The 99,565-nt window shown below is 63.5% G+C and carries 95 protein-coding genes and 2 tRNA genes; 46 read left to right on the forward strand and 51 right to left on the reverse strand.

Annotated features, from left to right (window positions below; all coding sequences use genetic code 11):
• The 10 genes from E3U47_RS13310 to E3U47_RS13350 all read left to right on the forward strand — a co-directional run.
• The coding region (locus tag E3U47_RS13310) for a helix-turn-helix domain-containing protein (RefSeq protein ID WP_256660271.1) at positions 1 to 952 on the forward strand (952 nt) is incomplete at its 5' end.
• A 193-nt stretch (positions 953 to 1,145) separates the two neighbouring features.
• Positions 1,146 to 1,634, forward strand: coding sequence for a DUF2589 domain-containing protein (locus tag E3U47_RS13315; protein ID WP_134691900.1), 489 nt, complete (start codon positions 1,146 to 1,148; stop codon positions 1,632 to 1,634).
• A gap of 11 nt (positions 1,635 to 1,645) precedes the next feature.
• The gene (locus E3U47_RS13320) at positions 1,646 to 2,260 is read left to right on the forward strand and encodes a DUF2589 domain-containing protein (protein WP_110698588.1); all 615 of its coding nucleotides are present in this window, start codon (positions 1,646 to 1,648) and stop codon (positions 2,258 to 2,260) included.
• Between the two features lie 86 nt (positions 2,261 to 2,346).
• Complete coding sequence (locus E3U47_RS13325; protein WP_134691901.1) at positions 2,347 to 2,619, forward strand: hypothetical protein; 273 nt, start codon at positions 2,347 to 2,349, stop codon at positions 2,617 to 2,619.
• Positions 2,619 to 2,924: a hypothetical protein gene (locus E3U47_RS13330; RefSeq protein ID WP_134691902.1), complete on the forward strand. Its 306-nt coding sequence runs from the start codon at positions 2,619 to 2,621 to the stop codon at positions 2,922 to 2,924. Before E3U47_RS13325 ends, E3U47_RS13330 begins: the two co-directional genes overlap by 1 nt.
• 43 nt (positions 2,925 to 2,967) lie before the next feature.
• Positions 2,968 to 3,141: a hypothetical protein gene (locus tag E3U47_RS24965; protein WP_167659481.1), complete on the forward strand. Its 174-nt coding sequence runs from the start codon at positions 2,968 to 2,970 to the stop codon at positions 3,139 to 3,141.
• Positions 3,142 to 3,172: 31 nt separating this feature from the next.
• On the forward strand, positions 3,173 to 3,562 hold the full coding sequence (locus tag E3U47_RS13335) for a hypothetical protein (RefSeq protein WP_134691903.1): 390 nt from the start codon (positions 3,173 to 3,175) through the stop codon (positions 3,560 to 3,562).
• Positions 3,563 to 3,653: 91 nt separating this feature from the next.
• Complete coding sequence (locus tag E3U47_RS13340; protein WP_134691904.1) at positions 3,654 to 4,436, forward strand: glycoside hydrolase family 19 protein; 783 nt, start codon at positions 3,654 to 3,656, stop codon at positions 4,434 to 4,436.
• A gap of 77 nt (positions 4,437 to 4,513) precedes the next feature.
• Positions 4,514 to 5,068 (forward strand): EndoU domain-containing protein, encoded by a 555-nt coding sequence (locus E3U47_RS13345; RefSeq protein WP_134691905.1) that lies wholly within the window; start codon positions 4,514 to 4,516, stop codon positions 5,066 to 5,068.
• Positions 5,069 to 5,140: 72 nt separating this feature from the next.
• Positions 5,141 to 5,401: a hypothetical protein gene (locus tag E3U47_RS13350; RefSeq protein ID WP_134691906.1), complete on the forward strand. Its 261-nt coding sequence runs from the start codon at positions 5,141 to 5,143 to the stop codon at positions 5,399 to 5,401.
• A gap of 48 nt (positions 5,402 to 5,449) precedes the next feature.
• On the opposite strand, the gene E3U47_RS13355 is transcribed toward E3U47_RS13350, so the two are convergent.
• From E3U47_RS13355 to proP, 10 genes are all read right to left on the reverse strand, one after another.
• Positions 5,450 to 6,736 (reverse strand): sorbosone dehydrogenase family protein, encoded by a 1,287-nt coding sequence (locus tag E3U47_RS13355; protein ID WP_134691907.1) that lies wholly within the window; start codon positions 6,734 to 6,736, stop codon positions 5,450 to 5,452.
• The gene (locus E3U47_RS13360; protein WP_167659482.1) at positions 6,733 to 7,203 is read right to left on the reverse strand and encodes a DUF2231 domain-containing protein; all 471 of its coding nucleotides are present in this window, start codon (positions 7,201 to 7,203) and stop codon (positions 6,733 to 6,735) included. Before E3U47_RS13360 ends, E3U47_RS13355 begins: the two co-directional genes overlap by 4 nt.
• A 64-nt stretch (positions 7,204 to 7,267) precedes the next feature.
• The gene (locus E3U47_RS13365) at positions 7,268 to 7,573 is read right to left on the reverse strand and encodes an NIPSNAP family protein (protein WP_134691909.1); all 306 of its coding nucleotides are present in this window, start codon (positions 7,571 to 7,573) and stop codon (positions 7,268 to 7,270) included.
• 58 nt (positions 7,574 to 7,631) lie between these two features.
• A complete protein-coding gene (locus E3U47_RS13370; RefSeq protein WP_134691910.1) occupies positions 7,632 to 8,192 on the reverse strand; it encodes a lipocalin family protein in 561 nt (186 codons plus the stop codon).
• 61 nt (positions 8,193 to 8,253) lie between these two features.
• Positions 8,254 to 8,829 carry a hypothetical protein gene (locus tag E3U47_RS13375; RefSeq protein WP_134691911.1) on the reverse strand — a complete coding sequence of 192 codons (576 nt, stop codon included), beginning with the start codon at positions 8,827 to 8,829 and terminating at the stop codon, positions 8,254 to 8,256.
• 105 nt (positions 8,830 to 8,934) lie between these two features.
• Positions 8,935 to 9,951: an XdhC family protein gene (locus E3U47_RS13380; RefSeq protein WP_134691912.1), complete on the reverse strand. Its 1,017-nt coding sequence runs from the start codon at positions 9,949 to 9,951 to the stop codon at positions 8,935 to 8,937.
• Positions 9,952 to 10,033: 82 nt separating this feature from the next.
• Positions 10,034 to 11,368, reverse strand: a complete 1,335-nt coding sequence (locus tag E3U47_RS13385; RefSeq protein WP_134691913.1) for a cytochrome c — start codon at positions 11,366 to 11,368, stop codon at positions 10,034 to 10,036.
• A gap of 17 nt (positions 11,369 to 11,385) precedes the next feature.
• Positions 11,386 to 13,629 carry a molybdopterin cofactor-binding domain-containing protein gene (locus E3U47_RS13390; protein WP_134691914.1) on the reverse strand — a complete coding sequence of 748 codons (2,244 nt, stop codon included), beginning with the start codon at positions 13,627 to 13,629 and terminating at the stop codon, positions 11,386 to 11,388.
• The gene (locus tag E3U47_RS13395) at positions 13,629 to 14,084 is read right to left on the reverse strand and encodes a (2Fe-2S)-binding protein (protein ID WP_134691915.1); all 456 of its coding nucleotides are present in this window, start codon (positions 14,082 to 14,084) and stop codon (positions 13,629 to 13,631) included. Before E3U47_RS13395 ends, E3U47_RS13390 begins: the two co-directional genes overlap by 1 nt.
• Positions 14,085 to 14,234: 150 nt before the next feature.
• A complete protein-coding gene (gene proP / locus E3U47_RS13400) occupies positions 14,235 to 15,737 on the reverse strand; it encodes a glycine betaine/L-proline transporter ProP (protein ID WP_134691916.1) in 1,503 nt (500 codons plus the stop codon).
• Positions 15,738 to 16,197: 460 nt separating this feature from the next.
• On the opposite strand from proP, the gene E3U47_RS13405 reads away from it, so the two are divergent.
• From E3U47_RS13405 to E3U47_RS13420, 4 genes are all read left to right on the forward strand, one after another.
• Positions 16,198 to 17,898: a ShlB/FhaC/HecB family hemolysin secretion/activation protein gene (locus E3U47_RS13405; RefSeq protein ID WP_134691917.1), complete on the forward strand. Its 1,701-nt coding sequence runs from the start codon at positions 16,198 to 16,200 to the stop codon at positions 17,896 to 17,898.
• Between the two features lie 55 nt (positions 17,899 to 17,953).
• Positions 17,954 to 22,141 (forward strand): hemagglutinin repeat-containing protein, encoded by a 4,188-nt coding sequence (locus tag E3U47_RS13410; RefSeq protein ID WP_134691918.1) that lies wholly within the window; start codon positions 17,954 to 17,956, stop codon positions 22,139 to 22,141.
• 230 nt (positions 22,142 to 22,371) lie between these two features.
• Positions 22,372 to 24,915 (forward strand): hypothetical protein, encoded by a 2,544-nt coding sequence (locus tag E3U47_RS13415; RefSeq protein ID WP_134691919.1) that lies wholly within the window; start codon positions 22,372 to 22,374, stop codon positions 24,913 to 24,915.
• An 8-nt stretch (positions 24,916 to 24,923) separates the two neighbouring features.
• Positions 24,924 to 25,967 carry a ComEC/Rec2 family competence protein gene (locus E3U47_RS13420; protein ID WP_134691920.1) on the forward strand — a complete coding sequence of 348 codons (1,044 nt, stop codon included), beginning with the start codon at positions 24,924 to 24,926 and terminating at the stop codon, positions 25,965 to 25,967.
• 6 nt (positions 25,968 to 25,973) lie between these two features.
• Here the strand turns inward: E3U47_RS13420 and glsB are convergent, their stop codons facing one another.
• Entirely contained in the window at positions 25,974 to 26,894 is a 921-nt protein-coding gene (gene glsB / locus E3U47_RS13425) for a glutaminase B (RefSeq protein ID WP_134691921.1), read from the reverse strand.
• A gap of 228 nt (positions 26,895 to 27,122) precedes the next feature.
• Between glsB and E3U47_RS13430 the strand changes: the two genes are divergently transcribed.
• A complete protein-coding gene (locus E3U47_RS13430; RefSeq protein ID WP_134691922.1) occupies positions 27,123 to 28,355 on the forward strand; it encodes a DUF1835 domain-containing protein in 1,233 nt (410 codons plus the stop codon).
• An 84-nt stretch (positions 28,356 to 28,439) separates the two neighbouring features.
• Here the strand turns inward: E3U47_RS13430 and E3U47_RS13435 are convergent, their stop codons facing one another.
• Positions 28,440 to 29,654: a diaminopropionate ammonia-lyase gene (locus tag E3U47_RS13435; RefSeq protein WP_134691923.1), complete on the reverse strand. Its 1,215-nt coding sequence runs from the start codon at positions 29,652 to 29,654 to the stop codon at positions 28,440 to 28,442.
• 45 nt (positions 29,655 to 29,699) lie between these two features.
• Positions 29,700 to 30,935, reverse strand: coding sequence for a Zn-dependent hydrolase (locus tag E3U47_RS13440; RefSeq protein WP_134691924.1), 1,236 nt, complete (start codon positions 30,933 to 30,935; stop codon positions 29,700 to 29,702).
• A 126-nt stretch (positions 30,936 to 31,061) separates the two neighbouring features.
• Between E3U47_RS13440 and E3U47_RS13445 the strand changes: the two genes are divergently transcribed.
• The gene (locus E3U47_RS13445) at positions 31,062 to 31,523 is read left to right on the forward strand and encodes an Lrp/AsnC family transcriptional regulator (RefSeq protein WP_134691925.1); all 462 of its coding nucleotides are present in this window, start codon (positions 31,062 to 31,064) and stop codon (positions 31,521 to 31,523) included.
• 70 nt (positions 31,524 to 31,593) lie between these two features.
• Positions 31,594 to 33,447, forward strand: a complete 1,854-nt coding sequence (locus E3U47_RS13450) for an ABC transporter ATP-binding protein (RefSeq protein WP_134691926.1) — start codon at positions 31,594 to 31,596, stop codon at positions 33,445 to 33,447.
• A gap of 96 nt (positions 33,448 to 33,543) precedes the next feature.
• Here E3U47_RS13450 and E3U47_RS13455 read toward each other — a convergent pair whose 3' ends face one another.
• On the reverse strand, positions 33,544 to 34,467 hold the full coding sequence (locus E3U47_RS13455; RefSeq protein ID WP_134691927.1) for a LysR substrate-binding domain-containing protein: 924 nt from the start codon (positions 34,465 to 34,467) through the stop codon (positions 33,544 to 33,546).
• 122 nt (positions 34,468 to 34,589) lie between these two features.
• On the opposite strand from E3U47_RS13455, the gene E3U47_RS13460 reads away from it, so the two are divergent.
• Entirely contained in the window at positions 34,590 to 35,225 is a 636-nt protein-coding gene (locus E3U47_RS13460; RefSeq protein ID WP_134691928.1) for a glutathione S-transferase family protein, read from the forward strand.
• 19 nt (positions 35,226 to 35,244) lie between these two features.
• Positions 35,245 to 36,270: an LLM class oxidoreductase gene (locus tag E3U47_RS13465; protein WP_134691929.1), complete on the forward strand. Its 1,026-nt coding sequence runs from the start codon at positions 35,245 to 35,247 to the stop codon at positions 36,268 to 36,270.
• A gap of 17 nt (positions 36,271 to 36,287) precedes the next feature.
• On the opposite strand, the gene E3U47_RS13470 is transcribed toward E3U47_RS13465, so the two are convergent.
• The 7 genes from E3U47_RS13470 to E3U47_RS13500 form a co-directional block, all read right to left on the reverse strand.
• Positions 36,288 to 36,560 (reverse strand): lysozyme inhibitor LprI family protein, encoded by a 273-nt coding sequence (locus E3U47_RS13470; RefSeq protein WP_134691930.1) that lies wholly within the window; start codon positions 36,558 to 36,560, stop codon positions 36,288 to 36,290.
• A 159-nt stretch (positions 36,561 to 36,719) separates the two neighbouring features.
• The gene (locus E3U47_RS13475) at positions 36,720 to 37,280 is read right to left on the reverse strand and encodes a nucleotidyltransferase family protein (protein WP_134691931.1); all 561 of its coding nucleotides are present in this window, start codon (positions 37,278 to 37,280) and stop codon (positions 36,720 to 36,722) included.
• A 101-nt stretch (positions 37,281 to 37,381) separates the two neighbouring features.
• Entirely contained in the window at positions 37,382 to 38,455 is a 1,074-nt protein-coding gene (locus tag E3U47_RS13480; RefSeq protein WP_134691932.1) for an FAD-binding oxidoreductase, read from the reverse strand.
• 237 nt (positions 38,456 to 38,692) lie between these two features.
• Complete coding sequence (locus tag E3U47_RS13485; RefSeq protein ID WP_134691933.1) at positions 38,693 to 39,202, reverse strand: flavin reductase family protein; 510 nt, start codon at positions 39,200 to 39,202, stop codon at positions 38,693 to 38,695.
• Positions 39,203 to 39,282: 80 nt separating this feature from the next.
• Positions 39,283 to 40,317 (reverse strand): methionine synthase, encoded by a 1,035-nt coding sequence (locus E3U47_RS13490; protein ID WP_134691934.1) that lies wholly within the window; start codon positions 40,315 to 40,317, stop codon positions 39,283 to 39,285.
• Positions 40,318 to 40,343: 26 nt separating this feature from the next.
• Complete coding sequence (locus tag E3U47_RS13495; protein WP_134691935.1) at positions 40,344 to 41,327, reverse strand: DUF1852 domain-containing protein; 984 nt, start codon at positions 41,325 to 41,327, stop codon at positions 40,344 to 40,346.
• Between the two features lie 301 nt (positions 41,328 to 41,628).
• Positions 41,629 to 42,300: an epoxyqueuosine reductase QueH gene (locus E3U47_RS13500; RefSeq protein WP_134691936.1), complete on the reverse strand. Its 672-nt coding sequence runs from the start codon at positions 42,298 to 42,300 to the stop codon at positions 41,629 to 41,631.
• Positions 42,301 to 42,463: 163 nt separating this feature from the next.
• Here E3U47_RS13500 and E3U47_RS13505 point away from each other — a divergent pair, with 163 nt between their 5' ends.
• Entirely contained in the window at positions 42,464 to 43,393 is a 930-nt protein-coding gene (locus tag E3U47_RS13505; RefSeq protein ID WP_134691937.1) for a LysR family transcriptional regulator, read from the forward strand.
• A gap of 139 nt (positions 43,394 to 43,532) precedes the next feature.
• The gene (locus tag E3U47_RS13510) at positions 43,533 to 44,015 is read left to right on the forward strand and encodes an ATP-binding protein (protein ID WP_134691938.1); all 483 of its coding nucleotides are present in this window, start codon (positions 43,533 to 43,535) and stop codon (positions 44,013 to 44,015) included.
• A 146-nt stretch (positions 44,016 to 44,161) separates the two neighbouring features.
• Here the strand turns inward: E3U47_RS13510 and E3U47_RS13515 are convergent, their stop codons facing one another.
• Positions 44,162 to 44,782 (reverse strand): NUDIX hydrolase, encoded by a 621-nt coding sequence (locus E3U47_RS13515; protein WP_134691939.1) that lies wholly within the window; start codon positions 44,780 to 44,782, stop codon positions 44,162 to 44,164.
• A 745-nt stretch (positions 44,783 to 45,527) separates the two neighbouring features.
• Between E3U47_RS13515 and E3U47_RS13520 the strand changes: the two genes are divergently transcribed.
• From E3U47_RS13520 to pqqA, 3 genes are all read left to right on the forward strand, one after another.
• Positions 45,528 to 46,928: an MATE family efflux transporter gene (locus E3U47_RS13520; RefSeq protein WP_134691940.1), complete on the forward strand. Its 1,401-nt coding sequence runs from the start codon at positions 45,528 to 45,530 to the stop codon at positions 46,926 to 46,928.
• A 623-nt stretch (positions 46,929 to 47,551) separates the two neighbouring features.
• Positions 47,552 to 49,615 (forward strand): PQQ-binding-like beta-propeller repeat protein, encoded by a 2,064-nt coding sequence (locus E3U47_RS13525; protein ID WP_134691941.1) that lies wholly within the window; start codon positions 47,552 to 47,554, stop codon positions 49,613 to 49,615.
• 76 nt (positions 49,616 to 49,691) lie between these two features.
• Positions 49,692 to 49,763: a pyrroloquinoline quinone precursor peptide PqqA gene (gene pqqA / locus E3U47_RS13530; protein ID WP_081941331.1), complete on the forward strand. Its 72-nt coding sequence runs from the start codon at positions 49,692 to 49,694 to the stop codon at positions 49,761 to 49,763.
• A gap of 435 nt (positions 49,764 to 50,198) precedes the next feature.
• On the opposite strand, the gene E3U47_RS13535 is transcribed toward pqqA, so the two are convergent.
• The 6 genes from E3U47_RS13535 to E3U47_RS13560 form a co-directional block, all read right to left on the reverse strand.
• Positions 50,199 to 50,705: a GNAT family N-acetyltransferase gene (locus E3U47_RS13535; protein ID WP_134691942.1), complete on the reverse strand. Its 507-nt coding sequence runs from the start codon at positions 50,703 to 50,705 to the stop codon at positions 50,199 to 50,201.
• Positions 50,706 to 50,845: 140 nt separating this feature from the next.
• Complete coding sequence (locus E3U47_RS13540) at positions 50,846 to 52,021, reverse strand: MerR family transcriptional regulator (protein ID WP_134691943.1); 1,176 nt, start codon at positions 52,019 to 52,021, stop codon at positions 50,846 to 50,848.
• Between the two features lie 132 nt (positions 52,022 to 52,153).
• Positions 52,154 to 53,086: an arginase family protein gene (locus E3U47_RS13545; protein WP_134691944.1), complete on the reverse strand. Its 933-nt coding sequence runs from the start codon at positions 53,084 to 53,086 to the stop codon at positions 52,154 to 52,156.
• A gap of 185 nt (positions 53,087 to 53,271) precedes the next feature.
• Positions 53,272 to 53,814: an AAA family ATPase gene (locus tag E3U47_RS13550; protein ID WP_134691945.1), complete on the reverse strand. Its 543-nt coding sequence runs from the start codon at positions 53,812 to 53,814 to the stop codon at positions 53,272 to 53,274.
• A 95-nt stretch (positions 53,815 to 53,909) separates the two neighbouring features.
• Positions 53,910 to 54,965 (reverse strand): alpha/beta fold hydrolase, encoded by a 1,056-nt coding sequence (locus E3U47_RS13555; protein WP_134691946.1) that lies wholly within the window; start codon positions 54,963 to 54,965, stop codon positions 53,910 to 53,912.
• Between the two features lie 293 nt (positions 54,966 to 55,258).
• Entirely contained in the window at positions 55,259 to 56,350 is a 1,092-nt protein-coding gene (locus E3U47_RS13560; RefSeq protein ID WP_134691947.1) for an endonuclease/exonuclease/phosphatase family protein, read from the reverse strand.
• A 192-nt stretch (positions 56,351 to 56,542) separates the two neighbouring features.
• On the opposite strand from E3U47_RS13560, the gene bla reads away from it, so the two are divergent.
• Complete coding sequence (gene bla / locus E3U47_RS13565; RefSeq protein ID WP_134691948.1) at positions 56,543 to 57,418, forward strand: class A beta-lactamase; 876 nt, start codon at positions 56,543 to 56,545, stop codon at positions 57,416 to 57,418.
• A 60-nt stretch (positions 57,419 to 57,478) separates the two neighbouring features.
• Here the strand turns inward: bla and E3U47_RS13570 are convergent, their stop codons facing one another.
• Entirely contained in the window at positions 57,479 to 57,943 is a 465-nt protein-coding gene (locus E3U47_RS13570) for a DUF1348 family protein (protein WP_134691949.1), read from the reverse strand.
• A 204-nt stretch (positions 57,944 to 58,147) separates the two neighbouring features.
• Here E3U47_RS13570 and E3U47_RS13575 point away from each other — a divergent pair, with 204 nt between their 5' ends.
• Positions 58,148 to 58,339 carry a hypothetical protein gene (locus E3U47_RS13575; RefSeq protein ID WP_134691950.1) on the forward strand — a complete coding sequence of 64 codons (192 nt, stop codon included), beginning with the start codon at positions 58,148 to 58,150 and terminating at the stop codon, positions 58,337 to 58,339.
• Between the two features lies 1 nt (position 58,340).
• Here E3U47_RS13575 and E3U47_RS13580 read toward each other — a convergent pair whose 3' ends face one another.
• From E3U47_RS13580 to nhaR, 3 genes are all read right to left on the reverse strand, one after another.
• Positions 58,341 to 58,988 carry a YceH family protein gene (locus E3U47_RS13580; protein WP_134691951.1) on the reverse strand — a complete coding sequence of 216 codons (648 nt, stop codon included), beginning with the start codon at positions 58,986 to 58,988 and terminating at the stop codon, positions 58,341 to 58,343.
• Positions 58,989 to 59,104: 116 nt separating this feature from the next.
• Positions 59,105 to 60,316: a serine/threonine transporter SstT gene (gene sstT, locus E3U47_RS13585; protein ID WP_134691952.1), complete on the reverse strand. Its 1,212-nt coding sequence runs from the start codon at positions 60,314 to 60,316 to the stop codon at positions 59,105 to 59,107.
• Between the two features lie 72 nt (positions 60,317 to 60,388).
• Complete coding sequence (gene nhaR / locus E3U47_RS13590) at positions 60,389 to 61,282, reverse strand: transcriptional activator NhaR (protein WP_134691953.1); 894 nt, start codon at positions 61,280 to 61,282, stop codon at positions 60,389 to 60,391.
• Positions 61,283 to 61,413: 131 nt separating this feature from the next.
• On the opposite strand from nhaR, the gene E3U47_RS13595 reads away from it, so the two are divergent.
• Positions 61,414 to 61,653 carry a hypothetical protein gene (locus E3U47_RS13595; protein WP_134691954.1) on the forward strand — a complete coding sequence of 80 codons (240 nt, stop codon included), beginning with the start codon at positions 61,414 to 61,416 and terminating at the stop codon, positions 61,651 to 61,653.
• Positions 61,654 to 61,668: 15 nt separating this feature from the next.
• The gene (locus E3U47_RS13600) at positions 61,669 to 62,421 is read left to right on the forward strand and encodes a TerC family protein (RefSeq protein ID WP_134691955.1); all 753 of its coding nucleotides are present in this window, start codon (positions 61,669 to 61,671) and stop codon (positions 62,419 to 62,421) included.
• A gap of 96 nt (positions 62,422 to 62,517) precedes the next feature.
• Here E3U47_RS13600 and E3U47_RS13605 read toward each other — a convergent pair whose 3' ends face one another.
• Positions 62,518 to 62,697 (reverse strand): hypothetical protein, encoded by a 180-nt coding sequence (locus tag E3U47_RS13605; RefSeq protein ID WP_081941225.1) that lies wholly within the window; start codon positions 62,695 to 62,697, stop codon positions 62,518 to 62,520.
• 298 nt (positions 62,698 to 62,995) lie between these two features.
• Here E3U47_RS13605 and E3U47_RS13610 point away from each other — a divergent pair, with 298 nt between their 5' ends.
• Positions 62,996 to 63,739 carry a peptidase C39 family protein gene (locus tag E3U47_RS13610; RefSeq protein WP_134691956.1) on the forward strand — a complete coding sequence of 248 codons (744 nt, stop codon included), beginning with the start codon at positions 62,996 to 62,998 and terminating at the stop codon, positions 63,737 to 63,739.
• Positions 63,740 to 63,818: 79 nt separating this feature from the next.
• On the opposite strand, the gene E3U47_RS13615 is transcribed toward E3U47_RS13610, so the two are convergent.
• The gene (locus E3U47_RS13615; RefSeq protein WP_134691957.1) at positions 63,819 to 65,102 is read right to left on the reverse strand and encodes an FAD-binding oxidoreductase; all 1,284 of its coding nucleotides are present in this window, start codon (positions 65,100 to 65,102) and stop codon (positions 63,819 to 63,821) included.
• A gap of 202 nt (positions 65,103 to 65,304) precedes the next feature.
• Here E3U47_RS13615 and E3U47_RS13620 point away from each other — a divergent pair.
• Positions 65,305 to 65,381 (forward strand) — tRNA-Val (locus E3U47_RS13620).
• A 121-nt stretch (positions 65,382 to 65,502) separates the two neighbouring features.
• On the opposite strand, the gene E3U47_RS24970 is transcribed toward E3U47_RS13620, so the two are convergent.
• Positions 65,503 to 65,667, reverse strand: a complete 165-nt coding sequence (locus E3U47_RS24970) for a hypothetical protein (RefSeq protein WP_167659483.1) — start codon at positions 65,665 to 65,667, stop codon at positions 65,503 to 65,505.
• Positions 65,668 to 65,843: 176 nt separating this feature from the next.
• Positions 65,844 to 66,371, reverse strand: coding sequence for a hypothetical protein (locus E3U47_RS13625; protein ID WP_134691958.1), 528 nt, complete (start codon positions 66,369 to 66,371; stop codon positions 65,844 to 65,846).
• Between the two features lie 627 nt (positions 66,372 to 66,998).
• Between E3U47_RS13625 and E3U47_RS13630 the strand changes: the two genes are divergently transcribed.
• Positions 66,999 to 67,075, forward strand: a tRNA-Val gene (locus E3U47_RS13630).
• A gap of 93 nt (positions 67,076 to 67,168) precedes the next feature.
• Here E3U47_RS13630 and E3U47_RS13635 read toward each other — a convergent pair.
• From E3U47_RS13635 to dkgB, 3 genes are all read right to left on the reverse strand, one after another.
• Positions 67,169 to 67,681: an HIT family protein gene (locus E3U47_RS13635; protein ID WP_134691959.1), complete on the reverse strand. Its 513-nt coding sequence runs from the start codon at positions 67,679 to 67,681 to the stop codon at positions 67,169 to 67,171.
• Positions 67,682 to 67,803: 122 nt separating this feature from the next.
• The gene (locus E3U47_RS13640) at positions 67,804 to 68,979 is read right to left on the reverse strand and encodes an MFS transporter (protein ID WP_134691960.1); all 1,176 of its coding nucleotides are present in this window, start codon (positions 68,977 to 68,979) and stop codon (positions 67,804 to 67,806) included.
• A gap of 99 nt (positions 68,980 to 69,078) precedes the next feature.
• Positions 69,079 to 69,882, reverse strand: coding sequence for a 2,5-didehydrogluconate reductase DkgB (gene dkgB / locus E3U47_RS13645; protein WP_134691961.1), 804 nt, complete (start codon positions 69,880 to 69,882; stop codon positions 69,079 to 69,081).
• A gap of 277 nt (positions 69,883 to 70,159) precedes the next feature.
• Between dkgB and E3U47_RS13650 the strand changes: the two genes are divergently transcribed.
• The gene (locus E3U47_RS13650) at positions 70,160 to 71,020 is read left to right on the forward strand and encodes a GyrI-like domain-containing protein (RefSeq protein WP_256660273.1); all 861 of its coding nucleotides are present in this window, start codon (positions 70,160 to 70,162) and stop codon (positions 71,018 to 71,020) included.
• A 199-nt stretch (positions 71,021 to 71,219) separates the two neighbouring features.
• Here the strand turns inward: E3U47_RS13650 and E3U47_RS13655 are convergent, their stop codons facing one another.
• Both E3U47_RS13655 and E3U47_RS13660 read right to left on the reverse strand, forming a co-directional pair.
• Positions 71,220 to 71,714: a DUF934 domain-containing protein gene (locus E3U47_RS13655; RefSeq protein ID WP_023629994.1), complete on the reverse strand. Its 495-nt coding sequence runs from the start codon at positions 71,712 to 71,714 to the stop codon at positions 71,220 to 71,222.
• Complete coding sequence (locus tag E3U47_RS13660; protein ID WP_134691963.1) at positions 71,698 to 73,350, reverse strand: nitrite/sulfite reductase; 1,653 nt, start codon at positions 73,348 to 73,350, stop codon at positions 71,698 to 71,700. Before E3U47_RS13660 ends, E3U47_RS13655 begins: the two co-directional genes overlap by 17 nt.
• Positions 73,351 to 73,565: 215 nt before the next feature.
• On the opposite strand from E3U47_RS13660, the gene E3U47_RS13665 reads away from it, so the two are divergent.
• Positions 73,566 to 74,642 (forward strand): ABC transporter substrate-binding protein, encoded by a 1,077-nt coding sequence (locus E3U47_RS13665; protein WP_134691964.1) that lies wholly within the window; start codon positions 73,566 to 73,568, stop codon positions 74,640 to 74,642.
• 396 nt (positions 74,643 to 75,038) lie between these two features.
• Here the strand turns inward: E3U47_RS13665 and E3U47_RS13670 are convergent, their stop codons facing one another.
• Together E3U47_RS13670 and metH are read right to left on the reverse strand one after the other, a co-directional pair.
• On the reverse strand, positions 75,039 to 75,257 hold the full coding sequence (locus E3U47_RS13670) for a DUF2970 domain-containing protein (RefSeq protein ID WP_134691965.1): 219 nt from the start codon (positions 75,255 to 75,257) through the stop codon (positions 75,039 to 75,041).
• A gap of 86 nt (positions 75,258 to 75,343) precedes the next feature.
• On the reverse strand, positions 75,344 to 79,051 hold the full coding sequence (gene metH, locus E3U47_RS13675) for a methionine synthase (RefSeq protein WP_134691966.1): 3,708 nt from the start codon (positions 79,049 to 79,051) through the stop codon (positions 75,344 to 75,346).
• A gap of 172 nt (positions 79,052 to 79,223) precedes the next feature.
• Between metH and E3U47_RS13680 the strand changes: the two genes are divergently transcribed.
• The 7 genes from E3U47_RS13680 (at position 79,224) to dinB (ending at position 87,310) form a co-directional block, all read left to right on the forward strand.
• Positions 79,224 to 81,524 (forward strand): fatty acid cis/trans isomerase, encoded by a 2,301-nt coding sequence (locus E3U47_RS13680; RefSeq protein WP_134691987.1) that lies wholly within the window; start codon positions 79,224 to 79,226, stop codon positions 81,522 to 81,524.
• A 262-nt stretch (positions 81,525 to 81,786) separates the two neighbouring features.
• Entirely contained in the window at positions 81,787 to 82,821 is a 1,035-nt protein-coding gene (locus E3U47_RS13685) for an acyltransferase (RefSeq protein ID WP_134691967.1), read from the forward strand.
• A 57-nt stretch (positions 82,822 to 82,878) separates the two neighbouring features.
• A complete protein-coding gene (gene nfuA / locus E3U47_RS13690) occupies positions 82,879 to 83,463 on the forward strand; it encodes a Fe-S biogenesis protein NfuA (RefSeq protein WP_134691968.1) in 585 nt (194 codons plus the stop codon).
• Between the two features lie 127 nt (positions 83,464 to 83,590).
• On the forward strand, positions 83,591 to 84,295 hold the full coding sequence (locus E3U47_RS13695; RefSeq protein ID WP_134691969.1) for a hypothetical protein: 705 nt from the start codon (positions 83,591 to 83,593) through the stop codon (positions 84,293 to 84,295).
• A 188-nt stretch (positions 84,296 to 84,483) separates the two neighbouring features.
• A complete protein-coding gene (locus E3U47_RS13700) occupies positions 84,484 to 85,092 on the forward strand; it encodes an SCO family protein (protein WP_134691970.1) in 609 nt (202 codons plus the stop codon).
• A complete protein-coding gene (locus E3U47_RS13705) occupies positions 85,093 to 85,575 on the forward strand; it encodes a copper chaperone PCu(A)C (protein WP_134691971.1) in 483 nt (160 codons plus the stop codon).
• Between the two features lie 658 nt (positions 85,576 to 86,233).
• On the forward strand, positions 86,234 to 87,310 hold the full coding sequence (gene dinB / locus E3U47_RS13715) for a DNA polymerase IV (RefSeq protein WP_256660274.1): 1,077 nt from the start codon (positions 86,234 to 86,236) through the stop codon (positions 87,308 to 87,310).
• A 111-nt stretch (positions 87,311 to 87,421) separates the two neighbouring features.
• Here dinB and E3U47_RS13720 read toward each other — a convergent pair whose 3' ends face one another.
• Both E3U47_RS13720 and E3U47_RS13725 read right to left on the reverse strand, forming a co-directional pair.
• Positions 87,422 to 87,649 carry a hypothetical protein gene (locus tag E3U47_RS13720; protein ID WP_134691973.1) on the reverse strand — a complete coding sequence of 76 codons (228 nt, stop codon included), beginning with the start codon at positions 87,647 to 87,649 and terminating at the stop codon, positions 87,422 to 87,424.
• Positions 87,650 to 87,709: 60 nt separating this feature from the next.
• A complete protein-coding gene (locus E3U47_RS13725) occupies positions 87,710 to 88,831 on the reverse strand; it encodes an MFS transporter (protein ID WP_134691974.1) in 1,122 nt (373 codons plus the stop codon).
• Between the two features lie 104 nt (positions 88,832 to 88,935).
• Between E3U47_RS13725 and E3U47_RS13730 the strand changes: the two genes are divergently transcribed.
• Positions 88,936 to 89,715, forward strand: coding sequence for a helix-turn-helix domain-containing protein (locus E3U47_RS13730; protein ID WP_134691975.1), 780 nt, complete (start codon positions 88,936 to 88,938; stop codon positions 89,713 to 89,715).
• On the opposite strand, the gene E3U47_RS13735 is transcribed toward E3U47_RS13730, so the two are convergent.
• The 5 genes from E3U47_RS13735 to E3U47_RS13755 all read right to left on the reverse strand — a co-directional run bounded on the left by E3U47_RS13735 (position 89,702) and on the right by E3U47_RS13755 (position 93,826).
• On the reverse strand, positions 89,702 to 90,538 hold the full coding sequence (locus E3U47_RS13735; RefSeq protein WP_134691976.1) for an AraC family transcriptional regulator: 837 nt from the start codon (positions 90,536 to 90,538) through the stop codon (positions 89,702 to 89,704). The two genes, E3U47_RS13730 and E3U47_RS13735, sit on opposite strands and share 14 nt — an antisense overlap.
• Entirely contained in the window at positions 90,535 to 90,849 is a 315-nt protein-coding gene (locus tag E3U47_RS13740; protein WP_134691977.1) for an AzlD domain-containing protein, read from the reverse strand. Before E3U47_RS13740 ends, E3U47_RS13735 begins: the two co-directional genes overlap by 4 nt.
• On the reverse strand, positions 90,846 to 91,544 hold the full coding sequence (locus E3U47_RS13745) for an AzlC family ABC transporter permease (RefSeq protein ID WP_134691978.1): 699 nt from the start codon (positions 91,542 to 91,544) through the stop codon (positions 90,846 to 90,848). Before E3U47_RS13745 ends, E3U47_RS13740 begins: the two co-directional genes overlap by 4 nt.
• Positions 91,545 to 91,802: 258 nt before the next feature.
• Positions 91,803 to 93,089: an ATP-binding protein gene (locus E3U47_RS13750; RefSeq protein ID WP_134691979.1), complete on the reverse strand. Its 1,287-nt coding sequence runs from the start codon at positions 93,087 to 93,089 to the stop codon at positions 91,803 to 91,805.
• On the reverse strand, positions 93,086 to 93,826 hold the full coding sequence (locus E3U47_RS13755) for a response regulator (RefSeq protein ID WP_134691980.1): 741 nt from the start codon (positions 93,824 to 93,826) through the stop codon (positions 93,086 to 93,088). The genes E3U47_RS13750 and E3U47_RS13755 overlap by 4 nt, the downstream gene beginning before the upstream one ends.
• A gap of 217 nt (positions 93,827 to 94,043) precedes the next feature.
• On the opposite strand from E3U47_RS13755, the gene E3U47_RS13760 reads away from it, so the two are divergent.
• From E3U47_RS13760 to icd, 3 genes are all read left to right on the forward strand, one after another.
• Positions 94,044 to 94,319: a DUF2790 domain-containing protein gene (locus E3U47_RS13760; RefSeq protein ID WP_134691981.1), complete on the forward strand. Its 276-nt coding sequence runs from the start codon at positions 94,044 to 94,046 to the stop codon at positions 94,317 to 94,319.
• A 19-nt stretch (positions 94,320 to 94,338) separates the two neighbouring features.
• Positions 94,339 to 94,854: a thioredoxin family protein gene (locus E3U47_RS13765; protein WP_134691988.1), complete on the forward strand. Its 516-nt coding sequence runs from the start codon at positions 94,339 to 94,341 to the stop codon at positions 94,852 to 94,854.
• A 90-nt stretch (positions 94,855 to 94,944) separates the two neighbouring features.
• A complete protein-coding gene (gene icd / locus E3U47_RS13770; RefSeq protein WP_134691982.1) occupies positions 94,945 to 96,201 on the forward strand; it encodes an NADP-dependent isocitrate dehydrogenase in 1,257 nt (418 codons plus the stop codon).
• 73 nt (positions 96,202 to 96,274) lie between these two features.
• Here icd and cspD read toward each other — a convergent pair whose 3' ends face one another.
• Positions 96,275 to 96,538 (reverse strand): cold shock domain-containing protein CspD, encoded by a 264-nt coding sequence (gene cspD / locus E3U47_RS13775; protein WP_134691983.1) that lies wholly within the window; start codon positions 96,536 to 96,538, stop codon positions 96,275 to 96,277.
• Positions 96,539 to 96,769: 231 nt separating this feature from the next.
• On the opposite strand from cspD, the gene clpS reads away from it, so the two are divergent.
• Positions 96,770 to 97,144, forward strand: coding sequence for an ATP-dependent Clp protease adapter ClpS (clpS, locus tag E3U47_RS13780; RefSeq protein WP_134691984.1), 375 nt, complete (start codon positions 96,770 to 96,772; stop codon positions 97,142 to 97,144).
• A 30-nt stretch (positions 97,145 to 97,174) separates the two neighbouring features.
• On the forward strand, positions 97,175 to 99,445 hold the full coding sequence (gene clpA / locus E3U47_RS13785; protein ID WP_134691985.1) for an ATP-dependent Clp protease ATP-binding subunit ClpA: 2,271 nt from the start codon (positions 97,175 to 97,177) through the stop codon (positions 99,443 to 99,445).
• Positions 99,446 to 99,565: the final 120 nt, after the last annotated feature.

The following is a 99,565-nucleotide window of genomic DNA, read 5'->3' on the forward strand; positions in this document are numbered from 1 at the left end:
TGCCAACTGGCGGCAAACTGCCGACCTGTTGTTCAACCCCGTTGCCGGCGCAGGCTCGGCTTTCGTCGCCTCGCTCAAGGTCTTTCATTTCCAGCGCTTTTTGCTGTGCAGCGGACGCCTGGCCGCTGCCCGGTATGAGCGCGACCGTTCTCGATTGGGCTGGTGCGACCTCGACCACTACCTGCTGCACCTGCCGTTGCAGCATGGCCTGGCCTGCGCCAATGGCCTGCGCGTTCGCCCTGGGGATGTAGTGGCACTCGACCTGAGCCAGCCCGCGACCTTCGGCATGACGGCCGGCGAGGGCCTGAGCCTGGTGGTGCCGCGCACGGCGTTTGGGCAGGAGCCCCCGCTCCTGCATGGCTTGCGCCTGCGCCGGGACAGCGCGGTGGGACACTTGCTGGCCGGCCTGCTGACTTCACTCGCCGTCGCCGCGACACAGTTGAGCCAGGCGCAGGCGGTGCAGCTGGGCTCGCCGTTACTGAGGGTGGTCGCTGCCTGCCTGCTCAGCGAAGGCACGCAGCAGCAGGCCCTGGTGCCGTCCAGCCAAGGGGCGCTCGGGCGCCGGGCGCGTCAGTACATCGAGCTCAACCTGCACCGCGACGATTTGACCCCGGCACACCTGGCCAAGGCCGTGGGCACCTCGCGCAGTCAGCTGTACCGCGCCTTCGCGCCCTTTGGCGGGGTCGGGCACTACCTGCTGCAGCGCCGTCTGCGACGCTGCCTGCTGGCCCTGGGCGAGCCTGGCAATGCCGGGCGGCGCATTGGCGACCTGGCCTATGCCCATGGATTCGTCGACGAGGGGCATTTCAGCAAGGTGTTTCGCAAGGCGTTCGGATTATCGCCCCGGGCCGCGCGCCGCGCACTGCAACGCGGTGAACTGACCGGCCTGCGCCTGTCAGCCAGCGAGCCACCTTCGCTGGCGCGCTGGCTGCACGCACTCGCCGACCAATGACATTGGGACCGCTGGCCAGGTTTCCGGGACGCATGGCCCCGGACGCCTGGCGCCGCTCGCCGTACGCTGGCCTCACCTGCTAACCCAACCACCCATCAACCCGGTGCCGTCGTCAGGGCCTGAACCTGCAACGCGCGATCCCCCGAAGCCACCCGGACGGCATCGGCACCGCAACAGACAAGGAGCGTCGGACGTGGCGAATCAATCCCTCCATCACCTCATCCAGAGCATCGCCGGCGCGGTCGCCGAGGCGCAGGACAAGATCCAGCGCTTCCAGGTCTCGACCGTGCGCCAGTACTTCGACGAAGACAACCGCCCGGTCAGCATCGATGTGCGCCTGCCATCCCATTCGCCCGAGGCGCGCGAAGGCGAGGAGCGCGTGGTGCGGGTGCCACTGCTGTCACTGGTGGGGGCACGGCTGATGGCCGTCAAGGACATGGAAATCTCGTTCGAGGTAGGGCTGAACGCCGATGACGGCTCGGCCGCGAACGTCGGGCCGGCAAAACCCGGCGCCGATGACTCGGGCTGGCCGAGCGAGAACCACAAGGCTCTGAACGTCGACCTGGGCGTTCGCCGCAATGGTGAAGGCGGGCCACTGGCGCGCGTCACCCTCAAAGTCGAAACCCAGCCCCCTTCGGAGGGGATGGCTCGGCTGCTGCAAAACCTCGATAAATTGATCTAGGAGAGACACAGATGGCTAACTTCTCGATGGGTGACCAGTTCCGCGGCCTGCCCATGGGCGACCTGATCGGTGGTCCGCTGACCGCCGCTTGCGACGCCCAGGTCCGCCTGGCCAACGCTACCGCCGACTTCATCAAGGTGATCGGTTTCCTGCCCCCGGCGCCCGACCCGAACAACACCGACCCCAACCGGGTAGGTGATGTGCGCACGGTCAGCTTCCGCTTCGACCGCCCCTCCACCAGCAAGCCCGACGACGGCACCATCCCCATGGAGCGCGTCGAGCTGGAAGTACCGCTGCTGGCGGTGGTCAAGGTGCCGAACCTGTCGATCAACAAGGTCGACATCACCTTCGACATGGAGGTGAAGAACTCCGAGCAATCACGCGAAGCCACCGACGCCCAGGCGGCGATGTCGGCCGAGGCCAGCGTGGGCTGGGGGCCGTTCAGCGCCAAGGTCAACATCTCCGGCTCGGTGTCCTCGCACAAGGAGAACACCCGCTCGACCGACCAGTCGGCCAAGTACCACGTCGAGGTGCACGCCGCCGACGACGGTATGCCGGAAGGGCTGGCCCGGGTGCTGGACATGATCTCGCAGTCGGTTGCGCCAAAAGCCATCACCCAGCAGTAAGGGTGAGCGGCTCAGCGTCAGCCCCAGGTGCGTCTGAGCTGTGACCAGGGGTTGGCCGTCAGTCTTTTCCGGAAAGGAGTTCCGTGATGTTCGATCTAACGGACGTGGGATATGTGAAACGCATCGTCGTCGGCAGCACCGATCCGGAGAAGCTGACGTCGCAGGATGTGATCCAGGCGCAGACCGCGCTGCTCAACCGCTGCCTGAACGAGCCGCCCAAGGGGCGCATCGTCGGCATCGAGAAGAGCTTCAACCTGCTCAACATCGGCGAGCACCAGGTGGTGCTGCAGTCGCTCATCTACCACGTGGGCTTCGCCCGTCGGCCGTTCTGGCTGCCCGACGAGCAGGAGGCCTCGTGATGAATCACCTCGAAGAATTCGTCCAGGCCTTGGGTGGCGCCATGGCCTGCGCGCAGCAGGCCACCGGGTACCGCTGGCCGGGTATCCGCATCGCCCAGATGCAAGTGGTGCTGGCGGCGACCGTCGAGCCAGGCGACGCCCCAGGCTGCCTGGCCATACGGGTCGGCCGCGCGCCACGCGGCAAGCAAACCGTGCATGAGTTGAGCATCGCCGTGCCCGGCGATGCCCAGGAGGCGATTGTCGTGCGCCTCGATGGCGAGCTGTTCGGGCACTACCGGAGGCCCGGCGATGGCCAGGCCAACTGACCGCTCGATGCGGCTACTGCTGTCAACCCAGGAGACCCGAACCATGCGCACCCTCTTGAAGAAGAAGCCCGGCGAACCGGCGCGGATGTCCACCGGCAGGCGTGTGCTGTGCGCCATCGGCGCGGCGCTGTTGTCGGCGCTGGTGGCCCTCGGTGCTATCCAACCCGACCTGGCCTTGGCCATCGCCAAATGGGCGGGGCTGGTGCTGGCGTTCTGAACCCTGCGATCAACCAACAAGGAGAGTCACCATGAAACAGCAACTGGCAACCGTACTGGTGGGGGCCTTGGCCCTCACCAGCCTGGCCTCGGCCTGGGCCGTCGAGTACCGCGGCACGCTCAAGGACGAGGGGCGCAACATTCCCGTGGTCGTGGATATCGAGCCCAGTGCCGGGCTGGGGGATCGGGCAGGCAATGTGCGCTTCAGTGGCGACTGGAAATGCGGCTTCGACCTGGAATACAGCGGGGCCAACGGCCAGGTCGACAGCTATAGCCTCGAGGGCGCGGGCCCCGGCCGCTGCGGACCACTGACGCAGGGCTACCTGCAGAGCAGCCAAGGTGGCGGCGGCCTGCAACTGCAACTGTTCACCCAACGCAACAAGCTGGCCTACAGCCTGACCGTCTTGCCGTCCGGCAAGTAACGCCGCCACCCGACACCTTTTGTTCCGCCAACAAGGCACGGCTTGCCCGCTGCCCCACGGGGAGCGGCTTGCCCGGAAAAAGGAGCAGACCATGTGCATCACCAACAGCGTAGGAACCGGTGGCAACAACGCGGCCGCCGATGTGCGCAGCCTGCAGTTGCTGCTCAACCTCAACAGCGGCCAACGCGGTTTCAGTTGCGCGCTCGGTACCGATGGCCTGTGGGGCGCGGGCACTCGCAGCGCCCTGGAGAACTTCCAGCAGATCATCGCCAGCCCGGTGGGCAAGCCAGTGGTGGCGGGCGATGCGACCCTGGCCGCGTTGCGCGGCGGCCTGTCCGGCGGGCTCACCCAGGCCAAGCTCTGGTTGGCGCTGATCAACGCCAGCAGCGCACGCATCGCCGCGTTCCATCAACCCTTGCTCGATGTGCTGACCCGCTACCGCATCGACACGCCGCTGCGCATCGCCCACTTCCTCGCGCAGATCGCCCATGAGAGCGGTTGCCTGCGTTACACCGAGGAGCTGGCCAGCGGCAGCGCCTACGAGGGGCGCAAGGACCTGGGCAACCTGCAGCCGGGCGATGGCCCGCGCTTCAAGGGCCGCGGGCTGATCCAGCTCACCGGCCGCACCAACTACCGCCAGTACGGCCAGTACTGCAAGCGCGACTTCGAGAACAAGGACGACCCCGCCCTGGTGAGCAGCGATCCGGCCCTGGCGGTGGATGTCGCCGGCTGGTTCTGGGCCAACCGCAAACTCAACGACTGGGCCGACAAGGACGACCTGCGCGAGGTCACCCGGCGCGTCAATGGCGGCTTCAACGGCCTTGACGATCGCGCCGCCTACCTCGTCCGGGCCAAGTGGCTGCTGCTCGGTTGACCCCATTCGCGTTTTCCGCCGGCAGCGGCGGAGCCAGAGGACAACAACGTCCTGTCACTGCAAAAAGGAGCTTCAAGATGAAAAAGACTTTCGCACTTAACCCAGCACGTACCGCACTGGCGGGCCTGGCGGTAATCGGTAGCCTGGCCTTCACCCTGGTGCCGATGGGATCCGCCCAGGCTGCCGTGCAATGTCCGCAGCCCAACTCGGGCGGCGCCCCGGTGGTCAACCAGCAGCATGTGTTCTGCGGCGAGGTGGCCAACAACCGGGCCAAGGGCTTCCATAGCCGACCGGCGGGCCAGCTGCCAGCCACCGTGGCCTTCACGGCGGCCACCACCAATACCCCGCAGGGGCCTGCCGGGATCTATGTGTTGCGTAGTTTCAACATCACCCAGCACGGTGTCACCGCCACCAAGAGCATCTCCACGATGTTCCCGGACAGCTGCTCGCAGGCCAATGTGGTGGCGGCCATCCAGAACGCCTACAACAACCGCACGGCATTGAATGGCAATGAATTCCGCGGCCCGTCGGGCGCGAGCTGCCAGGCCGGCACCCCGGCGGCGTCGTTCAACATCGTCGGCTACATGGATGCCACTGGCACGGTGGTGACCACGGCCTATCCTGACTACTGATTCTGCGTCATCCTCGGCAGGGCCGGGCGCAATGCCCGGCTCTTTTCGTTTTCCCGGCAAAGGAGCCTGCGCATGTCCAACCCTAATACGTCTGGTTTTCAACAGTTCCTCGACGACGAGGTGACGGGTGTTGCTCGCGAGCACCTGCTGGAGAAGGCCCTGGCCGCGCGGCAGAACCGGGTGGTGGAAGCTTACAGTGGCAATGCCTACTACGTGGCCTTCGAAGAGGATGAGGTGGTGATCGAGCACCACTATGTGGAGGATTGGCCCGCCGTGCGCCTGCCTTTGCAGGCGTTCATCACGGCCTTGCAGACGGATGCCAGCAACCCGTAGGAGCCAGCAAGGCTGGCTCCTACGGGTTGCTGGTGCGAGCGAGCGCAATCACGGCGTGCGGGTCACCCGCCACAGGGTATTGGCCAGGTCATCGGCAATGATCAACGCCCCCCTGGGATCGACCGTCACCCCCACCGGCCGCCCGCGGGTCTTGCCGTCCTTGCCGCGAAAACCGCTGGCGAAGTCCACCGGCTCGCCCGCCGGCTTGCCTGCGCGAAACGGCACGAAGATCACCTTGTAGCCCACCGGGTTGGGGCGGTTCCAACTGCCATGCTCGCCGACGAAGACACCTTCGGCGAAGCGTTCGCCCATGGCCGCGCTGGAGAAATCCAGCCCCAGCGCCGCCACGTGCGAGCCCAGGCTGTAGTCGGGCTTGATCGCGGCCTGTACCTTCTGCGGGTTCTGCGGCCGCACGCGGTCGTCGACGTTCTGCCCCCAGTAGCTGTAGGGCCAGCCGTAGAACGCGCCTTCCTTGACGGACGTCAGGTAGTCCGGCACCAGGTCCGGCCCCAGTTCGTCACGCTCGTTGACCACGGCCCACAACTGTCCGCTGTCGGGCTGGATGGCCAGCGCGGTGGGGTTGCGCAGGCCGGTGGCGTAGGGGCGGTGGGCGCCGCTCACGGCGTCGATCTGCCAGACCATGGCGCGGTCGGTCTCCACCTCCAGGCCGCGTTCGGTGATGTTGCTGTTGGAGCCGATGCCGACGTACAGGTAGCGGCCATCGGGGCTGATGGCCAGCGACTTGGTCCAGTGGTGGTTGATCGCGGCGGGCAGGTCGCTGACCTTGGTCGGCGGGGCGTCGGCCTTCGTCTGGCCATCCCGGTAGTCGAAGCGTACCAGCGCGTCCTGGTTGGCCACGTACAGCTTGCCGTCGGCGTAGGCCAAGCCATAGGGGGCGTTGAGGTTGTCGGCGAACACCGTCCGCAGTTCGTACAGGCCATCGCCGTCGGCATCGCGCAGCAGGGTCAGGCGGTTGCCGCCCTTGACCTGGGTGTTGCCCTTGGCCTTTATCTGGCTGGCGATCACGTCCTTGGGCTTGAGCTTGGCGGCGCTGCCGCCGCGGCCTTCGGCTACGAGAATGTCGCCGTTGGGCAGCACCAGGCTCTGGCGCGGGATCTTCAGGTCGGTGGCTATGGCGCTGATACTGTAGCCGGCCGGCACTGTGGGTTTCTGCTCGCCCCAGGCGGCCGGTTGGGCGATCTTCATGCTCGGCAGCAGGCCGCGCTCGGGCGTCGGCAATTTCGGGTCCGGGCCGTGGGCCTGGGTCTGTTCGCCGTCACCGCCGCAGGCGGTGAGCAGCAGGGCCATGCTCAGGGCGCTCAGTGCCAGCTTCATGCTTCACCTCCATGGCGCAGGTTGGTCATGCCGATGGCGGTGGCGATCAGCGCCAGCACGCTGACGATCGCCGACAGCACCAGCCCGGCGGGCATCACCGCCCAGGCGTCCTTGGCGTGCTCGAAGGCGTTGACCAGGCCCAGCAGCCAGGTCGCCAGCAGCACCATGAAATACCAGGTCGGGCGGCCGGCCTTGCGCGGCGCGCGGATCAGGTTGGCCAGGGCGAACAGCAGCGCCAAGCCGCTGAACAGCAGCGCGCCGGCGACCAGCCAGGCGGCGAAGTTGCTCCACTGGATCTGGTAGCTCTGGTAGTAGGCGAGGTCGCTCAGCAGGGCGCCGAGGAACAATGGCACGCTGCCGGCGAGCAGGGTCGCATGCAGTGGGCCGGGGGTGGTACGGGGCAGGGTGGTCGTGGTCACGGAGGCTCCTTGTCGTTCGGCGATCCAGGGGGCGCGCGCAGGGCGCATAGGGGAGGATCGTGAGCAAGGCGCATTAGTTCAGTGCAATCGACTCAGTCCATGCCCCGGGAGTTCAGGCCAGCAGAGGCCGCAGGAAGCTGCGCTCATAGCTGAGGATGAAGCGCTGCTCGGTCGCCAGGGCAAAGGCGGCGATGCACTCGGGGTCGGTCTCGGACGCGCTGCGGTATTGCTCGTAGGTCGCCAGGCTTGGGAAGCTGAACAAGGCATAGGCGACATTGTTGGCACCTTCGCTGGGCAGGAAGTAGCCGTGGTGGGTACCGCCCATGCGATTGACCAGGCCGATCCACAGCTTGGCGTAGGCTTCGAACGCCGGAACCTGGTAGGGGTCGATGATGTACTTGAGGTGGCAGGTGATCATTGCACGCAATCCTTTGGGTGAGCCGGGTGGCTCACCTTACAGGGGCTGTTGCTGGCCGTCACTGGGTGGCGGGTTGGCGCCAGATCAGTTGGTCGGTGGGATAGCCCTGCTGGCGTGCCAGCTCCAGCAACTGTTGGCGGGTCTGGGCGTTGACTGTCGGTGAGCGTGACAGCAGCCACAGGTATTGGCGGTTCGGATGGCCGACCAACGCCACGCGATAGTCCGGGTCGTGGTACAGCACCCAGTACTCGCCCTGGGTCAGGCTTGGCGCCAGGCGGCTGAACCAGTTGTCGAATCGCACCCAGAGCTTGTCGGTGCGCCCGGCCACTTGCGGCTCGGCGATGCCGCGGGCCTCGTTGCGCTGGCCGTCCTGCTCCAGGCAGCTGTTGGTCACGTCGATCCGGCCATCCTTGCGTAGCTCGTAGCGGGCCTCGGACTGCACGCAGTTGAGCTGGAAGAACATCGGCAGGCGCGCCAGTTCGTACCAGGTGCCCTGGTAGCGCTGCAGTTCGACTTGTTGCGTGGTGGGTGGTGGGCGCTCGTCGCGGGCGCTGGAGCAGCCGGCGACGAGCGCCAGGGTGAGGCAGCAGTAGAACGGCACGGCCAGGCGCATCGCCATAAGGAACCTCCAGAAAGGACAAGGGCTCACAGGTGTTCGATGCGCGGGCCGGGCAAAGGTTTTACTGAGCTGGGCGCGAGGTCTCCACGCTCAGTACTTCGGTGTAGATGGCATCGACGGTCTGGTCGATCTTGAGGTTCTTCATGCGCGCCTGCAGCTCGGGGTCCTCGACCTTGACCACCTGCACTGTGCCTTCTGGTGGCAGCAGGGTCACTTCGTGGGCCTTGAGGTCGATCTTCTTGATCTGCGAAGTGACCTTGACCTGGCGGAAGGCCTCACCGCCAGGGTTGGGATTGGCCGCGGTGGCGCGGATGGTGCCGGACTCCACCGACGCCTTGGGCGCGCCACCCTCATGGGTGTTGAGCACGTAGGCGACCGCGCGGGTAACCTTGATGTCGACCTGGTCGCCAACCTTCAGGTTGGGCAGGGCCTTGGCCTGCTCGGTGAGCTGGAAGGTCACGTCCTTGTCGTTAGGGCCCTTGACCGTGACCTGGCGGTTGGCCAGGTCGATCCTGGTCACTTCGGTGGTGACATGGCTTTGCAGCGCCTCGCTGGCGATGGGCAGTTCGGCGGCATGGGCGGTGAGGCTTGCGGTAGAGATGAGCGCGGCGAGAGCGAGGGCGCGGGTCGGTTTCATTGGCCTGTCTTCCTTGTGGTCGAGGGGGATGCGAGAAGAAGCATAGACACTGGCTGGCAGGTGTGTGGCCAATGTGTTTGCCCCGCGGTGAGGCCGGTTCAGACATTACAAAGGCTGATGATCACGCTCGCGCTTGGCCCTGGACACACTTACCGCCCCCGGCAAGGTCACGGCGTTCTTCGCCGCCAGTACCTCGGCCATCACGCTCACCGCGATCTCCGCCGGGGTCTTGCTGCCTATGTAGATACCGATGGGACCATGTAGGCGTTGCAGCGACTGTTCGGTTTCGCCGAAATGCTCGATCAGCCGCTCGCGGCGCAGTTGGCTGTTGCGCCGCGAACCAATGGCGCCGATGTAGAACGCCGGGCTGTGCAGGGCTTCGAGCAGGGCCAGGTCGTCGAGCTTGGGGTCGTGGCTGACGGCGATGATGCAGGTGCGCAGGTCGGCGTTGCAGGCGCGGACCACGTCATCGGGCATGCCCCTGAGGTGCTCGACGCCGGCCACCGACCAGGTGGCCATGTGTTCGGGACGTGGGTCGCAGACCGCCACCTTGAAGCCGTTGAACAGGGCCATGGTCGCCAGGTACTCGGCCAGTGCGCCAGCGCCGATCAGCAGCATGCGGTAGCCGGGGCCGAGGGTATTGACCATGTATTGGTCATCGAAGGCGAACTGCGCCGGGGTGGCGGTGACCGCCAGGCTGACCGTGCCGCTGGCCAGGGCCAGTTGGCGACGTACCAGTTGGCCGCCGTCGAGCTGGGTGAGCAGCTGTTGCAGCGGCTCGACGGCGGGGTTGAATTCGAGGATCAGCTCCAGCGTGCCGCCGCAAGGCAAGCCGAAGCGGTGCGCCTCGTCGGCGCTGACCCCGTAGCGGATCACCTCGGGTGCTCGCTGCGGCAGGCCGGGGCCGCCGTAGGCGGTGGTATAGCGCTGGACCAGGTCGTCCTCGATGCAACCACCGGAGACGCTGCCGACCACCCGGCCATCGCTGCGCAGGGCCATCATCGAACCCACCGGGCGCGGCGAGGAGCCCCAGGTGCGGGCGACGGTGGCCAGCAGCACGGGGTGGCCGGCCTGGCGCCAGGCGTGGGCGGTGCGCAGCACCAGCAGGTCGATGCTTTCCATGGTGGCCTCGGTATTTCGGTGTGTGTGGCCAGCGCCGGGCAAGCCCCCACCGTGGGAGCGGGCTTGCCCGGCGCTGGCGCTTTCAGCGCATATGCAAGATGATCGGGCTGCTGCTGGCCGGGTCGGTATGCTCGCGCAACTTGCCGACTGCCTTGGCCTGCACCGCGCCGCCATGATTGCCCCAGGCCGCGCGGGCAAAGCTCAGCACCTCGGCAATCTCCCGGTCCGACAATTGCTCACGGAACGCCGGCATGCGATAGGCATCCGGCACCCCGGCGGCAACCACGCGCTGCGAGCCGTTGAGGGTGATGTTGATCGCCGAGGCGTCCTCCCTGGCCAGCATCGAAGTGGCTCCGGCCAAGGGCGGCATCCACTCGGCCTGGCCCTTGCCATCCAGGCCATGGCAGCTGGCGCAGCGGGTTGCGTAGGTGTGCGCCCCCGGCGCCTCGCTGGCAGCGACCTGTGCCTGGTATTGCCAGGGCGGGCCATCGCGCTGAGGATCGCCAGGCAGTGACTTCAGGTAGCGGGCGATGGCTGCCAGATCGTCGTCACTCATGAACTGCGTGGAGTTGTTGAACGCCTCGGTCATCGAGCCGTAGACCACCGCGTGCTTGTTCCGCCCGGTCTTGAGGAACTGCACCATCTCCGGCTCGCTCCAGCGTCCGAGCCCGGTGTTGTGGTCCTGGCGCAGGCTCGGCGCGTACCAGCCGTCGAGCAGGGCGCCGGCGAGGAACGGCGCGCCACCATCGTCCAGGGCCTTCTCATTGAAGGCCAGGCCGCGCGGGGTATGGCAACTGCCGCAATGGCCCGGGCCTTGGACGATATAGGCGCCGCGATTCCACAACGCATCCTGCCCGGGCTGCTGCGCATAGGGCGTGGTCGGCGAGAACAGGCCGTTCCACAAGGCGATGGGCCAGCGCAGGTTCAGCGGCCAGGGAATATCACTGGGGATATTGGCCTCGGCGGCCGGTTGCACGCCCTTCATGAAGAACGCATAGAGCGCGCGCACGTCGTCGTCGCTGAGCTTGGCGTACGAGGGGTAGGGCATGGCCGGGTACAACCGGCGCCCGCCCGGGGCCACGCCCTGGCGCACGGCGCGGTCGAAGTCGGCCAGGCTGTAGGCGCCGATGCCGTGCTCGCGGTCCGGGGTGATGTTGGTGGCATGGATCGCCCCCAGCGGCGTGGCCATCTCCAGGCCGCCGGCGAAGGGCGTTTTGCCGGGCAGGCTGTGGCAGGCCACGCAGTCGCTGAGCCGGGCGACGTACTCGCCACGGCTGACCAGGGCGGCATCGGCGCTGTCCTGGGCGCTGAAGGGCGAGGCGGGCTCGCGGGTGACGTACCAGGCCAGCAGGCCTGCCGCCACCAGGCACGGCACGGCCAACCAGCCAGCGGTTCGTGCGAATCGGCTGTTGTTCATGGGCAGTCCTTGTCGGCTCAGCTGAAGGTATGGCGGCTCAAGGGCATGCTGCGCACGCGCTGGCCGGTCAAGCGCGCCACGGCGTTGGCCACCGCGGGGGCCACGGCAGGCAGCGGCGGTTCGCCGATGCCGCCCATCTTCGCGCCGCTCTGGACGATGCGCACATGCACCCGGGCCATGCGCGATGGCGGCAGGATCGGGTACAGGTCGTAGTTGCGCGCCCGCGGCACGCCGTTGTGCCACACCGCCTCTTCCAGTAGCACCTGGGACAGGCCCAGGGACACCGCGCCATTGACCTGGGCCTCGATGATCGCCGGGTTGACGATGCTGCCCGGGTCGATGGCCTGCCAGATGTCGTGCACCTTGACCTGGCCGCCCTCCAGCGACACCTCGGCGATCACCGCCGCCTCCGAGCCGAACGGCGAGGCCATGGCCACGCCACGGGCGCGCTGGCTGCCGTCCTCGGCGGTGAACGGCCCGCGTTTCCAGCCGCCGGACAACTCAGCCACCGCCTGCAGCAGGGTGGTCAGGCGTGGGTTGCCCTGCAACAGGTGCAGGCGCAGTTCGAAGGGGTCGTGGCCGCCCTTGTCGGCCAGTTCGTCGAGGAACGACTCGTAGAAGAAATCGTTCAGCGAGTTGCCCACCGAACGCCAGTAGCCTTGCATGGCCGGGGTCTTCACGTAGATCTGCGCGATGCGCTTGTTGGCGATGGCGTAGGCCTTGCCCGACAGCCCTTCAAGGGCGGTCGGGTCGACCTTGTCGCCTTGCTGGCCGGCGATGGACTCGGTCGGGCCTTCGGTGGCGCTGATGGCCTCGATGGCCACCGGCAGGCCTTTGTCATCCAGCCCGGCGCGGAACTTGGCCACCGCCATGGGCCGCATGGCGTCGCGCAGGAACTCTTCCTCGCGGCTCCAGATCAGCTTCACCGGTCGGCCCACGGCCTTGGCCAGGGCGATGGCCTGGGGGTAGGGGCTGGCCGCGTCGTAGAGGAAGTGCCGGCCAAAGAAACCGCCCAGCAACGGCGAGTGCAGGGTGATGCGCTCAGGCGCAAGGCCGGTGCGCTTGGCAATGTCGTCGCGGAACATGTCCTGGGCCTGGTTGGGCAGCCACACCTCGAGGCTGCCGTCGGGGTTGAAGCGCGCGGTGGCCGAAGGTGGTTCCAGCTGGGCGTGGTTGAGGAACTGGTTGTGGTAGGTGGCCTCGACGGTGGTCTTGGCACTGGCCAGCGCGGCGGCGACGTCGCCGTGGTTTTCTTCGTCACGGGCCGGGCCGGTCTGGCTGGCCAGGTGCTCGCGCCAGCCATCGCTGGAAAAATCCGCCGGCATTGGCCGCACCTTGCTGTCGGCCCCGGGTTCCTTCCAGTCCACCTGCAAGGCCTCCGCCGCGCGCTTGGCGTTGAACCAACGCTCGGCGACCACCGCCACCGCGCCGGGTAGCTGGTGTACCGAATGCACGCCCTTCATGGCCTTGACCTGCTCCTCGTTGCGCAGTTGACCGACCGTCATGCCCAGGCGCGGCGCATGCTGCACGGCAGCGTGAAGCATGCCGTCGACCTTGACGTCGATGCTGTACACGGCCTTGCCGGTGGACTTGTCGTAGGCGTCGAGGCGCGGCACCGGCTTGCCGATCCAGCGGAACTGGCCGGGGTCGCGCAAGGTGACGCTGGCCGGGTCCGGCACCGGCAGGTCCATGGCCGTGCCAGCCAGCTCGCCGTAGCCGACCGCGCGGCCCGAGGCGGCATGCACTACCTTGCCCGGTTCGGTGCTCAGTTCGCTCACCGCCACGCCCAGGTGCTGGGCACCGGCCTGCAGCAGCATGGCCCGGGCCAGGGCACCGAGGCGGCGCATGGTTGGGTAGCTCATGCGCACCGACATGCTGCCGCCGGTGATGCGCAGGCCGTTTTCCATCACCACGTAGGCTTCGCCGGCGGGCGCGCTTTCGACCAGGAAGTGGGCAGGGTCGAGGTCCAGCTCCTCGCCGACGATCTGCGCCATGGCGGTGTTGACCCCTTGCCCGCCCTCCATGAATGGGCTGAGCAGGCGCACGCTGCCGTCCGGGCGGAGCTCCAGGAAGGCCGGCACCTGGGTGCCGCGCTCGGTGGCGCTGGCAGCCTGCACTCGTGGTGCGCCCACGGGCAGGCCGAAGCCGAGCACCAGCGCGCCCACGGTGGTGCCGACCAGGAAGCGCCGGCGCGACAGGTTGACGGTTTCGCCCGCCGGCAGTTTCAGCAGGTCTTCGGGGGTCTCGATGCGCAGGCTCATCAGGCTTTCCCCCCTTCGGCGAGGTCGTGCAGGGCGGCATGGATGGCGTTGTAGGTGCCGCAGCGGCACAGGTTGACCATCGCCGCGTCGATCTGCTCGGTGCTGGGCTTGGCGGTGTGCTTGAGCAGCGCGGTGGCGGCCATCACCTGGCCGGACTGGCAGTAGCCGCACTGCGCCACCTGGTGCTCGACCCAGGCGGCGACCACGCGCTTGCCCACCGCATCGTCCTCGATGGCTTCGATGGTGGTCACCTCGCGGCCGACCACCCCGGCCACCGGGGTGACGCAGGCGCGCACCACGTTGCCGTCCACCAGCACCGAGCAGGCGCCGCACTGGGCCAGGCCACAGCCGTACTTGGTCCCGGTCAGGCCGAGGTCGTCACGGATCACCCAGAGCAAGGGTGTGTCGGCGTCGGCCTCGACCTGGTAGGTCTTCTGGTTGATGCGTAGTTCCATGGGGGTCACCTGCTGATCACGGTCTGGAGGCGGGGAATACACTGTTCCCCAATCCAGAAACGCTAGCACAGGCTTGTCCGTGCGGAATCGGTGCACTGCGCAGGTTCAGAGGATCAGGCAAGCAATCCGGCGGAATGCGCAAATCGTTGCTCAATCGATGCGCGGATGCTGCTGGGCCAAGGTCTTGCGCTTGGCCTCGAGCTCGGCGATCTGCGCGTCGATGTCCTCGATTTTCTGTTCGATGTTGTCGTGGTGCTCCTGCAGCAGTTCGCGGGCCTCCTCGATGTCCGAGGCGGCCGGGGCGGCGCCGCGCAGTGGCTGGTTGGCGGTTTCCTTCATGGTCAGGCCGGTGAGCAGGCCGATCACCGCGATGACCATCAGGTAGTAGGCTGGCATATACAGGTTGTCGGTGGTCTCCACCAGCCAGGCGGCGATGGTCGGGGTGAGGCCGGCGATCAGTACCGAGATGTTGAAGGCGCTGGCCAGGGCGCTGTAGCGGATATGGGTGGGGAACATCGCCGGCAGCGTCGAGGCCATCACGCCGATGAAGAAGTTCAGCAGCACGGCGAGCATCAGCAGGCCTGCGAAGATCACTGCCAGCTTGCCGCTGGTGATCAGCATGAACGCCGGAATGGCCAGGGCGAACAGGCCGACGCTACCGATGATGATGAACGGCTTGCGCCCCCACTTGTCGCTGAGCAGGCCGATCATCGGCTGCACGAAGAGCATGCCGACCATGATCGCGATGATGATCAGCACGCCGTGGTCCTCGCTGTAGTGCAGGTTGTGCGAGAGGTAGCTGGGCATGTAGGTGAGCAACATGTAGTAGGTGACGTTGGTGGCGATCACCACGCCGATGCAGGTCAGCAGGCTGCGCCAGTGTTTGGTCGCCACCTCCTTGAACGACACTTTCGGGCCGCTGGCCAGGCCCTCGCGGTCACCTTGCTCGAGTTTTTCGACGTGCTGCTGGAAGGCCGGGGTTTCTTCCAGCGCGTGACGCAGGTACAGGCCGATCAGGCCCAGCGGCAGGGCCAGGAAGAACGGCAGGCGCCAGCCCCACTCGAGGAACTGTTCCTCGCCGAGGATCGTCGAGATCAGTACCACCACCCCGGCGCCGAGGACGAAACCGGCGATCGAGCCGAAGTCCAGCCAACTGCCGAGGAATCCGCGCTTGCGGTCCGGGGCGTACTCGGCGACGAAGATCGAGGCGCCGGTGTATTCGCCGCCCACCGAGAAGCCCTGGGCCATCTTGGCCAGCAACAGCAGGATCGGCGCCCAGATGCCGATGCTGGCGTAGGAGGGGATCAGGCCGATGGCGAAGGTGCTCAGGGACATGATCACGATGGTTGCGGCCAGCACCTTCTGGCGCCCGTAACGATCGCCCAGGGCGCCGAAGAACAGCCCACCCAGCGGGCGGATCAGGAAGGGCACGGAGAAGGTGGCCAGGGCGGCGATCATCTGCACCCCGGGGCTGGCGTTGGGGAAGAACACCTTGCCCAGGGCATAGGCGACGAAGCCGTAGACGCCGAAGTCGAACCACTCCATGGCATTGCCCAGGGCGGCGGCGGTGATGGCCTTGCGCATCTTGGCGTCGTCGACGATGGTGATGTCCTTCAGGCCGATGGGCTTGACGGGTTTCTTGCGTGATTTCATGGGCCATTGTCCTTAGGTGGCGGGCGGCCTGGCCATGGTTTGGCCAGCGCTTCTAAGGGATCAGATGCAAGGGTGCGCTAAATAATTCCGTGCTAGATGATTTTGCGTTGCCTGCTTCGCCAGCAAGCTTGCTCCTACGGGGCGGCGCTGGTGGCCCTGCGCTGCGTCGGAAAGTTGGATTAGCGAATCATTCCTAAATATCCACCTGGGCACTTCGTGTTTAACAACAGGCCCTCGGCGGTGCGACTAAAGTCGGCTTGGATTGTTCGACAATCGGAATATTGTCTAGTTGAGCATCGATTCCAACCGATTGAAGTGGTTGGCCTTTTCACACATTACAGTTCACCGGGAGCCGCGCTGCGAAGGCACTAAAGTTTCACTAGGCGCAAGCCGATAATCACCAGTAACTGCACTGCAAAGTTCAACTTTCGCCGTGCCTTTATTTGGCTATAGGTGTTGTATGTGGTACCGGTTTGCTCCTGCTCGTCGCTTTTCGTTGTCCGTCGCGCTGTCGTGCTTGTGCGTCGGCGTCACCCAGGCGGATACCCCAGGCCAGGAAGTGCTGCGCCAACAGCAACAGCAGCAACAGGACCTGCAACAACTGCAACTCGAACAGCGTCGCCGGCAACTGGAGCGGGGTGCCTTCTCCACCCCAGGCACGCCCCCGGCGCCCGCGCCAAGCGTCGCCCCGGACAGCCAATGTTGGCCGTTGGCCGGGGTTCGCCTCGGTGGCGTCACGCTGATCGATCGCGCCCGTCTCGAGGCCCGTATCCAGCCGCTGCTGGCGCCCTGCATGGGCGTCGGCCAGATCAACCACCTGCTGGCGACCATCACCGCGGTGTACCTGGAGCAGGGTTATGTCGCCAGCCGGCCGTACCTGAACCGCGCCCCGGCCGCCGGCCAGTCGCTGGATATCCTGGTTGACGAAGGCTACGTCGAGGCCATCGAGCTGGCCGATCAGCAACTGCCGGTGTCGTTGGCCGGCGCCTTCCCCGGCATGCTCGGCGAGCCGTTGAACCTGCGTGACCTGGAGCAGGGCCTGGACCAGCTGAACCGCCTGCGCTCGGTCGACCTCGGCGCGGATATTGCCCCCGGCAGCCAGCCGGGCGCCTCGCGGATCATCCTGCGCCCGCGCAGCGCCGGGCAGCCGCGGGTGGCCTTGGGCCTGGGCCTGGACAACCTCGGCAGCGCCAGTACCGGGCGTGATCGGCGGGTACTGAGCCTGAGCCTGGACAACCCGCTGGCGCTCAACGACCTGCTCAGCCTCAGTGCCAGCGACACCCTCAACCAGGGTGAGCGCTATAGCCGCAATGCCAGCCTGTACTACGCCATCCCCTACGGCTACTGGACCTTCAGCCTGTTCGCCAGCCACGCCGAATACAGCGCGCCGGTCAAGCTCAGCAGCCTGACCCTGCACAGCCGCGGCATCACCGACCAGCTCAGCCTGCGCGGTGAGCGTGTGCTCTGGCGCGACCAGCGCCATCAGCTGAGCGCCAACCTGCAACTGGCGCACAAGGATGTCGACAGCGAGTTCGCCAAGGTGCGCCTGGATGTGCAAAGCCCGACCCTCAGCGTGGCGGAAGCCGGGCTCAACCTGTTCTGGCTCGACCGCGCGGTATGGAACTTCGACCTCAACTATGCCCAGGGCCTACGTTGGTTCGGCGCTGACGACGACGCCCAGCGGGTGGTCGCCAACTTGCCCAAGGCGCAGTTCCACAAGTACCGCGCGGGCCTCAGCCAGTGGCGCAACGGCCAATTCGGCGACCAGGCCTGGCAGTGGCAGAGCCAGCTCAACGTGCAGTACAGCCCCGATCCTTTGCCGGCCATCGAGCAGTTGCTCGGAACCGACGATTCCGCCGTGCGCGGCTACCGGGTCAGCAGTATTTCCGGGGCCAGCGGAGCGGTCTGGCGTAACACCCTGCGCTTGGGGCAACGCCCCGCCGGGCCCTTGAGCATCACCCCGCGACTGGGGCTGGACCACGGTTGGATCAAGGCCGACCACGGCGCCCCGATGCAGCACCTCAGCGCTGCCAGCCTCGGCGTCAACCTGGGCTGGAAAGGCCTGCAACTGGACTTCGACTACCAGCGCAGCCTGAGCACCCCCAGTGGCAACCACCGCGAACCGGAAGTCTGGCTGTTCAGGGCCGGCCTGCAGATCTGAGCGGGGCAAACCTATGTGCAATGGCTACATGGGCAACAACTATGGAGAGTGACCTATGACGATGAAACCCTTTGCCTTCAAGCTGTCCCCCCAGGGCCGGCTGCGTTGGGCGATTGCCAGCCTGTTCCTCACGGCCAGCCTGCCACAGGCCCTGGCCGCCGGGGTGGTGGTGGCGCCTGGCCCCGGTGGCAGCGCGCAACTGCAAACCCAGGGTGGCGTGCCGATCGTCAACATCGTCGCGCCCAACGGCGCGGGGCTGTCGCACAACCAGTTCCTCGACTACAACGTCGACCGCCAGGGCCTGGTGCTGAACAACGCCTTGCAGGCCGGCAATTCGCAACTGGCCGGGCAACTGGCGGCCAACCCGCAGTTCAACGGCCAGGCGGCCAGCGTGATCCTCAACGAGGTGGTCAGCCGCAACCCGTCGGCCATCAACGGTGCCCAGGAAATCTTCGGCCGCGCTGCCGATTATGTGCTGGCCAACCCCAACGGCATCTCGGTCAACGGCGCCAGCTTCATCAACACGCCCAACGCCAGCCTGGTGGTGGGCCGCCCCGAGGTGAACGACGGCAAGCTGCGGGCCCTGGGCACCACGGATGCCAGTGGGCAGTTGCAGGTGCAGGGCGCCGGCCTGCGCAATGACGGCGGCTCGGTCAACCTGATCGCCCCGCGCATCGACAGCCAGGGCCGTCTCGATGCCCGTGACCAGCTCAACCTGACCGTCGGCCGCCAGCAGGTCGACTACGCCAGCGGCCAGGTCACCGCGGTGGATCCGGCCGCGGCCAGCGGCGAGCGGCGCATCGACGCCAGCCTGTTCGGCGCCATGCAGGCCGGGCGCATCAATATCGTCAGCACCGCCGAGGGTGCGGGCGTGCGGGTAGGCCCGGCACAGCTCAGCGGGCGTGACGGGGTGAGCATCCAGTCCGCCGGTGACCTCGATGTCCGCGGCGAGGCCGTGGCCGACAGCCTGCAAGCCAACCGCGCCGGTATCCACAGCAGCCAGGGCGATGTCGGGCTGCGCAGCGCCCACGACCTGACCCTGGCAGCGGCCGACGTGCACGGCCGCGACGTCAAGCTCGACGCCGGGCGTAACCTCACCCTGAACACGGTACAGAGCCGCAAGCTCCAGGAAAAACGCGAGAACTGGCGCAGCGGCGCGCTGGGCATCGACTGGGAAACCTACCAGCGCACCTCCACCGACAGCGATACCCGCGAGCACGGCAGCCAGGTGCTGGCCCAGCGCGATGCGCGGCTCAGCGCGGGGCAGGACGCCCAACTGACCGGTGCCCACGTCGAGGCCGCCGGCCACCTCGGCATCGACAGCGGCGCCGACCTGCGCCTGGCGGCCGCCACCGAGCAGCATGTCGAGACCGACCAGGGCAAGCACACCAAGGGCTTCTGGAAGGCCGACTGGGACAAGCGCAGCGAAGAGCAGCGCAGCGTCACCAGCCAGCTCAAGGGCGGCGATATCGCCCTCAAGGCCAAGGGCACCGTGGCCACCGAAGGCGCCCAGTTGAGCAGCGGCCAGGACATCCGCATCGCCGCCAAGCAGGTGCAGCTCGGGACCGCTTTGCGCACCAACGCGCGCAACAGCCATGACCAGCAGAGCAAGTTCTTTGGCATCAGCCACAACGAGGCCAGCCAAGGCAACCGCGAGAGCACCGCGGTGCGCAGCGAGCTGGTGGCTGGCGGCACCCTGGGCCTGAGCAGCGGCGAGAACATCGATGTGGTCGGCGCCACGGTCAAGGCCGCTGGCGCGTTGAACGCCGAGGCCGGCGGTGACGTGAAACTCAGCGCCGCCGAAGACACCCGCGAGCACAGCGCCAGCGGCAACAGCCGTGGCTTCGTCGCCTCGGCCAAGGAAACCGCGCCGGGTGCCGGGCAGTACCGTGCCGGTATCGCCTATGTCAGCGAGAAACACAGCAGCAGTGGCACCGAGGTCAACCAGCACGGCGCCCACCTTAGCGGCAGCGCGGTGCAGGTCAGTGCCGGCAACGAGCTGGCGGTCAAGGGCTCGACGGTCCAGTCCAGCGCGGGCGACACCACCCTGAGCGGCAAGCAAGTGTCGCTGCTGGCCGGGCAGGATCAGCGCAGCGACAGCGCCGACAGCAGCCGTACCGCGGGCGGTGTCTACCTCACCGGTGGCCTTGATCGCGCCGGTGGCGGTGTCGATTTCTCCCACGCCAGCAGCCAGGACAGCAGCAGTGCCAGCACGGCCAAGACCAGCAGCGTGCACAGCAGCGGCACGCTCACCGTCAACGCCGGCAACCTGCTGAGCGAAGGCGCGCAGGTCGCCAGTGGCAAGGGCCTGAGCCTGACCGCCGACAGCGTCGACAACCGTGCCGCCAGCGACAGCAAGACCAGCAGCCACCAGCAGAGCAGCTGGACGGCGGATGTCGGCGTCAACGCCGAGTACAAGGAGATCGCCCGGCCCATCGCCGGCGTGGTCAGCGATGTGGTGAATGGCAAGGTCTCGGTCAAGGACGCGCTCGACGGCAAGCTGCCGGTCAAGGAAGTGGGCGACGTGCTGCAAGGCAAGACTTCGGTAACCGCGGCGCTGTCGCAGATCGGCTCGGCGAACGTCGGCGTCGACGTGGCGCTGGGCCACGCCAGCCAGGCCAGCAGCGAGCAGTCGAGCAAGGCGGTGGTCGGCACCTTCGCAGGGCAGAGCGTCGAGTTGAACGTCGCCGGCAAGCTGCGCGACCAGGGCACCCAGTACCAGGCCAGCAATGGCGCACTCACGATCAAGGCCGACAGCGTGCAGGCCGAGGCGGCCCGCGATAGCCATGCCAGCAGCAGCCAGCAGGTCACGGCCAATGTCAGCGGCCGGGTCTACACCAAGACCGGCTCGGATGTGAACGTGACCGCCGCCGGCTCCGGCAGCAACGAACACTCCAGCCGCGACAGTTCCACCGCAGTGGTGGCGAGCTACGGCGCCAGCCAGGGTGTGGACATCCAGGCCGCGGGCAACGCCAGCTTCGAAGGCAGTCGCCTCGACGGCGGCCAGGCTGGCGTGACCGTGGGCAGCGGCGGCGACCTGGCGCTGAACCAGGCCAGCAACCAGGTGCGCAGCGACAGCACCCGCGTGGGCGGTGGCGCCTCGCTGACGGTCAGCAGCCTGCCGACCGGCACTACCGACCTGGGCGGCAGCGTCCAGTTCGAGCACGGCGCCAGCCACAGCGATGAGAGCAAGGCCCAGGTGGCGAGCATCAGCGGCAATGGCCCGGTGCGCCTGAACAGTGGCGGCAACCAGACCGTGCAAGGCGCCCGCGTCGAGGTGAGTGGCCCGGTCGAACTCAAGGCCGGCGGCAAGCTCGACCTGCAGGCCGCCAGCGACAGCCGCAGCGTGACCGGTCACCAGGTTGACCTTGGCTTGAACCTGGGCGGCAAGTCGGTCAGCGGCGAGCAGGGCAGCACCCTGAGCGGCAACCTGGGTGGCCACATCAAGGCCGGGCAGACGCGCGAGTCGGCCAACACCCTCAGCGGCGGCCAGCTGGCGTCACGCGACTCGGTCAGCCTCGAGGGTGGTTCGCTGCATGCCCAGGGTACCCAGGTTACCGGACCGCAGGTCAAGCTGAGCGCCGGCGCGGGCGGCGTGCTGCTGGAGTCGGCGCAATCCACCCAGGGTCGTGGCAACTGGGGTGTCGAGCTCAATGCCGGCGGCAACCTCAGCCGCGAGACGCCTGCCGGCGCCGAGCAGCCGGGCAAGCCGGTCTACGGCTTCGACCTGGGGGCCAAGGGGCAGCTCGATTACCTGCAGGCCAGCACCCAGCAGAACAGCCGGGTCAGTGCTGGGCAGGTGGTGCTGAACAGCGCCGGAACCACGCAGCTCAGCGGCGCGCGGGTCGAAGGCCAGCTCAGCGGCCAGCGCCAGGGCGGCGTCAGTGTCGCGGAGCGCCAGGACACCATCACCTCGGCCCGTCTCGACCTGGGCCTGGGCCTGACCGGCAAGCCGGGTGAGGCCAAGGACGGCGAGCAACCCAGCGGGCTCGACTACAAGCCGGCCTTCGACGCCCAGGGCGAGTTCCTGCGCAAGGCCAGCGTGAAGGAGGTTTCGGGCGTGGTTGACGGGCAGGGCGCCCTGGTTACCGGAGCCAGCGTCAAGCCGGTCAACTACGAGGTCAAGGCCACCCTCGACCAGCCGAAGGCGTCGGAGCTGGCGCTGCCGAGTGTGTCGTTGGAAGAGGGCAAGGTGAAGGTCGGGCCACTGACGATCGAAGGGCGCACCGACAAACTGATTTAACGCCTCATCTGGTGGTGGTTGGTCCTCTTGCATTGGACTCAGGTCTTTTGCAAGAGCGCCATCACCGCAGGTTCGCTCCCAAGGCGGACGCCTGATATCCCCCAATTACCCTCAATTCGAGTATGGCTTTTTGCCATGCTCTCGCGCTATCTTGCGAAATTTGGGCGAGTGCTCGGAGCCAGCCACTGCTGTTCGCCAGGTTGGTTTGCTAATTGATGGGATTCAAAACGATGGACCGACATCAAAAAGACATCGACTGGCTCGGTGATGATGCGCCTCTGGCCCCAGTTGTGCGTGCCGCACTGGGCATTTTGCTGGAGGCTGGCGATTGGCGGTGGTGGGATGATCCTTCCCTGCTCGATGGATGTCTTGAGAGGGCATTGTCTGGCCATCTGCCGGCCAAATGGGGGGGCGACTCCACTGTATGGCACGCTGAACGTTGGCTGGATCCCGCTCTTGCGGTCATGCTCGCTGAGGCATTTGTCCAGCATCCGCGTTTTGCGTCCTTGAAAATCAGGGTGGTGAGATCGGTCTGGGCATGGAAGGAAAGCGATAGCCTGGCAGGCGAGATGCTCAGTGCAATTACAGCCGAGCTGGCGGCGCTTGTGGGCGTCGGGCAGGTGTTCCCGGAGTGGCAGCGCAATGCTAGGCCACGTTATCCAGAGGTGACAGGTTCTCAACAGCAAAAATGTGTGGTCAGTGCCCCCTCCCAGGTTTATTCCGCAGATGGGTGGCGTGCAGGTTTTGCCCTGCACGCTCGCTGGGAGCCCGATGCGACCCTTGCTGACATCGTGATTACTGACTCCGTGGCTGCACTGTATAAACTAACTGCGGCGCGCTTGGTCGTAATCTACGACATGCCTGTTGATCGTGCATTTTCCCAGGTGAATGTATTGCGCAGTAGGTTGTGCGCGCAGTGCGCCGTGCATGTAAGTGCGCAGGAGGGAGGGGTCAAGCCTTGGCTCGAGGGGCTGATCGAGGCGTGGGCCGAGGGCAAGACCTTTGCGCAGGCCCTCGCTATAACATCCGACCTCACCGGTATAACGGCGCAGGTATTGGCCTCCACGCAGACCTTCATGATCAGTCGCCACGTATTCCCAGGTGGGGCTGATAGGCCGCGTGGCAAACATGTTCGTGAAGACGATACTGAGCTGATCAGTATCGAAAAATCGGCAAGATTGATTGCGGGTAGGGCGGGCGAGTCTGCCTTGCAAGCGCCAGTGCCTCCTCCTGTTGAACGGGTTCTTGATGTCTGGGCGTCGCAAAATGCCAGACGTGCCAGTCACTGGCCGCTGAAAGGAGCGGTCAATATTGCGGTGCAGATCTGTGTCAAGTCGCCCCTTAGAGATCGCCAGTTACCGTTTCCAGACGACAAAGTCGCATGGGAGGGGGACAGCAAAGTCCTGCAGGTGCATATGTTCGAGTACGCACGAGCGCCGCAGACCCTTGAGTTGACGTTACCTAGAAAAGGCAATTCACCGGTGCTGCAATTCACCCGTGAACCCACGGAAGGTCCTGTTGACCTGCGTTTCATGGTGACCGACGGCGCGCAGATCCTGCAAACAGCCAGGCTCAATGCAGCACCAGGCGAAACGATCCAGTTCTCGATTGAAAATATCATTTCGCCTCTGCTGGACAGGAAAAAGCGCTTTGATGTTGGCCTGTTGGTTAACCAGAGCCTCGGTGATCAACCCAGCGTGACTATCATCAGCGGAACCGGTGAGGCCACCTTACATCCTTTATTTGGGCACGAGACTGGCGAGGCGCGCGATCGCTTGCTCCAAGCCCTGCAGCAGGCGGTGGCCAACCCTAGTGCTGATCTGAGGCCGTTGCTGATAAAGCTTGCTGACCTCGGTGCACTGTTCCATCGGCATATCAAGGCGGCCGCCCCTGATTGGCCCGGATGCGGCGGACGTCTGCAGTTGGTGACGCAAAGCGATGCATTTTTTCCTATTGAGTATCTCTACGATGGGGTGACGGTAGAGTCGCCCGATGCGCCCTTGTGTTCAGAGCGTGCGCATTGCTTGACGGCCGGGGAAGCGAAACCGGGATGTGAGTGGCGTGGGAGTGGTGAAGTACTTTGTCCCATGGGGTTTCTTGGCGTGTCCGGCGTCATTGAGCGGCATACCTGGCAAGCGGGGCTGGAGCCTCGGCAATGGACCAGGCACCCGCGGCAGCGCATCGATGACTTGTCGAGGATCGCCTTTACCGCGAGCGACCAGGCCGATCGCTTTAGAGATGCTGACGTGCATCCACATGAAGTCGTGCGTATCGCGACAATCGAGTCGGCGCTGGGCGTGAAGCGAATCAGCGACTGGGGAAGTTGGAAAGACCATATACAGCACGCATCGCCATCCCTTTTATTGATGGTGGTCCATTTGAGTGAGTCTAAGGTGCATACCGGCGCAGGTGATCAACTGATGCTCTCAGGGATGGGCGTGAAACACGTTGGCCGTGCCCCCGTGGTGGTCGCGATTGGTTGTTCCAGTGGGCTGGGTGAAATACTCGGGGGTAGCTTGCCGGCCATTCTCAAGCGCAATGGTGTCAGCGTCGTGATTGCGGCGATGACCCAACTACTGGGTCGGCATGCTAATCGTGTGGCGCGTGACCTGGCTGACCATTTGCGCAATGCCGCGCAAGCGCCGGGTTCGAGCTATGTCGGCGATATCGTCAGCCGTTTGCGGCGCCAGCTGTTGGCGGATGATCTGGCCCTTGGTTTGGCCGTAGTGGCGTTCGGCGACGCCGATATCGTGCTTGGCAGGCAGTCTGTCTAGGGGGCGCTATGTTTCGAATCAAAGCCATTCAGGTTGAAGAGGGTGATGCACTGTTGGTCAGCTATGGCGATAGCCAGTCGCCAAGGCACCTACTGATTGATGGTGGGCCTGTCGGCTCTCGGGACAACTTGGTGGCGGTACTGGCTGCGGAGCGGGTCGATGGCAAGCTGCAGTTGGAGGCCTTGGTCATCACTCACTATGACCAGGACCACATCCAGGGCGTGATCGAACTACTCGAAGAGATGCCGTCCTGGCTGGTCATTCATGATGTGTGGTTCAACGGTTACCATCACGTGCAACCACCGGATCTTCTTGGGTCGGCGCAAGGCGATAGGTTGTCGGCGTTGATTCGAAGCCTGGGGTTGCGATGGAATGCTAGCTTTCTCGGGGCGCGAGACGGCAGAGAAGGTCCGGCGATTAGGCAGGACACCGCTGCCATCAAGTTGGCTGATGAACTTGAGGTATGTGTATTGTCTCCTGACGAGGCCGGGCTCCACGCCCTGGCGGCACAGTGGCACAACCCTTCATCTGTCCCGTCCGAGCCGGATGACGCGCCGGAGGATCTGCTGGGGCGCAACGATTCATGGCCCCCTGGTTCGTTCAAGACGTATGGTGGTGAGTCTCGGTCTGATCCGTCGGTCCCGAACCGTAGCAGTATCGCTTTGCTCCTGACATTTAAGGAAAAGCGCATGTTGTTGGCTGCGGACGCCTGGTGTGCCGTGGTCAAGCGTGGCCTGGACAAACACCTGCTTTATGATGAACCGATCGATTTGCTGAAGGTTTCCCACCATGGCAGCAAGGGCAATACTGATCGCTCTCTGTTGGCCAGGATCAGGTGCAAGCGCTTCCTTATCAGTACCAGCGGCAAAACTCACAAGCATCCGGACCATGACTTGATGGGGCGATTGCTTGCAGACCGCAACACGCCCGAGATCTACTTCAACTATGCGCAGGCATGGGCCAGTGACCAATTGTCAGTGCCAGCAGATTGGCCGAGTTATGTCGCTCACGGCCCCGTGGCTAACGATTGCTATGTCCAGGTAGATCTGTAATTCAGCTCAAGGCACCGCCGAAAACACCGACCCGGTCAGCCGTTCGCTCAGCAGCTCCAGCGCGCGCAATCCCGCCAACGAATTGCCCGAGGCATTCAACGCCGGCGACCACACGCAGATGCTGTAGCGCCCCGGCACCACCGCGACGATCCCGCCGCCCACGCCGCTCTTGCCCGGCAGGCCTACCCGGTAGGCAAAGTTCCCGGCCTCGTCGTACAGCCCGCTGGTGGCCATGATTGCGTTCACCTGCTGCGCCTGGCGCGGGCTCAATACCTGCTCGCCGCTGTGCGGGCAATAGCCGCTGTTGGCCAGGAAGGCAAAGCCGCGGGCCACGTCGACGCAGCTCATCGACAGCGCGCAGTGGTGGAAGTAGCTGCGCAGTACCGTGTCGACATCGTTGTCGAAATTGCCGAACGCCTGCATCAGGTAGGCCATGGCCGCGTTGCGCGCGCGGTGCTGGTACTCCGACTCGGCCACCAGCGCATCGCTGACGATGCGAGGGTTGGCGGCCAGGCGGCGGACGAAGTCGCGCATCGACAGCGACGGCGTGGCATAGCGCGACTGGTTGATATCGCAGATCACCAGGGCGCCGGCGTTGATGAACGGGTTGCGCGGTCGGCCTTTCTCCACCTCCAGCTGCACCAGCGAGTTGAACGCCTGGCCGGACGGCTCGTAGCCCAGGCGCGACCAAATGGCCTCGCCGCTATGATTGATCGCCTGCACCAGGCTGAACACCTTGGAAATACTCTGGATCGAGAACGGCGTGCGTGCGTCACCGGCGCAGTGCATCTGGCCATCCAGGCTTTGCACGGCAATGCCCAGCTGGTTGGGGTCGACCTGGGCCAGGGCGGGAATGTATTGCGCCACCTGGCCCTGGTCGAGCAGGGGGCGGACGTGGTCGAGGATCTCTTGCAGTAAGGCGTGCATGGGGACCTGGGAATGCGTGGATTGCGAAGCGCTTGTGGCTCAGACGGCGGCTGCCGCGTTGACGGCACAGTAAGGCAGGGCGGTTGCGTGAGGCGACTTGGGACGCTAAAGTCGCGCCGAGGCGTTGGCTGCGCCTGCGGTCCGCGCGAAGGGGTAGCCCAGGCCAGGCAGACTTCATTCCCTACCAGCTCCCGGCTTGTCGGCGGACCGAGCCCATGAGGAGTTGGCATGCCTGTCATCGACGCATCCCGTCACCACGGTCTTCTCGACTTGCCCGCCCTGCGCAAGCGCGCCAAGCGCCTGCTCAAATCCCTGGATGACGACACCCGAACGCAACTACTCGGCCTGGGCTTGCCCGGACCGGACTATCGACTGGCCGACACCCAGTGGCTGGTGGCCCGTGAAGCCGGCTTTGCCAGCTGGCCGCGGCTCAAGGCACATGCCGACGCGGTGGCCTTCGCCGCGCGCCATCCCGGTTTTGCCGCCCAGAGCGAGGCACGGGTACAGCATTGGCGCTGCGGCAACGATATCGAGCACAGCCTGCGTATTGCTGGGGTGCGCGGTGCTTTCCACATGTTCGACGACCCCATGGTGATGGGGCCTGTGCCGGCCCTGCCTGAGGACGAGTACTGGCGGTTGCGCAGCGACTATATGCAACGGGTGTTCGCCGTCGACCCGCGCGACCTGGCCCTGCGCCAGGCTCGGCAACGGGCGGCACTCGCGCAGCTCGACGGCGACAGTGAAGTGGTGCTGTGGTGCGAGGCCGACGCCTATGACCAGCTGTTCCTGGTTCGCCTGCTTGCCAGCCTGCCCACGCTGCCGCGCCGTCTCGAGCTGGTCGAGATCGAGCGGGTGCCAGGGGTCGAACGCTTCATCGGTATCGGCCAGTTGGCGCCGGACCTGCTCGCCTGGTTGTGGCCGCAACGGCGGGCGCTGGGCGAGCAGGCGCTGGCGCTGGGGCGCCAGGCCTGGTCGGCGTATACCGCGCCCGACCCACGGGCTTGGGCCGCGCTGGCGGGGCGTCAGCATCCGTTGCTGCCATTGCTGGGCAAGGCGTTAGCCCGACAATTGCAGGAGTTGCCCGGTGTCGAGGATGGTTTGAGCCTGACCGAGCGGCTGAGCCTGCGCATTTTGGCCCATCGGGGCGAGCAGCCGGCAGGGCGGGTATTCGCTGAACTGATGGCACGCTACGAGCCGCTGCCGTACCTGGGTGACCAGATGTTCACTGCACTGCTGCGACCATTGATCGAGACGGCGCGGCCGTTGCTGCGCGAAGGGCCGGGGGACGACTGGGCGCAGCGTTCGTTGAGCCTGACCGCGATGGGCGAGCGAGTGCTGGCGGGGCAGGCCCACTGGCTCGATCAGCAACCTGCCGAGCGTTGGGTTGGCGGGGTGCGTATCGTCGCCGGGCAGGCGCCGTGGGTGGTCGATGCCCAGGGGCAGGTGGCGCGGCGTCGCTAGCCTGGGTGAAGTCGACGCAGTGCGCGCCGCTGATTACGACGCCTGCCCTACAAAGCCCGCTGAAAAAAGCTTGCGCGGAGATGATTAACGTTGATTTGCGCTTATCCAGGCTTGTTGTCGGGCGAGTACCGCTGTCGCCGCTTCGCCCACAAGTTCTGCGTACAAGTCGGGCGCAGTGGCGCCCTCGGTGCTGATCAGCAGTACCCGTGAATGGCGGTCCAAGCCCATTTGCGCCGCGTGCTCAGGCACCGCCATCAACCGCGCCAGCCCGGCCAACCCGGCCACCGCCGACTCTCCCGCGACCAGCGGAATATCTTGCCGATTACCTCGGGCCAGGCAACGCATCGCGGCCACTGCCTCGTCGTCATCGATGACCATGAAACCGTCGACCGCCGGCTGTAGGAATCGCCAGGCCAAGGGCGAGGTTTCGCCGCAGGCCAACCCGGCCATCAGCGAATCCACCGTGCCCGTTGCGATCGACGCTTGCCCCAACCGCGCGCTCTGGTAGAGGCAGTCGGCCTGCGCCGGCTCGACCACGATAAAGGTCGGGCGTTGCGCGCCGTAGAGTTCCCAGAAGTAGCTGACCACCCCTGCGGCCAAGCCGCCTACGCCCCCTTGCAGGAACACATGGGTAAAGGCTGGCTGGTCGGCTTCGATGACCTCGGCGGCGAGGGTGGCGTAGCCCTGCATCACATCGCCAGGGATGCTTTCGTAGCCGTCATAGGAGGTGTCCGAGACGACCTGCCAGCCATTGGCCTGTGCCAGGTCGGCGGCGTGGGCAACCGAGGCATCGTAATTGCCGGCAATACGGACGATCTGTGCGCCGTAGGTGGCGATCGCCTGTTCGCGTTCCGTGCTGACCTGCGCATGCAGCACGATGACGCAACGGCAACCGAGGCTTTGCGCGGCCGCCGCCAGCGCGCGACCATGGTTGCCATCGGTGGCGCTGATGACGCAGAAATCGGCCAGTTGCTGGGCATGCGCACCGGCGAACAGCGCCGCGGCGCGGAAGTGCTGTTCAGGGAAGCTGCGCATGATCAGCCGCGCCAGGGCAATCGGCGCGCCGAGCGCCTTGAAGCTGCCCAGGGGCGAGCGCAGCGCTTCATCCTTGATCGCCAGCTGTGCCACGCCGAGTGCCTCGGCCAGGTCGGGCAGCGAATGCAGCGGGGTGCCTTCAGCTCGCAGCAGCGGCCAATGCGACAGCCACTGGCGGCTCTGCTGCGCGGCGCTGGCGCTGAGGATCGCGCGCAGGGTATCAGGGTAGGGCTGGCGGGTGGCGTTGGGGTTATGCAGCAGCATCGGTGGCTCCTTTCGTCAGGCAATACGAATTCGGCGGCAGGGGTGTCAGCGGCTGCCGTCCAGGCGTCGAGCGACGACGTCCAGCAGCACCCGTGCGCCGTCAAGCAACTGCGCGTCGTCGGTGTGCTCGCGAGGGTTGTGGCTGATGCCTGCGCGGCTGGGCACGAAGATCATCGCCGCCGGTGCAATGCGCGCGATCATCTGTGCATCGTGGCCGGCGCCGGAGGTCATCCGTCGGTGGCTGAGGCCCAGGCGTATGGCACTGGCTGCGATCGCGTCGGTCAGCGCGGCGTCGAAGGTCACGGGTTGGAAGCGCACCAGCGGCTCGGTCTGGATACTCACGCCTTCATCGTTGGCCAGTTGCGCGAGGTACTGTGCCAGGTGCGCCTCGGCCCTTTGCAGCTTGTGCTCGTCGGGGTCGCGTAGGTCGATGGTGAAACGCGCCTGGCGCGCAATTACATTGATCACATTGGGGGCGAAGGTCATGCAGCCTGTCGTTGCCAGGGTGCTGTCGCTGGCCTGGGCATAGCGACGTAGCTCGCTGACCACCGCACAGGCGACATAGCCGGCGTCGTGGCGCAGATGAGTGGGGGTGGTGCCGGCGTGGTTGGCATGGCCGGTGACCGTTACCTGCTGCCAGGAAATCCCTTGTAGGTTCTCCACCACGCCAATCAGCGTGTTCTCGGCTTCGAGGATCGGGCCTTGCTCGATGTGCAGCTCCAGGTATTCGTGGGGCACGATGCTGCCTGGCACCAGGTCGCCGGCATAACCGATGCGCCGCAGCTCGTCGCCCAGACGGGTGCCGTCGGTACCGATGGTGTTCAGCGCTGTCTCGATGTCGAGGCCGCCGGCATGCACCAGCGAACCCAGCATGTCCGGTTGGTAGCGCACACCTTCCTCATTGGTGAAAGCCGCCACGGTGATTGGGCGCAATGGTTGTATCTGTGCGTCGCGATAGGCGCGTTGCACCGCTAGGCCGGCCAGCACGCCGTAGCAACCATCCAGGGCGCCGGCATTGGTGACGCTGTCGATATGCGAGCCGATCATCAAGGGTGCGTCGTCGCTGGCACCGGGCAGGGTGCCGAAGATGTTGCCGATGCGGTCGATGGCGATATCCAGGTCCAGCGCGCGCATCCATGCCACCAACTGGTCGCGCCCCGCCTTCTCCGCGTCGGTCAGGGCAATCCGGGTGCGGCCGCCGTGGACCGCATCGACGCCGATCGCACCCAGGGCGTGGATCTGCTCCAGCAGCAGCGGGCCATTGAGTTGCAGCAGGTTCATGGGATTCTCCGGGGGATCGTGGGGCGATGGAGGGTAATGGTATTTGCTGATGACGAATTGAAATCTTGATTTTCATCTGAAAAACGTAATCTTATTGCGCACCCTCTTGGCTCTCGAGACCCCACCGTGACACTCGATTCGTTCGACCGCGCCTTGCTCGACGCCGTGCAGCGCGATGCCAGCACCTCGCAGATCGACCTCGGCGTGCAGGTCAACCTGTCGTGCGCTGCAGTCAATCGACGGTTGAAGAAACTCACCCGCGACGGCGTGATCCAACGCACCGTGGCCCAGGTCGACCCAGTGGCCCTGGGCTACACCCTGACGGTGATCACCGAGGTGGAGGTGGAGAACGAACGCCTCGATTTGCTCGATGCCATGAAGCGCACCTTCCTTGCCTGCCCACAGGTGCAGCAGTGCTACTACGTGGCTGGAGAGTGCGACTTCGTGCTGATCATGCTGGTGCGGGACATGGCGCAGTACACGCAGCTGACCCGCGCACTGTTCTTCGAGAGCAACAACGTCAAGCGCTTCAAGACCCTGGTGTCGATGAGCAACGTGAAGAGCGGGGTGGTGGTGCCTGCGCTGTAACCTGGCCGCTGCAACCAATGGTGGCCGTTAACTGTCACAATCGCTTGGTCTGACTGATCCGGAGACCCCCATGCTGCGTGTATTTGAACGCTGGCTCGACCCTTTCCCCCCCGACGAGGCTCCGCCACCGCCCATGGGCCTGGCTCGGTTCATGTGGGCCTGCACCCGCGGGGCGCGCGGTTATATCCTCGCCTTCGCCGTGCTCAGCGCTGCGGTGTCGCTTTACGAGGCCTGGCTGTTCGCCTTCCTCGGCCAGGTAGTGGACCTGCTTGCCAGCTGGCAGGCCGGCAGCGCCGTGAGCGCCGAGGAAACCCGCGTGTTGTGGGGCGCCGGGGTGGTGCTGGTGGCCAGTGTCGGCCTGGTGGCGGCGCGCACGGCGGTGCAGCACCAGGTGTTGGCGATCAACCTGCCATTGCGCCTGCGCTGGGACTTCCACCGCCTGATGCTGCGCCAGAGCCTGTCGTTCTTCTCCGACGAGTTTTCCGGGCGGGTCACCACCAAGGTGATGCAGACCGCGCTGGCGGTGCGCGAGGTGCTGTTCACCCTGATCGAGATCCTGCCGGGCATCGGTGTGTATTTCGTGGCGATCATCGCCCTGGCCGGCGGCTTCGCCCTCAAGTTGATGCTGCCGTTCCTGGCCTGGATCGGCCTGTTCGGCCTGGCCATGCTGTATTTCGTGCCGCGCCTGGGGCAGGTCGGCCAGGAGCAGGCCCACGCGCGCTCGTCGATGACCGGGCGGGTCTCGGATGCCTACACCAACATCACCACGGTCAAGCTGTTCAGCCACGGCAAGCGCGAGGCGCACTTCGCCCGCGCAGCCATGGAAGACTTCAAGCTCACCGGTTTTCGCCAGATGCGCCTGGTCAGCCAGTTCGAGATCGTCAACCAGGCGCTGGTGGTCGGCCTGATCCTCGGCGCCGGTGGTTATGCGCTGTGGCTGTGGCACCAGGGCGAGGTCGGCGCCGGCGCGGTGGCGGCGATCACCGCCATGGCCCTGCGCATCAATGGCATGTCGCATTGGATCATGTGGCAGATGACGTCGTTGTTCGAGAGCATCGGCACCGTGCAGGACGGCATGGCGACCCTGACCCGCACGCCCAAGGTACTGGACGCAGCGGATGCCAAGGCGCTGGAGCCACGGGGCGGGGCGGTGACCTTCGACAACGTGCGCTTCAACTACAACGGCGAGCGCCAGGTGCTCGACGGCCTGAGCCTGACGATCCGCCCGGGCGAGAAGATTGGCCTGGTGGGCCGCTCCGGTGCCGGCAAGTCGACGCTGATCAACCTGCTGCTACGCTTCTATGATGTCGACAGCGGCCAGATTCGCATCGACGGCCAGGACATTGCCCACGTCACCCAGGACAGCCTGCGCGGCGCCATCGGCATGGTCACCCAGGACACCTCGTTGCTGCATCGCTCGATCCGCGACAATATCGCCTATGGTCGCCCCGATGCGAGCGAGGCGCAGATCCGCCGCGCCGCCGCCAGCGCCCAGGCCGATGGGTTCATCGGGCAACTGAGCGACCGCCAGGGGCACAGCGGCTACGACACCCTGGTGGGCGAACGCGGCATCAAGCTGTCCGGCGGCCAGCGCCAGCGCATCGCCATTGCCCGGGTGATGCTCAAGAACGCGCCGATCCTGCTGCTCGACGAAGCCACCAGCGCGCTGGACTCGGAAGTCGAGGTGGCGATCCAGGAAAGCCTGGATGAAATGATGAGGGGCAAGACGGTGATCGCCATCGCCCACCGGCTGTCGACCATCGCCGCCATGGACCGTCTGATAGTGATGGACGAAGGGCGCATCATAGAGCAGGGCACCCATGCCCAGTTGCTGGCCCGAAATGGCGCCTATGCGCGGTTGTGGCAGCACCAGAGCGGTGGTTTCCTGGGCGAGGACCGAGGTGTGGAGGAGGCCGTGGAATAGCCGTTTTTGCAGAAGCGGCCGCGTGCCGCGAAAGGCTCGCAAAGCAGCCCCGGCAAATCAACCTTGGACGCCGTATCTGTCGTGGCGGACGCCTTGTCAAACAGACGTTTCCAAAGCAGGTACACATGAGGACGGCTCGAGCGCAAGCTGCGCTTGAATCCACTCAATGAACGCTCGCACCGGCGCACGTTGCAGGTGCTCCTCGCGGGTCACCAGGTAATAAGCGAAGCGTGATGGCCAGGGGCGCTCCAGCGCGACGACCAACCGGCCACTGCGCAGGTCCTCGGCGGCGAGCTGTGCCTGCACCAGGGCGATACCCTGGCCACTGGCGGCCGCGCGCAGCAATAGCAGGTCTTCGTCAAAACTCGGCCCTCGGCGGCTACGGCTGTCGGGCTCGACACCATGGGCCTGCAGCCACAGTGTCCAGTCGGCACGCTCGGCCTCCTGCAGCAGGGGATAACGCAGGCAGTCCTGTGGTTCGTCCAGCGCCGGCCCGCCGGCAAGCAGGCCAGGGCTGGCTACCGGTAGCAGCACGGACGCCAACAGGGGTATCGACGCCAGCCCCGGGTAATCGCCCAGGCCGTGGCGCAGCGCGATATCGACAGGGTCACGGTGCAGGTCGGCCAGCGCGGCCGTGGACTGCACGTGGATGTCGATCTGCGGATGCCGCGCATTGAAATCGGCCAGGCGTGGCACCAGCCAGCTGGAGGCGAACGATGGCTGGGTGCTGATCGTCAAGGTAGAAGTTCGGGTTAGCCGTTCCAGGTCGAGCAGGGCGCTTTCGATCTGGCCGAAGCCGCGTGACAGCCCCGGATAGAGGCTCGCGCCAGCCTCGGTGAGCTGCACGCCATAACGGCTTCGGCTCAGCAGAACGACCCCCAGGCGCTGCTCCAGCAGGCGGATCTGTTGACTGATGGCACCTGGGCTGACCCCCATGCGTTCGGCGGCAGCCTTCAGGCTGCCCAGGCGAGTGGTTTCGCAGAAGGCACGCAACGCGAGTAACGGCAAGACTGCACCCATGAAATCCCAACCTTAGAAAAACTAATTTGAAGAAAAGCGATGATCGTTAGTAAGCACGATACAGTGTGCATAGCATAGCGATGAACCACAGAAATCAAATCAGTTTTACTGAGGTGAACAGCATGCAAGAACCTGCGCTTGTGCTTTACAGCGACAGTTCCCCCAACGGTTTCAAGATCACCATTGCCCTCGAAGAGCTCGGCCTGCGTTATCGGCTGGTTCACGTGAACATCGACCGGGGCGAACATCGCCAGGCCAATTTCCTGGCACTCAACCCCGCAGGCCGCATCCCGGTGCTGGTGGACCACAGCGCCGGAGTGGTGCTGTTCGAGTCAGCCGCGATCCTCTTGTACCTGGCGCAGCGCAGTGGCCAACTGCTGGAGCAGGCGGCTCAACCGCGCTGGGCGACGATCACCTGGCTCATGTACCACAGCGCCAGCGTGGGGCCGGTGCTCGGGCAGCGCGTGCACTTCGAGTGCTTCGAGGCCATCGCAAACCCGGCGGCGCAAAAGCGCTACCGCAGCCTCAGCGAAGACGCCTTCGCCGTGCTCGACCAGCACCTGGCCAGCCATTTGTGGCTGGCAGGCGAAGCCTATTCGATTGCCGACATCGCCCACTTTGCCTGGCTGCACATCGCCGAGCTCGTGGGCTTCGATTTCACTGCTCACCGCCACCTGACTCGCTGGTATCGACAAGTCCAAATGCGCCCTGCCGTGCAACGCGGCATCCGCCTTCCCGCCCCAGCCACCGGCCCCTGAACCTGAGCAAGGAATGCCCATGAACCTCATCAGCAACAAAGGCGCCAGCGCCGATGCGTTCGCCCTGCATCCCGGTTACCGTCGCATGTTCGCCCCTGGTCAGCTGACCCTTGGCATTTTCCTGCCGCTGCGTTTCTATGCCGGCGACATGGGCGTGCTCCGCGACCAGGCGCAGTTGGTCGGCGAGATCGACCGCCTGGGTTTCGCTGCCACCTGGGTACGCGACGTGCCGTTGTACGACCCGGCATTCGGCGATGCCGGCCAGGTGTTCGATCCGTTCACCTACCTGGGCTATCTGGCGGCCCACACTCGCCACATCAGCCTCGCGACCGGGAGCACGATCTTCACCCTGCGCCACCCCATCGACCTGGCCAAGTCCGCTGCCAGCCTGGATTGCCTGTCGGGCGGACGCCTGGTGCTGGGCATCGCCTCGGGCGACCGCCCGGTGGAGTTCCCGGCCTACGGCCTGGCCCATGACAGTCGCGGGGAGCGCTTCGCGCAGAGCGTGGACTATTTCCGCCGGCTGTTGGACGGCCATCCTGCGCCGATCCATTCAGCGCTGGGGCAGATCGATGGCGCGCGGCTCCTCCCCAAGCCCGCCACGGGGCGCATACCGTTGCTGGTAACCGGCTCGTCGCGCCAGTCCTTGCAGTGGCTCGGCGAACATGCCGATGGCTGGATCACCTACCCGCAAGCCACCCACAACATCCTGGGGCCTCGCCGTCTGGCCGAGAAAATAAGTGCCTGGCGCGCGCTCATTCCAGGCGGGGGCTTTCGCCCGCATGTCACCAATGAGTGGATCGATCTGGACGAAGACCCAAACTTCCCGCGTACCGCGCAACAGGGTGGCTATGTGTTACGCACCGGTCGCAACGGTTTGATCGATCTGCTGCATGAGTGGCGTGATGCCGGGGTCAATCATGCGGCACTGGGCATGCAGATGGCGCAGCGCCCGGCGCTGGAAATCATCCAGGAGCTGGCCGAGGAGGTGCTGCCGCTGTTTCCCGCGCTGCCCGGCCCGGCACCTCATGCCCAGGCCTGGTAGGCCGGGTGGCGGGCACTTCAGTTGGGCTGGATCTGCCGATAGAAGTCATTCAGCTCGCCGACCCGGGCTGCGTTCAGCTCCATGCGGCAGGTGCTGTACATCGGCGTGCCGATGGCCAGGCCCTGGCTGTCGCACCAGGCCTCGCGGTATTGCAGCCAGGCCTTCTGCGCGGCCTCCAGCCCCTGCGGGGGCACAGGTGATGCTATCACAGGGCTTCGCGGGCAAGCTGGCGAATGCCTCGGGCTCGCAGGAAAGATCAGTACGTCGAGCAACAGGTTGCGGATATTCATGGCGATCACATCCTTGTGTTGGAATACCGGCAACGGTAGGGGCCTGTCCAGAGGCTTGCGGCTCGAAGGCTAGTTTGCAGTTGCGAGGGAAAATAATGGGCCCCGCAGTGGCGGGGCGAACGCTGGGATCAGCAGCGTCAGATGGCCCGGCGTGGTCGGTCATTCAAGCACCTGAAGCCATGGCCAACGCGCCTGGTAACTGGCCGCTTTTGCCCTGAACAAATCGGGTCTTGGATTCAACACGTTCATCCTCAGTACGTCGTTCTGCAGGTCGTCCAGGCCATGGGTGCTGTAGAGCTTGCCTGTATCAATATCAACGCCTAGGCAGGTCGATCGAATCAGATAGCGGTCAATGCCGTCCGTGACCTTTTTCAGCGGTGAATAGGTACCGCCGAATTTTTCTGCGTACCACAGATGCACGCGTGCCTGGTTGCGGACTTCCACGTTGACGGCTAAATGCGCGCATGCCTGCTGCACCCGGGATATGACCTGGTTCTCCGCCGCCCAGGACAGGTCAGCGTCGAAGTAGGCGATGTCATAGTCCTTGACGCCCCAGTCGACGGCTCGGCCCGAGCGGTGATTCCAGAACGCCTGGAACAAAGCGCCTGCTGTCAGCATGGCGTGCGGGATACCCAGTGTCGGCAGGATCTGCAACAGTGCTTGGTTGATTGGGTTGCGGGCAATGATCTGCAGTAAGTGCGCATCGGTAAGTGCATGCATGGGGCCGTCCTTGGAGGTGTCGCAAAGGGCTGAGCTTACCTGAATGCCGTCGAGGCCAGTGGCGCTGCAACAACGGCTGCTCGCTCGATTGCGCTGTGCCACTAGCGTTTCCAGAACCTATCTGGCCGACAGGGCGCGAGGGCAGGGGAGGCCTTGCCATCGATGATCTCCTCGCTGGCAAGCCGCCCCACGATCGCCGCCAAGGTAACGCCAGGGTGCACGGCGCACACATAGACGCCGCCGACGTTGGGCAGATGACCGATGATGGGCACGCCATCCGCTGGCATGGGCCTGAGCCCGACACGCGCCCATTCTGGTTCTATCGAAACCACCCCATGAAGCTCGTGTTGAATCGCCTTGGCCGTTCGTAGCGCAATCGCTGCCGGCTGGTTGTCCGCTGCGTCGTCCAGATAGTCTTCTGCCGCCAGCAATGCCCCATCCGCGGTGTGCCGCACTTCCATGACAGGGCTGGAGATGAGGCTGCGCACCAGGTCGGGTTGAGTCTTGTAGCGAATGAGAATGGCAGGTGACGCCGCGATTGGCAGTGTTATGGCCAGGCTGTCGGTCAGTTGGGTGATGCCGGTCCCGGCTGCAATCACGACACTATCGGCATCGATGATGCTCATGGCTGTCGCAACGGCGCTCAGCTGTGCTTGCTCGATGACAAGGCCGAGCACGCGGGTTTGCGTGAACACTTTCGCCCCATGGGCCTGGGCCGCGGCGATCAGCGCATGCGCTGCGGCCACGGGGTCCAGCGCGCCTTCTGCTGGCGCATGGCAAGCAGACTCGGGCGGGTGTTTGAGATTGGGTTCAAGACCGACAATCTGCGTTCGACAGACCCTGTCAGCCGCGGACGAATCACTGGCAGGCGTCGGTGCCGCGCTGGACATCGTGCTGTAGGACAAGGCGCCAGTCCATCGCACCGTCAAGCCCGGCAACTCGGCCTCGAGTTGCCGGTACGCCTCGATTGCCGCGCCGCGCAGCGGGGCGATGGGGTCGGTTTCGGGGGCAGCGGTATTGATCCAGGCGAACGAGCGGCTCGTCACGCCTGACGCGATACCGTCAGCCTCGAGCACTGTGACATTGGCGCCTTTGCGCGCCAGGTGGTAGGCCAGTGATGCGCCGATGATGCCGGCACCAATGACAACGACCCGCTTGCCTTGACCTGTTGCCATATCAACCTCCGTGCTGTCGATGGGCCGAGGGTACGACAACGGCAGGTATCCATAAACCGAGGGCTGGGTTTTTTGCTTGTCGGGTGCCTGGGACCGTACCTTTCTCTACTAATTAAGGGCTTAGCCGCAGAGCCGAGCACATCATCAGGCGTCTTTTTTATTCAGGACCTACCCAGTCAAAGCCGGTATTGCAACAGCCGTGGCTGGCGAAGCATGAGGACAACCGAAGGGGTACGCTCAGACTGCCATGAGCTCGGCGAGGTTGCGGTATTGTCCCTTGAAGTACAGCAATGGCTGCGAATCTGCAGCCTTCTGCAGGTTGAACGCCTTCACCTCACCAATCACGATCAGGTGGTCGCCCGCTTCGTGCTCTGCGTGAATTTCGCAATCGAGCCAGTACAAACTGCCAGCAATGGCTGGATTACCCAAAGGTGATTGCTGCCACTCCACGCCGTGCCACTTGTCCGTGCCTCGCCGAGCGAACTGGTTGGAGATCTTGGCCTGTTCAGCAGACAGAATGTTGACCGCGAACCGACCAGCCTGGCGAATTCTAGGGTAGCTTGCCGAGCTGCGCATTACGCTGAATGACACCAGCGGCGGGCTCATTGACACGCTGTAGAACGACTGGCAAGTAAAACCAATCGGTTCGTCATCAATGTGCGTTGTAATCACCGTGATGCCGGAGGCGTAGTGCCCAAGCGCTTCGCGGAAGCTCAACGGCTCGATAGCAGTACTGGGGAGTGACATATTGGGTCCTGGCTATTGATTACCGCTCGAAGGTGCAGGGAAAGGCCGATGAGCATTCGCTGACCACCTTCGACATAGGCTCAGCGCTTGTTTAGTAGCTCTTGACGGACAATTTCCGCGCCGGCACTCAGCGCATTGAGCTTGCCTCTTGCCACGTGACGCGGCAGGGGCGCCATACCGCAGTTGGTGCATGGATAGAGCTTGTCGGCGTCCACGAACTGCAGTGCGTTGCGCAGGGTATTGGCCACTTCTTCAGGGGTTTCGATAGCGTGGTTAGCCACATCGATGGCGCCTACCATCACTTTCTTGCCACGGATCAGCTCGATCAGGTCCATCGGCACGCGGGAGTTGTGGCACTCCAACGAGACGATATCGATGCTCGATTTTTGCAGCTTAGGGAAGGCTTCTTCGTATTGCCGCCACTCCGAGCCCAAGGTTTTTTTCCAATCGGTATTAGCCTTGATGCCGTAGCCGTAGCAGATGTGCACGGCGGTTTCGCACTTGAGGCCTTCGATGGCTCGCTCCAGCGTAGCGACGCCCCACTCGTTAACCTCGTCGAAGAAGACGTTGAAGGCGGGTTCGTCGAACTGGATGATGTCGACACCGGCCGCTTCGAGTTCGTGAGCTTCCTGGTTGAGGATCTTGGCGAATTCCCAAGCCAGCTTTTCGCGGCTCTTGTAATGCGCGTCATACAACGTGTCGATCATGGTCATGGGGCCTGGCAGCGCCCATTTGATCGGTTGCGAGGTTTGCTGACGTAGGAACTTGGCGTCTTCGACGAAGACGGGCTTGCGACGCGCAACGGCGCCTACCACCGTTGGTACGCTGGCATCGTAGCGATCACGAATCCTGACGGTTTCACGTTTTTCAAAATCCACGCCATCGAGATGTTCGATGAAGGTCGTGACGAAATGCTGACGTGTTTGCTCGCCATCGCTGACGATGTCGATACCGGCGTGCTGCTGCTCTTGCAAAGACAAGCGCAGCGCGTCGTGCTTGCCTTCGATCAGTTCATCACCTTCCAATTTCCACGGTGACCAAAGTTTTTCAGGTTCTGCGAGCCAGGAAGGTTTAGGCAAGCTGCCGGCAGTCGACGTGGGGAGCAATTTTTTCACAATAAAAGACCTTGTACAGGGGCGATTCAAGCGGCGTAACTGGCAGACCACTGCTCAAGAATGGCGTGGTAGGGTTTGATGAAGTGCTCTTCGGCAAACTTTCCCTGCTCAATAGCGAGCCGGCCACGTTCTTCTCGATCATAAAAGATACGCGTCAGCGAATAATCCTGATGTTGCAAGCTAGGCTGATAGGACTTTCCAGCTGCGGAGTTCGCATTGTAGATTTCAGGGCGGTAAATTTTCTGGAAAGTGTCCATCGTGCTGATGGTACTGATCAGTTCCAGATTGGTGTAGTCACCCAGCAAGTCACCGGCAAAGTAGAAGGCCAGGGGGGCAACACTGTTCGGCGGCATGAAGTAACGAACCTTCAGGCCCATCTTCTTGAAATACTCATCCGTCAGGGAGTATTCATTTTGCTGGTATTCAACACCGAGTACCGGATGCTGGTTCTCCATCCGCTGGTAGGTCTTGGCACTGGAGACACTCAGGCAGATTACAGGCGGCTTGTCGAAGTGTTCCTTGTAAGCATCCGAGCTGACGAAAGACTTGAACAGCTTGCCGTGGAGGTCGCCGAAGTTAGCGGGCGTACTGAACTCAGCTTTGTCCTTGTTATGTCCCAGCAATAGCACGCTGAAGTCATAATCCCGCACATACGATGAGAAGTTGTTCCCCACCATTCCGGCAATGCGTTCGTTGGTTTGACGGTCAACGACCGTGGTTTTCAAGATTTCAATCAAGGGTAGAGCATGATCGTTGTGCTCGGCAGCAATGTTCATTTCGACAGAAATGATCTCAAGGCCTACCGAGTACCGATCAGCGCTGGGGTTGTCCCAGTGCGCCAGAGCATTGAAGCGATTATCAATCATCTTCAATGTGTTGCGCAGATTTTCCTGGCGACTTGCCCCTCTCGCCAAGTTGGCGAAGTTGGTGGTTATGCGCGTATTGTTCGATGGCTGGTAGTTTTCATCGAAACAAATGCTCTTAATGGCAAATGCAAAGTCATTGCTCATTTTAACCTGACACCCTGATCTCGTAATGGTTTCAGTGCACCGTATAGCTTTGCTACTCAGCTAATTGGTTGGACACTGTCTCTAATTGAGAGGCATTCTAGATGGGGCTGTTGAGGGGTGGCTAATGAATTGATTTCAAAAAAACTTTAGTTCTGCTCATCTGCCCTTCGATGGTCACACGCCCATAGCTGCGGGCAATACTGTAGCGGGAGCTTTTGACCTGCTGAGTGATTTCCGGTAGCTGCTCAGGTGGCAAATCCATCTCGACCAATCAGGCTTTTCCTGACTTTTTGAACGAAGCTCAGGCGTTACCTTGTTCATCCTCTTCATCGCCGTAGTACTTCACGCCAATGCGAATGATGTCCCGGCCTTGCGCTTTGCGGTGATGGTTGGAGTCTCGCAGCGAGTAGATACAACCACAGTACTCCTGCTGATAGAAGCGCTCGCGCTTGCTGATCTCCACCATGCGCGCAGCTCCACCACCCTTGCGCCAGTTGTAGTCCCAATAAGTGATACCAGGATACTTGGCGGCCGAACGAAGACCGCAGCCGTTGATTTGCTGCATGTCCTTCCAGCGTGAAATACCCAGTGAGCTGCTGAACACCGAGAACCCATGCTCGTAGGCATACAAGGCGGTGCGCTCGAAACGCATATCGAAGCACATGGTGCAGCGCTCCCCGCGTTCTGGCGCTTGCTCCATGCCTTTGGCCCGCGCAAACCAGTTGTCGGTATCGTAATCGGCATCGACGAACGGCACATTGTGCTGCTCGGCGAAGCGAATGTTCTCTTCCTTGCGCAGCAGGTACTCACGCTCAGGATGGATGTTGGGGTTGTAAAAGAAAATCGTGTAGTCAATGCCGGAAGCCGTGATGGCCTCCATCACCTCACCGGAGCACGGCGCGCAGCAAGAGTGCAGAAGCAGGCGATTGGCGCCGTCCGGTAGGGTGAGTTTTGATCGATCGATAATGCTCACAGCTTTACCTCGCCCAGCGAGACGAAACCGGAGTGACGCCGAGGTTGAGTGTCAGTGTCAAAGTGCTCTGCCCTCAAACAGAAAATTCAATGAGGGGGATTGTCAGGGATCAAGGACCCATGAGACAAACTCATTTTTTTTGCATTGAAATGTAGTTTTCCTCATGATCGACTTAAGGCACCTGCGTACTATCCATGCCCTGCGAGAAACAGAAAGCCTGCAGGAAGCAGCCGAGCGACTGTGCCTGACCCAGTCGGCGCTTTCGCACCAGTTTCGTGAGCTGGAAGATCGCATCGGCATGCCGTTGTTCGTGCGCAAGACGAAGCCGGTGCGCTTTACCAGTGCCGGCCTCAAGTTGCTTCAACTGGCCGAGCAGGTGCTGCCGCTGGTTCGCTCGGCGGAACGCGATTTGGGTAAGCTCACCAGTGGTAGCGCGGGCCGGCTGCACATCGCCATTGAGTGCCATAGTTGCTACCAATGGTTGATGCCTTCTGTGGACGAATTCCGCGGTGCCTGGCCGGAAGTTGAACTGGACTTGGCCTCCGGGTTTGCGTTCGCACCACTACCGGCGCTTGAGCGAGGAGACCTGGACCTGGTCGTGACCTCCGATCCTGTTGATCTACCGGGAATCACATACGTGCCGCTTTTCGGCTACGAGGCATTACTGGCCATCGATAACCACCACGCGCTGTGCGAAAAGCCGCACCTTGAGCCTGCAGACATCGCTGGCGAGACACTGATTACCTACCCGATCGAGCGAAATCGACTGGACATCTTCACCCGATTCCTCGATCCGGCAGACATTGAACCGCCGCAAGTACGCACCTGCGAACTGACGGTGATGATGATGCAGCTTGTGGCCAGTGGGCGTGGCGTGTGCTGCCTACCCAACTGGGCGGTGCATGAGTACAGCTCCCGGGGCTACGTGACGGCCAAACGATTGGGAGAGAAAGGGCTACAGGCCACATTGTTCGCAGCTATTCGCTCCGACATGCTGGAAGTGCCCTATCTGAGCGACTTCTTGCTCACCGCCAAGGACACATCGTTTGCCACATTAGAGGGAGTTAACGCAGTCGCTGAACGCAAGGTCTGAAATGTCAACCATGCCGCTATGGGTCGATAGCTGTCCTCGCAAGTGACCACAATCGATCCAAAGCGGACGTTTGAATGCTCGGTGATTGCTTCGACGCTTTTCAATGAGCATCATCGGGGTTCGACAAGGAGACGTCTCTATGCACAAACCAGTGCTGCATCTCATCTCAGGAAAGATTGCATCCGGTAAGTCAACGCTAGCCAAAAGTTTGGCAACTGAAGGATCGACGGTTCTGCTGACTGAGGATCATTGGCTCTCACGGCTATACCCTGGACAGATCAAGTCAGTCACCGACTATGTGCGTTTTGCGCACCAGATTCGGGAGGTGCTGGGCCCGCTCGTCATTGATGTTCTTCGGGCTGGAGTGACTGTCGTTTTGGATTTTCCTGCCAATACTCCTCAAGATCGACAATGGCTGCGCGGCCTGGCTGACGCCGCCGAGGTTTCACATTGCGTCCACTATATCGAGGTGGACGATGACACCTGTCGAGACAGGTTGCATATTCGTAATCACCATGGCGAGCATGAGTTTGCGGCGACTGACGCGGAGTTCGATCTGATCACTAGCTACTTTCGAGCGCCACATGAGAATGAAGGGCTCCAGATTGAAATTCACCGATAACGAGTAGCCCCTGTGGGATTGAGTTATCTCTAATGCGGCATTGGGCCGCTAACGGCCCACATCGGATGGCCTCCATGGGACGGTAGCAGCCCTTCAATGCCGGCAGCTTTCGACCCATGGCGGACATTGCTGTGAGTTGTCCAAAGCTAATCGAACCAGGTTTGCTGATGCGCGCCAGTGCGAAATTCAAAGGCACGCTCAATGTCTTCAAGCACGACGCGATCGGTGCATAGCGCCGGAAGCGCATCGATACTGAAAAATTTCACTGCCAGCGTCTCGGCACCAGGTTGAGGTGCAGCATCATCGATGCGATCGCAAAGAAAGTAGAGTTTGTAGAAGTCTCGGATATCAGGCTTGAACGGCCCCTTAGCCTTGTGCCTCACGCTGTACAAAGCCTCCGCGGTGACGGCGATACACGCTTCTTCGAGGACTTCTTTGGCCACATTTTCGGCAGCGGAAAGACCTACTTCAGCGAATCCGCCGGGCATAGTCCATAATTCGTTATCCCTTTCTTGAACCAGGAGAATCTGATCATCCCTGATCACTGCCGCGCGCACGTCGACTTTGGGTGTTGGGTAGCTCTTGCTGTCGGGGCTCAGTTCGATAATTCGCTCAAGAGGGGTAGAGCTCAACTGGGCAAGCATCTGAGCAGTGATGAGGTTGATTTGCTCAAATCGCTCTTGGTCGTATTGGTCACGACTATAAGCCAGACCGGTTGCAGACAGAGCCTGGAGTCTCTTGATCTGGTTCAACCATGTTGCTTCCATGCTTACTCTCCCAGCATCGCAATCAAAAGATTGAGCTTGCTCAAATCCTTGCACAACTGGACTGGATTAGTAAAGTGAGTGGTACGCATCCCGCCGGCTGCTGCCTCGACATTTTCTGTACGTCGTCAATGAAAAGCGTTCTGGACGTAGTGAGATCGTAGCGATGGTTCAGCAGCTGGAATATTTCCGGTCATGGTTTCAGCAATTTTTCCTGACCGCAGATGAGTATTTTTTCGAGCCTTCTGAGGAAATCGAAGCGCTCCTCTGCAACGTCGAAGGTCCCGGCTGGCCGGGTCGTAAGCGCCAATAGGCAATCTTGAGATTGACCGAGCTCATCACGTATATGTACCGTTTTTAGGGCTCCGCCCGGCATCTTGTCCCAGCGATCGCGATACGCACGGATGGACGGTGCAGGTTGAGACAGGCTGAGCATCGATCAGAGGAATTGGGATGATCGCCTCTCTGGCCGAGAGGCCCACGTCCGGCCCGGATCAATCCAGGTGAGCAAAAAACTACTATTGACACGTTTCGCACTCTTCTGACCTTAGTGCGCTTTTTCGATCTGACGGGCTTGTTCGGAGTTGCCTTAACGGCGAAAAGCGATCAGTTGGCAGATTCACCATAAGCGAGTCCGCTCTAGTGGGAAATCAGCCATAGGCGGGGTATATCTGTCAGGTATTATTTAACACTGGCGTAGCGCTGACTAAGTTCCCTCGCGGTAGCTGCTAAACAAAGGAATGTGAATATGCGGCACTGGTTTGACTCAGGAGTGGCGAAAAGAATCTTCACTGTCTCGTTTCCGTTGATGGGAACGATGGTCGGCAATTTACTGATGATGCTGGTCGACAGACTATGCCTGGCGCACTACTCACAAGATACGCTGGCCGCGTCTGGCCCTGCGGTATTCACAAGCATGGCGATTATCGCGTTTTTCTGTAGCACCGTGGGGGTGTCACGTTCCTTTATTGCGCAGGCGCATGGTCGATCAGGGCTCAGTGCAGCTTCGCGTGAAGCTGCACTGGGGTTGCTCCTTGGTATGGTCTGTGGGGTCCTGCTGTTCATCGCCGCTCCGCTGATCGCGATGATCCCACAGCTCAGCTCTCGACCTGCGCAGATTGTCAACCTAGAGTCGCGGTACATGCTCTGGGCGGCGCTCTTCGGTGGCGTAATGACGATCGACACGGCGCTGTCCTCGTTTTTCAACGGTGTCGGTCGCACCCGCGAAACACTTATAGTGGGCATCATGGGTCAAGTAATCGACTCGATCTTCACTGTCGGCCTGGTCTTCGGCAAGTTCGGGCTGCCCGAAATGGGCATGACCGGGGCCGCTGTCGGTACATTGATCGGCACGCTATCCATGCTGGCATGCTATGCCGTAATGCTGCCTCGAGAAATCTGGCTTGAGTTGCTGAACATCTTCATTGCCCGCAGCGAGCACCTAGTGCCGCAGCTGTTTTTTCGGTTGCGTAGAGGTGTTCCCGGTGGCCTATCCGCCGGAGTGGATCAGCTTGGCAACACTGCGTTCATCTGGATTGTGGCGGTACTGGGCGCCAGTGCACTAGCGGCAAACAACGTCAACCTGACGGTCAATTACCTGGGCATCATCCCGATCATCGGTTTAGGCATTGGTTGCAGCATTCTGTGTGCCACTGCAGTGGGCAAGGGGCGCTACACCGAGTTGGCAATGATCCTGCGGGTGACGGTGATCATCGAGCTGCTCTACGTCCTGCTGGTTTCCACTGTTCAAATCACTATGCCGCAAGTCTTGCTCAGGGCGTTTGGTGACCTGGGACAAAACGCGCAGACCATGGCCCTGGCCATCGATACACAACGCGTGCTGTGGACATTCTCCGCCGCCTTTGTCTTCTCGATGACCGGGGCCGCCGTCCTGGAGAGTATTGGCATGGCCCGATTTTCACTGGTCGTGCGCCTGACGCTGATGTGGTGCATAAGCATTCCGTTGATCTATTGCGTCGCCATGAGCAATCGTGACGCCCCGTCGTCGCTAATAACCTGCTGGGTTATTGGTTCGGTGTTCGAACTTTTGATTGGCTTAATTTATTTCTGGCGAATCGCCAAAGCCATTCGGGGGGCCGAAAACCGTCTTCACATGGAGTCTGATTCAGCTAGCGAGAACGCTTTGTGAGCTTCAAGGAAGTAATTCATTTCGCATGTTATAGCGATCACTGAGTCACCCCAGGTTATGAAAACGCCTTCGGCAAACGTCCTTGCGTCGATAGCGACCGCTGCTCACCGTCCTCTATGGTTCGTACGGCGACGGTCATATCGGCCCAGAGCCGCTAACCGACCCATAGGGGACAGTCATTAGCTCTGTGTTGTTGGTATCCGCCCCCCCCCTCCGAAAGTCGTGGCCCATGGTGATACGCCAGTCACCGGCAGCTCTAAGTATCAGGGCAGGCGGGCTCTACGATTGCAGCCTGACCAACGTCGGCAATCTCGGCCTGCCATTGCCTGCCCGAATAGGGCTAAGTGTCGGCACTTGCGACGGCGCCGACGGGCTCTAGGTTTACCGGGCTGGCCGCAATCCTCTGAATCCGTCCTGCACTCCCTGCATGCATATCTAATTGATTTATAAGTGATAAAAAATTCTTGTAGCGTGCTAGTGGCATTGCTGATCAAATGTATCGTCAAGAGTTGGTCAATTGATCTAGTCTAGTGACCATGATCCTGGGGCTGCCGCCCCGATGAGAGGGTTGGATGAACCAACAACCTCCCTGGCCTGGGGCTGGAAATTGGTAGAGGGTCGGTATGAGAATAATAATCGTTGCATCACTGGTAGCATCGCTTTCGGGTTGCGGGCTGGATGAACAGCCGGCTGAGAAATCCAACACGGACTGGGAGTTTCTTGGAAACTCCAGCGAGATGCAGCATTCCTCTTCGCTGAAGGCCATCAACAGGGACACCGTCGGTGCACTGGGCCTGGCCTGGTGGGTGGACCTCCCGGTTAGTGACGGTCTGGTGGGTAACCCCCTGGTCAAGGACGGTATTGTTTTTCAAGGGGCACCCAACGGCCAGGTCATTGCCAACGATGTAAAGACAGGTCAGTTGATCTGGAATTTCAAAGATGAGAATGCGCAGCAGGGCTCATCGTTTGCAGGCTACTGGGGGCGTCGATTCAATCGCGGAGTGGCACTGAGTGGCAGCAATGTCATCATCGCCTCGGGTGACTGCCGTCTGATCGCGGTCGACCAGCGCACGGGCAAGAAAGTGTGGGAAGCGACATCGTGCGACTCCGCCGACATGTACGCGATTACCGCGGCGCCGCGGGTGGGCAACGGCTTGGTATTCACCGGCAATGCCTGCCTCGATACCGGAACGACCCGTGGCTATGTCGATGCCTTCGACGCCAAGAGCGGCGCTCATCGCTGGCGTTTCTACACGGTGCCTGACGATCCCTCGAAGCCGCAATCGGCGCTGTATGAGAATGCGGCCAAGACCTGGGGTAAAGACTGGTACTCGAAGACCCACGGGTGTGGCAGCGCCTGGGACGCCATGACCTATGACCCACAGCTGAATCTGCTCTACATAGGGGTAGGGGGCCCGGCACCGTTCGATCCGTCGAAGCGTGGCGAACAGGCAGGCGATGAGCTGTTCACCAACTCCATCGTGGCCCTGGATGCCAGCACGGGCGAGTACAAATGGCATTTCAAGCAAACCCCCCAGGATGCTTGGAACTATGACTCCAGCGTCGGCATCATGGTTGCCAATATCACCGTGAACGGGCAGGCGACACGGGCGATGCTGAGCGTGCCGAAGAGTGGCTTCGCCTACGCCCTGGATGCGCAGACCGGCAAGTTCATTTCCGGCGGTGCCTACATGCCGATGGAGTGGGCTTCAGGATTGGACGCCAATGGTCGTCCGATCATGAAGCGGGAGGGACAGTATTGGCTCAATGACGCCAAGCAGTACATGCAACTGCCCAATGGCCTGGGTGCCCATGGCTGGGAAGCGCTGGCCTTCAACCCGGACGACGAGACGGTGTTCATTCCCGCCATGTCTCAGCCGACGCTGGTCAAGGATGATCCCGATTCCGCGCTCGGCGGCCAGTCGTTCGAGCCTGTTCAGCGCTCTGCCGATGGCCAGTACGAGACCTACGGCGAAACCGTTGCCTGGGATGTACGTCACAACAGTGTGAAGTGGCGGTCGCGCTTGCCGATGCCTACCAACGGCGGCCTGCTGCATACGGCTGGAGGCCTGGTGTTCCAAGGCACCGGCGACGGGCGCATGCAGGTGCTGGACGCGGCGACTGGCAAGACACTGTGGAGTCACGAGATCGGTGGCGCGGTGCGTGCCGCGCCGTCGACCGTAATGCTTGACGGTGAACAATACGTTTTGCTGGCGACCGGTACCGGTACCGGCACCGCGGCCGCGACTGGGTCGTTGAACGCAGACTCAGCTTCCGCGCCGAAGGCCAGGACCACACCACGGTTACTGGCGTTCAAGTTGGGCGGCGTCAAGGACTACCCACCGTTCGCACAAGTGCAAAAGGTGTCTGCGCCGCTCACCCCCCGGCAGCCAGAAGCACTGACAGCACTTGGTCGCAAGCTGTTCGAGGGCAGTGGCTGCATCGAGTGCCATGGTTTGCGTGGCAATGCTGCCGGTGGCCGTGTGCCCAACCTCATCTACGCGCCACCACCGAGCTACGACTTCTTCGAAGCCGTTGTGCGCCAAGGCCTACTTTCCAAGGCTGGCGGCGGCATGCCAGCGTTTGCGGATTTAACCGATGATCAACTCAAGGCCGTTTTTGCCTACCTGATCAACCAGGCTTGGGACGCTCATGAGGGTAAGGAGCCGCTGGCTGGCACTCACTGACCGAACACGAGGTTTGTGCGGCGGACAAGGACGTGCGCTGCCTTTTATCAATCAAACAACCGAGAGAGCACGCACTATGTGGACCAAACCCAGCTTTACCGACTTGCGCATTGGCTTTGAAGTGACGATGTACTTTGCCAATCGTTGAGTGCTAAGGCAGCACCAGGGTGCCGCCAGCAACCAGTGCCTGGGGTGATTAGGTTTCGAAGGACCTGACCAGGTTCGTCGAGCTGATGGGCCATGCTAAGAATATGGGAGCGAAAGCGATCACCCACGACTGGCAGCTTTTGGCCGTGTAGTACCAGCTTGGAGGGGCAGCGATGGGTGGATAGCTACCCTTCACCACGGGCAGCTTTAGGTCGAAAGCGGTCGCCCACGGAGGGCGGCTATCGACCCAATGCGGACCTTCACTCAACCAATTGAAGCCATGGCCAACTTGACCGCTAGCAGATGGCTATTCGAGTGCGCAGATGAGATTTCGGCTAAATAGGCGTTGACGGCAGAATCTATGATAGAGCTGGGGGCGGTCGTGGCTGTCATTATCGGCTCCGTGGACATTGTCACACCTGCGCTGACAAGCCGCTTACTCGACAGCCTCAAACGCCTCGTGATACTGCACCGTGCCTACTGGCGATTCACCGGCAAATAGCCGGGCCTGGAAGTATTCCTGGGGAACCCCCGGCAGTTGCAAACCTGGGAGGGTGTTGAAACCGAAGCGCCCATAATAGTCAGGATCTCCCAGTACCACGCAGCCAACGCCACCGAGCTGTTGCAACCGCGCCAACGCGGCTTTCACCAAGGCCGAGCCGATGCCTCGGCCCTGCCGATCTGGCCACACGGAGATCGGCCCGAGCCCGAACCAGCCCCTTGCGCCAGACGAAACCCGAACGGGAGAAATGGCCACATGGCCGACGACCTGGTCGTTCTCCAGCGCCACCAGGGACAGGGTGAGCTGCTGGCTGCGGCGTAGCGCATTGACGATAAATTGCTCGGTGTGGCTGGAGTGCTCTTGGTGTTCGAATGCCGCCGTGGTCAGCCGTGTAATAGTGTCGATGTCGTCGAGGTGTTCGTTGCGGATTTCTATGTTCACAGGTGTTTCCCTTTCTAGAGCGATATATTGCGCGTATTCCGAGTACAGTCCCGAGTGATGCTGCCTTGCCTGAAAGCCGCAGGCGCCCTTGGCTGTCATAAGCTGATGGCCGGTCTTGAGGGCACTTAGCACTGGGGCTGCTATGCACCTTGCTTGCGCAAGACGAACAGTTGATAGCCATATTCGCCAAGGTATTGCTGGTGAATGCCCAGCTCTTGATCGATGTCTGCCAGTGCGCTTGAGGAAAAGGCATGTGGCGCAAGGCTTGCGACCTTCTCGCGCAGTGGCGCCAGGTAGTTTGCCCACGCTTGCCGGCTCAGAGGGAAGCTGCTCAGCACCTGGTAATCCAGCTTGGCAATGCTGGCCAAGCGCTCGTCCACTGTGGTCATGCCTGGGTATCGTTGCTGCCAGAATGCCAAGGCTTGCCGATGAGGTTCAGCGGTTAGCCACACCAGGTCACTGACCACCAGAAAGCCTTGCGGCTTGATAAACGACTTCCAGCGTTCCAAGGCCTTGGCAAAACCCATGATGTAAGCACTGCCTTCGGCCCAGATCGCATCGAACTGCGCTGTTGCAAACGGCAGTTCGGTCATGCTTGCGCACAGCAGCTGCACCCTGTCCTGCAACGCGCTTTCCCGAAGGGTTTCCTGCAGGCGGGCCAAGTTGTACTCGTCATTGTCCAGGGCGGTAATCAGGCCCAGTGTGTGCTCAGCCAACAGCACGCTGGTGACGCCTCTGCCGCAACCAATCTCCAGCACCGTGCGGGGCAGTGCAGGCAGCGCCTGGAGTGCTTGCAAGCTATCCTCGGCGCAGCCGGGCCCCAGACGATCCAAACCGGTAAAAATCTGCTCGAAATCGGCCATGTACTGCTCATGGGCATTCATGTCCTTGGACAGCCACTTCAGGCGCAGCGCTTGTTTTTCACTGAAGCCTTGCTTGAGCAGCCACGCCAGGTGCGCGCCTGGCGCCTGGTTTTCCAGGGCCTGGTGCCAGCCGCGCATGGAGGCCATCCCCAGCATGCAGGCCAGCAGATCCCGGGAGCGCTGTTTTTCGGCGATTTCTTGCTCCAAGGTGCGCAGGCGCTCCAGCAGCAAGCCGCGATCGATGCGTGTTTCCAGGCATGCCTGGCACTCCTTCAACGTCAGGCCGCCTGCCTGAAGCTGCTGCAGCAACCCCAGTTGCTGGAGATCCTGATCCGAGTACCCGCGATAGCCGTTGGCTTGGCGTATTGATGAGATCAGCCCGATCTTTTCGTAATAGAGCAGCGTGGAGCGGCTCAAGCCCACCTTAGTCGCCAACTCGGAAATGCGATACATAGCCAGTCCCTCACGTTGTCGACTACGACGATAAACTATGAAGTCATAGACAGGTAAAGGGGCAATGTGCGCGGTTGCAAGGTGCCAACAGGGCGCAAGCGCTAGCTCGCCTGTGTTCGCCTTGGCTGACCTTCACCAGGAGGACATGCCGGCCCAAGGCCCGCAAGGAAATGGAAGCTGTTTCAGGATTGCGATGATGACCGCGGCGTAATGCCCTGCGGGATCGAGCTCAGGGTCGAAGACCGTGACGGTCATGCCCCGGCAACGCCTATCCGCCACGAAGGGTGTCATGATCTGCACCAGGTCGTCAGGCGCCAGCCCTGGAGAGCCGGGGCAATCGACGGCGGGCATGATGGCCTGGTCCAGCACATCGACGTCCAGATGTATCCAGAAACCTTGATCGGGGACCTGCTCAATCACCTTGCTGATGCGCTCGACGACTGCCTGTGGGCCTATGGCCAGGGCCTCGAACACATCGATCCGGGTGATCGCGGTGTGGTTGATATCGGGCCAGGCGAAATCTTCGTTGCGGTTTTCCCGCTCCCCCAGTTGCACCACCTGGGCATCGGTAACCAGCGGCACGGGGCAGCCTGGCCATATTGTCGCCAAGGCCTCGCCGCGGCCTGTCGCCAGGGCCAGGTCCATACCTGCGGCTGCGCCCAAGGTTGTGTTCGGGTCATAGTTGCCGGGGTGCCGAAAGTCGCTGTGCCCATCGATATGAAGCAATGACAGCGGCCCTCGCGCGCGGGCACCTGCCAGTGCCCCCAGCAGGATCGAGCAATCGCCCCCAATGACCAAGGCGAAGTCACCTTGCAGGCAGGCTTCGCGCACCCGACCTGCCAGGGCAAGGTTGAACGCACGCATGGTATGGCCATTGCGCAAGCGCGTTCCGGCTTGTGCCAAGGGCGAATAGACAGGACGGGGCAGCTCGTGCAGCACCCGCGCGGGAACGGCCTGGAGCAGGCCGGCAGCAATCAGTGCCGCCGGAGCACGCCAGGTGCCGGGTTCATGGCTGGGGTGCGTAGGACTGAGCCCAAGGTTCGAGGGCGCGGCAATCACTTGCATGAGTATAGGGGCTCCATGGCCTGCAGCTTAGCAGCGAATGCCGATGCAAGCAGGCTTTGGCCCACCTCGTACTGCACCGGCCATTGCGGATTGTAAGGGATGATCTTGCTGGTCAGTGGCATGGGCCGTCCTTGGGTTGGAAAAAGCGTTTGTTGCGCTGTTGCGGGCCTGTCGACATGCCGCCTCTAAGTCCCCCGGGTAACCTGACCAGGCGTGTTTGCGACGCTCGCGAGAAAAACCTCGACCTCCCGGTTGCAACGCAGGCAGACCACACGGCAACCCGAGGGTGCCGTCGCCACCAGTTCCTTCATCTTCGCCCGTGCTGAGGTTTTCGTTCGCCACATGAAGCGGAAAAACGCCGGTAGATTGCCCAGCAGCTCTGGGCAGCCGTCTGGCAGGTCCGGCCGGGTCTGCCCGCGGTGTCGCAGCGCCCTGAGCAATACGCGCCAGAATCGGAGCGGCGTCGGGCGGTCGATCCAGATCAACAGGTCGGCGCGGGCAACCCGGTTGTGCCACGTCGCGCTATGGCCGCCTTCGAATATCCAGCGCTCACCGGCCTCGACCTCGTGACAAAGACGGGTCTTTTCGTCGCGGCTGCGTTCGACCCAGCCTGGCTGCCAGTGAATGGTGTCGATATGCACGACCGGCAAGCCCGCGCGCTCGCCAAGCTGTCGGGCCAGGGTGCTTTTCCCGGACCCAGGCTGACCCACTATCATCACCCGTTGCATTGCCGCTCCGTATTGCCACGCCGGCTGATTTTGGGGGCGCGATTGTAGTAATGGACGATGCCGTCAACGGCGAGTCAAGGCCCATGATCGATGGCTTACAGGCGGCCGTCTTTGCCCTCGGCGGGCTGTGCCAGAAACGCGCTGATCAGCCCGGCCAACTGCTGCTGGATCACTTCCCGTGGGCGACCGTGCTCGGCATCGGTGCAGATGATGCCATCGCCGGGTACTGCCTCTTCGAGCACGGCCACCGCACCCGGCTTGCACACGGCCATGAAGGTGAAGTGGCTGGCGTCGTTGATTTCGACGTAGCGGCTCGAGGCCGAGGGCAGGCGTTTGGCCAGATCGGCAGACTCCAGCCGCGCGGGCAGCGCTTTGGACGGGACGCCGGCAGCGATCACCAGCACGGGTACCGGCAGCGCGGCCAGGCTTTCGTCGGTCAGCCCGCGAGATAGCCCCAGGTCCAGGGAGACCACGGCGCTGACTCGCTGGTCACGCCAGTCGGCGGCCAAGCTGTTCTTCAAGGCCGGAGTGCTGGCCGGGTTCATCTGTTGGTAGACGCTGCAACTGGCCAGCTGCGGGTGGGCTTGGCAGTCGCGCGCGAAGCGCTCAGGGTCGAAACGGGCGCCGGCGATTTCCATGGCGGTCCAGCCACCCAGCGAATGGCCCACCACGGCGATTCGCTGCTTGGCGACCACGCCAAATTTGTCCGGTTGGGCCGTGACCGCATCGATGGCTCGGCTCAGATCGACGGGGCGCTGCCATAACTGCGCGGCGGCCGCGGCGCTACGGTCCCGGCTGGTGCTGCCAGGGTGGTTGACCGCGGCGACGATGTAGCCTTTCTGGGCCAGGGCGCTGGCCAGCCAGGCCTGGTTGCCCCAGTTGCCGGCAAAACCGTGGGACAGCACCACCATGGGATGTTCGCCAGCGGCCGGCGGCGTGTCACGAGCGGCAGGCACACCGAAAAATACCGCGTTATCGGCGACCAATTGCGCCTTGGTAGCTGCTGCGCCGGGGTACCAGACGACCATCTCCAGCGTGCGCTCATGGTGCGGGTCTGGCAGGGTGGCGGCGTGGAAACCGACAGGGTTTTCTGTAGCGAATGCGCTGGCGGCCAGGCAGGTGAACAGCAGGGTGCTCAAAGCGGTTTTCATTGTAGTTGTCGTCCTTGACCAGGCACAGGCGTGGCTACCCTGACCAGGGCCCTACGCGCAGGCTGAGAAATCCAATATTGGATACCCGAAAGCCCCGCAGCTTAGTAGCACCGTCGGCCTGCCGGCAAGGGGGCCTCAGGCTCAGACCTTTCCGACCGCTCCGTACCGGGGCGTGCTCTTGTAGGCGCGGCCTTGTGTCGCGAAAGGGTCGCAAAGCGGCCCCGACAAGTCCAAGTTGAGTGCCAATTCTCAACACCCTGAGAGGACTGGCCCTCAGGCTCAGTACCCAATACCTAGGCGATGTCGAAGTCTGCCCAGATGCAATGGTGATCGGACGCCTCGGTGGTCGCAGTGACCCCGGCGAAGGAGGGCCAGAGCTTCGGGTGGTAGCTGCCACGGCGCTCGATGCCCACGCCGACCAGTTGCTCGCGCAGGGCCTTGGACATGATCAGGTAGTCGATCTTGTTGCTGGCGGTACCCGTGGCGAAGGTACCCGGGCGATCGGCCGGGTAGCCTGGATGGCTTTGTATGTCCGACCAACCGTCGAGCAGTAGCGGGGCGACGGCCGGGCTGTCCGGGGTGTCGTTCAAGTCGCCGCCGACCAGCACCCAGGGAATGGTCTTTTCCGCGGCCCTGGCGATTTGCGCCGCTCGCTTGCATTGGGCCAGCCGACGCGCCTGGGCGGCCTGATCGTTGCCCCCGCGCTTGGACTTGAAGTGGTTCGGGCAGATCACCAGTTGCTCGCCCGATGGCAAGGCCACCACGTATTCGGGGCAATCTCGCGAAAACACCAGTTTGCCGTCATGGCGGTCATCGACGTGCGAGCGAATGGTCACGATCGGGTAGCGACTCAGCAGGCCGACGTCGATACCCCGCGCATCGTTGCCATCGATGACCATGACATGAGGGAAGCGCTCTTCGAGCACCGCCCCGAGCACCTGGTCGTTGAAGCGCTGCAAGGTGGGGCGGTCCTCGACTTCCACGCAGATCAGGATATCGGGCTTGACCTCCTGGATAACCCGCCCGGTATTGAGCACGGCCTGCCAGGAGACATCATCGCGGCGCAGCTCGAACCAACCGGTCCAGTCGCCCCGGCCATTGGCCGCGACCGAGACAGTGCCGGCGGCTGTGCGATACAACTGCCCGCGCACCTTGTTCAAGCGCACCAACGCGTTTGCCGGGGGATTGAGCGCGGAAAAATGGTAGCGGGCATCCAGTGCCAGCAACTGCTGTTTGTCGGCCTCGCTGTAGGTCGGCTTGGCCACGATCAGGTTGGCCAAGGCATGGTCGTCCAGGGCACGCTGGCCTTCCTCGTTCTCCATCATCATTGCACTGGGGCGGGTGAACAGGTTCTCAAGGTTGAAGGATGCTATCCGGGTGACCATTGGGGCGTGCTCCTTGCTGAAGGTTTACACAGCGTAGCCAGTGTTTCGGTGATGCTGAGGCCGAATGGGAGTACGTAACCTTTCAGGGGCGGCTGGCACTGCATCTGGCCGGCAACAACTGCGCGAACGCCTTGGCTTAGCGGGCAAAACCCTCTAGCCTGCGCCCCTCGTTCATTGCCACAGGGCCCAGACATGCCATCGACCATCCGCCGCCGCCACCTGCTCCAGGGCGCCCTGGGCTGTTCCGCCGCCCTGGCGCTGCCGGCTTGGGCCGCAGACACCGTGCAACACCAACTGCAGCAACTCGAACACAGCGCCGGCATCACCCTTGGCCTGTGGGCCCTCGACACCGGCAGCGGCAAGCAACTGGCCTACCGCGCCGAACAACGCTTTGCTTTCTGCAGCACCTTCAAGGCCGTGCTGGCCGGCGCCATCCTGCACCGCAGCGAGACCGACAGCGGCCTGCTGAACCGCCGTATCGCCTACGCTGCCGAGCAGCTGGTGGTCTATTCGCCGATTACCGAAAAGCACGTGGGCGCGGGCATGACCGTCGCCGAGCTGTGCGCCGCCACCCTGCAATACAGCGACAACACCGCTGGCAACCTGCTGCTGGAGCAGGTCGGCGGCCCGGCGGGCCTCACTGCCTTCGCCCGCCAGCTCGGTGACCCGACGTTCCGCCTGGACCGCAACGAGCCGACGTTGAATACCGCGTTGCCCGACGACCCGCGCGACACCACCACGCCGCTGGCGATGGGTGTCACCCTGCAACGCCTACTGCTCGGCGATGCCCTGGCGCCGGCCGGGCGCGAGCAATTGCAGGCCTGGCTCAAGGGCAACACCACCGGCGATGCGCGGATCCGCGCCGGGGTGCCAAAGGGCTGGATAGTGGGAGACAAGACTGGTTCGGGCGACTACGGCGTGGCCAACGATGTCGGCATCGTCTGGCCCAAGGGGCGGGCGCCGTGGATCCTCGTGGTATTCAGCCGTGGGCCGCAGCAGTCCTCGCCATGGAACCACGAGCCGATCGCCGCGGCGACCCGGCTGGTGGTGCAGGCGTGGCAGGGCTGAGCACCTCAAGGCCAGGGGCGAACACCGTCGCCCCCACCTGAGTCCACGCATTAACCTCGCTCAGAAGCCAAAGTCACTCAGCCCCGGGTGATCGTCCGGCCGCCGCCCCAGCGGCCAGCGGAACTTGCGTTCTGCCTCGCTGATGGGTTGCTCGTTGATGCTGGCATGGCGGTTGCGCATCAAGCCGTCTTCGGCGAACTCCCAATTCTCGTTGCCATAGGCGCGGAACCATTGGCCGCTGTCGTCGCGATACTCGTAGGCATAGCGCACGGCGATGCGGTTGTCGGTGAAGGCCCACAGCTCCTTGATCAGGCGGTATTCGAGCTCGCGGTTCCATTTGCGGGTGAGAAAGGCCTGCGCCTGCTCGCGGTTGTTGCAGAACTCGGCGCGGTTACGCCAATGGGTGTCGGTGGTGTAGGCCAGGGCGACCTTGGCGGCATCGCGGCTGTTCCAGCCATCCTCGGCCAGGCGTACCTTCTCGATGGCGGTTTCACGGGTGAACGGGGGCAATGGCGGACGGGACATGCTGGCAATTCCTCTGGAGGGATGAGCGACAGGAGGGAGCGTAGACCGGCCCCCTGGCGCTGGGAATAACTGCCTTTGGCACTTCACAATTGCGCACGCGGGAACAATGTCCCGCCAGGCCGTCAGCTTGCACCGATGGCCAGGACGGCCTGACGGCAACGCTTGGGGTCTATAGTTAGCGCAGACACCTGCAGGAGCTCAGCCATGACCCTGATCAGCCGCGAACCCTGGTGGCTCGTGCCACCCAAGCCCGGGCAGACCGAGCAGGACCTGCACTGGGGCTACCTGGAAATCTATCGCGACGGCCGCACCCTGTTCGTCGATCAGCGCCCGAGCGAGCGGGAGCTGGCCGAACGCAAGAGTTGCCGCAACTTTCCCAAGGCCGAAACGCCCTGACTCAGCCCTCGAGTGCGGCCAGGCGCGCTTCCAGGGCCGCCACCCGTGCCTCCAGTGCCTCGATGCGCTCATCCGCCGCCTGCGCCGCGCTGGCCCGGGCGCCGCCTTCTTGCTGGCGGGCGGCGAGGATGGCTTCGATTTCTGCCGGGTCGCCCAGGGCATGGGTGTAGCGGTCTTCGCGCTGGCCTGCCTGGCGCGGCAGGTGCAGGGCCAGGCCACGGGAGACCAGGCGCTCGAGCTGGTGCTGGACCTGGTCGACGTCCTCGAACTCATGCAGGCGGTTGCTGCGGGTCAACAGCTCGTTGAGGGTCTGCGGGCCGCGCAGGAACATCAGGCCCATCAGCACCAGTTGCGCCGGCACCAGTTCCAGGCCCTTGTCCACCCGGTGTTCCCAGCGGTCGGCGCGGCTGCCCATCTGCAGGCGGGCCATGTCCTGGCCTTCGAGGGCGCGCAGGGCCTGGCCGACCTGGCCGGGGGAGAGGTTCATGACCGGTTCGCGGCTGGTCTTCTGGTTGCAGGCCAGGACCAGGGCATTGAGGGTCAGGGGGTAGGTTTCCGGGCTGGTGGCCTGCTTTTCGATCAGCGCGCCCAGCACGCGGATCTCGGTGCTGGTGAAGCGGCCTTCGCCGGTGGTTTGGTGGTCTGACATGGCCCTGTCTCATTGCGAGGAAAAGGCCACTAGCGTAGGTAAAGCGCCTGGCTTAAGCAATCGCCGGGCGGTGTGTGGCTGTGGCCGGCTCCTGCGGGCAGGAGCCGGCCTTGGGCTCAGGCGTTACGCCGCTCCATGGCTTGGCAGGCGGCAGCGGTGAACAGCACGTCGGTGGAGGAGTTGAGCGCGGTTTCCGCCGAGTCCTGCAATACACCGATGATAAAGCCGACCGCCACCACCTGCATGGCGATTTCGCTGGGGATGCCGAACAGGCTGCAGGCCAGCGGGATCAGCAGCAGCGAACCGCCGGCCACACCCGAGGCGCCGCAGGCGCAGACCGCCGCCACCACGCTGAGCAGCACGGCGGTTGGCAGGTCTACCGGGATGCCGAGGGTGTGCACGGCGGCCAGGGTGAGCACGGTGATGGTGATTGCAGCGCCCGCCATGTTGATGGTCGCGCCCAGCGGGATCGACACCGAATAGGTGTCCTCGTGCAGGCCAAGTTTCTCCGACAGCGCCAGGTTGACCGGGATGTTGGCCGCCGAGCTGCGGGTGAAGAACGCGGTGATGCCGCTTTCGCGCAGGCACAGCAGAGTCAGCGGGTACGGGTTGCGGCGGATCTTCCAGAACACGATCAGCGGGTTCATCACCAGCGCCACGAACAGCATGCAGCCAATCAGCACACCCAGCAGGTGCAGGTAGCCGAGCAGCGCGTCCAGGCCAGACTGGGCCAGTGTGGCGCTGACCAGGCCGAAGATGCCCAGCGGGGCGAAGCGGATCACCACGCGCACGATCAGGGTCACGCCGTTGGACAGGTCCTCGACCACGGTGCGGGTGGTGTCACCGGCATGGCGCAGGGCCACGCCAAGGCCGATGGCCCAGGTCAGCACGCCGATGAAGTTGGCGTTGAGCAGCGCGTTGACCGGGTTGTCCACGGCACTGAGCAGCAGGTTCTGCATCACCTCGACGATGCCGCCAGGAGCGCTGAGTGCGGCCTCTCCCGTGGTCAGTGCCAGGTTGGACGGGAACAGCATGCTCGCCACCACAGCCACCACTGCCGCGGCGAAGGTGCCCAGCAGGTACAGCCAGAGGATCGGGCGGATGTGGGTTTCCTGGCCATGGCGGTGGTTGGCGATCGAAGCCATCACCAGGATGAACACCAGGATCGGTGCCACGGCCTTCAGGGCGCTGACGAAGACCTTGCCGAGGAACCCCAGGTCGCGGGCCACGGAGGGGGCGAGCAAGGCCAGGGCGATGCCGGCCACCAGGCCGATGCAGATCTGCGTCACCAGGCCGGTGCGATTGATGAGGCGAAGGATGGGGGTCATGTGCAGCGCAATCCAGTTACGTGAAAGCGCGCGACTTTATCACAGTCCTTGCTGGCCCCTGTAGGCGCAGGGTTACCAGTGGAACAACTCCCGCCGCGCGCCCTCGGTGATCGCCAGGATCCCCGGGTGCTTGACCTTGCGCTCCACCGAAATGGCGTAGAACGACTCGTTCACCGCCTCGGTCTGGCCGATCAGGCGCACGCCGTACTGGCGGCAGACCTCTTCGGCAATCACGCTGGGAGCGACGAAGATGCCGCTGCCCGACTGGCCGAAGGCCTGCATCAGCGCACTGTCGTCGAATTCGCCGACGATCCGCGGTTGTACCTGCTGCTCGGCCAGCCAGCGCAGCAGGCGGCTGCGCAGCACGGTTTCCTGGCCTGGAATCAACAGCGGCGCGTCGTCCAGGCAGGCGGGGAAGGGCAGCTTCAGGCGCTCGGCCAGCGCAGGGGTGGCGAAGAAGCTCAGGCCGCACTCACCGAGCTTCTGGCTGTAACCCTTGATGTCCAGGTGGCTGGGCATGGGGCTGTCGGAAATCACCAGGTCCAGGCGCTGGATCGCCAGGTCCGCCAGCAGGCGTTCGAGCTTGTCCTCGCGGCAATTGATGCGCAGTACCTCGTCCAGTTCCATGGTCGGCGCCAGCAGGCGGTAGACAATGGACTTGGGCACCACGTCGGCCACGCCCACGCGAAACAGGATCTGCTCCTGCGGGCCGGCGCGCAGCATGGCCTCCAGTTCGCCGCCGATCTGGAACATCTGCTCGGCGTAGGCCAGGGCCTGGCGCCCGGTCTCGGTCAGTTCCAGCTGACGCCCGACGCGCTGGAACAGCTCCAGGTTCCAGGTCTGCTCGAACAGGCTGATCTGGCCGCTGATGGTCTGCGGTGTGAGGTTGAGCTGTTCGCTGGCGCGGGCAATGCTGCCGGTCTTGGCCACCGCCCAGAAATAGTGGAGCTGGCGATAGTTGAGCATGTTCGCATCGATTCGGAAAAACCGAAGTATACACGCTGAAAATACGAATTTTCCGGATGTTTCAGCCCCTCTAGAATGCCACCCCATCAGGCGCATGACGCGCCGCCCGGCATTCGACAAGCGAGGACCTCATGCTACAACTCAAATCCATTGGCACACCGCTGGTGCTGGCCCTGGCCCTGTTCGCCATGTCTGGCTGCGACCAGGCCGAGAAATCCGCCCAGCAGATGCTTGACCAGGCCGCTGAAACGGCCAAGCAGGCCATCGACAAGACCAATGACGCCGCCCAGCAGGCCTTGAGCGACGCCATCGGCAGCGATGGCGCGAAAGCCAAGGCCGAAGACGACAAGCAAGACACCCAGGACATCTGAGAGCAGGACTGACCAATGGAATATTTGCTGGAACTCGCCGCAAGCCCCACCGCCTGGGTTGCCCTTGCCACCCTGGTAGCCATGGAAGTCGTGCTGGGCATCGACAACCTGATCTTCATCTCCATCCTCACCAACAAGCTGCCCGAGGCGTACCGCTCCAAGGCGCGACGCATCGGTATCAGCATGGCCCTGGTCATGCGCCTGGCGCTGCTCAGCACCGTGGCCTGGATCGTCCAGCTGACCGAACCGGTGCTCGATGTCTTCGGCCACACGTTCTCGTGGAAGGACATGATCCTCATCGCCGGTGGCTTGTTCCTGCTGTGGAAGGCGACCAAGGAGATCCACGAAAGCGTCGACCCCCATGGCGCCAAGGAAGAGTCCAAGCTCGGCAGCACCGTGACCATCGGCTTCACCGCGGCGATCTTCCAGATCCTGCTGCTGGACATCGTGTTCTCGATCGACAGCATCATCACCGCCGTGGGCATGACCGAGCACCTGCCGATCATGATCATCGCCGTGATCAGCGCGGTGATCGTGATGCTGGTGGCCGCCGACCCGCTGGCCAAGTTCATCAACGACAACCCGACCGTGGTGATGCTGGCCCTGGGCTTCCTGATCATGATCGGCATGACCCTGATCGCCGAAGGCTTCGGCGCCCATGTGCCAAAAGGCTACGTGTATGCCGCCATGGCGTTCTCGACCGCCATCGAGATCCTCAACATCATGGCCCGCCGGGCGCGCTTGAAGCGCGAGGCTGCCGAGGGCTGACCTGGCGTTAACCATCGCGGGGCCAGCCTGCCGCCACAAGACATGTAGCTTGTGGCGGCAGGCTGGCCCCGCGATGCGTTTCAGGAAAGCTTCAGCTCAATGCGCCCCGGCATGCCGACGCGCGCGGCGCACAGGTTGTGGTTTGACCAGGGCTTGAGGGGGCAGGTGATGTGGGTGTGCATGCCGGCGCACGATGCGCAGTACGCCCCAGAGCATGGCGGCTGCGACGCTCAGCCACATGCCTACCAGCATTAGAATCGCCATTGTCAGGCTCATGTGTGCCTCCTTCTCTCTGGCGAGCCAGGCCCGCCATCCAGACACTGCTTTAGTCTAGCCTGTTACCTGTGACGTTCCATTGACCGAAGGTCTAGGCTTTGTACGAAAAGTGCCTGCGCGACGATCATGCTGCGTTGAAAACAGGCTCGGAATGCTCATTGACAACCAGTCAACTCCGCTTCCTCGCCTGTTTTCGCCTTGCCTGATCGCCGCTCGGCTACTTTTCATACAAACCCACGTGCTCGGGCCGTTTCGTTCCAAGCCCGTGCCGGGCTATACCCGAAGCCGCCCGCGCCCTATGATCGGCACTCATGGCCGGGCACCGCCTGCCTGGCGCTGGATCATGCGAGTGTCCATGTTGCAAAAACTCATCACCTCCCGGGCCCTTGGCCCACGTCGCCTGTTGGCCGCCTGCCTGGTGGTGGCCACGTTGTCGGGTTGCGCCAGCGCGCCGCCGGCTGCGCTCAAGGGCCAGCCGCAGCGGGTCGAGATCAGCAGCGTTCCCTTCTACGGCGGCAACGCCAACCACAGTGGCTCGATGGCCCTGGCCGCCGTGCTGTCGCAGCAGGGCGCGCCGATCACGCCGGGCCTGCTCGACAAGTCGCTGGGCCTGCCTGCCGCCGCAGAGTCGCTGGAAACCGGCATCCCTCGGGTTGCCCGTGAATACGGCAGGGTTGTCTATCCATTGGACAAACACCTGGATGCCTTGCTCGCCCAGGTGGCGGCCGGTTATCCGGTGCTGCTGCGTTTTCAGGAAGGTTCGGCCTGGTGGAGCGAGCCGCGCTATGCGGTGCTGATCGGCTATGACCGCTACAAGCAGCGGGTATTGCTGCGCTCGGGCATGCATAGGCGCCAGTTGATGGCCTTCGATGATTTCGAGTCGGCGTGGGCCAAGGAGGGGAACTGGGCGGTGTTGCTGCAATCGCCACGGCAACTTCCGGCCCAGGTGGATCGCCAGCGCTGGCTGCAGGCGGCGGATGAACTGGCCCGTTCGGGTCAGGAGATCGCGGCGAAGCAGGCTGTCACCAGCCTGGGACGTTGAGGCCGAAGTGATCGCGGGGCAAGCCCGCTCCCACAAGATTGGCCTTGTGGGAGCGGGCTTGCCCCGCGATGGCTTTACCTCAGAAGCCCAGGCGATCGCGCAGGCTGTAGTACCAGGCGCCGATGGCGCTGAACGGCACGCGCAGCATCTGCCCACCCGGGAACGGGTAGTGCGGCAGGCCGGCGAAGGCGTCGAAGCGTTCGGCCTGGCCGCGCAGGGCCTCGGCCAGCACCTTGCCCGCCAGGTGGGTATAGGTCACGCCATGGCCAGAGCAGCCCTGGGAGTAGTAGATGTTGTCGCCGATACGGCCGACCTGCGGCAGGCGCGACAGGGTCAGCAGGAAGTTGCCGGTCCAGGCGTAGTCGATCTTGACGTTCTTCAATTGCGGGAAGGCCTTGAGCATCTTCGGCCGGATGATCGCCTCGATGTTCGCCGGATCGCGTGCGCCGTAGACCACGCCGCCGCCGAAGATCAGGCGCTTGTCGCTGGTCAAGCGGTAGTAGTCGAGCAGGTAGTTGCAGTCCTCGACGCAGTAGTCCTGCGGCAGCAGGGTGCGCGCCAGTTCCTCGCCCAGCGGCTCGGTGGTGATCACCTGGGTGCCGCACGGCATGGACTTGGCGGCCAGCTCCGGCACCAGGTTGCCCAGGTAGGCGTTGCCGGCGACGATGATGAACTTGGCCCGCACCTTGCCTTGCGGGGTGTGCACCACCGGATTGGCGCCACGCTCGATGCGCACGGCCGGGGTCTGTTCATAGATGATGCCGCCCAGCGACTCGACCGCGGCGGCTTCGCCGAGGGCCAGGTTCAGTGGGTGGATATGGCCGCCGCTCATGTCGAGCATGCCGCCGATATAGCTGTCGCAGGCCACCACTTCGCGGATGCGCTTCTGGTCCATCAGCTCCAGCTGGTTGTGGCCGAAGCGTTCCCACAGGCGCTTCTGCGATTCCAGATGGCCCATCTGCTTGCTGGTCAACGCGGCGAACACGCCGCCGTCCTTCAGGTCGCACTGGATGTTGTACTTGGCCACCCGCTCACGGATGATGCGGCCGCCCTCGAAGGCCATCTGGCCCAGCAGTTGCGCCTGCTTGGGGCCGACGGTGCGTTCGATGACGTCGATGTCGCGGCTGTAGCTGTTGACGATCTGGCCGCCGTTGCGGCCCGAGGCGCCGAAGCCAACCTTGGCTGCTTCGACGATGCTTACCTTGAAGCCGTTCTCCAGCAGGAACAGGGCGCTGGACAGGCCGGTGTAGCCGGCGCCGATGATGCACACATCGGTTTCCACCTCACCCTGCAGCGCCGGACGTGGCGGCACCGGGTTGGCCGAGGCGGCGTAGTAGGACTGGGGGTAGGGGGTGTTGGCCATGGTCGAGGAACCTCGTGTTTTATATTTTTAACGAATGTACCGATGCTATCAATAATAATAAACACCCGCTAGTCATCCGGTAAAAATCCTTTACTGCCAGGGTGGCTTGAGGCTTCGACAAATGTTTTTAATATTCAGTGGGTTAGCGTGAAAAAAACAGTTGACACCTGGTCGTGATCAGGTAGAATGCGCCCCACACGACAGGCACATAGCTCAGTTGGTTAGAGCACCACCTTGACATGGTGGGGGTCGTTGGTTCGAGTCCAATTGTGCCTACCAAACAAAAGCCCCGGTTTCCGGGCACTTGAAGGGCGATCCGAGAGGGTCGCCCTTTTTGTTTTTGCAAAACTTTTGCAAAACCACTCCCCTCTATCTGGTCTTGGCTGGCGTTTACCGCTCGTCAGATGGCCAGGTGGTCGAGGTGTTCGGCGGCGGCAAGAACGTCGAACTGGCCCACCAGCAGGTTCCCTATGTCCGCCCGGTACATCGAGTACGGGCACAGCGAGGTGTTCGGGCACCCGTGCATTGACGTCTGGGTGTTCGATCCTGCTCTCGGAGCAGACATCATCCCGCGCCTGTTGGATGCCAAGGGAATGGCATGGGTTGCCTTGACCTGAACATCAGCGGGTTGGAAGAGGTTGATGCGGCGCTGTACGCGCAGTCGTGGTGGTGTCGAATTGAATGAAGTAGGCGGGGGATACCGCAGGGACCAGAACGCTGGGCCCCGCGGTAGCAGATCAGTTAACCAACTCTGATAATTGGCCCGTCATTTGCGCCGGTAGTTGTATCTTCCGACTGATTAAAGGTGAGCAAGACATTGCTCACGGTAAAGGTTTGATGTTGGCGTGCGTTGTTCGCCATGGTGGCCCAGCGGATTCGAGAGTATCCAGAAGTCTTGGCGGTACCTGAGCCATTGCCCTTGTCATCAATCCGGCCACAGGTGAACTCCATGGATTGTAACCCATCGGCCTCACCGACGCTCCACCACCGCACATTCGCGACCGTATTGTCGTTCTCTTTGACATTATTGAGCTTGATACTGAACGACGCCGATTTGAGGGCAATGCCCGAGGTGTTCTCCAAAACGGGAGCCAATATTGTGGTTTGGTCCGTTTCTGGAGGGTAAAACTCCTGGCTGTTCAGATTGAGCGACACTGGGGTTGGCAGCGTCAAGCTAATCTCGATGCCATTCTGCTTGTAGAGGGTGAATTTTTTAAGCGTCCCCAGGCTGTCATTCGATACTGTTGCTTTCTTGAGTGCTTCAGACATTTTAATTTCCCTTTTTTATTAAACTAGAAACTCTAATAGATAAGAGTTTTCCCTGTTGTATGAATCCAGCACTTGCATACGCTCAGCTAGTAAAGGTTGGTAAATGGCCACTGTCAAATTGCATGGATCAGATCAGCGAGCGCTGGGGGCGGGCAGGCCTATTTGCAAAACCACACGCTAACTTATTAATTCTTTTAGATTGATTCCGGCTTTTTTCAGGTCATTGGGTGTGGGATTAACTTTAAATAAGTCAATACCTTGTGTCGTATACAGCCACTACCTTGATAGGGTGGGGAGCGTTGGTTCGGGTCAAATTGTGCCTACCAAACATCGAGAAGGGCGGCCGCAAGGGTCGCCCTTTTTGCATTCTGGCGCTGCGCACTTCCCTGTAGGAGCGGCCTTGCGTCGCGATGGGGTGCGCAGCGCCCCCAGATTTCAGCTGCGCCGCGTAGATGGCCGGGGCCGCTGCGCGCCCCATCGCGACACGAGGCCGCACCTACAAGGCGGCGATATTCCGCGGACCGCTTGAGCAGAGCTCGAGTGAAGCTTTTGCGCAAAGTTTTTGATTTTTTTGAAAAAAACGCTTTACAGGTGTGTGTTCGATCTCTAATATGCGCCCCACACGACAGGCACATAGCTCAGTTGGTTAGAGCACCACCTTGACATGGTGGGGGTCGTTGGTTCGAGTCCAATTGTGCCTACCAAACATCGAGAAGGGCGATCCGCAAGGATCGCCCTTTTTGTTTTGCGTCGTTTTCAGCCTGTAAGAACCCTGGGCGCCGACAAAGCCCTGCGGGCTAGGGCGCGGATGCTCGGCCAGGCACCGACCTTGTCAGAGCCGTGCGCAATACGTCGATGGCCTGGTCGATGGAGGGCCCCTGTCTCGCTGGTGGCTCAGGACGCTCGCAAAACTCTCGCCACACATACAAGGTCAGTTCTGCGCCATCGGTTTGCGGCTCGCTAGTCTCGAGTGAGCCAAAAGCCTGGAGCGACCGGTATCGCTCGTCTTGCCAGAACAGGGTTTCGACCCAGGGGTAGATCGGGATGAAGTGGAAATGGATGGAGTGCCCTGCATCGTGACCGAACCGACTGATGTACAGGCGCCGTGGCTGCAGATGCGTTTCGATGGCCTGCTGGATGCACGCCTGCCACAAGCCTAGCTCTGTGAGCGCTGGTGCAGCCAGCGTGGCCAGCGAGTGGGTCATCTGCTTTGCGCTGAGGATCAGGTAGCCCGGCAACCCACAGTCGATACGGTGGTTCAAGAGCCAGTGCGTTGACTCATGAATGATGAAGCGCGGCGGTATGTCCATGTGACGGCCTTGTAGTGTGAGCGAGGCAGGGTATCACCCCTTGCCCCGCGCCGTACCCATGGGCGCCGGCTGGCCGGCGATGGGCTGCATGGCAGCCCCTGACGGCTAGCAGACGCTGGCGCTCATCCCGCTACCTTGGCCAAGGCCTTGTCGCTGGCCTTGCCGCGCCCTCCCAGCCAGACCAGCAGCAACCCTGCCGCCGCCAGCAGGCCACCGGCCATTGGCACGGCAGCGTAGCCCAGGTTCAAGCTGATCACCGCGCCACCCAGCGCGGCGCCCACGGCGTTGCCCAGGTTGAACGCGCCGACGTTGATCGACGAGGCCAGGCCTGGCGCTTCGATGGCAGCGATCATCACTCGCATCTGCAGCGGAGGTACCACGGCGAAGGTGAACACGCCCCATAGCAGCAGGGCGATCGCCGCGCCGACCTGGCTGCCGAGCACCAGCGGCATCGCCAGCATGATCACTGCCAGCACCGCCAGGAAGATCCGCGCCGCGCCATCCAGCGACCAGTCCGCCAGCTTGCCACCCAGGCTGTTGCCGAGGGTGAAACCGACCCCGATCAGCACCAGGCCGAGGGTGACGAAGGCATCCGAAGCGCCGCTCAGCTCGGCGAGCACCGGGGCGACATAGGTATACAAGGTGAACATGGCGCCGGCGCCGAGCACCGTGGTGGCCATGGCCAACAGCACGCTGGGGCGGGCGATGACCGCCAGTTCCCGGCGCACATGCGGCACCTGGCCGCGCTCACCCTGGGGCAGGGCATACCACAGCGCGGCGATGGCCAGCAGGCCAAGCACCGAGGTGCCGGCAAATGCCATGCGCCAACCGACCTGCTGGCCGAGCCAGGTGGCTGCCGGCACGCCGCCGATATTGGCGATGGTCAGGCCCATGAACATGGTGGCCACGGCGCTGGCCTGTTTCTCCTTGGGCACCACGCTGGCGGCCACTACCGCGCCCAGGCCGAAGAACGCGCCGTGGTTGAGGCTGGTGATCAGGCGCGAGGCAAGCAGGGTGTAGTAGTCCGGTGCCAGCGCCGAAAGCAGGTTGCCGATGGTGAAGATGCCCATCAGCATCATCAGCGCCGCGCGTTTACCGAAACGGCTGAACAGCAGGGTCATGATCGGGGCGCCGATCATCACACCGATGGCGTAGGCGGTGATCAGCATGCCCGCGCTGGGGATGCTGGCATTGACGCCTTCGGCGATCACCGGCAACAACCCCATGGGGGTGAACTCGGTAGTGCCAATAGCGAAGGCGCCGATGGCCAGGGCAAACAGGACGCGTCCGGGCTTCATGGCGTGCGCTCCTGGTTGTCCAGCGCGCTCTCCAGCGGTGCTCCCAGGCCGATGCTGAAGCCGCCGGCGGTCAAGCGTTCGAAGGGTATGGTCATGGCATCAATCCCAGATTGGCGCCAGCCCGTCAGGGCTGACTTCGCGGCCGTTGCGCTCCAGGCTGGCGATGCCTGCCATGTCGGTGGCATCCAGGCGCAGGTCGCGGGCAAGCAGGTTGCTGGCCAGGTTCTCGCGCTTGGTCGAGGATGGGATCACCGCGTAGCCCAGTTGCATGGCCCAGGCCAGGGCAACTTGGGCGACGGTGGCCTTGTGCTTGGCGGCGATCTGGGCCAGTAGCGGGTCCTTCAGCACCTTGCCGTAGGCCAGGGTCATGTAGGAGGTGGTGGTGATGCCTTGTTCCTTGAGGAACGCGGTCAGCTTGCTGTTCTGCAGGTACGGGCTGAGCTCGATCTGGTTGGTGGCGATCTCACCTTTGCCGACCACGGCGATGGCCTGGCGGGTCAGGTCGATATTGAAATTGGACACGCCGATCTGACGGGTCAGGCCCTGCTTCTTGGCTTCAGCCAGGGCCCCCATGTACTCGACCAGTTCAACGCCGTTGCCCGGGGCTGGCCAGTGGATCAGCAGCAGGTCGACATGGTCGGTGCGCAGTTTTTGCAGGCTGTCACGCAGGCTGGGGATCAGCTTGTCGGCGGCGTAGTTTTCAACCCAGATCTTGGTGGTGATGAACAGCTCGCTGCGCGCCACACCGCTCTCGGCGATGGCCTGGCCGACGTCGGCTTCGTTCTGGTAGATCTGCGCGGTGTCGATGACACGGTAGCCCAGCTCCAGTGCCGACTTGACCGAATCGATGACGGCCTGACCGGTGAGGCGGAAGGTGCCGAGGCCGAAGGATGGAATGCTCATGGATCTACTCCTGGGGGATGAGGTGAGCGAACCCGAAACAATGTGCCACGGGTTCGAGCCAGTGAGCGAAGTGTGCGGGGTTCGCGGGGTTTGATTAAGGCCTCGGCGGGCCAAGGTCATTTGTCCTGGAGTCATGAATGTATTCGTGGGTTGTGATCAATACGGAGGAATCGGCGCAGAGGCCCGTTGCCATGCAAGCGTTGAGCAAACGCGGCTAGGCGGGTATAGGAGGGAATCGACGAAGCTGTGGTCGACCGTATTTCCAGGAGCATGTGCCTTGTCAGTCAACGCCCGCTATCAACAGCGCTTCGACGCTGTGCTCGCTTATATCGAGGGCAACCTTGAGGGCGACTTGTCGGTGGACACCTTGAGCGCCGTGGCGCATTTCTCGGCGTTTCATTTCCATCGACAGTTCAGCGCCTATGTAGGTGTGCCGGTGGCGCGCTACGTGCAACTGATGCGCCTGCGCCGGGCGGCCCATCGACTGCTTGGCGAGCCTCGGCATTCGGTGCTGGAGGCCGCCCTGGCTGCCGGCTTCGAAAGCCCCGAGGCGTTCAGCCGGGCGTTTCGCCGGGCCTTTGGCCAGGCGCCGGGCAGGTTTCGCCGCCAGCCCGACTGGCAGGTGTGGAATACGGTGTTCGCCATTCCCTATTTTTCCAGGAGCATCACCATGCAGGTACGAATCGTCGAGTTCGCCGCCGTCCGTCTCGCCGCGCTGGAGCACCGCGGGCCGCCCAACCAGGTCAGCGAGACCGTGCGTCGCTTCATTGACTGGCGCGCCAGCAGCGGCCAGTCGCCCGTGGCCAGCAGCCGCACGTTCGGGATTCCGTTCAACAACCCCGATACCACCGCCCCCGAGGATTTTCGCTTTGCCGTGTGTGGCGAGATCGACCAGGCCCTGGCCGCCAATGCCCAGGGCGTGCATGAACTGAGCCTGCCGGCCGGGCGTTGCGCGGTGGTGCGGCATGTGGGGTCGCCGGATCACATCGGCGAGACTATCTACCCGATCTACCGTGACTGGTTGCCCGGCAGTGGCGAGGAGCTGCGGGACCAGCCGTTGTTCTTCCACTACCTGAGCGTCTATCCGCAGACGCCGTTGGGGCAGTGGCAGACGGACATCTATGTGCCGTTGCGCTGAGCGCAGGCGGGCTTGGTGGGGGCGGTTGGCTTACCGCAGCCTGTCAAGCTGGTGCGATTGCTGTGGGGCGGGGGCGTGAGTACCGGCGCAGCCGGTGTCAGGTGTCGCGGCGCCTGCTTCGCCAGCAAGGCTGGCTCCTACAAGTTGCGCGGTAAAGCGGCCCGCCATGGGGCGGGCCGCTTGGTTGCAGCAGGTGCGTTCAGCGGCGGCGGAACAGCGGCAGTGGCTCGTCGGTGGCGCCCTGGTAGGTTACCGAGAAGTCCTTCAGGCTCTGCAGCGCGTCTTCCGGGTCCTTGTCGGCACGGATGGCGAACGCGTCGAAACCGCAGCGGGCCATGTAGAACAGCTGGTCGCGCAGCACGTCGCCAATGGCGCGCAGCTCGCCCTTGAACTTGTAGCGGTCACGTAGCAGGCGCGCGTTGGAGTAGCTGCGCCCGTCGGTGAAGGCCGGGAAGTTCAGGGCGATGACCTGGAAGTGCTCTACGTGCTCGCCGATTTCCTCGGCCTCTTCGTCGCTGTCCAGCCAGATGCCCAGGCCGCCGTCGCGGGCCTTGAGCAGGCTCGGATGGTCGCGCCACAGCTGCAGCGGCACGATGTAGTCGTCGCAGTTGGTCAGTTCGTCGATCGACACGTCCTTGGGCAGCAGGTGCCAGGTTTCGTCGACGATCTGGTTGTTCTTAATGATTCGCTGCATAGACGCGCTCCTTGAAGGGGTCGATGCCGATACGCTGGTAAGTGTCGATGAAACGCTCGTCTTCGGTGCGTCGTTCGACGTATACGCTGATCAGCTTCTCGATCACATCGGCCATGTCGTCCTGGGCGAACGACGGGCCGAGGATCTTGCCCAGGCTGGCGTCACGCGCGGCATTGCCGCCCAGCGATACCTGGTAGAACTCCTCGCCTTTCTTGTCCACGCCGAGGATGCCGATATGGCCGACGTGGTGGTGGCCGCAGGCGTTCATGCAACCCGAGATGTTCAGGTCGAGCTCGCCGATGTCGAACAGGTAGTCCAGGTCGTCGAAACGGCGCTGGATGGACTCGGCGATCGGGATCGACTTGGCGTTGGCCAGCGAGCAGAAGTCGCCACCTGGGCAGCAGATGATGTCGGTCAGCAGGCCGATGTTCGGCGTGGCGAAGCCTTGCTCGCGCAGCTCCAGCCACAGCGCGTGCAGTTGGCGCTGCTCGACGTCGGCAAGGATGATGTTCTGCTCGTGTGAGGTGCGCAGGTAGCCGAAGCTGTAACGCTCGGCCAGTTCGGCGACGGCATCGAGCTGCTTGTCGGTCAAATCGCCTGGGGCAACGCCGGTGGGCTTGAGCGACAGGGTCACGGCGACGTAGCCCGGCTTCTTGTGCGCGCGGGTGTTGCGCGAACGCCAGCGGGCGAAGCCTGGTTGCTCGGCGTCCAGGGCGCTGTAGTCGAGGTTGTCCAGGGCCAGGTACTCGGGGTCGACGAAGTGACGGGCAACGCGCTGCACTTCGGCCTCGGTCAGGGTGGTGCTGCCGCCGCGCAGGTGGGCCATTTCGGCCTCGACCTTCTCGGCGAACACTTCTGGGGTGAGGGCCTTGACCAGGATCTTGATCCGCGCCTTGTACTTGTTGTCACGGCGGCCGTAACGGTTGTACACGCGCAGGATGGCGTCCAGGTAGCTGAGCAGGTCCTGCCATGGCAGGAACTCGTTGATGAAGGCGCCAATCACCGGGGTACGGCCCAGGCCGCCACCGACCAATACGCGGAAGCCCAGTTCGCCTGCGGCGTTGCGCACCGGCTCCAGGCCGATGTCGTGCACCTCGATGGCGGCGCGGTCGTCGCTCGAACCGTTGACGGCGATCTTGAACTTGCGCGGCAGGTAGGCGAATTCCGGGTGGAAGGTGGTCCACTGGCGGACGATTTCGCACCAGGGGCGCGGGTCTACCAGCTCGTCGGCGGCGACACCGGCGAACTGATCGGTGGTGACGTTGCGCAGGCAGTTGCCGCTGGTCTGGATCGCGTGCATCTGCACGGTGGCAAGCTCGGCGAGAATCTCCGGGATGTCCTCCAGTGCCGGCCAGTTGTACTGCACGTTCTGGCGGGTACTGATGTGCGCGTAGCCCTTGTCGTAGTCGCGGGCGATCTTGGCCAGCATGCGCACCTGGCGGGCGTTCAACTGGCCGTACGGCACGGCGACCCGCAGCATCGGGGCGAAACGTTGGATATAGAGGCCGTTCTGCAGGCGCAGAGGGCGGAATTCTTCTTCGCTCAGCTCTCCGGCCAGGTAGCGGCGGGTCTGATCACGGAACTGCTTGACGCGGTCCTCGATGATCCGCTGATCGTACTCGTCGTATACGTACATAAAAGTCCTGTCTCAGGCTGCATGCAGCTAATCGCGCGCACGGCCGCGCACTCCGGTTCGGAGCCGAGGAACGATAGCAGAGTGGGTTTATGCGCTAAAGTGATGTTTTTGCATATGAAAAGAACTAATTGAACTAAGTGAGACTGACTGGCATTTATCCGCGCAGGGCCCTGCTGCCGGTATAATCCTGGGTTTGCTCTGCAGGGATGTAACGCATGCTCAAGGCCTTGTGCCAGGGCCTGTGCCTGAGCCTGCCGCTGATGGCGGGCGCACAGGCCGCTTCGGTGGTATTTCTCAACCCGGGCTATTCCAACGAGACCTTCTGGGTCGATTATTCGCGTTTCATGCAGGCCGCCGCGACAGACCTGGGCATGCAGTTGCGCGTGCAGTACAGCGAGCGTCGCGCCGATCTGGCCCTGACCCAGGCTCGGGCGCTGTTGCATGGGGCACGGCGCCCGGACTACCTGGTGCTGGTCAACGAGCAGTACGTGGCCCCGGAGATCATCCGCCTGTCACGGGGCACCGGGGTCAAGCTGTTCCTGGTCAACAACGGCCTGACCGACAGCCAGGCGCACAGCGTGCAGGCGCAGCCGGACAAATACCCCGAGGTGCTCGGCACCCTGGTGAGCAACGATGAAGCGGCCGGCTACCAGATGCTCAAGGAAATGGTGGCGCAGCTGCCGGCGAATGCGGGCGCGGTCGACCTGCTGGCGTTCGCCGGGGTCAAGACCACGCCGGCCTCGCAGTTGCGCGAGCAGGGCATGCGCCGAGCGCTGGCGGACTACCCCCAGGTGCGCCTGCGCCAGGTGGTGTATGGCGGCTGGAGCCGCCAGCGGGCGTTCGAGCAGGCGCAGCTATTGTTGCAGCGCTACCCCGAGACCCGGCTGGTGTGGTCGGCCAACGACCAGATGGCTTTTGGCGCCATGCAGGCGTTCGAGGCAGCGGGCCGCCAGCCGGGCCGGGATGCGATCTTCAGCGCGGTCAACAGCTCGCCCGAGGCATTGCGCGCGCGCATCGACGGGCGTTTGGGGGTGCTGATGGGCGGGCACTTCACCCTGGGTGGCTGGGCCATGGTCATGCTTCACGACGATGCCCTGGGCCTGGCCCTGGACCGCGACGGGCGGCGCGAGCACAGCGTGCCGGCGCTGCAGTTGATCGACCCGGCCAAGGCCCGGCGCTGGCTCCGGCTGCTGGAGCAGGACAACCACGGCATCGACTTCCAGCGCTACAGCGCCGAAGGGCGCCCGGCGGATTTTCGCTACCCGTTCCTGACGTCACCCGTCGACTACTGAAAGCCCCTGCTTGAGCGATGGGCATTGCTGGACTTAACTGCTGCTTGAAGTGCATTCCCAGAACCACTACAAGAGGCAATGCAATGGGAAACTCAACCAAGCTGCGCAAAACTGACAGCAGTGTCGACGCCTGGGCGATCCTGTGTTTGATCGTGCTGGTGGTGGTCACTGCGGTGTATTGGGTCAGCCATCAGTAGCGACGCCCCCTTCAGACCGTGAAACCCGCCTGAACCGCCCGCGGAAGGGATATCCGCGGGCGGCTTGCGTTTCGCGACCAGGCGTCCCCCTGTAGGAGCCGGCTTGCCGGCGAACACCGGCAAAGCCGGTGCCAGCCACCGAGACGCCTGGTTCGCCAGCAAGGCTGGCTCCTACGGGGCGTGAGCCAGGTCCGCGCCGCTAGCGCGCGGTCAGGTGCATCGCCAGTTGCACCAGGCCGATCAGCACGAAGATGAAGATCAGGGTAAACAGCGTGCCCATGACGATGAAATGGCTGGCCTTGCCGTAGGTGAAGTCGCGGGCGCGATTCTTGCCGCTCTGCACGCCGAAGGCGGCGGCCAGGATGCTTTGCAGCATCTGCCAGAAGGTCGGCGGTTTGCCCGGGGTGTGGTCGTCCATGAGTGGCTCCTTGGTCAGAGGCAATCAGGGACAGTGTAGGCGAGTCTGCGTGGGAGCCAGTCTGGCTGGCTCCCGCAGGGACGATATCAGGCTTCGTAGCCCAGGTTCGGCGCCAGCCAGCGCTCGCTCGCGCTCAGGTCCTGGCCTTTGCGCGCGCTGTACCGCTCGACCTGGTCCTTGTCCACCTTGCCCACGGCGAAGTACTGCGCCTGTGGGTGGGCGAAGTACCAACCGCTGACCGCCGCCGCCGGGAACATGGCGAAGTGCTCGGTGAGGAACACGCCACTGGGGCCGGTCTCGCCGATGGCGCTGCCGTCGAGCAGGCGGAACAGCGTGGCCTTCTCGGTGTGGTCCGGGCAGGCCGGGTAGCCTGGGGCAGGGCGAATGCCGCTGTACTGCTCCTTGATCAGCGCCTCGTTGTCCAGGTGCTCGTCCTTGGCATAGCCCCAGTGCTCCTTGCGCACCTGTTCGTGCAGCCACTCGGCGCAGGCCTCGGCCAGGCGGTCGGCCAGGGCCTTGACCATGATCGAGCTGTAGTCGTCGCCCTTGTCCTGGTAGGCCTTGGCCACTTCCTCGGCGCCGATGCCGGCGGTGGTGATGAAGCCACCGATATAGTCGGTCACGCCGCTGGCCTTCGGCGCGACGAAGTCGGCCAGCGACCAGTTCGGCTTGCCGTCGGGCTTGATGGTCTGCTGGCGCAGGTGGTGCAGGGTGGCCAGGGTCTCACCCCGATCGCCGTAGACTTCGATATCGTCATCGGCGACCTGGTTGGCCGGCCAGAAGCCGAACACGGCACGGGCGCTGATCAGTTTTTCGTCGATCAGCTTGTCGAGCATTTCGCGGGCGTCCTGGTACAGCGCCGTGGCGGCTTCGCCGACCACTTCGTCGGTGAGGATGCGCGGGAACTTGCCGGCCAGGTCCCAGGAGATGAAGAACGGCGTCCAGTCGATGTACTCGGCCAGGGTGCGCAGGTCGATGTTCTCCAGCACCTTGACGCCGGTGAAGCTGGGCACCGCGGCCTGGTAGGCGGCCCAGTCGTACTGCGGCTTGGCGGCGATGGCCTGGGCGTAGCTCAGGCGCTCGGTGCGGGCGCTGCGGTTGGCGGTGCGTTCGCGCACCTCGACGTACTCCTGGCGAGTCTTGTCGACGAAGCCGGGCTTGAGCTCCTTGGACAGCAGTTGCGTGGCCACGCCCACCGCGCGCGAGGCGTCGGTGACGTAGACCACGGCATCGTTGGCGTACTTGGGTTCGATCTTCACCGCCGTGTGCGCCTTGGAGGTGGTGGCGCCACCGATCATCAGCGGCAGGTGGAAATCCTGGCGCTGCATTTCGCGGGCGACGTGCACCATCTCGTCCAGCGACGGGGTGATCAGGCCCGACAGGCCAATGATGTCGCACTTCTGCTCGCGGGCGGTCTGCAGGATCTTCTCGGCCGGCACCATCACGCCCATGTCGACGATGTCGTAGCCGTTGCAGCCGAGCACCACGCCGACGATGTTCTTGCCGATGTCGTGCACGTCACCCTTGACCGTGGCCATGAGGATCTTGCCCTTGGCTTCGGGCTTGTCGCCTTTCTCGGCCTCGATGAACGGAATCAGGTGGGCCACGGCCTGCTTCATCACGCGGGCGGACTTCACCACCTGGGGCAGGAACATCTTGCCGGCGCCGAACAGGTCGCCGACCACGTTCATGCCGCTCATCAGCGGGCCTTCGATGACTTCGATGGGGCGCGCGCATTGCTGGCGGCACTCTTCGGTGTCTTCGACGATGAACGCGGTGATGCCCTTGACCAGCGCATGCTCCAGGCGCTTGGCCACTGGCAGCGCGCGCCACTCTTCGTTTTCCACTTCCTTGGTCGCGCCGCCGCCTTTGTAGTCGTCGGCGATGGCCAGCAGCGCATCGGTGCCGTGCGGGGTGCGGTTGAGCACCACGTCCTCGACCTTGTCGCGCAGGGCGGCGGGGATCTCGTCGTAGATCTCCAGCTGGCCGGCGTTGACGATACCCATGGTCAGGCCGTTGCGGATGGCGTGGTAGAGGAACACCGAGTGGATCGCCTCGCGCACCGGATTGTTGCCGCGGAACGAGAACGACACGTTGGATACGCCGCCCGAGCTCAGCGCGTACGGCAAGTGGTCGCGGATATAGGCGCAGGCTTCGATGAAGTCCACGGCATAGTTGTTGTGCTCTTCGATGCCGGTGGCGACGGCGAAGATATTCGGGTCGAAGATGATGTCTTCCGGCGGGAAGCCGACTTCGTTGACCAGGATGTCGTAGCTGCGCTGGCAGATCTCGCGCTTGCGCGCGGCGGTGTCGGCCTGGCCGACCTCGTCGAAGGCCATCACCACCACGGCGGCGCCATAGCGCTTGCACAAGCGGGCGTGGTGCTTGAACTGCTCGACGCCTTCCTTCATCGAGATCGAGTTGACGATGCCCTTGCCCTGGATGCACTTCAGGCCCGCCTCGATCACCTCCCACTTGGAGGAGTCGATCATGATCGGCACCCGGGAGATGTCCGGCTCGCCGGCGATCAGGTTGAGGAAGCGGACCATGGCGGCCTGGGAGTCGAGCATCCCTTCGTCCATGTTGATGTCGATCACCTGGGCGCCGGCCTCGACCTGCTGCAGGGCGACTTCCAGCGCCTCGGTGTAGTTTTCCTCGCGGATCAGCCGGGCGAACTTGGCGGAACCGGTGATGTTGGTGCGCTCGCCGACGTTGACGAACAGCGACTGGCGATCGATGGTGAACGGCTCAAGACCCGACAGGCGGCAGGCCTTGGGGATGTCCGGGATCGCCCGTGGCTTGTACTTGGCCACGGCCTCGGCGATGGCCTGGATGTGCGGCGGGGTGGTGCCGCAGCAGCCGCCGATGATGTTGAGAAAACCGCTGGCGGCGAATTCCTCGACTACCGCGGCCATCTCGGCCGGGGTCTCGTCGTACTCGCCGAAGGCGTTGGGCAGGCCGGCGTTGGGGTGGGCGGACACGTGGGTGTCGGCCTTGGTCGACAGCTCTTCGAGGTAGGGGCGCAGGTCCTTGGCGCCGAGGGCGCAGTTCAGGCCGACCGAGATCGGCTTGGCGTGGCGCACCGAGTTCCAGAACGCTTCGGTGGTCTGACCCGACAGGGTGCGGCCGGAGGCGTCGGTGATGGTGCCGGAGATCATGATCGGCAGTTCGACATCGTCCTCCTCGAACACCTGCTGCACGGCGAAGATCGCCGCCTTGGCGTTGAGGGTGTCGAAGATGGTCTCGATCAGGATCAGGTCGGCGCCGCCCTCGATCAGGCCGCGGGTAGCCTCGATGTAGTTCACTACCAGTTCGTCGAAGGTGACGTTGCGATAGCCAGGGTCGTTGACGTCCGGGGAGATCGAGCAGGTGCGACTGGTCGGGCCGAGCACGCCAGCGACGAAGCGTGGCTTGTCGGGGGTTTCCAGGGTCTTGGCATCGGCGACCTGGCGGGCGATGCGCGCGCCTTGCACGTTGAGCTCGTACACCAGCGCTTCCATGCCGTAGTCGGCCTGGGAAATCTGCGTGGCGTTGAAGGTGTTGGTCTCGAGGATATCGGCGCCGGCGTCCAGGTAGGCCTTCTCGATGGCGGCGATGACATCGGGGCGGCTGAGCAGGAGCAAATCATTATTGCCTTTGACATCGCTTGGCCAATCGGCGAAGCGCGTGCCACGATAGTCGTGTTCCTCGAGACGGTAACTCTGGATCATAGTACCCATGCCGCCGTCGAGGATCAGAATGCGCTCTTTGAGTGCGTGCTGGAGTGCTTGTAAACGAGCGCTGCGGTCGGACATAGGACTACCTGGTCGGGCAAATATCAGAAGGTGCCGATAATAACAAAGCTGCACGGATTTTAGGCGCATCGCCCATTTGCATGAATTCCCCTCATGTTGGTGCCGCGCCCCCAACACCTCAGGACCCGCCAGGCTCATCGTGATGGCTTCAAATTACCAGGACTATCGGCACATGCTGTATCGCATACTTGCCAGCGCCTTCGCCTTGCTCATCAGCGGCGTGGCGTTCGCGCAGGCCCCCCAATCGAGCCCGACGATTTCATATACCCGGGACATCCAACCGATCTTCACCGAGAAGTGCGTGGCCTGCCACGCCTGCAACGACGCGGCCTGCCAGCTCAACCTGGGCAGCGCCGAGGGCGCCGAGCGCGGCGCGTCGAAGGTGCCGGTCTACCAGGGCGAGCGCAGCCAGGCGGTGCCCACCACGCGGCTGTTCTACGACGCCCGCGATGAAGCCGGCTGGCGCAAGCAGGGCTTCTACTCGGTGCTCGACAAGCAGGGCAGCCAGGCCGCGCTGATGGCGCGCATGCTCGAGCTCGGCCACAAGACGCCGCTCACCCCCAATGCCAAGTTGCCCGAGGAGATCGTCCTGGGGCTGACCCGCAACAACATGTGCCCGCTGCCCCACGAGTTCGACGCCTACGCCGGCGCCCATCCCAAGGAGGGCATGCCGCTGGCGGTCACCGGGCTGACCGACCAGGAGTACCAGACCCTGCAGCGCTGGCTGGCCGCTGGCGCGCCGGTGGAGAAGACGCCGATCCAGCCCAGCGCGGCGGAGGCGAAGCAGATCGCCGACTGGGAAGAGTTGCTCAACCGTCCCGGCTCGACCGAGGCGCTGGTCGGCCGCTGGTTGTACGAGCACCTGTTCCTGGCGCACATCTACTTTGTTGGCGGCGAACCAGGCCACTTCTTCCAGTGGGTGCGCTCGCGCACGCCAAGCGGCCAGCCGGTCGACTTGATCGCCACGCGGCGGCCCAACGACCCACCGGGCACCGATTTCTACTATCGGCTGATCCCGGTGCAGGGCGTGATCGTGCACAAGACCCACATCACCTACCCCATGGGCCCGCAGAAGCTCAAGCGAGTCAAGCAGCTGTTCTACAGCGGCGACTGGCATGCCAGCGCGCTGCCGGGCTACGGCCCGCGTCACCGCGCCAACCCCTTCGAGACCTTCGAGGCGATCCCGGCGGTGGCCCGCTACCAGTTCATGCTGGATAACGCCGAGTACTTCGTGCGCACCTTCATCCGTGGCCCGGTGTGCCGTGGGCAGATTGCTACCGATGTGATCCGCGACAACTTCTGGGCGTTGTTCCAGGAGCCGGCCCACGACCTGTACATCACCGATGCCCAGTACCGTGGCCAGGCCACGCCGCTGCTGGCCATGCCGGGGCAGATCGACGATGTCGGCAGCGTGCTGAGCCTGTGGCATGCCTACCGCGACAAACGCAACGAATACGAGGCGCTGCGCCGTGAAGCCTACGCAGAGCAACCGGCGCCGAGCTGGTCGACCCTGTGGGCCGGCAACGACAATGCGCTGCTGAGCATCTTCCGCCACTTCGACAGCGCCTCGGTGACCAAGGGCCTGATCGGTGACGTGCCGCTGACCATGTGGCTGTTCGACTACCCGTTGTTCGAGCGCACCTACTACCAACTGGCGGTCAACTTCGATGTGTTCGGCAATGTCTCGCACCAGTTGCAGACCCGCCTGTATTTCGACTTGATCCGCAACGGCGCCGAGATCAACTTCCTGCGCCTGATGCCGGCTGACGCTCGTGGGCATATCCTCAGCGACTGGTATCAGAACAGCGGCAAGGTGAAGATGTGGATGGACTACGAGGACATCGACACCAGTACCGCGAGCGCGTTGAAGCTGGACCCGCGCGATCCCAAGCGCGACTTCGGCCTGAAACTGCTGGAGCGCACCGGCAGCCTCAACGCCGCGCCCGATCCGATCAACCGCTGCAAGGGCGCCCACTGCTCGCGCGCGCAGATGCCGGTCGAGTTCCGTGACGCCGAGCAGACCCTCAGCCGCCTGGTGTCGCGCCCGGCAGCGGGGCTGAAGGTGATCGGCCAGTTGCCCGAGGCGACCATGCTGCGCATCGAAGGGCAGGGTGGCCAGCGCCAGGTCTACAGCCTGTTGCGCAACCGCGCCCACAGCAACGTGGCATTCCTGCTGGGCGAGGCCTCGCGCTACCAGCCGGGGTTGGACAGCCTGACCCTGTACCCGGGCGTGCTCAGCAGCTACCCGAACTTCATCTTCAACATCCCGGTGGCCGATGTGCCCGAGTTCGTCGAGGACATGGAGGCGGCGCGGGACGACAGCGCCAGGTTCGAGCGCATCGTCATGCGCTGGGGCGTGCGTCGCAGCCATCCACGGTTCTGGCAGTACTTCCATGACCTGAACCGCAACATCCAGGAAACCGACCCGGTGGAAGCGGGCGTGCTCGACATGAACCGCTACGAGAACCTCTGATCGGTTAGCCGGGACTTTCCTGACCTGCCGTGGTCGGAACTGCTGGATGGTTTCGGTTGAAATGGCTCTGCAGCCATCACCGGGGTAGGAGCGACCTTGTGCCGCGAAAGGGCTGCAAAGCAGCCCCAGGGGCCTTCGGCAACGCTGCAAAGATTGCCGGGGCCGCGCAGCGGCCCTTTCGCGGCACAAGGCCGCTCCTACCCCGCGATGGCGATAGCCTGATCGCCGATGCCTCAACGCACCGCCGATCGCAGGGTATTTCATGCTGTATTCGCTTCAGGCTCTTCGCGCATTCGCCGCCTGGGTGGTGGTCTGCCACCACTTCATGCAGATCTTCTTCGACTTCCACGCCAGCGGCCCCATCGGCCAATTGCTGGCCGACCGCGGTGCGGTGGGGGTGGACATCTTCTTTGTCATCAGCGGGCTGGTGATCTACCTGTCGACCCGCGACAAAGCCATCGCCCCCGGGCAGTTCCTGCTCAATCGCGCGCTGCGCATCGTGCCCGCCTACTGGTTCTACACCTTGCTGATGGCCGTGCTGATGCTGATCGCCAGCCGCTGGATGCCGCACCAGGTGTTCGAATGGCAGCATCTGCTGCTGTCGCTGCTGTTCATTCCGGCCGAGAACCCGGGCGGCTACGGGCTGTACCCGACCCTCAACGTCGGCTGGACGCTGAACTTCGAGATGTTCTTCTACCTGCTGTTCGGCCTGGCCTTCCTGGTGCGCCAGCGCCACCACCTGCTGCTGGTCACCGCGGCGTTGCTGCTGGTTTGCGAAGTGCTGGGGCGCCTGGGCGTGCTCAGCCGCTTCTACAACAACGACATCGTCTACGAGTTCCTGCTCGGCATCGGCCTGGGCGTGCTGTACCGCCGCGGGCTGATCCGCGAAGGCCTGTGGTTGCCGCTGGGGCTGCTCGGCCTGGCAGGGTTCGCGCTCTATCACCTCGACGCATCACAGCGCCTGTTGCACTGGGGCCTGCCGAGCGCGCTGGTGGTGCTGGCGTTCATTGCCCTGGAGCCGTACTTCAAGGGCAACCAGGTGCTCAAGGCCCTCGGTGACTGTTCCTATTCTGTGTACCTGGTGCATGTGCTGGTGCTGTACGCCGGCCTGTTCATCAGCGAGCGGTTGCGCCTGAACCCTTACCTGGTGTTTGCCTTGTGCGTGCCGTCAATCGGACTAATGTCGTGGCTCAGTTTCCAATGGCTGGAACGTGGCCTGTATTGGCGACTCAAGGGCTGGTTGGCCGTCGGTGCGGCGCGGGAACCGGCGTTGGCGCTATCCCGAGTCAAATGCTAGGACTTTGTTACCCGGCCGGGTTGGCGTACACTGCCGGCAAGTCTGTGAGGAACTTCCATGAGCGCTATAACCATTACCGACGCCGCCCATGATTACCTGGCCGATCTGCTCTCCAAGCAGAACACGCCTGGCATCGGCATCCGTATTTTCATCACCCAGCCGGGCACCCAGTACGCCGAGACCTGCATCGCCTACTGCAAGCCGGGCGAAGAGAAACCCGACGACGAGCCGGTGGGCCTGAAAAGCTTCACCGCCTACCTGGACGCCGTCAGCGTGCCGTTCCTGGAGGACGCGCTGGTCGACTACGCCACGGACCGCATGGGCGGCCAACTGACCATCAAGGCGCCGAACGCCAAGGTGCCGATGGTCAACGAGGACAGCCCGATCAACGAGCGCATCAACTACTACCTGCAGACCGAGATCAACCCGGGCCTGGCCAGCCACGGCGGCGCCGTGAGCCTGGTGGACGTGGTCGACGACGGCATTGCCGTGCTGCAGTTCGGCGGTGGTTGCCAAGGTTGCGGCCAGGCCGACGTGACCCTGAAGGAAGGTATCGAGCGCACCTTGCTCGAGCGCATTCCCGAGCTCAAGGGCGTGCGTGACGTGACCGACCACAGCAACAAGGAAAACGCCTACTACTAAGGTGTGTTTCACCCTCGCGGGGCAAGCCCGCTCCCACGCCTGGATGCAGCTGCTGCCCAGATGTGGGAGCGGGCTTGCCCCGCGATGCGTTGGGTTACTTTCATTCGACTGAACAAGGACGCTCGGTATGAACCGCTCCTGTATCACGCTGTTTGCCCTGATGCTCTCGACCCAGGTCCTGGGGGCCTACCAGCCCCCCGGCGACAGCGAGGCCGACTACCGCCAGGCCGTGGCCAGCCTCGATGCGGTCGAGCCACAGCTGATGCGGATGATCCAACAGTTGGCCGAAGGCACCGCTGCCCAGGACCTGGAGCCCCGCCTGAGCCAATTGCGCGGTGAATGGAGCCCGGCGCTGCAACAGTTGCAGCGCGCAGTCGATGCAGGCCATGCCGTGGCCCAGTATCGAATGGCGCTCTACCGGTTCGCCTATCAGCCGGATGCGCCTGTGCTCGACGATCCTGGCCAATGCACGCTGTTGGTCAAGAGCCTGGAGCAAGGCTTCGCGCCAGCCGCTTTGCGTATTGCCAACCAATGCATCGGCTATGTCGATGGGCCTGCCTACGCGCCAGCGTTGAGCAAGGCGCTTGACGATTTTTCCCAGTTCTCTGGCTACTACCCGCAGCCGGCGGTGACCCTGGAGTGTGTCAAGCAGGACCCGAAAGACATCCAGTTGCAATGGGGCGACGCGCCGTCCTACCAGGCCGAACTCTACCGCCTGCTCGGCTTTGCCGCGAATCGCCGCGGCCCGCTGCGTGGTGAGTTCTGGCAGAAGGCCGTCGACATCAACGGCTGCCCGGCGATCGCCAGACGCATGGACAGGTTGCAGAACTGAATCGGTACGTAGCAATAAACTGTTACCAATTCAACCCCTGCGACAACAGGTCGCGCCCCGTATTCAAAGGGCTGCAGGCCGATCAGCCTTGTGTCGGGTAGATGGGGTGGGGGTAGCGTGACAGAATGCCCCGGTTTTCTGGCCGGCCCATCCCAGGGGTCGGCACCTTCCCTGTAAAGGATGGTTCCATGAATGATCTGTTGACCCGGCGCGCGGTTGTCGCCGGGATGGGCGTACTGGGGCTCGGCCTGCTGGCGGGCTGCAGCCCGGCCCGGGGCCTGGACTTCAAGTACGGCAAGAACATGAGCAACGAGATTCTCGGGCGCAAGTTCAAGCTCAAGGATACGCAAGGCAACGAGCGGACCCTGTCGAGCTTCTATGGCTCGATGCCGATGATCTTCTTCGGCTTCACCCAGTGCCCGGCCGTCTGCCCGACCGCCATGGCGCGCGTGGCGCAGATCCGCAAGATCCTCCGTGGCCGCGACCGCGACCTGTTCCAGCCGGTGTTCATCACCCTGGACCCGGAGCGCGACACCCCCGAGGTGCTCGACGCCTACGTCAAGGCCTTCGACCCGTCGATCGTCGCCCTGACCGGCACGCCCGAGGAAATCGACGCGGTGGCCCAGGAGTTCAAGGTGTTCTACGAAAAGGTCCCGGCCGGCGACACCTACACCATCTCTCACTCGTCCACCAGCTACGTCTACGATACGCGTAGCACCCTGCGCCTGAGCCTGGGCCATTCCCTGAACGCCAAGGAATGCGCCGAGGACCTGGTCACCCTGATGGAGATCTGCTGAATGTCGATGCAACCGATCAAGCGCGGCCTGGCCGCCCTGGCCCTGCTGGGCCTGACCTTGCCAGCCCTGGCCCAGACTACCGTGAGCGATGCCTGGGTGCGCGCCAGCGTGCCGCAGCAGCAGGCTACCGGCGCCTTCATGACCCTGACCGCCAGCAGCGACAGCAAGCTGGTGGGCGTGGCTTCGCCCGTGGCCAAGACCGTGCAGGTGCACGAGATGACCATGAACGGCGAGGTGATGGGCATGCGTGAGGTCAAGGCGGTCGAGCTGCCGGCGGGCAAGGCGGTGACCCTCGACCCGAATGGGTATCATGTGATGCTGATGGGCCTGAAACAGCAGGTGAAGGAAGGGCAGCAAGTGCCCCTGACCCTGACCATCGAAGATGCCAAGGGCCAGCAGCAGACGCTCGAGGTGCAAGCGCAGGTCAAGCCCCTGACTGCCGAGATGGGCGGCGGGCACGACCACTCGCACATGAAGCACTGACCGATTGACCACCACTGGGGCCGCGAAAGCGGCCCCAGTCGTTTCAGCTACGCAAGCGTGGCGACGGGCGATCGATGCTCAGCGAGGTCGAGGTCTTGCGCACCTTTGAGTGCAGCAGTGCCCCGCAAATACGGCGTTGTCGGCCTGTCCAAGACTCTGATTACTCGAGTGGATGTAAAATGCAGGGGTAAATAAGCGAATGATTAAAGTGTTTTGAAGTTATTTCAAAGGTATTGGGCGGTCTGGGGTGCGGGGTATAGTATTTCCAGATGTATATATTACGGATTACATGTTTTTTTACAGTTGCTCAGTTGTCGCACCTTTTTTTCTTGCTTAGTGTTTGCTTGCATGAAATCTGCCATCGAACTGTTCAAGGCCGATGTAACCGACGTCAACACCAAGGGCGTCTGCATGTGGTTATACTCGGGGCGGCCATCGGCCGCTCATTTCTTCTTTGGATGAGGGTCATGGTCTATGGACGATCGGGGTTGTCACACCATCTGCGACATTGCCGGCGCCAGCGTCCAATTGCTGGCAACCCTACAGGCTTCGGGTTTCACCGCCATCAGCGACATGGTTCACAAATTTTCAGTGGGCGCAGAGGGCGTGACCGGCTTGTTTCTATTGTCCGAGTCGCACCTTTCCTATCTCTATACGCTTGAGTGAGGCGCCGGCTGGGGAGCGCAAGTTCATTCATGTCGACATGGACTCGTTCTTCGTATCCGTCGAGTTGCTCGACGCGCCTTGGCTGCGCGAGCGCCCTGTGGCGGTGGGTGGTAGTGCGGCGGAACGTGGGGTCATCAGTACGGCCAGCTACCGCGCCCGGGAATTTGGCGTGAAGAGCGGCATGGCCACCGCCACGGCGCAGCGCTTGTGCCCGGAGCTGGTGTTGCTGCCGGTGCGTTTCGAGCGCTACGAGGCAGTGACGGCGAAACTCGACGCCATCTTCCGGCGCTACACCTGCAAGGTTGAATTCCTGTCCTTGGACGAGGCGACGCTGGATGTGTCAGGCCAGCCCCACTGCAAGGGTTCAGCCACCTACATGGCCCGGCAGATCCGTGCGGCAATCGAGCAGGAGCTGCAACTGACTGCTTCGGCGGGTATTGCGCCGCTGAAGTACCTGGCCAAGATCGCCTCGGAAGTGAACAAGCCCAACGGCCAGTTCGTGATTACTCCTGATCAGGTGTTGGTTTTTCTTTCAACGTTGGATATTCGCAAGATTCCCGGCGTTGGCCCCAAGACCTGGGCGGTGCTCGAACGCTTGGGGTGCCGGGTGTGTGGTGATGTCTGCGCAGACAAGATTCCCCCATTGTTGCGTCACTTGGGCGTGCACGGGTTCTATGTTTGGGAGCGTTGCCAAGGCAAGGAAGAACATGAGGAAAAGACCACGGACCTGCGCTCGGTCGGCGTCGAACACACCCTGCCAGCCGACTGCCACGATTTGAGCGCCTGCGCCGAGCAACTGGACACCTTGATGGCGGAGCTACGCAGGCGTCTGGAAGATCTTGGCGAGGACATCCATATCGTCAGGAACCAGGTCAAGCTCAAGTTCGCCGACTTTGCCATCGCCAGCACCGAAGCCCCGGCGTTGGGGTTGCAGCCGAAGGTCGTGCATGGCCTTTGCAGCGGGCTTTGGAACAGCAAGCGTCAGGGGCGTGCGGTGCGTTTGGTAGGGGTGTCGGTGAAGATCAGGCGCAAGGAGGCCGACCGCCTGCAACTGGAACTGCCGTGGTGAGTTGGCAGGCCTGACGGTAGGCGCCGGGGATGGCCCTATGCACATGAATCACTGAGCTTGGATCGGGGCGCGCTGCGCCGCGTACCGCAAAAGGGCTGCAAAGCAGCCCTATCAGCTACGGAACCTGGGCAGCGGCCGTTCGATATTCAGCGAGGTCAGGGTCTTGCGCACCTGGGCGTCCTCGGCCTCCAGGGCCTTGAGGCTGGCGCGGATCTTGCCCGCAGCGGGTATGTCGCCTTGGCGGTCGATCCAGTCGGCGATTTCCTTGCAGGCGCTGCTCAGGCAGGCCTGGCGCTGGTTCATCAGGCTGATCAGGGTGGTGATCTCTCGTTCGGACATGGCGGGTTCCTCCATTCAGCCCCTTGAGTGTAGCAGTGGCGCACGCGGTTGCCTGGGCGCTCAGGCGCGGTAGCCGGCGGCCAGGGCGCAGGCCAGCAACGCGCAAGCCAGCAGCGTCGCCGCCAGTGCCTGGGCGGCCCCCACCAGCGTCAGCCCCACGCCGATCTGCAGGTAGTAGAACAGCCCGAACAGCGCCCCGGCGCTGCCGCGGCAATCGCCGTAGTCGACCAGTGCCGAGCTGAGCACCAGTGGGATGGCCATGGCGAAGGCGACCATCACCAGCAGCATGGCCGCCACTGCCCACAGGCTGTCGGCCAACCCCAGCATCGCCACCGCCGCCAGCAGGTCGAGCAGGCAGGCCAGGCGCAGCAGGCGGGCAACCCCGAGCCCGCGCCGCAACTGCCAGCCATTGAGTCGCGCGCCAAGCAATGCGCCGCCGGCCAGGGCCGCGCCGGAATAACCCATCCAGGCGCTGGCGCCGAGCCGCTCGAACATGAAGGGCGCCAAGCTGTACCAACTGAACACGCTGACGTTGAACACTGCCACCAGGGCGCTGGCCCGCTGGATGCGGCGATCGCTGAGCAGGCGCCAGAGCAGTTGGCCGATGGCGGGCGCCTGGCGCGGACCGCCGTGGGTCTCCGGCAGGCAGCGCCAGGCCCAGGCCAGCAAGGTCGCGGCCATTAGCAATTGACCGGCCAGCACCCCCTGGTAGCCAAGGGCGTGCTCCAACCAGGCGCCGCTGAGCAGGCCCAGGGCCGGGCTGAGGGCCAGGCAGGCACCGATCAGGGTGAATACCCGGGCCAGTTCCTCGCCCTGATGGCGATCGCGCAATATGGTCTGGGTCACCACCGAGCCCACCGCCGCCGCGAAAGCCGCCACCACCCGGGCACCCAGCAACTGGCTGAAGTCGCGCGCCAGCAGCGCGGCCAGGGCCGCCAAGCTATACAGCAGCAGCCCGGCGAGCATGCTCGGGCGCCGCCCCCAGCGGTCGCACAGGCGCCCCCAGGCCAGCACCCCGGCGGCGAACGCCATGAAGTACAGCGACAGGGTCAGCGAGGCCTGGGCGGCGGTCACGCCAAAGTGCTCGGCCAGCGAAACCAGGGCCGGGCTGTACAGGGTTTCGGCGACCTGCGGGAACATCAGCAGGGCACTGGCCAGGGCCAGCCAAGAGCGGGAAAGCATGGTGTCGACGCCTTGGGCGGGAAGGGGCGGCCATGGTAGATGCGCGGGCGGCTGGGCTATTATCGCGAGTTGAACAATTTACCGTCGTAATCGGACAACCCTGCATGGCCTGGCTGGACCCCGACTCACCTTTCGATCCCGATGCTTTCAGCGCCCCCCTGCTGGGCATCTGCTCGGCCCTGGGCGAGCACGACTCCGGGCGGCATCGGCATGACCGCGGCCAGTTGCTGTTCACCCGTCAGGGCTGCGTGCGTATCGACACACCCGGGCGCCTGTGCCTGTTGCCACCGACCCAGGCGGCGTGGATCCCGGCGGGGCTCGAACACCGCGCGCGGATGCGCGAGACCGTGGATTATCGTTCGCTGTATTTCACCGCGGCGCTGTGCGAGGGCTTGCCGACCCAGGTCACGATCTTCAGCGTCAACCCGCTGCTGCGCGAGCTGGTCGAGCGCATCGCCCTGGCGCCGTTCGCCACGGCCTGGGACCAGGGCGCCGCGACGCACCTGCTGGCGCTGTGCCTGAGCGAGCTGCAGCAGGCCCAGCGCCAGCCGATGTTCCTGCCATTGCCGAGTGATCGGCGTTTGGCGCGGCTGGTGGAGCAGTTGGACCGCCTGCCGCCAGCCTTGAGCGAGTTGGCGGGGCAGGTGGGCGCCAGCGAAAAAACCATCAGCCGCCTGTTCAGGCGCGATACCGGCCTGTCCTATCAGCAGTGGCGGCAACAGTGGCGTCTGTTGCGCGCGGTGGAGCAGTTGGCGCTGCAGCGCCCGCTCGGGGCGATTGCCGACGAGTTGGGCTTTGCCACCGACAGCGCCTTCATCGCCTTCTTCCGTGGCCTGACCGGGCTGACCCCGGGCGCCTGGAGCCGCTCGACTAGCTCAGGTTGAGGCAGGCCTGGCGGTAGGCGCCGGGGGTGACCCCATAGGCCTGCTTGAACTGCCGGCTCAGGTGGCTCTGGTCGGCGAAGCCGAGCAGGAAGGCGACCTCCAGGGCCGGTTGGCCGCGCTTGAGCAACTCCCGGGCCCGGGCCAGGCGCCGCTGCTTGAGCCAGGCATGGGGCGGTAGGCCGGTGGCCTGGCGGAACACCCGGGCGAAGTGGAAAGGTGACAGGTGCACCGCCGCCGCCAAGGCCTCCAGCGACGGCGGATCGGCCAGCTGGCTTTCCAGCAATTCGCGGGCGCGGGCCACGGCCAGGGGCTCGTTGCCGGGTGCGGCCGGTTCGGCGCAGTGACCATGGCGCTGCACCAGTGCCAGCACGGCCTGGCGCCAGGCGGTCTGTTGCTCCAGGGCGCTGGCGTCGGTTTCTGACAGCCGGTGCAGATGACTGAACGTGGCGGCCAGGGTCGGGTCCTGAATCACGCTGTCCTTGAACCGCGGCATGCCGTGGCGGCCCAGCTCCAGTTCCTCGAGCACGCCGGTGACGCGCTCATGATCGGGGTAGAACCCTCGGTAGCGCCATCCGGCCTCGTGGGCGGTGGCGCCAGTATGAAGCTCGTCGGGGTTGATCAGCACCATGCTGCCCACCGGCGCCAGGTGCTCGCTGCCGCGGTGCCAGAAGCGCTGGGCACCGGACTCGATCACCGTGAACACATAGCCTTCGTGCACATGTGGGGCGAAGCGCTGCTGGAAGTAACGGGCGTGCAGCATCTCGACATCGCCCAGGGCCGGCGCCTGCCACAGGTGGGTTTGTTCGCGCAGGGGCGTGCTCATGCCAGCCAGCTGCGCAGGAGGAAGAAGATCAACATGCTCGCCAGCATGCTCAGCAACACGCTGCGGGTCAACAGCACCAGGGTGATGGCCACCAGCGAACCGAGCAGGTAGGGGTTGAGCGGGCTGAGGTCGAGCTGATGCTCGGGCAGGAAGATGATCGGCCCGCAGATCGCGGTGAGCATGCCCGGCACGGCGAAGCCGAGGAACTGCCGGGCGTTGGAGCTCAGGCGCAGTGGCAGGCGCGGCTCGAGAAAAGCGTAGCGGTTGAGGAATACCACCGCGCCCATGGCGAAGATCAGTAACCAGATCATGCACGGCCTCCGGAGAATTTCTGGCAGATGAAACCGGCGGCCATGCCCAGCAGGCCGGCGGCGACCAGGGCGGTTTCCCAGTGCCAGTAGCTGAACAGCACCGAGCAGAACAGCGACACCGCCACGCACACCAGGGTCGGCAGGTTGCGCACCAGCGGCGCGATCAGCGCGACGAAGGTGGCGACGATGGAGAAGTCCAGGCCCAGTTGGTCCAGGTGCGGGATGTTCTGGCCCAGGATGATGCCGGCCAGGGTGAACAGGTTCCACGCCACGTAGAAGGTCAGGCCGACACCCAGGGCGTACCAGCGGTTGAACTGCTGCTGGTCGTGGTGGCTGGTCAAGGCGAAGAACTCGTCGGTCAGCAAGAAGCCCAGGCCCAGCCGCCAGCGGGTGGGCAGGCCCGACAGCACGGGGCGCATCGACAGCCCGTAGAGCAGGTGCTGCGAGGTCAGCAGCAGTGTGGTAAGCAGGATCGAGAACAGGTTGGCGCCGCCCTTGAGCATGCCGATCGCCACCAGTTGCGCGGCGCCGGCGAAGACGATGGCCGACAGCCCCTGGCCTTGCCAGGCGCTGAGGTTGGCCTCGATGGCCATGGAACCGGCCAGCAAGCCCCAGGGCGCGACCGCCAGGGACAAGGGCAAAATGGCGATGGCACCGTGGAGGAAGGCTTGGCGGGCGAGGGGCGGGCTGGACATGAAGGCGGCAACGAATCGACAGGGCAGACCAGCATGCCAGAGCAGGGTGTGGGTGGCTTGAACGATCTTGCTTTGTTGGCCCCGCTCCACAGGCCTTGCGCAACCCTTGTAGGAGCGGCCTTGTGTCGCGAAAGGGGCGCGTAGCGGCCCCAGCGATTCTTGCTTCAATGCTGAAACCCTGGGGCTGCTGCGCAGCCCTTTCGCGACACAAGGCCGCTCCTACAGGAGAGCGTCTGATCGGCGGTCGCAGCTGTGGATTCAGCGCAGCTCCACCTGAGCGCACAGCCCACCTTCGGCGCGGTTGCGCAAGGTCAGGTTGCCACCCATGGCCTGGGTCAACTGCTGGGCGATCGCCAAGCCCAGCCCGGTGCCGCCAGTGCTGCGGTTGCGCGAGCCTTCGACGCGGTAGAACGGCTTGAGCACATCGTCCAGTTCCGCCTCGGGGATGCCGGGGCCGTTATCGAGCACGCGGATCCAGGTCACGCCGTCCTCGCGGCCGACCTCCAACTGTGCGGCACCGGCGAATTTCAGCGCGTTGTCCACCAGGTTCGCCAACACTCGACGCAGCGCGTGGGGGCGGGTGTGCAGTGTGGTTTGCGCGCTGCCCTGGCGGTCCACCTTGGCGCCGCTGTCCTGATAGTCGAACACCAGGCTGTCGAGGAAGGCGTCGAGGTTGACCTTGCACGGCGCCTCGGTGCTGCTGTCCATGCTGCGGGCATAGGCCACACCCTCGCGCACCAGGTGCTCCATGGCGTCGAGGTCGTGCCATAGCTTGTCCTTCTCCACACCATCGTCCATCTGCTCGACACGCAGCTTCATGCGCGTGATTGGCGTCTGCAGGTCGTGGGAGATGGCGGCCAGCAGTTGCATGCGTTCCTTGAGGTAGGCGGCGATGCGCGCCCGCAGCGCATTGAAGGCCACGGCGGCGTAGCGCACCTCGCGTGGGCCGCTTTCGTCGAGCAGAGGCCCTGGGCTGTTCGGGTCGAGGTTGTCCAGCGCCTGTACCAGCCGGGTCAGCGGGCCGATGGCCAGGCGCACGGCGAGCCAGGTGCAGGCCAACAGTACCGCCAGCTGGATCAGCAGCACCACCGGCAGCCAGGTGGCCACTGGCACAGGCGCAGGGGTGACATCGATGGTTAGCGGCGCACCGTCGGCCAGGCGCAAGTGGGCCTGGAAGTGCGCGTTGGGGCCGGGGATTTCCTGGAAGGTCAGGCGGTAGCGGTCGCCGATGGCCTTGACGATGGAGTCGGCGGCCATGGGTGGGTTCTCGCTGGGCATCGCCTCGCCGGCCAGACCGCCGTCCAACCGGTAGCGGTAGGTGCGCCGCTCCAGGCGCGGTAACCAGCTCGGGCGCTCGGCGGCGGGCAGGCGGTCGAGAATGGCCACCGAGGTCGAGACGTCCAGCTCAAGGTTGCTGAGCATCATCGAGCGGCTGCTGACGTAGCGTTCATAGGCTTGCAGGCTGAACGACAAGCCATAGGCCAGCACCAGCCCGGTGAAGAAGATCAGCGCCAGGCGCGAGGCCAGGGTGCGTGGCCATTTCATGCCGGTGACTCCAGCAGCTGTACCGGCAGCGAGAAGACATAGCCTTCGCTGCGCACGGTCTTGATGCAGGTGGGTTCGCGGGCGTCGTCGCCCAGGCGCTGGCGCAGGCGGCTAACCAACAGGTCAATGGAACGGTCGAAGATATCCGCCTCGCGGCCCTGGGTGAGGTTGAGCAGCTGCTCGCGGCTGAGCACCCGCTGCGGATGGTCGAGGAACACCCGCAGCAGGCGGTATTCGGCGCCTGACAAGGCCACCAGGGTGCCCTCGCTGTCGAGCAAGTGGCGGGCGGTGGTGTCCAGCCGCCAGGGGCCGAAGGCGAGCAGCCGGCTGCTTTCGCTGATGGTCAGGTTGGGCGGCAGCATCCGCGTGCGGCGCAACACGGCGTTGATCCGGGCCAGCAGTTCACGGGCCGAGAATGGCTTGGTCAGGTAGTCGTCGGCGCCCATTTCCAGGCCAATGATGCGGTCGGTCTCGTCGTTGCGCGCGGTGAGCATCAGCACCGGTGTGTTGCGGTGCTTGCCGGCGCGCAGCTCGCGGCACAGCAGCAGGCCGTCGTCGCCGGGCATCATGATATCGAGCACGATCAGGTCGACCGCGTTGTTCTCCAAGAAGGCGCGCATCTGCCGGCCGTCGGCGACGATGCTGGTACGCAGGCCGTTCTTCTTCAGGTAGTTGCCGACCAGTTCGCGGATTTCGCGGTCGTCGTCGACGACCAGGATGTGATCGACATGGTCCATCGGGGTGTCCTTGTAGAGGTGGGTGGGCGCAGTGTACCGAGCCAGTCCGGGCTTGCCTGCCCAGGTTTGTATTGCAGTGTATCTGGGGTTGTCGCAGATACAGGAGGACGCACGTCACGGCTCGGGTGGACACAAGTGGGATACCTGGCGGGGGTGAAATGGCTCTCGACCGGGGAGTGAAGCCCCCACCCCAAGCCCCTGCACCAGGAGACATGCCATGACCCTCAAGACCCTCGCCAGCGCCGCCCTGTTCGCCGCCCTCGGCCTCGGCGCCATCACCGCCCAGGCCAGTAGCGCTGCGCTCAACCAGGCCAACGTGATGCAGTACCGCTACGGTGATCAGCTCGACATCCACAAGGTAGTGTCGGTCAAGGACGAGCAGCGCAATACCTGCGGCGTGGTCAACACCCGCATGGACTACCTGGATTCCCAGGGCAAGGCGCAGAGCGTCGAGTACCGTACCTACGCTACCAGTGGCTGCCATGACAACTGAGGTGCGTGGCAAGCGCCGCCTGCTCAGGGCCGGCGGCGTGGCCCTGGCCCTGGTCGGGTTGGGGCTGGCCGGGCACTTGCTGGCCAGTGACGGTTATGGCCCCATGCCACCATTGGCCGGTGCCCAGCAGTGGCTCAACTCACCGCCGCTGGACGCCGCGACCCTCAAGGGCAAGGTGGTGCTGGTGGACTTCTGGACCTACGACTGCGTCAACTGTCGGCGCAGCCTGCCGCAGGTCAACGCCTGGGCCCGGCGCTACGCCGACCAGGGCCTGGTGGTGATTGGCGTACATACCCCGGAGTACGCCTACGAGCATGATGTCGATAGCCTGCGCGCCCAGGTTCGCCAACTGGGTATCGACTACCCGGTGGCGGTGGACAACGACTACCGGATCTGGAACGCCTGGGGCAACCAGTTCTGGCCGGCGCACTATTTCGTCGATCGCCAGGGCCAGGTGCGCCATGTACATTTTGGCGAGGGCGGCCACGCCGGGCAGGAGCAGGTGATCCGCACCCTGCTGGACGAGCAGGGCTGAACCGATCGCCTTGCAGGTCGGCGGATGTGGTTTAGGCTCATTGCATCGCACGTTTTCCAATCACACAGCGAAACAGCGGAGTAGTGCAGCATGGGATACCAGAAAATCAAGGTTCCGGCCGACGGCAGCAAGATCACCGTCAATGCAGACCATTCGCTCAATGTGCCCGACAACCCCATCATTCCCTACATCGAAGGCGACGGCATCGGCGTGGACGTCTCGCCGGTGATGATCAAGGTGGTCGACGCCGCCGTGCTCAAGGCCTATGGCGGCAAGCGCAAGATCGCCTGGATGGAGGTGTACGCCGGCGAGAAGGCCACCCAGGTGTACGACCAGGACACCTGGCTGCCTCAGGAGACACTGGATGCGGTGAAAGACTACGTGGTGTCGATCAAGGGGCCGCTGACCACCCCGGTCGGCGGCGGCATCCGTTCGCTCAACGTGGCCCTGCGCCAGCAGCTCGACCTGTATGTGTGCCTGCGTCCGGTGGTGTGGTTCCAGGGCGTGCCCAGCCCGGTGAAAAAGCCAGGCGACGTCGACATGGTGATCTTCCGCGAGAACTCCGAGGACATCTATGCCGGTATCGAGTGGAAAGCCGGTTCGCCCGAGGCGAACAAGGTGATCAAGTTCCTCAAGGAGGAGATGGGCGTCACCAAGATCCGCTTCGACCAGGACTGCGGCATCGGCGTCAAGCCGGTGTCGAAGGAAGGCACCAAGCGCCTGGTGCGCAAGGCCCTGCAATATGTGGTGGACAACGACCGCAAGTCGCTGACCCTGGTGCACAAGGGCAACATCATGAAGTTCACCGAAGGCGCGTTCAAGGATTGGGGCTATGAAGTGGCCCGCGACGAGTTCGGCGCCGAGCTGCTCGATGGCGGCCCATGGATGAAGTTCAAGAACCCCAGGACCGGCCGCGAGGTGATCGTCAAGGATGCCATCGCCGATGCCATGCTCCAGCAGATCCTGCTGCGCCCGGCCGAATACGACGTGATCGCCACCCTAAACCTCAACGGTGACTACCTGTCCGACGCCTTGGCGGCGGAGGTGGGCGGCATCGGCATCGCCCCGGGCGCCAACCTGTCCGACACAGTGGCCATGTTCGAAGCCACCCACGGCACCGCGCCCAAGTATGCCGGCAAGGACCAGGTCAATCCGGGCTCGGTGATTCTTTCAGCCGAGATGATGCTGCGGCACATGGGCTGGACCGAGGCGGCGGACCTGATCATCAAGGGCACCAATGGAGCAATTGGTGCCAAGACGGTGACCTATGATTTTGAGCGCCTGATGGACGGTGCGACGCTGGTTGGCAGTTCTGGTTTTGGCGAGGCAATGATCAAGCACATGTAAGGCGGGTAAAAAAAGCGGCCGCCTCTTTATAAAGAAGCGGCCGTTTTTTTCGTATACCGGCAATATGCAGGGATCAGGCTTGCAGGGGGACGGCCGAAGCGGCGCTGCCTGTGCTGGATCCAGTTTTATCGGCGTCGGCGCTCTCGATTTTCACAGCATGCAGGCCCTTGGGACCCTGAATGATGTCGAAGTTTACGGCTTGCCCGGCTTTCAGCGTCTTGTAACCGTCCATCTGGATCGCCGAATAATGAGCGAACAGGTCATCGGTCTTGCCGTCTTCGTTGATGAATCCGTAGCCCTTGGCATTGTTGAACCACTTGACTTTACCGCTTGCCATCCCTATGTCCCTCTGCAAAGGACTCCATCACTGGAGTATCATCCACTTCATCCGCATACGCACCATGCGAGAAAATCTGGTTGACTGCGCGGATCTTTATCGACCACGGTGGGTTCTTATTGGTTGTAACACCGTTTTGCCGATAGTCAAGGTCAGGCGGCGCCCGCGCCAAGCATGGCCTGCGCGGTCAACCCACAACCTTAACCTGTCGATCATGATGAAATTCTTTCCATGCATGTACTCAGTAAGATTCGACTAACATTCAATCAGGATCGCCCCCAGTCGCATGAAGACGGGCATGAGGACGACGGCGCGGGTCTCGCGGTTCAGGAGGCCAAGCCGATCCTGCAGGCGCCACCGATGTACAAGGTGGTTTTGTTCAACGATGACTACACGCCAATGGATTTCGTCGTCGAAGTGCTCGAGACGTTCTTCAATCTGAACCGCGAGCTGGCGACCAAGATCATGCTGACCGTCCATACCGAAGGGCGGGCAGTGTGCGGATTGTTTACCCGTGACATCGCCGAAACAAAGGCCATGCAGGTCAACCAATACGCCAGGGAAAGCCAGCATCCGCTACTCTGTGAAATCGAGAAGGACGGTTAATCGCCGACCACTTGGGTATGAGGTGAAGCTATGTTAAACCGCGAGCTCGAAGTCACCCTCAATCTGGCCTTCAAGGAGGCCCGTTCGAAGCGTCATGAGTTCATGACCGTCGAACACCTGTTGCTGGCACTCCTTGACAATGAGGCTGCCGCGACCGTTCTGCGCGCCTGTGGCGCCAATCTCGACAAGCTCAAGCACGACCTGCAAGAGTTCATCGATTCGACCACGCCGCTGATCCCCGTGCATGACGAGGACCGCGAAACCCAACCGACCCTGGGCTTCCAGCGTGTCCTGCAGCGTGCCGTGTTCCACGTGCAAAGCTCCGGCAAGCGCGAAGTGACCGGCGCCAACGTGTTGGTGGCGATTTTCAGCGAACAGGAAAGCCAGGCCGTGTTCCTGCTCAAGCAGCAGAGCGTGGCGCGCATCGACGTGGTCAACTATATCGCCCACGGCATCAGCAAGGTGCCGGGCCATGGGCCGAACAGCGACAGCGACCAGGACATGCAGGACGAGGAGGGCGGCGAGGCGTCGTCTTCCAGCAATCCGCTGGACGCCTACGCCAGCAACCTCAATGAACTGGCCCGTGCCGGGCGCATCGACCCACTGGTGGGCCGCGAGCAGGAGGTCGAGCGTGTTGCGCAGATCCTCGCCCGCCGCCGCAAGAACAACCCGCTGCTGGTGGGCGAGGCCGGGGTGGGCAAGACCGCCATCGCCGAAGGCCTGGCCAAGCGCATCGTCGACGGCCAGGTGCCCGACCTGCTGGCCCAGAGCGTGGTCTACTCGCTGGACCTCGGCGCGCTGTTGGCCGGCACCAAGTACCGCGGTGACTTCGAGAAGCGCTTCAAGGCGCTGCTCGGCGAGCTGCGCAAGCGTCCGCAGGCGATCCTGTTCATCGACGAGATCCACACCATCATTGGTGCCGGCGCGGCCTCTGGTGGCGTGATGGACGCTTCCAACCTGCTCAAGCCGCTGCTGTCGTCCGGCGATATCCGTTGCATCGGCTCGACCACCTTCCAGGAGTTTCGTGGCATCTTCGAGAAGGATCGCGCCCTGGCGCGACGCTTCCAGAAGGTCGATGTCAGCGAGCCTTCGGTGGAAGACACCGTGGGTATCCTGCGTGGGCTCAAGGGCCGCTTCGAGAGCCACCACAACATCGAGTACAGCGACGAGGCCCTGCGCGCCGCCGCCGAGCTGGCCTCGCGCTACATCAATGACCGGCACATGCCGGACAAGGCCATCGATGTGATCGACGAAGCCGGCGCCTACCAGCGCCTGCAACCGGAAGCCAACCGGGTCAAGCGCATCGACGTGCCGCAGGTCGAGGACATCGTCGCCAAGATCGCGCGGATTCCGCCAAAGCATGTCACCAGTTCCGACAAGGAACTGCTGCGCAACCTCGAGCGTGACCTGAAGCTGACCGTGTTCGGCCAGGACCCGGCCATCGACTCGCTGGCCACCGCGATCAAGCTGTCCCGTGCCGGGCTCAAGGCGCCGGACAAGCCGGTCGGCTCGTTCCTGTTCGCCGGCCCTACCGGTGTCGGCAAGACCGAAGCCGCGCGCCAGCTGGCCAAGGCGCTGGGGGTGGAGCTGGTGCGCTTCGACATGTCCGAGTACATGGAGCGGCACACCGTGTCGCGCCTGATCGGTGCGCCACCGGGCTATGTCGGCTTTGACCAGGGTGGCCTGCTGACCGAAGCGATCACCAAGCAACCGCATTGCGTGCTGCTGCTCGATGAAATCGAGAAGGCCCACCCGGAAGTCTTCAACCTGCTGCTGCAGGTGATGGACCACGGGACCCTGACCGACAACAACGGGCGCAAGGCGGATTTCCGCAACGTGATCCTGATCATGACCACCAACGCCGGCGCCGAAACCGCCGCGCGGGCCTCGATCGGCTTTACCCACCAGGACCACTCGTCCGATGCCATGGAAGTCATCCGCAAGAGCTTCACGCCAGAGTTCCGCAACCGCCTGGATACCATCATCCAGTTCGGCCGCCTGTCCCACGAGACGATCAAGAGCATCGTCGACAAGTTCCTCATCGAACTGCAGGCCCAACTGGAGGACAAGCGTGTGTTGCTGGAAGTCAGCGATGCCGCCCGCGGCTGGCTGGCGGCCTCGGGTTACGACGTGCAGATGGGCGCGCGGCCAATGGCGCGGCTGATCCAGGACAAGATCAAGCGGCCGCTGGCCGAGGAGATCCTGTTCGGCGAGCTGGCCGAGCATGGCGGCGTGGTGCACATCGACCTGCGCGATGGCGAGTTGGTATTCGACTTCGAGACCACCGCAGAAGTTGCGTAGGGCTGGGGCCGCTGTGCGGCCCGTTCGCGGCATAAGGCCGCTCCTACAGGGAATTACATATTTCTGTAGGAGCGGCCTTGTGCCGCGAACGGGCTGCCAAGCAGCCCCGCATTATGAAAG

The sequence above is a fragment of the Pseudomonas sp. RIT623 genome (assembly GCF_004519305.1).
Lineage (GTDB): Bacteria > Pseudomonadota > Gammaproteobacteria > Pseudomonadales > Pseudomonadaceae > Aquipseudomonas.

Coding starts and splice junctions, on each gene's coding strand:
- E3U47_RS13385 (WP_134691913.1), bottom strand. CDS start 11,368: ATGAACAACAGCCGATTCGCACGAACCGCTGGCTGGTTGGCCGTGCCG.
- E3U47_RS13655 (WP_023629994.1), bottom strand. CDS start 71,714: ATGCAGCGAATCATTAAGAACAACCAGATCGTCGACGAAACCTGGCAC.
- E3U47_RS13670 (WP_134691965.1), bottom strand. CDS start 75,257: ATGGACGACCACACCCCGGGCAAACCGCCGACCTTCTGGCAGATGCTG.
- E3U47_RS13485 (WP_134691933.1), bottom strand. CDS start 39,202: ATGTCACTCCCCAGTACTGCTATCGAGCCGTTGAGCTTCCGCGAAGCG.
- E3U47_RS13455 (WP_134691927.1), bottom strand. CDS start 34,467: ATGGGTGCAGTCTTGCCGTTACTCGCGTTGCGTGCCTTCTGCGAAACC.
- E3U47_RS13465 (WP_134691929.1), top strand. CDS start 35,245: ATGAACCTCATCAGCAACAAAGGCGCCAGCGCCGATGCGTTCGCCCTG.
- E3U47_RS13345 (WP_134691905.1), top strand. CDS start 4,514: ATGAAAAAGACTTTCGCACTTAACCCAGCACGTACCGCACTGGCGGGC.
- E3U47_RS13625 (WP_134691958.1), bottom strand. CDS start 66,371: ATGTCTGAAGCACTCAAGAAAGCAACAGTATCGAATGACAGCCTGGGG.
- E3U47_RS13755 (WP_134691980.1), bottom strand. CDS start 93,826: ATGGACCATGTCGATCACATCCTGGTCGTCGACGACGACCGCGAAATC.
- E3U47_RS13720 (WP_134691973.1), bottom strand. CDS start 87,649: ATGTCCGAACGAGAGATCACCACCCTGATCAGCCTGATGAACCAGCGC.
- E3U47_RS13605 (WP_081941225.1), bottom strand. CDS start 62,697: ATGAGCCTGACAATGGCGATTCTAATGCTGGTAGGCATGTGGCTGAGC.
- E3U47_RS13730 (WP_134691975.1), top strand. CDS start 88,936: ATGGCCTGGCTGGACCCCGACTCACCTTTCGATCCCGATGCTTTCAGC.
- proP (WP_134691916.1), bottom strand. CDS start 15,737: ATGAAATCACGCAAGAAACCCGTCAAGCCCATCGGCCTGAAGGACATC.
- E3U47_RS13680 (WP_134691987.1), top strand. CDS start 79,224: ATGCTGTATCGCATACTTGCCAGCGCCTTCGCCTTGCTCATCAGCGGC.
- E3U47_RS13440 (WP_134691924.1), bottom strand. CDS start 30,935: ATGAACCTGCTGCAACTCAATGGCCCGCTGCTGCTGGAGCAGATCCAC.
- E3U47_RS13460 (WP_134691928.1), top strand. CDS start 34,590: ATGCAAGAACCTGCGCTTGTGCTTTACAGCGACAGTTCCCCCAACGGT.
- clpA (WP_134691985.1), top strand. CDS start 97,175: ATGTTAAACCGCGAGCTCGAAGTCACCCTCAATCTGGCCTTCAAGGAG.
- E3U47_RS13330 (WP_134691902.1), top strand. CDS start 2,619: ATGAATCACCTCGAAGAATTCGTCCAGGCCTTGGGTGGCGCCATGGCC.
- nhaR (WP_134691953.1), bottom strand. CDS start 61,282: ATGCTCAACTATCGCCAGCTCCACTATTTCTGGGCGGTGGCCAAGACC.
- E3U47_RS13610 (WP_134691956.1), top strand. CDS start 62,996: ATGATCGGCACTCATGGCCGGGCACCGCCTGCCTGGCGCTGGATCATG.
- E3U47_RS13705 (WP_134691971.1), top strand. CDS start 85,093: ATGTCGATGCAACCGATCAAGCGCGGCCTGGCCGCCCTGGCCCTGCTG.
- E3U47_RS13735 (WP_134691976.1), bottom strand. CDS start 90,538: ATGAGCACGCCCCTGCGCGAACAAACCCACCTGTGGCAGGCGCCGGCC.
- E3U47_RS13350 (WP_134691906.1), top strand. CDS start 5,141: ATGTCCAACCCTAATACGTCTGGTTTTCAACAGTTCCTCGACGACGAG.
- E3U47_RS13410 (WP_134691918.1), top strand. CDS start 17,954: ATGACGATGAAACCCTTTGCCTTCAAGCTGTCCCCCCAGGGCCGGCTG.
- E3U47_RS13635 (WP_134691959.1), bottom strand. CDS start 67,681: ATGGACATACCGCCGCGCTTCATCATTCATGAGTCAACGCACTGGCTC.
- cspD (WP_134691983.1), bottom strand. CDS start 96,538: ATGGCAAGCGGTAAAGTCAAGTGGTTCAACAATGCCAAGGGCTACGGA.
- E3U47_RS13685 (WP_134691967.1), top strand. CDS start 81,787: ATGCTGTATTCGCTTCAGGCTCTTCGCGCATTCGCCGCCTGGGTGGTG.
- E3U47_RS13405 (WP_134691917.1), top strand. CDS start 16,198: ATGTGGTACCGGTTTGCTCCTGCTCGTCGCTTTTCGTTGTCCGTCGCG.
- E3U47_RS13595 (WP_134691954.1), top strand. CDS start 61,414: ATGCTACAACTCAAATCCATTGGCACACCGCTGGTGCTGGCCCTGGCC.
- E3U47_RS13515 (WP_134691939.1), bottom strand. CDS start 44,782: ATGGAAGCAACATGGTTGAACCAGATCAAGAGACTCCAGGCTCTGTCT.
- E3U47_RS13415 (WP_134691919.1), top strand. CDS start 22,372: ATGGACCGACATCAAAAAGACATCGACTGGCTCGGTGATGATGCGCCT.
- E3U47_RS13435 (WP_134691923.1), bottom strand. CDS start 29,654: ATGCTGCTGCATAACCCCAACGCCACCCGCCAGCCCTACCCTGATACC.
- E3U47_RS13340 (WP_134691904.1), top strand. CDS start 3,654: ATGTGCATCACCAACAGCGTAGGAACCGGTGGCAACAACGCGGCCGCC.
- E3U47_RS13745 (WP_134691978.1), bottom strand. CDS start 91,544: ATGTCCAGCCCGCCCCTCGCCCGCCAAGCCTTCCTCCACGGTGCCATC.
- E3U47_RS13325 (WP_134691901.1), top strand. CDS start 2,347: ATGTTCGATCTAACGGACGTGGGATATGTGAAACGCATCGTCGTCGGC.
- E3U47_RS13390 (WP_134691914.1), bottom strand. CDS start 13,629: ATGAGCCTGCGCATCGAGACCCCCGAAGACCTGCTGAAACTGCCGGCG.
- glsB (WP_134691921.1), bottom strand. CDS start 26,894: ATGCACGCCTTACTGCAAGAGATCCTCGACCACGTCCGCCCCCTGCTC.
- E3U47_RS13695 (WP_134691969.1), top strand. CDS start 83,591: ATGAACCGCTCCTGTATCACGCTGTTTGCCCTGATGCTCTCGACCCAG.
- E3U47_RS13450 (WP_134691926.1), top strand. CDS start 31,594: ATGCTGCGTGTATTTGAACGCTGGCTCGACCCTTTCCCCCCCGACGAG.
- E3U47_RS13470 (WP_134691930.1), bottom strand. CDS start 36,560: ATGAATATCCGCAACCTGTTGCTCGACGTACTGATCTTTCCTGCGAGC.
- E3U47_RS13355 (WP_134691907.1), bottom strand. CDS start 6,736: ATGAAGCTGGCACTGAGCGCCCTGAGCATGGCCCTGCTGCTCACCGCC.
- E3U47_RS13480 (WP_134691932.1), bottom strand. CDS start 38,455: ATGGCAACAGGTCAAGGCAAGCGGGTCGTTGTCATTGGTGCCGGCATC.
- E3U47_RS13320 (WP_110698588.1), top strand. CDS start 1,646: ATGGCTAACTTCTCGATGGGTGACCAGTTCCGCGGCCTGCCCATGGGC.
- E3U47_RS13430 (WP_134691922.1), top strand. CDS start 27,123: ATGCCTGTCATCGACGCATCCCGTCACCACGGTCTTCTCGACTTGCCC.
- E3U47_RS13545 (WP_134691944.1), bottom strand. CDS start 53,086: ATGCAAGTGATTGCCGCGCCCTCGAACCTTGGGCTCAGTCCTACGCAC.
- E3U47_RS13580 (WP_134691951.1), bottom strand. CDS start 58,988: ATGTCAGACCACCAAACCACCGGCGAAGGCCGCTTCACCAGCACCGAG.
- E3U47_RS13550 (WP_134691945.1), bottom strand. CDS start 53,814: ATGCAACGGGTGATGATAGTGGGTCAGCCTGGGTCCGGGAAAAGCACC.
- E3U47_RS13760 (WP_134691981.1), top strand. CDS start 94,044: ATGACCCTCAAGACCCTCGCCAGCGCCGCCCTGTTCGCCGCCCTCGGC.
- E3U47_RS13560 (WP_134691947.1), bottom strand. CDS start 56,350: ATGGTCACCCGGATAGCATCCTTCAACCTTGAGAACCTGTTCACCCGC.
- E3U47_RS13375 (WP_134691911.1), bottom strand. CDS start 8,829: ATGAAACCGACCCGCGCCCTCGCTCTCGCCGCGCTCATCTCTACCGCA.
- metH (WP_134691966.1), bottom strand. CDS start 79,051: ATGTCCGACCGCAGCGCTCGTTTACAAGCACTCCAGCACGCACTCAAA.
- E3U47_RS13555 (WP_134691946.1), bottom strand. CDS start 54,965: ATGAAAACCGCTTTGAGCACCCTGCTGTTCACCTGCCTGGCCGCCAGC.
- E3U47_RS13570 (WP_134691949.1), bottom strand. CDS start 57,943: ATGTCCCGTCCGCCATTGCCCCCGTTCACCCGTGAAACCGCCATCGAG.
- nfuA (WP_134691968.1), top strand. CDS start 82,879: ATGAGCGCTATAACCATTACCGACGCCGCCCATGATTACCTGGCCGAT.
- E3U47_RS13615 (WP_134691957.1), bottom strand. CDS start 65,102: ATGGCCAACACCCCCTACCCCCAGTCCTACTACGCCGCCTCGGCCAAC.
- E3U47_RS13380 (WP_134691912.1), bottom strand. CDS start 9,951: ATGGAAAGCATCGACCTGCTGGTGCTGCGCACCGCCCACGCCTGGCGC.
- E3U47_RS13360 (WP_167659482.1), bottom strand. CDS start 7,203: ATGCGCCCTGCGCGCGCCCCCTGGATCGCCGAACGACAAGGAGCCTCC.
- E3U47_RS13640 (WP_134691960.1), bottom strand. CDS start 68,979: ATGAAGCCCGGACGCGTCCTGTTTGCCCTGGCCATCGGCGCCTTCGCT.
- icd (WP_134691982.1), top strand. CDS start 94,945: ATGGGATACCAGAAAATCAAGGTTCCGGCCGACGGCAGCAAGATCACC.
- E3U47_RS13365 (WP_134691909.1), bottom strand. CDS start 7,573: ATGATCACCTGCCACCTCAAGTACATCATCGACCCCTACCAGGTTCCG.
- E3U47_RS13660 (WP_134691963.1), bottom strand. CDS start 73,350: ATGTACGTATACGACGAGTACGATCAGCGGATCATCGAGGACCGCGTC.
- E3U47_RS13335 (WP_134691903.1), top strand. CDS start 3,173: ATGAAACAGCAACTGGCAACCGTACTGGTGGGGGCCTTGGCCCTCACC.
- E3U47_RS13540 (WP_134691943.1), bottom strand. CDS start 52,021: ATGTATCGCATTTCCGAGTTGGCGACTAAGGTGGGCTTGAGCCGCTCC.
- E3U47_RS13665 (WP_134691964.1), top strand. CDS start 73,566: ATGCTCAAGGCCTTGTGCCAGGGCCTGTGCCTGAGCCTGCCGCTGATG.
- E3U47_RS13525 (WP_134691941.1), top strand. CDS start 47,552: ATGAGAATAATAATCGTTGCATCACTGGTAGCATCGCTTTCGGGTTGC.
- sstT (WP_134691952.1), bottom strand. CDS start 60,316: ATGACCCCCATCCTTCGCCTCATCAATCGCACCGGCCTGGTGACGCAG.
- E3U47_RS13750 (WP_134691979.1), bottom strand. CDS start 93,089: ATGAAATGGCCACGCACCCTGGCCTCGCGCCTGGCGCTGATCTTCTTC.
- E3U47_RS13740 (WP_134691977.1), bottom strand. CDS start 90,849: ATGATCTGGTTACTGATCTTCGCCATGGGCGCGGTGGTATTCCTCAAC.
- E3U47_RS13700 (WP_134691970.1), top strand. CDS start 84,484: ATGAATGATCTGTTGACCCGGCGCGCGGTTGTCGCCGGGATGGGCGTA.
- E3U47_RS13370 (WP_134691910.1), bottom strand. CDS start 8,192: ATGGCGATGCGCCTGGCCGTGCCGTTCTACTGCTGCCTCACCCTGGCG.
- E3U47_RS13505 (WP_134691937.1), top strand. CDS start 42,464: ATGATCGACTTAAGGCACCTGCGTACTATCCATGCCCTGCGAGAAACA.
- E3U47_RS13475 (WP_134691931.1), bottom strand. CDS start 37,280: ATGCATGCACTTACCGATGCGCACTTACTGCAGATCATTGCCCGCAAC.
- E3U47_RS13575 (WP_134691950.1), top strand. CDS start 58,148: ATGACCCTGATCAGCCGCGAACCCTGGTGGCTCGTGCCACCCAAGCCC.
- E3U47_RS13395 (WP_134691915.1), bottom strand. CDS start 14,084: ATGGAACTACGCATCAACCAGAAGACCTACCAGGTCGAGGCCGACGCC.
- E3U47_RS13520 (WP_134691940.1), top strand. CDS start 45,528: ATGCGGCACTGGTTTGACTCAGGAGTGGCGAAAAGAATCTTCACTGTC.
- bla (WP_134691948.1), top strand. CDS start 56,543: ATGCCATCGACCATCCGCCGCCGCCACCTGCTCCAGGGCGCCCTGGGC.
- clpS (WP_134691984.1), top strand. CDS start 96,770: ATGCATGTACTCAGTAAGATTCGACTAACATTCAATCAGGATCGCCCC.
- E3U47_RS13495 (WP_134691935.1), bottom strand. CDS start 41,327: ATGAGCAATGACTTTGCATTTGCCATTAAGAGCATTTGTTTCGATGAA.
- E3U47_RS13725 (WP_134691974.1), bottom strand. CDS start 88,831: ATGCTTTCCCGCTCTTGGCTGGCCCTGGCCAGTGCCCTGCTGATGTTC.
- dkgB (WP_134691961.1), bottom strand. CDS start 69,882: ATGAGCATTCCATCCTTCGGCCTCGGCACCTTCCGCCTCACCGGTCAG.
- E3U47_RS13420 (WP_134691920.1), top strand. CDS start 24,924: ATGTTTCGAATCAAAGCCATTCAGGTTGAAGAGGGTGATGCACTGTTG.
- E3U47_RS24965 (WP_167659481.1), top strand. CDS start 2,968: ATGCGCACCCTCTTGAAGAAGAAGCCCGGCGAACCGGCGCGGATGTCC.
- E3U47_RS13510 (WP_134691938.1), top strand. CDS start 43,533: ATGCACAAACCAGTGCTGCATCTCATCTCAGGAAAGATTGCATCCGGT.
- E3U47_RS13600 (WP_134691955.1), top strand. CDS start 61,669: ATGGAATATTTGCTGGAACTCGCCGCAAGCCCCACCGCCTGGGTTGCC.
- E3U47_RS24970 (WP_167659483.1), bottom strand. CDS start 65,667: ATGTCTGCTCCGAGAGCAGGATCGAACACCCAGACGTCAATGCACGGG.